82 protein-coding genes and 1 tRNA gene are annotated in these 88,288 nt (G+C 65.1%); 59 read left to right on the forward strand and 24 right to left on the reverse strand.

Annotated elements, in window-relative coordinates; genetic code table 11:
- On the forward strand, positions 1-428 hold a 428-nt coding region (locus C795_RS0107310), incomplete at its 5' end, for a DDE-type integrase/transposase/recombinase (RefSeq protein WP_017793102.1).
- 48 nt (positions 429-476) lie between these two features.
- Positions 477-1,364 (forward strand): linear amide C-N hydrolase, encoded by an 888-nt coding sequence (locus C795_RS15480; RefSeq protein ID WP_017793103.1) that lies wholly within the window; start codon positions 477-479, stop codon positions 1,362-1,364.
- A gap of 76 nt (positions 1,365-1,440) precedes the next feature.
- On the opposite strand, the gene purL is transcribed toward C795_RS15480, so the two are convergent.
- Positions 1,441-3,774, reverse strand: coding sequence for a phosphoribosylformylglycinamidine synthase subunit PurL (purL, locus tag C795_RS0107320; protein ID WP_017793104.1), 2,334 nt, complete (start codon positions 3,772-3,774; stop codon positions 1,441-1,443).
- A gap of 145 nt (positions 3,775-3,919) precedes the next feature.
- Here purL and C795_RS0107325 point away from each other — a divergent pair, with 145 nt between their 5' ends.
- From C795_RS0107325 to C795_RS0107355, 7 genes are all read left to right on the forward strand, one after another.
- Positions 3,920-4,870, forward strand: a complete 951-nt coding sequence (locus tag C795_RS0107325; RefSeq protein ID WP_017793105.1) for a hypothetical protein — start codon at positions 3,920-3,922, stop codon at positions 4,868-4,870.
- Entirely contained in the window at positions 4,867-5,448 is a 582-nt protein-coding gene (locus C795_RS0107330; protein WP_017793106.1) for a GNAT family N-acetyltransferase, read from the forward strand. Before C795_RS0107325 ends, C795_RS0107330 begins: the two co-directional genes overlap by 4 nt.
- A gap of 192 nt (positions 5,449-5,640) precedes the next feature.
- Complete coding sequence (locus C795_RS0107335; RefSeq protein ID WP_017793107.1) at positions 5,641-6,672, forward strand: iron-siderophore ABC transporter substrate-binding protein; 1,032 nt, start codon at positions 5,641-5,643, stop codon at positions 6,670-6,672.
- Entirely contained in the window at positions 6,672-7,736 is a 1,065-nt protein-coding gene (locus tag C795_RS0107340) for a FecCD family ABC transporter permease (RefSeq protein ID WP_017793108.1), read from the forward strand. Before C795_RS0107335 ends, C795_RS0107340 begins: the two co-directional genes overlap by 1 nt.
- On the forward strand, positions 7,733-8,803 hold the full coding sequence (locus C795_RS0107345; RefSeq protein WP_017793109.1) for a FecCD family ABC transporter permease: 1,071 nt from the start codon (positions 7,733-7,735) through the stop codon (positions 8,801-8,803). The genes C795_RS0107340 and C795_RS0107345 overlap by 4 nt, the downstream gene beginning before the upstream one ends.
- The gene (locus C795_RS0107350) at positions 8,800-9,597 is read left to right on the forward strand and encodes an ABC transporter ATP-binding protein (RefSeq protein WP_017793110.1); all 798 of its coding nucleotides are present in this window, start codon (positions 8,800-8,802) and stop codon (positions 9,595-9,597) included. Before C795_RS0107345 ends, C795_RS0107350 begins: the two co-directional genes overlap by 4 nt.
- Complete coding sequence (locus C795_RS0107355; RefSeq protein WP_017793111.1) at positions 9,590-10,594, forward strand: siderophore-interacting protein; 1,005 nt, start codon at positions 9,590-9,592, stop codon at positions 10,592-10,594. The genes C795_RS0107350 and C795_RS0107355 overlap by 8 nt, the downstream gene beginning before the upstream one ends.
- Here C795_RS0107355 and C795_RS0107360 read toward each other — a convergent pair.
- Positions 10,557-11,930 (reverse strand): glutamyl-tRNA reductase, encoded by a 1,374-nt coding sequence (locus C795_RS0107360; RefSeq protein WP_017793112.1) that lies wholly within the window; start codon positions 11,928-11,930, stop codon positions 10,557-10,559. The two genes, C795_RS0107355 and C795_RS0107360, sit on opposite strands and share 38 nt — an antisense overlap.
- 27 nt (positions 11,931-11,957) lie before the next feature.
- Between C795_RS0107360 and hemE the strand changes: the two genes are divergently transcribed.
- The 8 genes from hemE (at position 11,958) to C795_RS0107400 (ending at position 20,648) form a co-directional block, all read left to right on the forward strand.
- Positions 11,958-13,097: a uroporphyrinogen decarboxylase gene (gene hemE, locus C795_RS0107365; RefSeq protein WP_026139518.1), complete on the forward strand. Its 1,140-nt coding sequence runs from the start codon at positions 11,958-11,960 to the stop codon at positions 13,095-13,097.
- A complete protein-coding gene (locus C795_RS15485; protein ID WP_017793114.1) occupies positions 13,069-14,526 on the forward strand; it encodes a protoporphyrinogen/coproporphyrinogen oxidase in 1,458 nt (485 codons plus the stop codon). Before hemE ends, C795_RS15485 begins: the two co-directional genes overlap by 29 nt.
- Positions 14,527-14,530: 4 nt before the next feature.
- Complete coding sequence (gene hemQ, locus C795_RS17545) at positions 14,531-15,277, forward strand: hydrogen peroxide-dependent heme synthase (RefSeq protein ID WP_017793115.1); 747 nt, start codon at positions 14,531-14,533, stop codon at positions 15,275-15,277.
- Positions 15,274-16,383: a ferrochelatase gene (locus C795_RS0107380; RefSeq protein WP_017793116.1), complete on the forward strand. Its 1,110-nt coding sequence runs from the start codon at positions 15,274-15,276 to the stop codon at positions 16,381-16,383. Before hemQ ends, C795_RS0107380 begins: the two co-directional genes overlap by 4 nt.
- Positions 16,380-17,456 carry a hydroxymethylbilane synthase gene (hemC, locus tag C795_RS0107385; protein ID WP_017793117.1) on the forward strand — a complete coding sequence of 359 codons (1,077 nt, stop codon included), beginning with the start codon at positions 16,380-16,382 and terminating at the stop codon, positions 17,454-17,456. The genes C795_RS0107380 and hemC overlap by 4 nt, the downstream gene beginning before the upstream one ends.
- The gene (locus tag C795_RS15490; RefSeq protein WP_017793118.1) at positions 17,453-18,286 is read left to right on the forward strand and encodes a uroporphyrinogen-III synthase; all 834 of its coding nucleotides are present in this window, start codon (positions 17,453-17,455) and stop codon (positions 18,284-18,286) included. The genes hemC and C795_RS15490 overlap by 4 nt, the downstream gene beginning before the upstream one ends.
- Positions 18,287-18,351: 65 nt before the next feature.
- Positions 18,352-19,296 (forward strand): porphobilinogen synthase, encoded by a 945-nt coding sequence (gene hemB, locus C795_RS0107395; RefSeq protein WP_017793119.1) that lies wholly within the window; start codon positions 18,352-18,354, stop codon positions 19,294-19,296.
- Entirely contained in the window at positions 19,293-20,648 is a 1,356-nt protein-coding gene (locus tag C795_RS0107400; RefSeq protein ID WP_033349368.1) for an aspartate aminotransferase family protein, read from the forward strand. The genes hemB and C795_RS0107400 overlap by 4 nt, the downstream gene beginning before the upstream one ends.
- 75 nt (positions 20,649-20,723) lie before the next feature.
- Here C795_RS0107400 and purQ read toward each other — a convergent pair whose 3' ends face one another.
- The 3 genes from purQ to C795_RS0107415 all read right to left on the reverse strand — a co-directional run bounded on the left by purQ (position 20,724) and on the right by C795_RS0107415 (position 22,723).
- Positions 20,724-21,428 (reverse strand): phosphoribosylformylglycinamidine synthase subunit PurQ, encoded by a 705-nt coding sequence (purQ, locus tag C795_RS0107405; protein WP_017793121.1) that lies wholly within the window; start codon positions 21,426-21,428, stop codon positions 20,724-20,726.
- The gene (purS, locus tag C795_RS0107410; RefSeq protein ID WP_017793122.1) at positions 21,428-21,697 is read right to left on the reverse strand and encodes a phosphoribosylformylglycinamidine synthase subunit PurS; all 270 of its coding nucleotides are present in this window, start codon (positions 21,695-21,697) and stop codon (positions 21,428-21,430) included. Before purS ends, purQ begins: the two co-directional genes overlap by 1 nt.
- 108 nt (positions 21,698-21,805) lie before the next feature.
- Positions 21,806-22,723: a phosphoribosylaminoimidazolesuccinocarboxamide synthase gene (locus C795_RS0107415; RefSeq protein ID WP_017793123.1), complete on the reverse strand. Its 918-nt coding sequence runs from the start codon at positions 22,721-22,723 to the stop codon at positions 21,806-21,808.
- A 160-nt stretch (positions 22,724-22,883) separates the two neighbouring features.
- Here C795_RS0107415 and C795_RS0107420 point away from each other — a divergent pair, with 160 nt between their 5' ends.
- Positions 22,884-23,840, forward strand: a complete 957-nt coding sequence (locus C795_RS0107420; RefSeq protein ID WP_198008442.1) for an SRPBCC family protein — start codon at positions 22,884-22,886, stop codon at positions 23,838-23,840.
- 169 nt (positions 23,841-24,009) lie between these two features.
- On the opposite strand, the gene purD is transcribed toward C795_RS0107420, so the two are convergent.
- Positions 24,010-25,266 carry a phosphoribosylamine--glycine ligase gene (gene purD / locus C795_RS0107425; protein ID WP_017793125.1) on the reverse strand — a complete coding sequence of 419 codons (1,257 nt, stop codon included), beginning with the start codon at positions 25,264-25,266 and terminating at the stop codon, positions 24,010-24,012.
- Between the two features lie 22 nt (positions 25,267-25,288).
- Here purD and C795_RS0107430 point away from each other — a divergent pair, with 22 nt between their 5' ends.
- The 4 genes from C795_RS0107430 to tatA are packed head-to-tail and all read left to right on the forward strand — an operon-like array spanning position 25,289 to position 26,621.
- Positions 25,289-25,654 (forward strand): sterol carrier family protein, encoded by a 366-nt coding sequence (locus C795_RS0107430; protein WP_026139520.1) that lies wholly within the window; start codon positions 25,289-25,291, stop codon positions 25,652-25,654.
- Between the two features lie 31 nt (positions 25,655-25,685).
- On the forward strand, positions 25,686-26,087 hold the full coding sequence (locus tag C795_RS0107435) for a hypothetical protein (RefSeq protein ID WP_017793127.1): 402 nt from the start codon (positions 25,686-25,688) through the stop codon (positions 26,085-26,087).
- 52 nt (positions 26,088-26,139) lie between these two features.
- Positions 26,140-26,307: a twin-arginine translocase TatA/TatE family subunit gene (locus C795_RS0107440; protein ID WP_017793128.1), complete on the forward strand. Its 168-nt coding sequence runs from the start codon at positions 26,140-26,142 to the stop codon at positions 26,305-26,307.
- 47 nt (positions 26,308-26,354) lie between these two features.
- Entirely contained in the window at positions 26,355-26,621 is a 267-nt protein-coding gene (gene tatA, locus C795_RS0107445; RefSeq protein WP_017793129.1) for a twin-arginine translocase TatA/TatE family subunit, read from the forward strand.
- 96 nt (positions 26,622-26,717) lie between these two features.
- On the opposite strand, the gene C795_RS0107450 is transcribed toward tatA, so the two are convergent.
- Together C795_RS0107450 and purF are read right to left on the reverse strand one after the other, a co-directional pair.
- Entirely contained in the window at positions 26,718-27,254 is a 537-nt protein-coding gene (locus tag C795_RS0107450; RefSeq protein WP_157487024.1) for a hypothetical protein, read from the reverse strand.
- Positions 27,255-27,391: 137 nt separating this feature from the next.
- Positions 27,392-28,852 (reverse strand): amidophosphoribosyltransferase, encoded by a 1,461-nt coding sequence (gene purF / locus C795_RS0107455; protein ID WP_017793131.1) that lies wholly within the window; start codon positions 28,850-28,852, stop codon positions 27,392-27,394.
- A gap of 115 nt (positions 28,853-28,967) precedes the next feature.
- Here purF and purM point away from each other — a divergent pair, with 115 nt between their 5' ends.
- The gene (purM, locus tag C795_RS0107460) at positions 28,968-30,077 is read left to right on the forward strand and encodes a phosphoribosylformylglycinamidine cyclo-ligase (RefSeq protein WP_017793132.1); all 1,110 of its coding nucleotides are present in this window, start codon (positions 28,968-28,970) and stop codon (positions 30,075-30,077) included.
- A 92-nt stretch (positions 30,078-30,169) separates the two neighbouring features.
- Here the strand turns inward: purM and C795_RS0107465 are convergent, their stop codons facing one another.
- From C795_RS0107465 to C795_RS0107480, 4 genes are all read right to left on the reverse strand, one after another.
- Positions 30,170-30,769, reverse strand: coding sequence for a CG0192-related protein (locus C795_RS0107465; protein ID WP_017793133.1), 600 nt, complete (start codon positions 30,767-30,769; stop codon positions 30,170-30,172).
- A 45-nt stretch (positions 30,770-30,814) separates the two neighbouring features.
- Positions 30,815-31,282 carry a 2-C-methyl-D-erythritol 2,4-cyclodiphosphate synthase gene (ispF, locus tag C795_RS0107470; protein ID WP_017793134.1) on the reverse strand — a complete coding sequence of 156 codons (468 nt, stop codon included), beginning with the start codon at positions 31,280-31,282 and terminating at the stop codon, positions 30,815-30,817.
- Complete coding sequence (gene ispD / locus C795_RS0107475) at positions 31,279-32,031, reverse strand: 2-C-methyl-D-erythritol 4-phosphate cytidylyltransferase (protein WP_017793135.1); 753 nt, start codon at positions 32,029-32,031, stop codon at positions 31,279-31,281. Before ispD ends, ispF begins: the two co-directional genes overlap by 4 nt.
- Positions 32,032-32,139: 108 nt before the next feature.
- Positions 32,140-32,625 (reverse strand): CarD family transcriptional regulator, encoded by a 486-nt coding sequence (locus C795_RS0107480; protein ID WP_017793136.1) that lies wholly within the window; start codon positions 32,623-32,625, stop codon positions 32,140-32,142.
- Between the two features lie 167 nt (positions 32,626-32,792).
- Here C795_RS0107480 and C795_RS0107485 point away from each other — a divergent pair, with 167 nt between their 5' ends.
- Positions 32,793-33,380: a hypothetical protein gene (locus C795_RS0107485; RefSeq protein WP_017793137.1), complete on the forward strand. Its 588-nt coding sequence runs from the start codon at positions 32,793-32,795 to the stop codon at positions 33,378-33,380.
- A gap of 62 nt (positions 33,381-33,442) precedes the next feature.
- Here C795_RS0107485 and C795_RS0107490 read toward each other — a convergent pair whose 3' ends face one another.
- Positions 33,443-34,138 carry a response regulator transcription factor gene (locus C795_RS0107490; protein ID WP_017793138.1) on the reverse strand — a complete coding sequence of 232 codons (696 nt, stop codon included), beginning with the start codon at positions 34,136-34,138 and terminating at the stop codon, positions 33,443-33,445.
- Complete coding sequence (locus C795_RS0107495) at positions 34,138-35,364, reverse strand: sensor histidine kinase (protein ID WP_017793139.1); 1,227 nt, start codon at positions 35,362-35,364, stop codon at positions 34,138-34,140. The genes C795_RS0107490 and C795_RS0107495 overlap by 1 nt, the downstream gene beginning before the upstream one ends.
- A gap of 162 nt (positions 35,365-35,526) precedes the next feature.
- Between C795_RS0107495 and phoU the strand changes: the two genes are divergently transcribed.
- The 3 genes from phoU (at position 35,527) to rlmB (ending at position 38,721) form a co-directional block, all read left to right on the forward strand.
- Positions 35,527-36,168 carry a phosphate signaling complex protein PhoU gene (phoU, locus tag C795_RS0107500; protein WP_017793140.1) on the forward strand — a complete coding sequence of 214 codons (642 nt, stop codon included), beginning with the start codon at positions 35,527-35,529 and terminating at the stop codon, positions 36,166-36,168.
- Positions 36,169-36,265: 97 nt separating this feature from the next.
- Entirely contained in the window at positions 36,266-37,696 is a 1,431-nt protein-coding gene (gene cysS / locus C795_RS0107505; protein WP_017793141.1) for a cysteine--tRNA ligase, read from the forward strand.
- Positions 37,693-38,721 carry a 23S rRNA (guanosine(2251)-2'-O)-methyltransferase RlmB gene (gene rlmB, locus C795_RS0107510; protein WP_017793142.1) on the forward strand — a complete coding sequence of 343 codons (1,029 nt, stop codon included), beginning with the start codon at positions 37,693-37,695 and terminating at the stop codon, positions 38,719-38,721. Before cysS ends, rlmB begins: the two co-directional genes overlap by 4 nt.
- Here the strand turns inward: rlmB and C795_RS0107515 are convergent.
- Complete coding sequence (locus C795_RS0107515) at positions 38,718-39,185, reverse strand: Rv3235 family protein (protein WP_017793143.1); 468 nt, start codon at positions 39,183-39,185, stop codon at positions 38,718-38,720. The genes rlmB and C795_RS0107515 overlap by 4 nt on opposite strands.
- A 267-nt stretch (positions 39,186-39,452) precedes the next feature.
- Here C795_RS0107515 and C795_RS0107520 point away from each other — a divergent pair, with 267 nt between their 5' ends.
- The gene (locus tag C795_RS0107520; protein WP_033349369.1) at positions 39,453-40,961 is read left to right on the forward strand and encodes a sensor histidine kinase; all 1,509 of its coding nucleotides are present in this window, start codon (positions 39,453-39,455) and stop codon (positions 40,959-40,961) included.
- A 71-nt stretch (positions 40,962-41,032) separates the two neighbouring features.
- Here the strand turns inward: C795_RS0107520 and C795_RS0107525 are convergent, their stop codons facing one another.
- Together C795_RS0107525 and C795_RS0107530 are read right to left on the reverse strand one after the other, a co-directional pair.
- Positions 41,033-41,272, reverse strand: a complete 240-nt coding sequence (locus C795_RS0107525; RefSeq protein WP_017793145.1) for a hypothetical protein — start codon at positions 41,270-41,272, stop codon at positions 41,033-41,035.
- Entirely contained in the window at positions 41,269-42,759 is a 1,491-nt protein-coding gene (locus tag C795_RS0107530; RefSeq protein WP_017793146.1) for a PspC domain-containing protein, read from the reverse strand. Before C795_RS0107530 ends, C795_RS0107525 begins: the two co-directional genes overlap by 4 nt.
- A 113-nt stretch (positions 42,760-42,872) precedes the next feature.
- On the opposite strand from C795_RS0107530, the gene C795_RS0107535 reads away from it, so the two are divergent.
- The 10 genes from C795_RS0107535 to infB all read left to right on the forward strand — a co-directional run bounded on the left by C795_RS0107535 (position 42,873) and on the right by infB (position 54,622).
- A complete protein-coding gene (locus tag C795_RS0107535) occupies positions 42,873-44,189 on the forward strand; it encodes an ATP-binding protein (protein ID WP_017793147.1) in 1,317 nt (438 codons plus the stop codon).
- Complete coding sequence (locus tag C795_RS0107540; RefSeq protein WP_026139522.1) at positions 44,186-44,863, forward strand: response regulator; 678 nt, start codon at positions 44,186-44,188, stop codon at positions 44,861-44,863. The genes C795_RS0107535 and C795_RS0107540 overlap by 4 nt, the downstream gene beginning before the upstream one ends.
- 37 nt (positions 44,864-44,900) lie before the next feature.
- Positions 44,901-46,694 carry a proline--tRNA ligase gene (locus C795_RS0107545; RefSeq protein WP_017793149.1) on the forward strand — a complete coding sequence of 598 codons (1,794 nt, stop codon included), beginning with the start codon at positions 44,901-44,903 and terminating at the stop codon, positions 46,692-46,694.
- A 261-nt stretch (positions 46,695-46,955) separates the two neighbouring features.
- Positions 46,956-47,249 (forward strand): WXG100 family type VII secretion target, encoded by a 294-nt coding sequence (locus C795_RS0107550; RefSeq protein ID WP_017793150.1) that lies wholly within the window; start codon positions 46,956-46,958, stop codon positions 47,247-47,249.
- Positions 47,250-47,277: 28 nt separating this feature from the next.
- Positions 47,278-47,592, forward strand: coding sequence for a hypothetical protein (locus C795_RS0107555; RefSeq protein WP_017793151.1), 315 nt, complete (start codon positions 47,278-47,280; stop codon positions 47,590-47,592).
- Positions 47,589-49,433 (forward strand): alpha/beta hydrolase, encoded by a 1,845-nt coding sequence (locus C795_RS0107560; protein WP_017793152.1) that lies wholly within the window; start codon positions 47,589-47,591, stop codon positions 49,431-49,433. The genes C795_RS0107555 and C795_RS0107560 overlap by 4 nt, the downstream gene beginning before the upstream one ends.
- A 2-nt stretch (positions 49,434-49,435) precedes the next feature.
- Entirely contained in the window at positions 49,436-50,191 is a 756-nt protein-coding gene (locus C795_RS0107565; protein ID WP_033349353.1) for a hypothetical protein, read from the forward strand.
- Between the two features lie 75 nt (positions 50,192-50,266).
- Complete coding sequence (gene nusA / locus C795_RS0107570) at positions 50,267-51,262, forward strand: transcription termination factor NusA (RefSeq protein ID WP_017793154.1); 996 nt, start codon at positions 50,267-50,269, stop codon at positions 51,260-51,262.
- 190 nt (positions 51,263-51,452) lie between these two features.
- Positions 51,453-51,710 (forward strand): YlxR family protein, encoded by a 258-nt coding sequence (locus C795_RS16900; RefSeq protein ID WP_083879171.1) that lies wholly within the window; start codon positions 51,453-51,455, stop codon positions 51,708-51,710.
- Positions 51,711-51,784: 74 nt separating this feature from the next.
- Complete coding sequence (infB, locus tag C795_RS0107575) at positions 51,785-54,622, forward strand: translation initiation factor IF-2 (protein WP_017793155.1); 2,838 nt, start codon at positions 51,785-51,787, stop codon at positions 54,620-54,622.
- A 112-nt stretch (positions 54,623-54,734) separates the two neighbouring features.
- Here the strand turns inward: infB and C795_RS0107580 are convergent, their stop codons facing one another.
- Positions 54,735-55,415 (reverse strand): DUF805 domain-containing protein, encoded by a 681-nt coding sequence (locus C795_RS0107580; protein WP_017793156.1) that lies wholly within the window; start codon positions 55,413-55,415, stop codon positions 54,735-54,737.
- A 145-nt stretch (positions 55,416-55,560) separates the two neighbouring features.
- Between C795_RS0107580 and rbfA the strand changes: the two genes are divergently transcribed.
- The gene (rbfA, locus tag C795_RS0107585) at positions 55,561-55,995 is read left to right on the forward strand and encodes a 30S ribosome-binding factor RbfA (protein WP_017793157.1); all 435 of its coding nucleotides are present in this window, start codon (positions 55,561-55,563) and stop codon (positions 55,993-55,995) included.
- 14 nt (positions 55,996-56,009) lie between these two features.
- Here rbfA and C795_RS0107590 read toward each other — a convergent pair whose 3' ends face one another.
- A complete protein-coding gene (locus C795_RS0107590; protein ID WP_017793158.1) occupies positions 56,010-56,927 on the reverse strand; it encodes an HhH-GPD family protein in 918 nt (305 codons plus the stop codon).
- A 35-nt stretch (positions 56,928-56,962) separates the two neighbouring features.
- Positions 56,963-57,412 carry a DUF2871 domain-containing protein gene (locus tag C795_RS0107595; protein WP_017793159.1) on the reverse strand — a complete coding sequence of 150 codons (450 nt, stop codon included), beginning with the start codon at positions 57,410-57,412 and terminating at the stop codon, positions 56,963-56,965.
- Between the two features lie 123 nt (positions 57,413-57,535).
- Here C795_RS0107595 and truB point away from each other — a divergent pair, with 123 nt between their 5' ends.
- The 15 genes from truB (at position 57,536) to C795_RS0107670 (ending at position 74,940) form a co-directional block, all read left to right on the forward strand.
- On the forward strand, positions 57,536-58,492 hold the full coding sequence (gene truB, locus C795_RS0107600; protein ID WP_017793160.1) for a tRNA pseudouridine(55) synthase TruB: 957 nt from the start codon (positions 57,536-57,538) through the stop codon (positions 58,490-58,492).
- Entirely contained in the window at positions 58,489-58,848 is a 360-nt protein-coding gene (locus C795_RS0107605; protein WP_017793161.1) for a hypothetical protein, read from the forward strand. The genes truB and C795_RS0107605 overlap by 4 nt, the downstream gene beginning before the upstream one ends.
- A gap of 153 nt (positions 58,849-59,001) precedes the next feature.
- Entirely contained in the window at positions 59,002-59,310 is a 309-nt protein-coding gene (locus C795_RS0107610) for a WhiB family transcriptional regulator (protein WP_017793162.1), read from the forward strand.
- A 109-nt stretch (positions 59,311-59,419) separates the two neighbouring features.
- Complete coding sequence (locus tag C795_RS0107615) at positions 59,420-62,212, forward strand: glycosyltransferase (protein ID WP_017793163.1); 2,793 nt, start codon at positions 59,420-59,422, stop codon at positions 62,210-62,212.
- Positions 62,209-63,600, forward strand: coding sequence for a DUF5719 family protein (locus C795_RS0107620; RefSeq protein WP_017793164.1), 1,392 nt, complete (start codon positions 62,209-62,211; stop codon positions 63,598-63,600). The genes C795_RS0107615 and C795_RS0107620 overlap by 4 nt, the downstream gene beginning before the upstream one ends.
- An 18-nt stretch (positions 63,601-63,618) precedes the next feature.
- Positions 63,619-64,083, forward strand: a complete 465-nt coding sequence (locus C795_RS0107625) for a metallopeptidase family protein (RefSeq protein WP_017793165.1) — start codon at positions 63,619-63,621, stop codon at positions 64,081-64,083.
- A 68-nt stretch (positions 64,084-64,151) separates the two neighbouring features.
- A complete protein-coding gene (mtrA, locus tag C795_RS0107630; protein WP_026139527.1) occupies positions 64,152-64,835 on the forward strand; it encodes an MtrAB system response regulator MtrA in 684 nt (227 codons plus the stop codon).
- A 5-nt stretch (positions 64,836-64,840) separates the two neighbouring features.
- Entirely contained in the window at positions 64,841-66,529 is a 1,689-nt protein-coding gene (mtrB, locus tag C795_RS0107635) for an MtrAB system histidine kinase MtrB (protein WP_017793167.1), read from the forward strand.
- Entirely contained in the window at positions 66,526-68,223 is a 1,698-nt protein-coding gene (locus tag C795_RS0107640; protein WP_017793168.1) for a GerMN domain-containing protein, read from the forward strand. Before mtrB ends, C795_RS0107640 begins: the two co-directional genes overlap by 4 nt.
- A gap of 84 nt (positions 68,224-68,307) precedes the next feature.
- Positions 68,308-69,033, forward strand: coding sequence for a ComF family protein (locus tag C795_RS15495; protein WP_017793169.1), 726 nt, complete (start codon positions 68,308-68,310; stop codon positions 69,031-69,033).
- A 94-nt stretch (positions 69,034-69,127) separates the two neighbouring features.
- A complete protein-coding gene (hpf, locus tag C795_RS0107650; RefSeq protein WP_017793170.1) occupies positions 69,128-69,757 on the forward strand; it encodes a ribosome hibernation-promoting factor, HPF/YfiA family in 630 nt (209 codons plus the stop codon).
- 254 nt (positions 69,758-70,011) lie between these two features.
- Positions 70,012-72,750, forward strand: coding sequence for a preprotein translocase subunit SecA (secA, locus tag C795_RS0107655; protein WP_017793171.1), 2,739 nt, complete (start codon positions 70,012-70,014; stop codon positions 72,748-72,750).
- Positions 72,751-72,805: 55 nt separating this feature from the next.
- Positions 72,806-73,774 (forward strand): DsbA family protein, encoded by a 969-nt coding sequence (locus tag C795_RS0107660; protein WP_017793172.1) that lies wholly within the window; start codon positions 72,806-72,808, stop codon positions 73,772-73,774.
- A gap of 37 nt (positions 73,775-73,811) precedes the next feature.
- A tRNA-Thr gene (locus C795_RS0107665) sits at positions 73,812-73,887 on the forward strand.
- Positions 73,888-74,013: 126 nt separating this feature from the next.
- Positions 74,014-74,940 (forward strand): DMT family transporter, encoded by a 927-nt coding sequence (locus C795_RS0107670; protein WP_017793173.1) that lies wholly within the window; start codon positions 74,014-74,016, stop codon positions 74,938-74,940.
- A 51-nt stretch (positions 74,941-74,991) separates the two neighbouring features.
- Here the strand turns inward: C795_RS0107670 and C795_RS15500 are convergent, their stop codons facing one another.
- The 4 genes from C795_RS15500 to C795_RS0107690 all read right to left on the reverse strand — a co-directional run bounded on the left by C795_RS15500 (position 74,992) and on the right by C795_RS0107690 (position 78,755).
- Positions 74,992-76,593 (reverse strand): HNH endonuclease signature motif containing protein, encoded by a 1,602-nt coding sequence (locus tag C795_RS15500; RefSeq protein WP_017793174.1) that lies wholly within the window; start codon positions 76,591-76,593, stop codon positions 74,992-74,994.
- A gap of 129 nt (positions 76,594-76,722) precedes the next feature.
- The gene (locus C795_RS0107680) at positions 76,723-77,271 is read right to left on the reverse strand and encodes a nitroreductase family protein (protein ID WP_017793175.1); all 549 of its coding nucleotides are present in this window, start codon (positions 77,269-77,271) and stop codon (positions 76,723-76,725) included.
- The gene (msrB, locus tag C795_RS0107685; RefSeq protein WP_017793176.1) at positions 77,268-77,696 is read right to left on the reverse strand and encodes a peptide-methionine (R)-S-oxide reductase MsrB; all 429 of its coding nucleotides are present in this window, start codon (positions 77,694-77,696) and stop codon (positions 77,268-77,270) included. Before msrB ends, C795_RS0107680 begins: the two co-directional genes overlap by 4 nt.
- A gap of 48 nt (positions 77,697-77,744) precedes the next feature.
- On the reverse strand, positions 77,745-78,755 hold the full coding sequence (locus tag C795_RS0107690) for an Lrp/AsnC family transcriptional regulator (protein ID WP_017793177.1): 1,011 nt from the start codon (positions 78,753-78,755) through the stop codon (positions 77,745-77,747).
- 235 nt (positions 78,756-78,990) lie between these two features.
- On the opposite strand from C795_RS0107690, the gene C795_RS0107695 reads away from it, so the two are divergent.
- The 5 genes from C795_RS0107695 (at position 78,991) to C795_RS0107715 (ending at position 88,255) form a co-directional block, all read left to right on the forward strand.
- On the forward strand, positions 78,991-80,343 hold the full coding sequence (locus C795_RS0107695) for an MFS transporter (protein WP_026139528.1): 1,353 nt from the start codon (positions 78,991-78,993) through the stop codon (positions 80,341-80,343).
- Between the two features lie 75 nt (positions 80,344-80,418).
- A complete protein-coding gene (locus C795_RS0107700) occupies positions 80,419-81,996 on the forward strand; it encodes a zinc-binding metallopeptidase family protein (protein WP_017793179.1) in 1,578 nt (525 codons plus the stop codon).
- Between the two features lie 277 nt (positions 81,997-82,273).
- Positions 82,274-84,079 (forward strand): Ig-like domain repeat protein, encoded by a 1,806-nt coding sequence (locus C795_RS16585; protein ID WP_017793180.1) that lies wholly within the window; start codon positions 82,274-82,276, stop codon positions 84,077-84,079.
- A 115-nt stretch (positions 84,080-84,194) separates the two neighbouring features.
- On the forward strand, positions 84,195-87,281 hold the full coding sequence (locus C795_RS0107710) for an HtaA domain-containing protein (protein ID WP_017793181.1): 3,087 nt from the start codon (positions 84,195-84,197) through the stop codon (positions 87,279-87,281).
- A 47-nt stretch (positions 87,282-87,328) separates the two neighbouring features.
- On the forward strand, positions 87,329-88,255 hold the full coding sequence (locus tag C795_RS0107715) for an HtaA domain-containing protein (protein WP_017793182.1): 927 nt from the start codon (positions 87,329-87,331) through the stop codon (positions 88,253-88,255).
- Positions 88,256-88,288: the final 33 nt, after the last annotated feature.

Consider the following 88,288-nt stretch of genomic DNA (forward strand, 5'->3'; position numbering starts at 1 on the left):
ACGTATGGTCAAATCGGATCGTCGGCTACGCGATTGATGACCGGATGAAAGCATCCCTTGCGGTGAGAGCGTTGGAGAATGCGGTCATGCAGCGGGGGAATCCCACGAATGTTGTGGTCCATTCCGACCGGGGATCTCAATTTGGGTCGAAGAAATTCCGTCGTGTGTTGAAGCGTCACGGCCTCCTGGGGTCGATGGGACGTGCGGGTGCTGCCGGGGACAACGCGGCGATGGAATCGTTCTTCTCCCTGTTGCAGAAGAACGTGCTCGACCGAAAGGTGTGGGCTACTCGTAGAGAGCTCAGGTTAGCGATCGTGTCGTGGATCGAGGGGAAGTATCACCGGAAGCGCAGGCAGCGTGGGCTGGGCCGGCTGACACCGGTCGAGTTTGAGGCCATAATGATGGATGCTGTCGAGTTGGCAGCATAAAAACACTCCGACTCAAGCAAAGCTTCAGCAGACCCTGCGTGTGATGGCATGAACGAGGAGGGCTTCGCCGGCCATATTCTGTGGCTCGCAGAATCAGAGTACGGTAAGCCGGGCACCCAGGATGTGCAGCTGAGTCAGGTGATTTGGCTGCAGTACTACCTCGACAACTTCGCTACCGTTGCCGAAGCTGTCAAATGGACCAAAGAGTCACAGGTGGGTGTCGTCCAGCTGATTGACCCAACCGGGCACATCGTGCCTGCACTGCACCTCGCCATTAACGACGCGACCGGCGATTCAGCCATCATCGAGTACGTCAACGGAGAGGTTGTGGTGCACCACAGCCGTGATTACAAGGTGATGACCAACTCGCCGACGTTTGACAAGCAGCTTGAGATCGTCAAGCAGTACGACGGGCTCGGGGGCGAGAAGCCGCTTCCCGGTTCGACCCTTGCGAGTGATCGTTTCGCCCGCGCCTCGTACTACGTCGAGCACCAGGTCCAGCCTAAGAACCAGCTGCACGCCATGGCCGCGATGTTCAGCATCATCCGAAATGCCGCGCAGCCGTTCCGCACGCCCGACAAGGGCAAGCCCGACGCGTCCCAGACGATCTGGCAGGTCGTCCTTGACGCGACGAACAAGCGTTACGCGTTCGAATCAACGACGCGCCCCAACATCGTGTGGGTCGACTTCGACAAGCTCAGCTTCGAGCCGGGAACGGCAGAACTCAAGCTTGATCTCGTGAATCAGCTGGCTCTCGAGGGAGGCCTGTCAGGTGATGTGAGTCACCAGTTCAAGTCGGTCGGCCCGCTCGCTCAGGACGCCCTCGACGATGGCCTGAAGATGCTCGAGCTGATTGCGGCGAAGCAGGACGAGTTTGAGAAGATCGAGAAGGCAGTCTTGCAGGGTATGAAGACGCTGAAGGGCGCGCTGGCGTAACCGCGGTCGCACTCCGACAATAAGACAGCAATGCCCCCTCCATTCGGAGGGGGCATTGCTGTCTGTCATTCAGAAATTACTCTGAGATCACGGCTCCAAAACGCGAGGGCAGGGTCGCACGCGATGCTGCTCCGAGCTCTGCGAGCGGCAGCGTGAAACGATCCTGCACCTCGATCGATGCGTCAGCGCCCGAGCCATCGGTGACGCCGATACGCAGAACGGGGAAGTCGCGACCCTCGCACAGGCCACGGAACTTCACCTCTTCCTCGTGCGGCACAGCGACGAGCACGCGCGCCTGAGACTCCGAGAACATGGCTGCGGTCTCGTCGACGCCATCGCGTGAGATGACCTCGTCGATCCACACGCGAGCACCCACGCCGAAGCGCAGTGCGCCGTCGGTGAGGGCCTGCGCGAGGCCACCCTCGGACAGGTCGACGGCGCCCGAGAGCAGGCCGCCCTGTGAAGCTGCGTGGAGAAGCTCGGCGAGCTTGCGCTCAGCCGGCAGATCCGCCACCGGCGGGCGACCACCGAGGTGCTCGTGGATGGTATCGGCCCAGGCCGAGCCATCGAGCTCATCGCGGGTCACGCCGAGCAGGTAGAGGTGCTCGCCCTCGTCCTGCCAGCCCGCGGGTACGCGGCGGGCGACGTTGTCGATGATGCCCATCACGCCGACCACGGGGGTCGGGAAGATTGCGGTGTCGCCGGTCTGGTTGTACATCGAAACGTTGCCGCCGGTGACGGGCACCTCGAGCTCGAGGCACGCGTCCGACAGGCCCTCAACGGTGCGCGAGAACTGCCACATGACCTCGGGGTCCTCAGGGCTGCCAAAGTTCAGGCAGTCGGTGATGGCCGTCGGTACGGCGCCCGAAGTGGCGACGTTGCGGTACGACTCAGCGAGTGCGAGCTGCGCTCCCACAAACGGGTCGAGGTAGCTGTAGCGGCCGTTTGCATCGGTCGAGATTGCGATGCCGAGACCGCTCTCTTCGTCGACACGAATCATGCCGGCGGCGTCGGGGAACGACAGCGCCGTGTTGCCGAGCACGTACTTGTCGTACTGGTTGGTGACCCATGAAACGTCGGCCTGGTTGGGTGACGCTGCAACAGCGATCATCTGCTCGCGCAGTTGGTCGCCCGAAATGGCGCGTGCAAGGCCCGAAGCGCGAACGCCCGAAGCCTGCAGCTCATCCATCCAAGTGGGGTAGGCAACGGGGCGATCGTAGACAGGGCCGTCGACGGCAACCGTCGAGGGATCCACGTTGACGATCTCTTCGCCCTGCCAGTTGATGATCAGGCGGTTGGTGTCAGTGACCTCACCCAGCACGCTGGTCTCAACGTCCCACTTCGCTGCAACAGCGAGGAACGCGTCAAGCTTCTCGGGCTTGACAACCGCCATCATGCGCTCCTGGCTCTCCGACATGAGGATCTCCTCAGCCGTGAGCGAGGGGTCGCGCAGCAGTACGTTGTCGAGCGAGACGAACATGCCGCCGTCGCCGTTCGCAGCGAGCTCGCTGGTGGCACACGAGATGCCAGCCGCGCCAAGATCCTGAATGCCCTCTACGAGGTCACCGTGGAACATCTCGAGGCATGCCTCGATGAGTACCTTCTCGGCGAAGGGGTCGCCCACCTGAACGGCGGGGCGCTTCGAGGGGCCGTCGGCATCAAAGCTGCTGGAGGAGAGCACTGACGCGCCGCCGATGCCGTCCGCGCCGGTGCGTGCACCGAACAGGACGATCTTGTTGCCCAACCCCGAAGCGTTTGCAGTGTGCAGATCCTCGTGGCGCAGCACGCCCACGCCGAGCGCGTTGACGAGCGGGTTGCCCTGGTAGTTCGAATCAAAGACCGTCTCGCCACCGATGTTCGGCAGGCCCAAGCAGTTCGCGTACGACGAGATACCAGCCACGACTCCGTGCACGACGCGAGCCGTATCGGGGTGGTCAATAGCGCCGAAGCGCAGCTGATCCATGACCGCAACGGGGCGGGCACCCATCGAGATGATGTCGCGGATGATGCCGCCAACACCAGTGGCGGCGCCCTGGAACGGCTCAATGTACGACGGGCTGTTGTGGCTCTCGACCTTGAACGTGACGGCCCAGCCTTCGCCGATATCAACGACGCCGGCGTTCTCGCCCATACCGACGAGCAGGCGTTCCTTCATCTTCTCGGTGACCTTCTGGCCAAACTGACGAAGGTACGGCTTCGATGACTTGTACGAGCAGTGCTCGGACCACATCACCGAGTACATAGCGAGCTCACCCGAGGTGGGGCGGCGGCCAAGAATCGTCTTGATCTGTTCGTACTCGTTGGGCTTCAGCCCCAGCGCCTCAAACGGCTGTTCTTTCTCAGGCGTTGCAATGGCATCTGCAACAGTGTCGGGGCGGGGGCCGGTCTCGGCCACGTCGATGTCAGTCACGCTCGGGGTGCTCCGTTAATCGCTCTGTAGGATCGGCACCATTGCGGGCCGAAAGGTACCAGAACAGTCTACCCCGGCCAAGGACACGACACGGCACGTTGATCGTCGCTAGATAATCACAGCTGAACACGCAAAACTAGAGGGTATGAGCGACCCAAACGTGAGTCACAACCAGCCGGTGCAGAACGCGCCGAACGAGCACCACCCGACAGTGCCCCTCCCGCACGACATGGTGCCTGGCACGCCCACGAAGGCCCAGGCGAAGCCCGCGGCCAAGGGCAAGCCCCGCAATGACGGCCCGCGCCTCTCCACCTTTCTGAAGGTCAGCATTGCGCTGCTCGCGGGCCTCACGATTGCCTCCATTTCGCTGCTGTTCATCGGCGACTTTGAGGGCAAGTTTGAGCGCGTCTTCTCGACGTTCGCCTTGTTTGCGGTGTTCGTATTGTTCACCGCGCTCGATACCCGCCGCGGTCAGAAGTCCGAATGGTACGCACCCGTTGCGTTGATTGCCAACGCCTACATTCTGGGTCTCTTGCTCATTGTCATTTGGATGACCCCCTACGCAGCTTTCGGGCTCATGTTCGAGATCTTCTGGAAGTCGGTGTTCGTGATCCTGGTCACGCGCCTCGTGATCGTCTGCTGCCAGCTCTTGCTCAAGGCGGGCAATAAGCTCCCGGAAGCAGTGACCCGTTTTGCCTTTGTGACCAGTGTTCTGGCGGTGCTTGCCGGAATCCTATTCACTGCCCCCGTGGGTATCGAAGCATTCGATCTCGTGGTTCCCGACATGTACTGGAAGATCGCGACTGCACTGCTGATTCTGACGGCGCTCGGCCTGTCCATCACGCTGTTGCTGCGCTGGTCTTATGGAGCGCATGATCGTGACGCCGTGCGAGCTGGACGGGGTGTGGAAGCGCCCCGGAGCCACCCGGCGCCCTACGTCGCGCAGCAGCAGTCGGCTCTGCAGCAGCCCGTCCAGCCGCCCGTTGTGAACGGTGCACCGCTGCTGCCCTGGCCCACGTTCGCCGACGGGCGTCCGCTGCCCGCCCGCCCCGACGGTCAGCCAGACTTCAGCGTGCCGGGCGCTCCCCGGCAGTGAGCAATACGAATTTCCTCACCGCCGTTCGTGGCGGATCCCTGGAACGCCCTCACACGGCCAACCGCCCGCGTGAGGCGGGCGTAACGCTCCGCCTGATCCGAGCGGAAGAGCTGAGCGAGGTGGGGGCGCTCGCCAGGCGCGCCTACGAAGATGACTACCCGGGCCAGCCTGCCGAGTACCTCGCCGAGATCGAAGCCGTCGACGTGCGCGCCAAGACCTCGCAGGTATGGGTCGCGGTCGACGATGTTACGGGCGAGCTCTGCGGCACCGTCACCCTCCCCGAGCCGGGGCGCGTGCTCAGCGACGTTGCTCGGCCGGGGGAGTGCGATGTCCGGTTGTTGGCGGTCGCTCACTCCGCCCGCGGCCGCGGCATCGGCGGACTGCTCATGCGGCACGCGATCGACACGGCTCGCGAACGCGGGGCGTCGCGGCTCGTGCTGAACACTACGGATGAAATGACCGGCGCGTACACGCTGTACGAGCGCATGGGCTTCGTGCGTCTGAATGACCGCGAACAGCAGCTCACGCGGTCCAACGGCTCGATGTTTACGTTGCTTGCCTACAGCTACGAGTTCTAGCGCGGACTGATCGGACTGATCGGCCTGAGTCGCCGAGTCGCGTCAAATTGTCCCTACTCGACACCAGTCGGGTAGGGATTTTTTGATGCGATTTGCAGTCATCTGATGAAAGTTAGGTTAGGCTAACTTTTCGTATCATCAGATGAACTCTGGCGAGCTGGATTGCGCGCCGGATCGACCGAAGGGAGCGCCATGCGCGCCTCACGCCTCCTTGCCCTTACCGCCACGGCACTGCTCGCCATCCCGCTCGCGGGTTGCTCGATCGGCGACGGCGGTGGGGGCGCTGCGGAGGAGGGTGCAGCATCGGCCACCGCTGCCGGTTTTCCCGTCGTGATCGACCACGCGCTGGGGCAGACGACCGTGCCCGAGAAGCCCGTACGTGTAGCGACCGTGGCCTGGGCCAACCACGAGGTGCCTCTGGCGCTCGGGATCGTGCCCGTCGGCATGAGCAAGGCGACATGGGGTGACGATGATGGCGACGGTGTGCTGCCCTGGGTAGAGGACAAGCTCGACGAACTCGGCGCCGAAACGCCGGTGCTGTTCGACGAAACCGACGGCATTGACTTCGAAGCGGTTGCTGCCACCGCCCCCGATGTGATCCTCGCGGCCTACTCGGGCTTGACGCAAGAGGAGTACGACACTCTCACGAAGATCGCGCCCGTCGTGGCCTATCCCGAGGTCGCCTGGGGTACCTCGGTGCAGCAAATGATCGATCTCAACGCGCGGGCCCTCGGCCGGCAGTCTGAGGGCGAGCAGCTGATCACGGACATCGACGCAGACGTACAGAGCGCGCTCGATACCCACCCCAAAATGCGCGACACCAAGTTCCTGTTCTCCTACATCGACGCCGCTGACCTGAGCAAGATCGGTTTCTACACGGCTCACGACACTCGCCCTGGATTCCTTGCTGAACTCGGTCTCCCACTGCCCGAGGTTGTCACGGAAGAATCTGCGAAGACCGATGGATTCTACGCGGAGATCAGCGCCGAACAGGCCGATCGCCTCGCCGACGTTGACGTGCTCGTGACCTACGGCGATCCGAGCGGTGACCTTGTCAAGAGGCTGCAGGCGGACCCGCTGTTGTCGCAGATTCCCGCGGTCAAGGCCGGTCACGTCGCGGTGCTTCCCGACGCGACACCGCTTGCGGCCTCGGCGAACCCCTCGCCGCTCTCGATTGGCTGGGGCATCGATCACTACTTCGACGCCCTCGCTGCGGGAATCTAGTGACGGCGACCCCGGTTTTGGCCGCGAGCGAGGGCGTTGCGCCAGCCCTAGCGAGCGAGGAGGTCGCCCCGGCCCGCGGTCGCGTTGCGCTGGCGTTTGGCGCCGCATCATTGTTGCTCGTCGTCGCGGTGATCGCCTCGGTGGTCATCGGCGCGCGCAGCGTTGGCCTGGAGGATCTCGTTGGAGCAGTCACGGGGCATGCCGGCACCATTGGTGAGGCCGCCATCACGCAGCGGTTGCCCCGCACCGCGCTCGCGATTGTCGTGGGAGCCGCACTTGCCGTGGCCGGGTTGGGGCTGCAGGCCGTGACCCGCAACCCCCTCGCGGACCCCGGAATCCTGGGCATCACGAGCGGTGCCGCGCTCGCGGTGGTCGTGACCATCACGCTGCTCGGTACCCGGGCTCCTGCCGCGGTGACCACGGCCGCCATCGTTGGCGCCGCCGGAGCGGCAGGGCTGCTATTCGTGCTGAGTGCTGTGGGTGCGGGCGGAGCGTCGCCGCTCAAGATCGTGCTGAGCGGCGCGGCCATCTCCGCGATGAGTGTCTCGGTCACGAGCGCGCTCATCCTGCCGCGCCCCGACGCCATGGAAGCGTTTAGATTTTGGCAGATCGGTGGTGTGGGCGGTGCCGACTGGCGCAGCCTGAGCTGGAGCGCGCCGCTCATTGGCGTGGGGCTGATCGCCGCGTTCGCGATGACGCGCTCGATGAATGCGCTCGCACTCGGGGATGACCTCGCGGCGGGCCTCGGCGAGCGCCTCGGTCTCGCCCGCTTCGGCATCACGGCAGCCGCGATTGTTCTCGCCGGCCTTGCGACGGCCCTGGCCGGGCCGATCGCGTTCGTTGGTCTCATGGTGCCGCACGCGTGTCGGCTCATAGCGGGGCCGGATCACCGCACGCTGTTGCCGCTTTCGGCTATCACGGGCGCGGCGCTGCTCGTGTGCGCTGACGTGCTGGGACGAGTGCTGCTGCCACCCGCCGAGGTTGAGGCGGGCATCATCACCGCCATCATGGGTGCACCGGTGCTGATCTGGATCGTGCGCAGCCGCGAGGGGAGTGTGCGATGAGGCGAGAGGCGGTGCCCGCGCGCGCGGTCATCGTGATGCTCATAGTCGTGTGCGCCGCGGGGTTTGTTGCGACGCTCGCGCTCGGCACCACCCCGGTACCGTTGGCGGACGTGGTGCGCGCACTCGGAGGCGCCGGTGACGCCGTGTTCACTGTGCAAGAGCTGCGGCTGCCGCGCGCAGTGCTCGGCGTGCTGACCGGGCTCGCCTTTGGGCTCTCGGGCGCCGTGTTTCAGTCGCTGTTGCGCAACCCGCTCGCGTCACCAGACGTGATCGGCATCAGTGCGGGCGCGGGAACTGCGGCCGCGTTTGGCATCGTCGTACTCGGCGCCAGCGGCGGCACCGTGTCGCTGTTTGCGCTGGGTGGTGCTTGTGTGACGGCGGCTGCGATTGCTTGGCTCGCCGCGGGGCCCGGTGCCGCCACCGCGCGCATGATCCTGATTGGCATCGGTGCCGCAGCGATCCTGAAGAGCTTGCTCGCGCTCATCCTGTCGCGCGCTTCATCATGGGATCTCCAGGGAGCCATGCAGTGGCTTGCCGGCAGCCTGAACGGGGCAACGTGGGAGGCAATCGTGCCGCTCGCCCTCACCTGTGCGGTCGTGATTCCCGCACTGCTGCTCAGTGCCCCAACGCTTGGAGTGCTGGGGCTGGGCGACGACCTCGCGACCGGTCTCGGCATGCGGCCCGCCCTCACCAGGTGGGGCCTCATCGCCCTTGCGGTGGTGCTGCTCGCCGCGGCAACCGCGGCGGCGGGCCCCATCTCCTTCGTAGCGTTCTTGGCGGGGCCTGTGGCGGCTCGGCTCCACGGCCGCGGGCCCGCCCCGCTCATCAGCGCTGCCCTGGTGGGCGCCGCTCTCGTGCTGTGGGCGGACCTCGCGGGGCAGCTGCTGTTCGCGCATCGATACCCGGTGGGGGTCATCACCGGTGCGCTCGGTGCCCCGGTGCTCATCGCGCTGCTCGTGCGCGCGGGAAGCCCCCGATCCGGATCAAAATCCCGGCCCAGCAGCCGCGATCGATCTCGCAGCGTGCGTTCTAGCAACCCCAGTGAACTCAGAAAGCAGACCTCATGACTCAGCACCACACTCTTACCGCGTGCGATCTGACCGTCTCGTACGGCGGCGACGAGATCCTGAGCGGGCTCGAATACGCTGTCGAGCCGGGCAAGATGAGCGCGATTATTGGCGCGAACGGCTGCGGCAAGTCGACGCTGTTGCGCACCCTGTCGCGCGTGCTCACCCCGTCAAACGGGCAGGTGCTGCTCGACGGTGCGCTGCTGCACCGCAGCCCAGCAAAGGCCGTTGCCCGAATTGTCGGGCTGCTGCCGCAGAGCCCGCTCGTGCCTGAGGGGGTGAGCGTCGGTGATCTTGTGCGCCGGGGTCGCCACCCGCACCTGGGGTTCACCCGCCGGTGGGGTGCCGGCGATGAGGCGGCGGTGCGCGAGGCGCTTGCGCTGACGGGCATGGGGGAGTTCGCGAGCCGTTCGGTTGACGAGCTCTCGGGCGGGCAGCGGCAGCGCGCATGGATCGCGATGGCGCTCGCACAAGACCCGAGCATTTTGCTGCTCGACGAGCCGACAACCTATCTCGATATCGCCCACCAGATTGAGGTACTCGATCTGCTCACCGACATTAATCGCGCCCGCGGCACCACCGTTGTCATGGTGCTGCACGACCTGAACCTCGCCGCCCGCTACGCCGAACGGCTGGTCGCGGTGGTTGGCGGACGCATCCACTCGGTGGGTGAGCCGCGCGACGTCGTCACCCGCGACTACGTGCGCGAGGTCATCGGGCTGCGGGCCGAGATCATCACTGATCCGGTCTCCGGATCGCCCATCGTCGTGCCCGTGGGGCGCCACCATGCTTGACAACTCAGAAAGCGAAATCGTGAACTCCGCAACTCCAACGACCTCCTCCGTAAACTTGATCGAACCTGCCACCGTAGTTGCCCGGGCCCGGGTTACCCGGGTCTGGCGGCCCTGCCCGACGTACGCGCGCATCGCATTTCGTGGGCCCGAGCTCGAGGCGTTTGGCACGCCGGGACGCACGTTCGACCAGCGCATCAAGGTGCTGTTTCCGCCGAGCGCAGCCCCGCTTCCGCGGCTCACCAGCGGTAGTGACTGGTATGCCGACTGGCTCGCCCTTCCCGAGGCAGAACGCGGTGCGATGCGCACGTACTCGATTCGCGAGCTGCGGGTTGATGGCCTGGGCACCGAGGTGATCGTCGACTTCGTGCTGCACACCGCGCCGGGCAGCACGGGCCCTGCGGCCCTGTGGGCGAGTGGTGCGGTGCCCGGCGACGAGGTGATGCTTGTGGGCCCCCGCCGCGGCAGGTTCGACGGCGGCGGCATCGAGTTCGCGCCGGGCGATGCCTCGCGCGTGCTCCTCGCGGGCGACGAGACCGCGGCCCCCGCGATCGCGCGCATTCTCGAGGACGCGGCCCCGGATCTGCGGGGAGACGCGTTCATCGAGATGCCAGGCCGTGGCGAAATGCTGCCGATCAGTGCGCCCAGCGGGGTGCGCGTGCACTGGCTCGGTCGATCGCAGGCGGCACCGGGCGAGCTGCTCGTGCCGAGGGTGTTGCGCGGCCTCGGGGCAATCCCTGGCCCGGCTCGGCATGAGGATGTCGCGAGCGATGAACTCGTGTGGGAGACGCCGGAGTACTCGGCGCTCGGGGAACCGCTCGAAGGGAAGCTCGACGGGCGGGGGTCCGAGCAGGGGGCCCACGCGGATCGCTACTTCTGGATCGCTGGGGAGAGCGGGGTCGTAACGCGCTTGCGCCGCCACCTCGTGCGCGACCTCGGGGTGCACCGCAGCCGGGTCGCGTTCATGGGGTACTGGCGGGAAGGGGTGGCGATGCGGTGAGCGGTGCGGGGCGCGGCTCGGGTGCACCGAACAGGGTGTGAACCGCCGCGATCGCATCTCCCGCACGCCCGGCCCGGCCGAGGGCACGCAGTCGCACGGTCGGCTCGTGCAGCAGTCGGCCCGCGAAGTGTTTGAGGGCCAGCTGCACTCCCGGGGCGCTCTCGGCCGCGGCCGGGGCGGTGCGCTCGAGTTCGGCCTCGAGCACGGTGTGCACGTGGTCACGCAGCGCCAGCACGGCAGGAACCGCCGCGAGCTCGGCGCCGAGCTCGGCAAACTCGCGCGCGGCATCGATGGTGATCTGCCTGGCCTCTGATTCGGCGCTGAGTTCTTCGATGTTGGCATGTCGAGCGATGACCTCGAGATCGAGCAGCTCAACGCCCGGCGCGTGCGCGGCCTCGGCAGCAATGTTACGGGGCATGCCGAGGTCGACAAACAGCCGAGGCTTGGGGCGAGCGGCGCCCGCGGGCCTTCCCGTGAACCGTGCGCAGAAGGGCCGTGCGGCGGCGGTTACGGTGCGCGAAACGAGTTCGGTGTCGAGGATGGGATCCTGCGCGGTACTGCAGGCAATGACGACGTCTGCAGCGGCGAGCTCGGCGTTCAACGCGTCTCCCTGAATGGGTCGCACTTCACGGGTCTGGGCAAACGCTTCGGCCCGCCCCGAGGGGGAGTGCACGGCTATGTGGCGGGCACCACGCTCGCGCAGTGCCGCGAGGGTAACGGCGGCATAAGCTCCGGTTCCCACGAGCAGCACGCGGGCCGCGCTCCAGTCACCAATACGGCTCTCCGCAAGCAACAGTGCGAGGCGCACGAGCGAGCGTCCCTGGGACTGCACCCGCGTGCGAGTCTTGACCGAGCGAGACACCCGAGACGCCTTCTGAAACAACCGCTCCAGTTCGGGGGTGGTGGCCCCCGAACGCCTGGCCGCCGTGAATGCGCGACGTACCTGGCCGCTGATCTCGCCCTCGCCCACAACCACTGACTCGAGCCCGCTCGACACCGAGAACAGGTGCCGGGCAGCGTCGACGCCGTGGTGCATGCGCACCGATCGCTCGAGTTCGTCCTCTGCGACGCCGGTTACCTCGGCCATTGCCCGCAGCGCGGCCGAGGGTGCACCTGGTGGGGCGTCAAAGTACGCCTCGAATCGGTTGCAGGTCGCGAGCACGACGGCGCCGCTGGTGGCGAGTGTGATTGCCGTCGTGAGTTCCGGCGTGTGGCGCTCGACACGTTCAAGCAGCGCGAGGTTGGCGCTTTTGTGGTCGAGAGACAGGCAGGACAGCCCCGATTGCATCGGTTCCACCGGGCCTGTGAGCTTGGTGTGCGCGAGTGAATAGTTCATCAGATGAATAAGCTACCATTTCATCTGATGAATGAGCTTACCCCTTCCCACCCCCTTGTGGACGGCCGCACTACGGCCGCCCCGCTCGTGCGTGCTGCCCAGGGCGTGCGCGGGTCGACGACGCCCGTCTGGTTTATGCGGCAGGCAGGCAGATCACTGCCCGAGTACCGCGCGTTGCGCTCGGGCCGCGACATGATCGAGTGCTGCCTGGAGCCCGAACTCGCCGCCGAGATCACATGTCAGCCCGTGCGTCGGCATGGCGTCGACGCTGCGGTCTTCTTCAGTGACATCATCGTGCCGATGTCACTCGCGGGCGTGCCCGTCGAGCTCGTGCCCGGCCGCGGCCCTGTGTTCGCGGAGCCAGCACGTACCTCGGCCGACATCGCAAAACTGCGCCGCGAGCACCCCGTCGAGCGGCTGCGTGAGAACCTCGGCCCCATCGTTGAGGCCGTACGGCTCACGACGGCAGAGCTTGGCACCACCCCGCTGATCGGCTTCGCCGGAGCACCGTTCACGCTCGCGGCCTACCTCGTTGAAGGCGGACCGTCTCGCGACCACCTGCGGGCGCGCGCCCTCATGCATCAGGATCCGGCAGCCTGGGCCGCACTGACCGAGTGGGCCGCAGACCTGAGCGGAGTATTCCTCGAGGCGCAGGTGCGGGCGGGCGCGAGCGCCGTGCAACTCTTCGACTCGTGGGCGGGCACCCTGTCTGTGAGCGACTACCTCACGCACGTGGCCCCGGCCTCACAACGCACGCTGGCCGCCGTCAACGAACTGCACTATCGAGACGACACCCGCGAGGGCTACGCGGCGGGGCCACTGCCCGTCCCCACCATCCACTTCGCGGTGGGTTCGGGACACCTGCTCGAGGCACTCGCCGACGTCGCGGGCCACGCTATCGGCGTCGACTGGCGCACCCCGCTCGATGAGGCAAACGCGCGACTGGGGGGCCGCTTCCCGCTGCAGGGCAATCTTGACCCCGCCTACCTACAGGCGCCGCAACACGTGCTCGACGCTCAGATCGACGATGTCCTCGCGCGTGGCGCGGCTGCTCCGGCCCACATCTTCAACCTCGGCCACGGCGTGCCCCCCGAGACCGACCCCGGTCGGCTCACCGGCATCGTTGAACGGGTACACGGTGAGCGCGTCCACGGTGTGCACCGCTAGCGACCGGATCACGCCGACGTACGAGGCAGTCGTGATCGGGGGCGGTGTCGCCGGGCTCATCGCTGCCCGCGACCTAGCGGTGTCGGGCCTGCGCGTCTGCCTCATCGAAGCCGAACATGCCGTTGGCGGACGAGTGCAGCAGGCTACCCTCGCGGGACTCCCCGTCGAGCTCGGGGCGGAAGCATTCGCCACCCGCGGGGGTGCGATGGAGGCACTGCTGCACGAACTCGGCCTGGAAGCTGAGCAGGTGCGCCCCGAGCGAGCACCGGCGTGGGTGATCACGGCGCAGACGGCTCACCCCCTGCCCGTCTCGGGGGCACTCGGTATCCCCGCTCGACCCCTCACCGCCCGAACATCGATCGGGCTGGGCGCCGCGCTGTGGGCCGCGACCGAACCCTGGCGTCCCCGCTCTCCCCATGTTCCGGGAGCCTCCGTTGCTGACGTGGCCCGGGCGCGCATCGGCACGCGCGCCACGGCCGCCCTCGTCGCCCCGGTCGTCGAGGGCGTGTATTCGGTGCCCCCCGACCAACTGCCGTTCGACGGCCAGGGGGAGCTCGCCCGGGCCTACGCGCGCACCGGATCCCTCGTGCGTGCGGCCCGAGAGATGCGCAGCGCCAATCTCGCGGCGGGGGGCGCGGTGGCGAGCCTCGCGGGCGGTATGAGTCGCCTCATCGCGCGGCTCATGCGCGAGCTGCAGCGCCTGAATGTCACCGTGCACACGGGCGACGCGGTCACCGAGTTGGCCCCGGCCGCGGCCCCCGACACAGGGTGGCGAGTGCGCTGGGGACGGGGGGAATGCCGCACCGATGCCGTCGTGCTCGCCATCCCGCCCCGCGAAGTGCACCGGTTACTACCCGACCTGCCCGCTCGAGCGGCCGAGCTCCAGCCCGAGACCGTTGTCGAGACAGTGGCACTTGTCGTGGACTCGCCCGCTCTCGGCGGCACCGCGGAGCTACCCGCGCCGCGCGGCACGGGTGCGCTGATCCGGCCAGATCACCCGTGCATCGCGGCGAAGGCCCTGACCCACGCGACCGCGAAGTGGGCCTGGCTGCGTGATGCAGCGCCCGCGGGGCGCCACGTGGTGCGCCTGTCCTACGGTGCCCGAGGCAGGTCGCCCGCCACAGCTGGTCTCAGCAACGAAGCGGCCGCCGAACTCGCGCTGCGCGACGCCTCGGAAACTTTGGGGGTGCCGCTCGACCCGGCACAGCTCGTGGCGCACGCCCGCGCGCGCTGGAGCATCCCGGCCCGCGCCCAGCCGCCTGCGTTGCCGCCGGGGGTGCACTGTACCGGCGAGGCCTACTCCGGCACAGGGCTCGCAAGCGTGGTGCCTCACGCCCGTTCGGCAGCCAACAAGGTTATCCGCGATCGACCCTCCACCATCTCACCTGCGCACAGCGCTCACTCACCCAGTGAAGTCGAAAGGACTTGACCCCATGACTACGCAACCCACCACCGAGCAGGCCGCCGGCGGATTCACCCTCTGGGCCGTGTTTCGGCGCGACCCGGCATTTGCGCGCCCCGCCAGCCAGCGTGAAGCCGCTGTGCAGTCCGACCTGAAAACCGACCAAGCCGCGCTCGCCGCCGATCTGCAAGCCGCCGTCGACCGAATCACCGGCGACTCTTCCACCGGAGTATCCGTCACCCTGCGTGGTTGGTACGACGTCTCGGGGTTGCGCGCCGACGCCGATCTCATGGTCTGGCTACACGGAGACCGTGCCGAGGACCTGCAGTGGGCACTCCGCGAGCTGCGCCGCACCACCGTGATTGCGCAGCTGCTGCCCACCTGGAACGCCCTCGGGGTACACCGCGAAGCGGAGTTCAACCGCGCACACGTGCCGGGATTCCTGCGCGGTGAGTCGGCGCGAGACTGGCTCGTGCTGTACCCGTTCGTGCGCGATGCCGAATGGTACCTGCTGCCCGACGCCGACCGGGGGCGTATGCTCGCCGACCACGGGCGCAAGGGCGCCGAATTTCGCGGGGTCGTCGCGAACACGGTGTCGGCCTTCGCGCTGGGCGACTATGAATGGCTGCTGCCGATGGAATCGGACGACCTGACCGAGCTCGTCGACCTGATGCGCACGTTACGTGCCACGGACGCGCGCCGCCACATGCGCGAGGAGACTCCGTTCTTCACGGGCCGCCGCATCGCGGTCTCCGAGGTGCCGGGGGTGCTCCTGTGAACGCCGCCCGATTCGACGCCGAGCCCCACTCCTACGACGCGCTCGTGCTGTTGGGATTCGGCGGCCCCGAGGGGCAGGCCGACGTGATTCCGTTTCTGCGCAACGTCACGCGCGGCCGCGGCATCCCCGATGAGCGCCTCGAGGAGGTCGCCCACCACTATCGCCACTTCGGCGGGGTCAGCCCGATCAATGAGCAGAATCGGCAGTTGCAGGGCGCGCTCGCCGCCGAATTTGCACGACGCGGCATCGACTTGCCTGTGCTCTGGGGCAACCGCAACTGGGCACCCTACCTGCCAGACGCACTGCGAGACGCTAGCGAGCGCGGGTTCGAAAACGTGCTCGTGCTGCCCACGAGCGCGTTCGCCTCATACTCGGGCTGCAGGCAGTACCAGGAGAACCTCGACGACGCGCTTGCACAACTGCATGCCGAGGGCCGCACCTTCAAGGCAGACAAGGTGCGCCCCTACTTCGACCACCCGGGGTTCCTCGAGCCCTTCATCGAGGGTACCCGACGTGCGATCGCCGAGCTGCTCGTCAGCGACCCCACTCTGGACGCGCAGCGCGACGTGCGCGTAATGTTCACCACCCACTCGGTGCCCACGTCATACTCGGGCGCGTTCGGCCCCGACCACTCCGCGCTTGACGGCCAGGGGGCGTACGAGGCGCAGCACCGTGCCGCAGCCGCCGAGATCGCTCGCGCGGCCTGCCCCGGCGTTGCGTGGGATCTCGCATACCAGTCTCGCAGCGGCCCGCCCACGCAACCCTGGCTCGAACCAGACATCAACGATGCCCTCGCCGAACTGCCCGGGCAGGGTGTGCGTGCCGTTGTTATTGTGCCCGTCGGCTTCGTGAGCGACCACATGGAGGTGCTTTGGGACCTCGATACCGAGGCTCTCGAAACATGCGAAGCGCACGGCCTGGACGCCGTGCGGGTACCCACGCCGGGGGTCGCGCCCACCTATGTTGCGGGGCTTGTCGACCTCGTACTCGAACGCCGTGACGGCACCCCCACGGTCGAGCGAGCCTCGCGCACCGAGCTCGGCCCGTGGTTCGACGTGTGCGGCGTTGGGTGCTGCGGGACACAGGAGGCGGTGAGCGCCTCATGACCACCGACATTCCCGTCGTGCGCGGCCCGCTCGCGGCCCGCGAGAATCTGATCCGGATCGGCACCCGGGGCAGCGAGCTCGCCGTCACCCAGACCTCCGGGGTCGCCCGCCACATCGCGGCGGCGACCGGGTGCGAGGTCGCGCTCGTGATCGTCACGACGAAGGGCGATACCTCGCCCGCACCGCTCGCCCAGCTCGGAGGTACTGGCGTGTTCGTGAGCGCGCTGCGCGACGCGCTCGTCGCAGGGCGCTGCGATCTCGCGGTGCACTCGCTCAAGGACCTGCCGACCGGGGAGTGCGCCGGGATCACGCTCGGGGCGATCCCGCCACGCGCCGATGCCCGCGATGCGCTGTGCGCGCGCGACGGGCTCACACTCGATGAGCTGCCCCGGGGCGCTCGGGTAGGAACCGGGTCACCGCGACGCAGCGCACAGCTGCTGCGACGGCGACCCGACCTCGACGTGTGCGACCTGCGGGGCAATGTCGATTCGAGACTGGCGCGGGTCGGCAACGATCTCGATGCGGTCGTGCTCGCGGCGGCAGGGCTGCTCCGGATCGGACGAGACCCGGCGATCACCGAGCTCTTTGCCCTCGACGAAGCGCCCCCCGCGCCGGGGCAGGGGGCGCTCGCAGTTGAGATTCGCAGGAACAACGAACCGGCGCTGGCCGCCCAGCTCGAGCGGGCGCTCGCGGCGCTCGATGACCCAGCGGCCCGCGCGTGTGCGCTCGCCGAGCGTAGCGTGCTCGCGACGCTTGAGGCCGGGTGCCAGGCTCCGGTCGGGGCGTGGGCCAGGCTCGACGGCGATCGCTTGCGCCTCACGGCCGCGGTGTACGCGGTTGACGGGGGCAGCCAAGTCGAGGCGACCGCGGAGATGGCCTGGCCGAGCCCGGCCGCGGTGCAAAGCCCAACCAATGTCGAGCGCCTCGGGGCCGAAGTCGCCCTGCAGCTGTTGGCTGCCGGTGCCGCCCAGATCGCCCCGCTCACCCTACTGACCGGCGGGGCAGTTGCCGGCGCAGGAAATCCCGCCCCCCAGACCCCTCCAAGCCGCACCCAGATCGGAGCGACGCGATGATCGCGCACGTACGCCCTCCCACCCTGCCCCTCACGGGGCTGCGCATCCTGATTCCGCGCGGCGGAGATCTCGGTGCCGCCCTGCACGAGAAAGTGCTCGACCGGGGTGGCGTGCCCACCATCGCACCGCTGCTTGAGACCGCGCCGCCCAGCGACCCCGCACGATTTGCGGGTGCGGTCGCGCGCTGGAACGCAGGCGACTACGACTGGCTCGTCGTCACCAGCGCAACCACGGCGACCGCGCTCGCTGCCGCAGGCGCCGAGCCGCGGGGCAAGGTCGGGGCCGTCGGGCCGGTCACGGCGGCTGCCATCCAGGAGCTGGGGTTTCGTCTGCATGTCATGCCCGGGCGTGACTACTCGGGGCGCGGGCTGGCCGAGTCGCTGCTGGCGGCGCTGCCCGATCCCGAGGCGCCCGGGGCTCACCCGGCCCGTGTGCTGCTCCCGGTTTCTGAGCTCGCCGACGACACCGTCGAACGGGCCCTGCGAGCGGCCGGGCACCAGGTCGATCGAGTTGCCGCCTACACGACCGCCATGACCGATGAGATTGCAGGGCTGCGCGCACGTGTGGGGGTCGGCGACTTCGATGTGGTGCTCGCCACCAGCAGCTCGGCGGCCCGTGCTATCGCCGAGCGGCTGACCCCGTTGCCCCGTGCCGTTCGCGTCGCCGCCATCGGCGATCCCACCGCTCAGGCGCTGGCCGGCCTCGGGCTTTCGACCGACATTGTCGCCGCAAGTTCAACCACCGACGGGCTGCTTGATGCCGTCTCGGTCGCGCTCATTGCGGGCTCCCGCGAAACCTACGAACACACCCGTCAAGGAGAAACCCGATGAGCCCCTCAACGAGTCCTACTGTCCCAGCGATCGGTGCCAGGGGCCCGGTGATCCGGCCCCGCAGGATGCGCCGCACGCCCGCGCTCAGGCGGCTCGCCGCCGAGACGCGCGTGCACCCGGCCGAGCTGATTCTCCCTGTATTCGTGCGCGAGGGGCTCACCGAGCCGCGGCCGATCGCAGCCATGCCGGGCGTCGTGCAGCACACACTCGATTCGGTGCGCGAGGTCGCCAGCGCCGCGGCCGCAGCCGGACTCGGCGGCATTATGCTGTTCGGGGTCCCCGCTGTTCGCGACGCGGCGGGCAGCGCAGCCGACGACCCCGAGGGGATCCTGAATCGGGCACTCACTGCGGTGCGGGCCGAAGCGGGCGACGCGCTTGTAGCGCAGGCTGACCTGTGTCTCGACGAGTTCACCGATCACGGCCACTGCGGCGTGCTTGACGGTGACGGGGGCGTCGATAACGACGCGACGCTCGCACGGTACGAGGCGATTGCGGTCGCCCAGGCCCGAGCCGGGGCCGCCGTGCTGGGGCTGTCGGGCATGATGGACGGCCAGGTGGCCGCGGTGCGCGGCGCACTGGACCGGGCGGGGCACGCAGACACCGCGATCCTCGCGTATTCGGCGAAGTACGCCTCGGCGTTCTACGGCCCGTTCCGGGAGGCAGTCGACTCGCAGCTGTCGGGCAACCGCCGCGGGTACCAACAGGATCCCGCGAACCGGCGCGAGGGCGTCCGCGAGTCGGCCCTCGACGTCGCCGAGGGGGCCGATATCGTGATGGTGAAACCCGCGTCGAACTACCTCGACGTGCTCGCCGAAGTTGCGGCCGCAAGCCCGGTGCCCACGTGGGCGTATCAAGTCTCGGGGGAAGCGGCGATGATCGAAGCCGCCGCCACGAACGGCTGGATCGACCGACGGGGCGCGATCGAGGAGTCGGTCGTCAGCATTCGCCGGGCCGGAGCCGAAGCCGTGCTCACCTACTTCGCGCTCGAACTCGCGGGGTGGTTGCGATGAGCGGGGCTGTGAGCCACGGGGCCGCAGCGGTCGCGGAGGCCGGGGTTCCTGTCAGCGCACGCCTCGCCGAACGGGCACGGAACGTCATTGTGGGCGGCGTGAACTCGCCCGTGCGTGACTTTGCCGCCGTGGGCGGCACCCCGCGCTTCTTCGTGCGCGGCAAGGGGGCGTGGCTCACCTGCGCCGACGGACGAGACTACGTCGACCTGGTCGCGGCCTGGGGGCCGGCCCTGCTCGGGCATGCGCACTCCGAGGTCGTTGAGGCCGTGCAGCGCGCCGCCACGAATGGCCTCGGCTTCGGAGCCTCACACCCCGATGAGGCCGAGCTCGCCGAGCTCATCGCCCAGCGAGTGCCGCACGCCGAGCGGCTGCGCTTCGTCTCGACGGGCACCGAGGCGACGATGACGGCGATCCGCATCGCGCGCGCCGCCACGGCCCGACCGTTGATCGTCAAGTTCGCTGGCCACTACCACGGCCACTCTGACGGGCTCCTCGCCGCCGCGGGGTCGGGGCTCGCCACCCTCGGACTGCCCGGGTCGGCAGGGGTCACCGCCGAGACCGCTGCGCAAACCATCGTGCTGCCCTACAACGACTTCGACGCCCTCGAGGCCGCGTTTATCGCCCACGAGGGGCGGATCGCCGCGGTGATCACCGAGGCTGCCGCCTGCAACATGGGCGTCGTGCCGCCCGCCCCGGGATTCACCGCCGTGCTGACCTCGCTCGCGCACCGACACGGCGCGCTGGTGATTAGCGACGAGGTGCTCACCGGCTTCCGGGCTGGCCCTGCGGGCTACTGGGGAGTGCAGCGTGACCTGGGGCAGGTGCCTGAGGCTCCGGATCTCGTCACGTTTGGCAAGGTCGTGGGAGGTGGTCTGCCCCTCGCCGCAGTGGGTGGGCGCACCGCGCTCATGGACCTGCTGGCCCCCGCCGGCCCCGTGTACCAGGGTGGGACGCTCTCGGGAAACCCGGTCGCCGTGGCAGCGGGGCTTGCGACACTGCGCGGAGCCGATGACGCGGCGTACGCTCGCCTCACGAGCGCCGCAGCCCAGGTGGCTGGGCTCGTGGCGCACGAACTGACCGCAGCGAGCGTGCCGCACCGCATTCAGTGGGCGGGCACGCTCTTCAGCGTCTTCTTCGTGGACGACGCAGCGCCCGTGCGTGACTACGTCGGGGCCAGCAGGCAGAGCAGTGCGCGTTACCGAGCGTTCTTCAACGCGATGCTCGAGGGCGGGGTTTCGCTGCCCCCGAGTCCGTACGAGGCGTGGTTCGTGACGGCTGCGCACGATGACGCCGCCATCGCGCGCATCGCAGATGCGCTCCCGGCCGCCGCGCACGCGGCGCGAGTGGCTTAACCTTCTCGCCCCCCAGACACAGCAATGCGGCCCCGGAATTTCTTCCGGGGCCGCATTGCTGTTACTGCGAGGTGCTTAGACGCGCGCCGTCAGCGCCTCGATGGCTGCTTCGAAGAAGCGCAGGCCGTCGAGACCCGAGCGCATGGCCTCGGGGGTGTCGGGGCCGAAGCCAGCCTCGACCGCGTGCTCGGGGTGAGGCATGAGCCCCACCACGTTGCCGCGCGCGTTCGTGAGGCCAGCGATGTCGTTCAGTGAGCCGTTGGGGTTGACGCCCGCGTAGCGGAACGCCACGAGCCCGTCGCCCTCGAGCTGCTTGAGGGTCTCATCGTTCGCGATGTAGCCGCCATCGCCGTTCTTCAGCGGGATCACAATCTCTTCACCCTTGGTAAAGCGGTGCGTCCACGCGGTGTCTGCGTTCTCGACGATCAGCTTCTGATCGCGGCGCACAAACTGCTGGTTGGCGTTGCGGATCAGGCCGCCGGGCAGCAGGTTCGACTCGACGAGCACCTGGAAACCGTTGCAGATACCCAGCACGGGCATGCCCTTGTTTGCTGCGTCGATGACCTCGGCCATGATCGGGGCAATGGCCGCGATAGCGCCGGGGCGCAGGTAGTCGCCGTAGCTGAACCCACCGGGCAGCACGATCGCGTCGACACCCTGAATATCGTGGTCAGCGTGCCACAGGGCGACGGGCTCGGCGCCCGCGATCCGGATCGCACGCGACGCGTCGCGGTCGTCCAGTGACCCGGGGAATGTGACGACACCAATGCGGGTCGACATTATGCGGCCTCGTTCGCTGGCTCGCCATCGACGCTGATCGCGACGACGTCCTCGATCACCGAGTTCGACAGGGTGTCTTCGGCGACCTTGCGAATCTCTGCCAGTACCTCGGCGGTTACGTCACCCTCAACCGTGAACTCGAAGCGCTTACCAACGCGCACGTTCTGGAACTTGCCGTGACCGATACGGTCAAGAGCACCAGTGATGGCCTTGCCCTGGGGGTCAAGAAGTTCGGACTTGGGCATGACATCAACGACAATCGTGGGCACCCGGGATCTCCGTTTCTAGAGTGAAGCTTCGTCTAATTCTCGCACACTGGCGGCGACGGGAAACCGCCGCGCCTGCGCAGGCTGGTTCTGTGGCAGGAACTGTGGCGGTTAGGCCGCGGGCTGCTCCGGATCGGCCGAGCCAGCGAGGCGCTCGAACAGTTCGCGGTACTGGCCCAGGGTCTGGTCGACGATCTCCCGGGGGAGCACGGGCGGAGTGCCCTGCTTGTCCCAGTTCGCGCTGAGCCAGTTGCGTACGATCTGCTTGTCGAACGACGCGAGGCGCTCCTTGCGGGGCAGCGTCTCATCGGCATAGCGCGCGGCGTCCCAGTAGCGCGAGGAGTCGCTCGTGAGTACCTCGTCGGCGAGCACCATCTCACCGGTGCGCGGGTCGTGACCGAACTCGAACTTGGTGTCTGCGAGCACGACACCGCTTTGAGCGGCGAGCTCGCGGGCCTCAGTAAAGATCCGGATCGAGGCCTCGCGCAGCTGGCTCGCGACCTCTTCGCCTACGAGTTCGACACTGCGTTCGTAGGTGATGTTCTCGTCGTGTTCGCCGAGCGGGGCCTTGTATGCGGGGGTGTAGATCGGGGGATCAAGCAGATCACCGTCTTGCATCCCGGCCGGCAGCTCGATGCCGCAGACCGAGCCGAGCTGCTGGTACTCGGCGAAGCCCGATCCGGTGAGCGCGCCACGTACGACGCACTCGATGGGGTACATCTCGAGCTTGCGCGTGAGCATCGCGCGGGGGGCGACGTCTGCGGGAATCTCGGGCAGCGCGGCGGTGTGGGGCACCAGATGGTTCGGCATATCGATGCGATCGAACCACCAGTTCGACAGTGCGGTGAGCACGTCGCCCTTGCCCACGATGGGGGGCTCGAGCACAAAATCGAACGCGCTAATGCGGTTGCTGGCTACGACCAGGAGGTAGCCATCGGGGCCGCTTTCGGGTACGTACAGGTCGCGTACCTTGCCCGAGTAGATGTGGGTCCAACCGGGCAGATGCTTGGGAGTGGAGAGCTCAGTCACTCCTCCATTCTCGCACTGGTTGGGGTGCCGCGCGCCGCCCGGGTGCTGTCAAGGCCCATGGACTAAAGTTCTGTATGAGGAAACATCGCTGGCGTGCGCCCGCGGAGGTTGACGAAGGAGCACTATGATCCCGCTGGGTCCGGTCGTTGCGAGAAGCCGAATGAATGCTGCACGGGCCACCGTGTGGGCACACCTAACCGACCCCGACTTGCGGTCGCAGTGGTGGGACGCATTTGAGCTGGAGTCGGGCCTCGGTGGCGCCGTGCGTTCGACCGGCGAAGCGGGCGAGCTCGTCGGCGTCGTTGACGTCTGGGTCGCTGGCCACGCGCTTGGCTTCACCTGGAGCGCTCCCGGAGCAGAGCGCGGCACAGCCGTGCTCATGACGCTTCGGTCACAGGGCTACCAGACCGGCATCACCGTGACCGAGACCGGCTTCGACTCACTGGCCGACGGTGCCGCTCGGGCCGAGCTTGCTGGCCGCGAGTGGGCCCGCTTCGTCGAGGCCCTCGCCGCAGCAGACCTCTTCGAGATCGATGACGCCGTTGGGGGTGCTGGTGCTGGTGTTGCTGCCGGTGCTGGTGTTGCTGCCGGTGCCAGCGTTGCTGCGGCGGCTGGCGCCGCGGTTGCCGGGGTTGCTGCAAGCGAAGAGGCTACCGAAACTGACGCTGACGCAGACGTTGAGACTGAGAACTCCGAGCCTTCCGATGCATCCGATGCATCCGAGCTGGAGCTGGCGCCGCTCGAGGTTGAGGGCGAATACGCCGTTGACCCCGCGTCAGAGCCCATCGAGGTTGACGCAGAGCCCGGACTCGGCGATCACCTTGAGCTCGTAACCGGGCCGATCGATCTGCCGAGCGAGGGACTCGTACCCCTGGTGCTCCCCGAGCCGAACGAGGTTCCGCTCGTGCTGCCCGAACCTCCCGCAGGTGTTCAGGCTGCAGATGCGCAGAGTGAAGACGCGACCGTGGTCATCGAAGCGGTCGACGGTAGTTCTGATGACAACTCCGACAGCAACCCAGCAGACAACCCCGCCGGCTCACTTGAGGACGACGAAGACGACGAAGACGACGAGCCCGACGAACCCGACTTCGAATCGCTGCTGCGCGGTCTGCTGTAATTCGTCGCACGGCCAGCGCCCGTAGGGTGGCCAGCGCCGTGTGGGCGACCACTACAAATCAAAATAACGAGAGCATACGCAAATCACGTGATTTGCGTATGCTCTCGTTATTTACATGTCCGCTCAACGTAGCCCGAGCGGCGACCTGCGCTCCTCGGGCTACGTCTCGCTACTTGACTACGCGCGCAGCGATGTCGGTGCGGTGCTGCGAACCCTCGAGTGAGATGTGGCCCACGGCCTCGTACGCGCGTGAGCGTGCCTCGGCGAAGTCAGCGCCGCGGGCGACAACGCCCAGCACGCGACCGCCGGTCGACACCCACGAGCCGTCCTCGCCGCGCTCGGTTGCCGCGTGCACCACGTGCACGCCCGCAACGGCCTCGGCCTCGGCGAGCCCGGTGATCTCGCGGCCGGTGGCAGCGGTCTCGGGGTAGCCCTCGCTCGCGACCACCACGATCACGGCTGGGTCGGGCGAGAACGTCGGGGCCGGCAGATCGGCCAGGCGGCCCTCGGCCGTCGCCAGCAGGTACTCGCTCAGCGGCGACTCCATACGGGCGAGCACGACCTGCGTCTCGGGGTCACCGAAGCGGGCGTTGAACTCGATGACGCGCACGCCCTTCGACGTGACGATCAGGCCGCAGTAGAGCAGCCCAACGAACGGGGTGCCCTCTGACTCGAGCTGACGCACGGTGGGAATTGCGACGTCGCGGGTGATCTCCTCGACGAAGTCGTCGGCAACCCACGGCAGCGGCGAGTACGCGCCCATGCCGCCGGTGTTGGGGCCCTCGTCGCCGTCGAAGATGCGCTTGTAATCCTGCGCGGGCGACAGCGGCAGCACGTTGTGGCCGTCGGCGAGGAAGAACAGCGACACCTCCTGGCCGTCGAGGAACTCCTCGACGAGCACGTCACCCTTCGGAGCCCAGGTCGCGACGTGCTCGAGAGCGGCGTCGCGGTCGGTCGTCACGAGCACGCCCTTGCCCGCCGCGAGACCGTCGGCCTTCACCACGTAGGGTGCGCCAAACTCGTCGAGCACGCCCGCCGCGTCAGCGACCGAGGTCACCTGCACGGCGCGGCCCGTTGGCACATTGGCCTCGTCCATGATCCGCTTGGCGAAGGCCTTCGAGCCCTCGAGCGCGGCGGCGGCCTGATCCGGACCAAACACCGCGATGCCAGCGGCCCGCAGCGGATCGGCTACGCCAGCGACCAGCGGAGCCTCGGGCCCGATGATCACGAGATCGAAGCCACGCTCGGTCACGAACGGCGTGACCGCGGCGGGGTCGGTGTAGTCGAGCGCAGCGACCTCGACACCGCTTGCGGCGACGCCCGCGTTTCCGGGTGCGCAAACGATCTGGTGGTCAGCTGACTCAGCGAGAAGGGCGAGGACGATGGCGTGTTCGCGGGCACCCGGCCCCAAGACGAGGATTTTCACGGTCTCAGCTTATCCTGGGGGCGTGGCACGACGAAGAATTTCAGACGAGGACGGCTTGGCGGCAGTGGCAATTGTGCGGGCGGGTGGTGCCGCGAGGCCCGCCAAGGCGACCGCGGTGCGCTACCTGCTCGAGGAGCTCGCCGCGATCGCGCCCGGCAATACGGTCGAGGTGCGCGTGCCGCCCTTTGGTGCGACGCAGTGCGTCGAGGGCCCGCGGCACACGCGTGGCACCCCGCCCAACGTGGTCGAGATGGACCCCGAAACCTGGCTGGGGCTCGCGACCGGCGAACTCACCTGGGACGCTGCGGTCGACGCGGCCCGCGTCACTGCGTCCGGATCCCGCGCGACCCTTGAGGGCCTGCTGCCAATACTGCGCCCCCGCGACTGATCTTCAGCTAGGGCCTGCGAGAATAGAGACCATGAACACCCCTGATCCCGTAGCAGGAGAGCCGCTCGAGGAGCCCGTGCAGCCAGATCCGGCGCTTGCCGCTGACGCACCGGCACCCGATGCTGCCGAGCCCGCACCCCATGTGCCGGTCGTGAGCAAGGTCGAGCGCGAGGTCACCCTCGTGCGCGGCGTGCGATACGGCCGCATCATCATTTCCTTCGGGATTGCGGGCGTCATTGTTGCCATGATGGCCAGCCTGATGATTCCGGTAGCGGCCGATGCAAACTACACGATCGGTCAGATCATCGGGTTCATGGCGCTGATCGGCGGCGTCATCGGGCTCGCAGTCGGCGGCATCGTGTCGGTGATTTTGGGTGCGGTTGCGAAACGGCGCACCGGCACCGGCGTGGCGATCCAGACTGACGTGCGATAATCGCGTCATCTATGTAGATCGGAGCCCACTGATGCTTGGAAACTTGAGCGGCATGCACATGCTCGCCATCCTGTTTGTAATCCTGCTGATGTTTGGTGCACCGAAGCTCCCCGGCCTCGCAAAGAGCCTGGGGCAATCGATGCGCATCCTGAAGAAGGAAGTGAGCGGCGAGACCGACGAAGCGGCTCCCGCTTCGAACGACCCGACGCTTCAGAAGTAAACTGCCTGTCATACTGACCTGACGCCTACGAATCGGAGTTCACCCGAATGTTCGGAAATCTTTCCGGCCCCACGCTGCTGGTAATCCTGTTTATCGTTCTGCTGTTGTTTGGTGCACCCAAGCTTCCCGGGCTCGCCAAGAGCCTCGGCCAGTCGATGAAGATTCTGAAGAAGGAGGTTCGCGGCGACGACGCGGACACCGCTTCATCGGATTCTTCTAACACGGCCGCAACGGCGACCAAGACGGCGCCGGCGCCGGAGCCCGCCGCTGAAGCGAAGCCCTCCGATACCGACACGGGTAACGACAAGCCGTAATTTGCATGCCGCAGTTCGCAGTGTTGCGAAGAGGCGGCGAAGCAGCAGAGGGCCCGGGTTCCGTTGGGAACCCGGGCCCTCTGTGTAATCGGAGGCCTACAAGGGGCCGAGCGTATGGATCGCGAGCGGGTTACCGGTGGAAGCCGGTATCTTGATTTGGCTGAAGCTTGGGGTGCCCGGATCAATGATGATGACACCAGGTAGTTCCACCACATACTGGGCCGAATGACCGGGCACGGCCCGGTCAGGCAACAGGTATGACTCGATCGTGACGCCGTTGGGAGCATCAGAGGTTCTGGCCCCGACGCCCTCAGCGTTAAATCGCTCCGGCGTTGTGCACACGCCGCCCATGGTGCTGCTCCCACCGAGTTCGTACCAGTAGCAAACGTCGCCGCCTTGGTTACGGGCGACCCAATACGTACCCTGTTCACCGGTGCCGAGCAACCGAAGTGAGCCGAGCACAGCAAGATCCGGAGCCGCGTTTGCGCCCCAGGCTCCTCCCAGAGCGGGCAGCACGACGAGAAAGAACGCGAGCGCCGCGAGCGCCGCGACGAGCGTGCAGGCAAGGATGATGGCGAGCGGGCCGCGCTTCGCAATTACTTGTGTGATGTAGACAACCATGGGAACGCTCAAGATTCAAGGAACCGTCGCCATCATGGTGCGCGATCCACTGAGCCGCGGCGCTCAGGCAAAAAGAAAGCCAGCCAGCAAGGCCGATCCGAGTGGATCGACCTTGCTGGCTGGCTGCCGTAAAGTATCGGCTTGCGACTCTAGCTCTGCTGAGTCGCTTCGACCCAGGCGAGGTACTCGGGAGTGATGTTTCCGGCGACGTACTCGCCCGTAAAGCAGCTCTCCTCGAGCTTCGTGACGGCCTGCTGGCCCGAGAGGATCGCGCGGTTCATGCCCTCCACCGTCTGGTAGAGGAGACGATCGCTGCCCATGGCCGCGTTAATCTCCTCATTGGTGCGGTTGTGGGCGATCAGCTCTGCACGCGTGGGCATGTTGATGCCGTAGACGTGCGGGTAGAGCACGGGCGGGGCAGCGGAGGCGAAGGTGACGCTGTTCGCGCCGGCAGCCCGTGCCATCTCGATGATCTCCTTCGACGTCGTGCCGCGCACGATGGAATCGTCGACGAGCAGCACGTTCTTGCCCTTGAACTCGACGCTCATCGTGTTGAGCTTCTGGCGCACGCTGCGCTTCCGCACGGCCTGGCCGGGCATGATGAAGGTACGGCCGACGTAGTGGTTCTTGAAGAACCCCTCGCGGTAGTCGATGCCCAGCTTGTGCGCGAGCTGCATCGCGCTGGGGCGGCCCGACTCCGGGATGGGCATGACCACATCAATGTCGCCGAGAGTGATTTCGCGCTCGACCTGCTCAGCGAGTGTCTCGCCCAGACGCAGACGGGTGTCGTACACCGAAATGCCACTGAGGACCGAGTCAGGGCGGGCGAGGTAGATGTACTCGAACGCGCAGGGGTTCAGCTGCGGGTTGGCCGCGCACTGGCGCGAAGTCATCGTGCCGTCGCTTGCGATGAAGATCGCCTCGCCGGGAGCGACGTCGCGCACGATTTCGTAACCGCCCGACTCCAGCACGAGCGATTCGGAGGCGACGATCCACTCGTCCTTGCCGTTAGCAGCATCGCGGCGGCCCAGTACCAGCGGGCGAATGCCAAATGGATCTCGGAAGGCGAGCAGACCGTAACCCGCGATCAACGCGATGGAAGCGTACGAGCCCTCGACGCGCTCGTGAAGGCGAGCAACGGCCGAGAAAACCTGATCTTCATCGAGCTGAGGGCCCGTCATGCCGGCCTGCAACTCGTGCGCGAGCACGTTCAACAGCAGCTCAGTGTCTGAGTGCGTGTTGAGGTGTCGGCGGTCGACGTTGTAGAGCTCAGCGTTGAGTTCACGCGTGTTGGTGAGGTTGCCGTTGTGCACCAGGATGATGCCGTAGGGAGCGTTGACGTAGAAGGGCTGTGCCTCCTCCTCGCGATCGGCGTCGCCGCGCGTCGCGTAGCGAACGTGGCCGAGCCCGACGTTGCCGGAGAGCTGGCGCATATCGCGGGTGCGGTACGCCTCACGCACCTGACCCTTCGCCTTAACCATGTGAAAGAAGTCCCCGTCGAGCGTCGCGATGCCCGTCGAGTCTTGACCTCGGTGTTGAAGAAGCAGCAAGCTGTCATAGACCTGCTGATTGACGTGCTCAGTGGAAACGATGCCGACGATGCCGCACATGCTGTGGTGTTAGCTCCCTGCGAGATGGGTAGTGCGAACAAATTTGCCCGCAGCTTCTAGTTTCTCACACGCAGCCCGGGGCGCGAGCAATCAAGGAGCAGGGTACTCTTGACGTGTGACCGAAAACACCTCGATCTATGCCCAATCCGGAGTGGACACCCAGGCGGGTGACCTCGCCGTCGAGCTCATGAAGTCGGCCGTGGCGCGCACGCACGGCCCCGAGGTACTTGGGGGTGTCGGCGGCTTTGCAGGCATGTTCGATGCTTCCGCGCTCCTCGGCTACAAGCGTCCGCTGCTGGCCAGTTCGACCGACGGTGTCGGCACCAAGGTTGCGATTGCCCAGGCGATCGACAAGCACGACACCATCGGCCAAGACCTCGTCGCCATGGTGGTTGACGACATCGTCGTGGTGGGCGCAAAGCCGCTCTTCATGACCGACTACATCGCCTGCGGCAAGGTTGTGCCGCAGCGCATTGCCGACATCGTGCGCGGCATCGCTGAGGCCTGCGAGGCGACCGGGACCGCCCTCACCGGCGGCGAGACGGCCGAGCACCCCGGCTTGCTTGGTGTCGACGACTACGACGTTGCCGGTGCTGCAACGGGCGTGGTCGAGGCTGACAAGATGCTGCACCCCGGTCGCGTGAATGACGGCGACGTCGTGCTCGCAATGGGGGCCTCGGGCCTGCATTCGAACGGCTACTCCCTCGTGCGCCACATTCTCTCGGAGAAGGGCATCGGCTACGAGCAGCACAGCAACGAGCTGGGCACCACTTACGGCGAGGCACTGCTCACCCCGACGGCGCTGTACACGAGCCCGCTGCTGCGCGTGCTCGAGGATCCGGCTCTCGACGGCGCAATTCATGCCCTCAGCCACGTCACGGGTGGCGGCATCGCCGCGAACCTCGCGCGCGTGCTGCCGAAGGGTGCCTGGGTTGAGCTCGAGCGCTCGACCTGGTCGCCGCTGCCCGTCTTCCGCCACCTTGCAGACCTGGGCGGCCACACGCTTGAGTCGCTCGAGGGCGCATGGAACCTGGGTGTCGGCATGTACGCCGTGGTCGACGGCGCGAAGGCGCAGCACGTTGCTGCCGCGCTGACCGCTCAGGGCCTCGACACCTGGGTCGCGGGTCAGATCTCGACCTCCGAGCGCGACTTCACCGGCTTCGAGCAGGGCGCCAAGGGCGTTGACGGCGGCGCAGTGCGCCTCGTCGGTTCGTTCGCGGCCTAACCCGCTCACCACACAAGATCCGGATCCCTGGCGTACTGCCGGGGATCCGGATCTTGTGTTTTCGGGCCCGAGAGCTGCCCGAGAAGTGGCGGCTACTTCTCCTCGAGCACCGCGAACAGCGCCGGGAACTTCAGCCCCGCCCAGGTGCCGCGCAGCACCCAGCCGTAGGGGGAGTCGGGGTTGGCCCCGGCGAGCTCGCGCAGCACCGTGAGGTCACCGTGTTCGGGTACCTCTTGGCCGAGCGTCGAACCGGCTGATCCCGAGCCCCACACCTTGGCCGAGCTTTCGCGCGGGGTAGTCTCGCCGTCGGGAGTCTGCGACACGAACTCTGCCGCCTCGCGGCCGCCGGTGGCGATGGTGTGAATGAGCGCCGTGCGATACACGGGATCGCCGGTTGCATCGTAGAACCAGCGCGTGCCGAGGACGCCGTGCTCGACGGTGCCCACCAGGTAATCGTCGGCGCCGGCAAGCTCCGCCCCGCGGTACGTGAGCGGCACGTGGTACACCGTGTCGTCGCCGGCGGTGAGTATGTGCCCCTCCATGCCAACCTCGCCGTCGGGGTCGTCGAAGCGGTACGCGCCGATCGAGGTCAGCTGTGAGGCGTCGCCGTGAAACCAATCCTGGGTGGGCAGCCAGCTCGCGAGCAGTTCAAGCTTCGAGGGACGCAGTGTTGTGGAATAGATCAGAGCCATACCGCGATCCTATGGCTCGCACCCGAAAAGGTCCCAGCGGCCGCGTTAGGCGCGCTCGATGAGAGCGTTTGCGATCACCGCGATGCCCTCGCCGCGGCCCGTAAAGCCGAGCCCGTCGGTGGTGGTGGCAGCGAGCGACACCGGCGCCCCCACGAGCTGGGTCATGACGGCCTGAGCCTCGTCGCGTCGCGGCGAGAACTTGGGTCGGTTGCCGATGACCTGCACCGACACGTTGACCGGCCGCCAGCCAGCGTCTGCGAGTCGGGCGAGCGCGAGTCGCACGAACCCGGTGCTCGCGGCCCCCTCAGTCCCGGGCTCGTCAACGCCCACGAGGCCACCGATGTCTCCGAGGCCTGCCGCCGACAGAAGCGCATCGACCACGGCGTGGCAGACCGCATCGCCGTCGCTGTGCCCCGAGAGCCCCGGCTCACCCGGCCAATCGAGCCCTGCGAGGCGCAGGGGAGACGCTGCGTCGTAGGCGTGAGTGTCAAAGCCCGTTCCGATCCGGATCATGCGCCACCGCCCAGGCCCGCAGCGTTCGCGGCGAGAAAATGCTCGAGCACCGGCAGATCGGTGGGGGAGGTGAGCTTGTGGGCCTGCATCTCGCCCGGCACAGTGTGCACGACGCCGCCCTCGCGCTGGACGACCTCGGCGTCGTCGGTGGGCAGCTCGCCGTGCAGCTGTGCGGTCGCGTGCGCCGCCTCGAGGAGTTCGCGCGGAAACCCCTGGGGGGTCTGGACGGCAACGAGTGACGAACGATCGACGGTCTCGTGCACCACGCCCGCGGCGTCGACCCGCTTGAGGGTGTCGACGACAGGAAGCGCGGGAATCACTCCGGCTCCCGTGCGGACCACCTCTGCGATGACCCGCTCGAACAGTGCGGCACTCGCAAACGGACGTGCCGCATCGTGTACGAGAACGGTGTCGATCGACTCGCCGAGAGCTGCGAGACCGAAGCGCACGGACTCGTGACGTTCGCGACCGCCAGGCACCACGGACACCTCCCAGAGCGAACCCTCGGGAAGCACCGCGTCGGCAATGTCGAGCGCTTCGACCGCGTGGGACTCGGGGGCGACGATCACGAGCTGCCCGGGGTGCGGCAGTGAGGTGATGACCGCGGTGCTGAACTCGAGCAGTGTGCGGCCGTGAAGTTCGTAGAACGCCTTGGGTACGTCAGCCCCGAGGCGTTCGCCGCGCCCGGCGGCCACGAGTACGACGCCGAGTGAGGCGAGCGAATGTGGGGTGTGCTCCGTGCTGCTCATACGTCCCAGGGTACCCGCGTGGGGTGCAGCCGTGGCAACGCACAAGGTCGAGTCAAAACAAAAGGCGCCCCGCGTTGTTGCGGAGCGCCTTTTATGAAGTGAAACAGGTTACGACGTCAGTACCTGATCGAGTACTGCGCCAGCCTTTTCTTCGTCGGTCTTCTCGGCGAGCGCGAGCTCGGAGACGAGAATCTGACGGGCCTTTGCCAGCATGCGCTTCTCGCCAGCTGACAGCGAACGCACCTCCTGGTCGCGACGCCACAGGTCGCGAACGACCTCAGAAACCTTGATCACGTCGCCAGAGGCGAGCTTCTCAAGGTTTGCCTTGTACCGGCGTGACCAGTTTGTGGGCTCCTCGGTGAACGGGGCGCGCAGCACCTCGAATACCTGCTCGAGACCCTCCTGGTCGATGACATCACGAACGCCCACGAGATCACAGTTCTCGGCCGGGACCTCGATGGTTAGATCGCCCTGGTTGACCTGCAGCTTTAGGAAGAGTTTTTCTTCTCCGCCGAGCTTGCGCTTCTTTACCTCGATGATCTTGGCGGCACCGTGGTGGGGGTAGACAACAGTCTCTCCGACCTCAAATTGCATTGAGTGGCTCCTTTACAGTCCAACCACTAGAATACCACACCTGCCACGGATGAGTTAGGCTTACCTAAGCTGCGCTCCTGTGAGGGGCCTGGTTAAGATGTAATCAAACCGTGTTTGCGGCTTGCCGTTCACGGCGTCGAACCTGACCCACGTCTCGGAGGACCACCTTGAAGATCCGGATCGCCTCATCCATTGCTCTCGCTGCTGCGCTTGCGCTCGGCGCGACTGGATGCAGCCTGATCGCGCCCCAGGGCACGACCGTCCCTTACGCACCCAGCGACGGCCGAGATGTCAACGTCGAGGGCATTGATGTGCGCAACATCCTGCTCATTGCAGACGAGACCGGTGAGAACTTCAACGTGGTGTTTACCGCGGTGAACCGCACCGGTGCCGAGCAGGACATTGCCCTGAGCTTCGTCGCTGCAGACGGCGGCCGCGCGAACGCCAAGTTCACGGTACCCACCGGCACCACCAAGTTCGGCAACCCCGACGGTGAAGTCGCTCCCGTGCTCGTGAGCGTTCCTGGCCTCACCGCCGGCGCCACCGTCACCACCTACTTCCAGCTCGCTGACGCACCCGAGGTGCAGCACGACGTGCCGGTACTCGACGGCACGCTCGTTGAGTACCGCGACTACGTGCTCCCGGCTGGCTTCTCGACCGAGGACGCATCACCGGCCGAGAAGAAGATCGTTGCTGAGGACGATGAGGCGATGCAGTCGAAGATCGGCGACGACATCGAAGAGTCCGCAAACTAACGCACTCTCACCCACAAGAATCGCCCCGGGCCTTGCGGCCCGGGGCGTTTTTGTGTTCGTGACTACGCGAAGCGATAACCCACTCCGCGCACTGTGGAGATGAGCTTCGGCTGCGAGGGGGATTCCTCGATGCGCGCGCGGATGCGCTTGATGTGCACGTCGAGTGTCTTCGTGTCGCCGTAGTAGTTGCTGCCCCACACGCGATCAATGAGCTGGCCACGGGTGAGCACTCGGCCCGAGTGACGCATGAGAATCTCGAGCAGTTCGAACTCGCGCAGCGGCATTGCCGTTTCCTCACCGCGCACGAGCACCGTGTGGCGTTCGACGTCGAGCTTGATGCCGAGCTCATCGAGCACATGGGAGTCCTCGGGCTCCTCGGGCTCGGGGGTGGTGCTCGCCCCGCGACGAAGCGCAGCACGCACGCGCGCCAGTAGCTCGCGCGTCGAGTACGGCTTGGTGATGTAGTCGTCGGCCCCGAGTTCCAGGCCTACGACGATGTCGATCTCACTGTCCTTCGCCGTCAGCATGATGATGGGCACCTGCGACGACTGGCGAATCGTGCGGCACACCTCGGTGCCCGGCATGAGTGGGAGCATCAGATCGAGCAGGACCAGATTGGGTGCGAGCTCTTCAAACGCGGTCACTGCTGCAGCGCCGTCACCCGCCACCGACACGCGGTAGCCCTCGCGCTCGAGCAAAAATGCGAGCGGCCTGGAGATCGACTCTTCGTCCTCGACGAGGAGAATGTGCTGAGGCACTAGCTGTTGTCCTTTCGATCGGCATCGCGCGGGGTGCGTTCGCCTTCGGGATTGGCATTGAACGCGCGCTTGACTTTCTTCTTTGCGCGCTTGCGACGGTCTTCTGACGGTTCGTGGAGTGGGAACGTGAGGGAAAAACTCGACCCGACGCCGGGCTGCGACCACACATCGACGTCGCCGCCGTGCGCGCGCATCGTGTGTCGCGTGATGCTCAACCCGAGGCCCGTACCGCCCGCGTCGCGGCTGCGGGCCTCGTCGACGCGATAGAACCGCTCAAAAATGCGCGCGAGGTGCTCGGGGGCAATTCCCTCGCCCTGGTCGGTGACGGTCACGACGAAGTGCTTCTTATCAAAGGCCATTCCTACGCCCACGCGTTCCTGATCCGGGGAGTGCCGGATCGCGTTGCTCAGGAGATTGGCCACTGCGGCTGCTAGCGCCGTCGGACGCCCCATGAGGCTCGCATTGCGCTCGCGATCCCGATCGTCAGTAATGACGAGCGTCACGCCACGTTGCGAGGCGAGCGCGCGATGCGCTTCGACTTCGCTGCGTACAAGCTGCCGAATATCAATACGCTCGCGGTCTTCGGGCCGAAGGGCCGACTGGGCCTCCGAGAGCTGAATGATGTCGCGCGAGAGATTACCGAGTCGGCGTGACTCCTTGACGAGCGTGCGCGAGAACTCTCGCACCAGCTCCGGATCATCCGCGGCCTGCTGTACGGCCTCCGCGAGGAGCCCGATCGCGGCGATTGGGGTCTTGAGTTCGTGGCTCACGTTCGCGATGAAGTCGCGACGCATCGCGTTCACACGTTGTTCTTCACCGAGATCCTCAGCGAGCACCACGACAAACCGGCGCTGCAGCTGAAACAGATGTGTCCGCACGTTGTCCGTCGGGTCATTGGGATCTGGCTCGTGGGTGTCGGGAACCCCCGATGACATTACACGGCGTACCCGCGCCAAGAAGGAGGGGTCGCCGAGCTCATCATCGCCAATATTGCGTTCTTGACGGGCCGTCGGATTGGCATACACGGTTGTCAGCGATGAGTCGAGAATGACAGCGAATGAGTCGATCTCGTCGAGCAGCGTGGTGACGACTTCGGGGAGCTCGGGACGCATGTGCGCTGACCTAAGTTGGCCGGCTCGGCGGGCCCCAATAATGCCTGTCGTGGCGCCGATGCCGATAGCGGCCCCCAGCGCGGTTCCAGCAAGCACAAGGGCGGTGGGATCCATGTCTCTCATCGTAGAGGGCGGGGTGAGTGAGAAAGGTGAAGTTCAACCGTTGTTCACCTCCCGGTGCGGTACGGTTTACCCGACTCGATCACACTTGTGGGGGTGGCGTGTTCTTGCGATAGGTCGCGAGCTCGACCGCCACACAACTTGAAAGGAATACGAATGCGCGAGGTATTTCAGCAGTCGCTGCGCGAGGTGCAGGAGCGACTCGTGAAGATCGCCGAACTCGTCGAAGAATCTATTGATGACGCAACGGGGGCTTTCGGGGGATCCGATGTAGCTCGTGCCGAGCGCGTGATCGATGGCGGCGATCGGATCGAGGTGCTCGTTGCCGAACTCGACCAGCTTGCCATCGACATTCTTGCCAGGCAGCAGCCCGTCGCATCGGACCTGCGGCTCGTCGTCGGCGCCCTGCGCATGAGCTCGTCGCTCGAGCGGATGGCCGACCTGGCACAGCACATTGCGCAGCTTGCGCGCTACCGCTATCCCGAAAGCGCGATCCCCGCGGGGCTGACGAAGACGTTTGTGCGTATGGGGGCCCTCGACGTTCAGATGGCTGGCCTGATCGTGGAGTTGCTGCGCACGCAGGAGTCCGACGTGATCGACCAGGTGCGCGATCTCGACGACGATCTTGACGAGCTGCACGCCAAGGTCTTTGAGAAGGTGCTGAGCGACAAGCTCGCAAACAACCCGACCGGTGTGGTCGATGCGACGCTCGCGAGCCGATACCACGAGCGCTTCGGCGACCACGCGGTGGGCGTCGCGAAGCAGATGCAGTACTTCCTGAGCGGTTCGATCGACTAGGTTGCGACGCTCCTTGACGGCGCAGGGCCCTCGGGCTCTGCGCCGTCAACGTTTTCTCGGATCAAAAACGCACACCAGCGCAAGGTAGGCTGTCAGGGTGAAACAACGCATCTATGACTCGCGCGCTCAGGCGCTCGTCGACTTTGCTCCCCGCGAAGCCGGCAAGGTGGGCATGTACGTGTGTGGCCCCACCGTTCAGTCGGCGCCGCACATCGGACACCTGCGCAGCGCGCTCGTCTACGACCAGATGCGTCGCTGGTTCGCGGTAACGGGGCTCGATGTGACCCTGATCCGCAACGTCACCGACATTGACGACAAGATTCTCGACAATGCGCGTATCGGCCAGGCGGCCGGGGGAACCGAGGAGTGGTGGGCGCTCGCCTATCGCGTGGAGCGCGAGTTCACGGCAGCATACGAAGCGCTCGGAGTGCTTGCCCCGACGTACGAGCCGCGCGCAACCGCCAACATCGCCGAAATGATCGCGCTTATTGAGCGGCTCATCGAACGCGGGCACGCCTACCAGGTGGGCGACGGCACGGCCAACGTGTACTTCGATACCGTGAGCTGGGCCGCCTACGGTGAGCTCACCCGCCAGCAGCGCGACCAGATGGAAGACGCCGCCGACTCCGAATCGGTTGGCAAGCGCGATCCGCGAGACTTCGCACTGTGGAAGGCGTACCGCGACACCGAGCCCGCGTCGGCCGCGTGGGCCTCACCCTGGGGCCCGGGGCGGCCAGGCTGGCACATTGAGTGCTCGGCCATGGCGACCCGCTACCTCGGCACCGAATTTGATATTCACGGCGGCGGCCTCGACCTCCGCTTCCCGCATCACGAGAACGAGCTCGCGCAGTCGCGTGCTGCCGGTCACGAATTCGCGGAGCACTGGGTGCACAACGGACTCGTGAACACGGGCGGCCAGAAGATGTCGAAGTCGCTGGGCAACTCGCTGTTCGCTGCCGATCTGCTCGCGAGTGCGCGCCCGATCGTGCTGCGTTATTTCTTGGGTTCGGCCCACTACCGCTCGGTGCTGGAGTTCTCGGACTCCTCGCTCACCGAGGCCGCCGCTGCGTTTGAACGCATCGAGGGGTTCTTGGACCGTGCCGGGGCACTGCTCGGCGGGGAAGTTGCTCAGCGTGAGCTGCCCGAGGCCTTCACTGCCGCGATGCTCGATGACTTCGCGATTCCGCAGGCACTCGCTGCCGTGCACGAAGCCGTGCGGGCGGGCAACACCGCTATCGACGCGGGCGACGTCGATGTCGTGCTTGCGCGGGCTGGTGAAGTTGTCGCGATGCTGGGCGTGCTGGGTCTCGACCCTCGCGCGGAGCAGTGGGCAGCCGGATCCGGAACTTCAGGCGATGCCGCTGCGGGCGACGCCCTTGGCTCGCTTATCGAGACACTCATTGCGCAGCGCACTGAAGCGCGCGCCAACAAAGACTTCGCTACGAGCGATGCGATTCGCGACCGTCTGCTTGACGCAGGAATCGCGCTGGAAGACACACCCAATCAAACCCGTTGGAGCCTGACATGAGTAATAAGAGCAACCGCACGGGCGCCGTGCGCAAGAAGGGTCTCGGCAAAGCCGTAGGCTCGGGCGGTCAGGTGCGCCAGGGACTTGAAGGCCGCGGCCCCACGCCCAAGGCAGTCGACCGCGACTACCACCCGGCCGCAAAGGCCAAGGCAGCGCGCGATCGGTACAACGCCGCCAAGGAGCGCCATGCCGCCCGCACGGGGCGCGCCCCTGAGCGTGGCCGCAGCGGTGGTGGCCAGCGCAGCAAGGACGAAAGCGAGCTCGTAACGGGCCGCAACGCAGTGCTCGAGGCGCTGCGCGCCAAGATCCCGGCCAAGACGCTGTACATCGCGGCGCGCGTCGAGATGGACGAGCGCATGCGAGAGATCCTGCGTCTGGCGACGAACCGCCAGGTGGCAGTGCTCGAGATCATGCGCCCTGAGATGGATCGCATGGTTGAGCGCGATTCGGTGCACCAGGGCGTTGTGCTCAAGGTACCGCCGATGTCGTACTCCAACCCCATGGAGGTGCTCGACGAGGTCGTAGCCAGCGGCAAGACGCCACTGTTTGTGGCACTCGACGGCGTCACCGACCCGCGTAACCTGGGTGCGATCATCCGTTCGGTGGGCGCATTTGGCGGCCAGGCCGTGATCGTGCCGCAGCGCCGCTCCGCTGGCCTGAACTCGGCTGCTTGGAAGACCTCGGCCGGTGCGGCTGCTCGTGTTCCGGTTGCGATGGCCTCCAACCTGACGCAGACGCTCAAGGAATTCAAGAAGCAGGGTGTATTCGTCGTTGGTCTTGACGGCGGCGGTGACCTCGAGCTACCCAACCTTGAGCTTGCCAATGGCCCGCTGCTGCTGGTGATTGGCAGCGAAGGCAAGGGATTGTCGCGTCTCGTCACTGAGACCTGTGACGCGATCGTGTCGATTCCGATCCACGCCGTGACCGAGTCGCTGAACGCTGGCATCGCGGCAAGCGTTGCCCTGTACGAGGTTTCGAAGCTGCGTGCCGAGGGTGCTGCGGCGGCTGAGGTTGCAAGTAACTAAAGCACCACCAATTCGGTGACCCGCCACCTGCGGTCGCGATGCTCGAGCCGCATCGCGACCGGCAGGGTGCGGGGCGACGCGTGCAGTGCAAGCGTCGCCTCGATGACGTGGGGCGCTGGCCGGTCGATGTGCACGGGCCCGGGAATCGCGACTATGCGCCGACTATCGCGGTACAGGGTGCGCCGTTCGGTGCGCGCGGCACGCCGTTCGAGGAGCGCCGTAGCCACTGCAGGAGTGATCCAGCCCGCTAACTGCGCCACCGATCGCACACCCTCGAGCGCCTCAAACGCGTAAAGGGCGAGGCGCTGAAGCACCCGAGGCTCGGGCGCGGCAACATCCGTGGGCTGACTCGTGTCGAACGCCACCTTGTTGAAATGGCGGTCGAGGTCTTCTACCGGACGTAGGTGGCGCTGCGGTGGGATTGCCGGTTGCGGCGATCGGGCTGGCTGAATGGCGTGTGACATAGTTCCCCCTGGAATGCTGAGTCAGAATCCTGATATTCCGAAGACCTCTTGCATGTGACCCTGAAGCGGTCGTGAAGCCTGGGGAATGTGATGTGAGAGTCCACACTAGGGTCCACTTACTTACGCTCGTCAAGTAAATATTGCATTGTGACCAAATTTGGTTCATTTGTTGCCGCAAGCGCGTTTGTGTGCACCCAGGGCTGAGAAGTGTTCGGACGCGGCGCGCCAGGGTATCCCCGTCGCATGAGGGTGCTCTACTCTGGTGAGGTGGCGACTTTGCGTAACCTAGCGACCAAGTATTCGACCCTCGACGAGCCCGAAATTGAGTGGCTCGAGACGCTCTCGCTTGATCTGCAATTGCTCGCAGATCTTGCGCTCAGTGACGTCGTGCTGTGGGCTCCGACGCAGGACGGCAACTATCTAGCGATTGCCCATGCTCGGCCCGCCGGATCAGTCACGCTGTTCTACCGCGACGTCATCGGCGACTTTCTGCGGCCCGACTGGCGTGAGCTCGTCGACGAGGCGATGCTCACCGGTGAACCGGTCGTGTCGACATCGCCCGCCTGGTTTGAAGAGAACCCGATGCGGCTCACGGCATATTCGATTAGCCGCATGGATAACACGGGCGTTCGTGGTCCCTTCGCCGTCGTCACGGTGCACTCGAGCGTCATCGATACGCAGAAGGCGTCGCGCATCAGTGCGGCGTTCCACGAGGTCTCTGGCGAAATTTTTGCAATGATCCGGGCCGGCCTGTTTCCCGCCCGCATCAACTCCCGCGGCGGCGAGCAGGGTGCGCCCCGCGCCTCCGACGGCCTCGTGCGGCTGGATCTCGAGGGCGTCGCTACCTTCGCGAGCCCCAACACGCAAACGACTTTTAACGCGCTCGGCTACCGCGACGAGATCGAGGGCGAGAACTTTGGCGAGGTCATCGCCGAGATCGTGAAGGGCCAGTTCGATACGAACGAGTCGCTGCCGCTGGTTGCTCAGGGCAAGATCTCGAAGCGCGTCGAGATCGATGCACGCGGCCGCACGGTCACGCTGCGGTCGATCCCCGTGATCAAGGACGGTGCCCGCGTCGGCGGCATCGTGCTGACGCGCGATGTGACCGAGCTGCGCCAGCAGGCCCAAGAACTCATTACCAAGGACGCGACGATCCGTGAGATTCACCATCGGGTGAAGAACAACCTGCAGACCGTGGCCTCGCTGCTGCGTGTGCAAGCTCGCCGTGCCCGCAGTGAAGAAGCGAAGGAAGTGCTGGGCCAGGCAATGCGTCGCGTGGCTGCGATCGCGGTCGTGCACGACACCCTGTCTACAGGCCTGTCGCAGATCGTTGATTTCGACGTCGTGTTCGATCGGGTGCTGGGCCTCGCCGCTGAGGTTGCGAGCCTGCACGGCACCACGGTACACCCCCACAAGGAGGGCTCGTTCGGTGAGTTGCCCTCGGAGTACGCGACGCCGCTCGCTCTCGCACTGACCGAGATCGTCACGAACGCTGTCGAGCACGGGCTGGCGGGCCGGGAGGGCGACGTCTACATCACCGCTCACCGTACCGAGGACCGGCTCACCGTCGACGTGGTCGACACCGGTACGGGCCTCCCCGGCGGCACCGTCGGCGACGGCCTCGGCACGCAGATCGTACGCACTCTGGTGCAGGGTGAGCTCGGCGGCAGTATCACCTGGGGACCTGACGCGGATGGCGGCACGCGCGTCGCGATTCAGGTGCCCCTGCACTGGATCTCGGCGCAAACGACCGAGATTCCCCGCATTCCGCAGTAGCGCGCTGGCCGTATCGGCCCGGGCCCAGCATGATCCGGATCCGGATCACAGCGGGCCCGGGCCGATTTGCGTTACCGGCGGTGGTTGCGCAGAACGACCGTCAGGCCTATGCCCAGGAGGAGGACCCCGAGGCCAATGACGGTCGCGATGATCCACCAGCTGCCGTCGGCGCCCGCGCCGCCGAACAGGCGCTGGGCAATGTAGCCGCAGAACGCGAGAATGATGACGCCCCAGATGATGGGGCCGGTGCGGGGGCCGGAAGGCTTGATTGGATCTGACTGCTGCTTCGGATCGGGGTGCGGCGTAGTCATCGTGTGACCTCCTTGAACGTAAAGCTCTGCTGATCCGTGGTGGCGGGCTGTGTGGTGACGGTGGCCTTGCCTGCGAGCATGTATACCGTCACGTGGCTGGCAGTCTTCTTCGCTGCAGAGGCCGGAATTCCCGGCGGCAGGTTTGCCGTGATGGTCTGGCCGATGAAGGGGCCGCTGACGCGGTCCGCCCGCACTGCGGGAAGTGAGTCAATGATCTCGCCAGCCAGCATGCGCACATCGACCACCACGGGGGCGTCCTCGGGCATGGCGACGTGGAGTTCGCCAGCCCCGTGCCACACGACGAGGTCGGTGGGCTGCCGCGGTGAATCATCGAGGTCACGAAGGTTAATGCCGACGTTGCCCGCGATGCTCACGGACCCCACACTGTGGCCGTCAAGCTGCAGATCGCCGAACGGCTGAAAGCGCGTGCCCCAGGGCAACACCGCGGTGATGAGCAGCGCGACCACGCCGCAGAATGACAGGAATCCGATCACCCCGGTATTGCGTCCACGCATGCCCGCCACGATGAGCGAGACCGCGAGTACCGAGAGGGCAGCGATGATCGCAGCGACCAGAGGTGCCGAAAACGTTGCGACCGAGGCGCCGAGGGCGGTGAACTCGAGCCCCGACTGGAGAGTCGCGAATGCCGCGAAGCCCGCAGCCAGGAGCGCGAATGCGAGCGTGATTAGTACGTGACCCGCGCCGAGCTTGCGGGCCTCGTGTTCCTGGGCATAACGTGCGCTCCAGGCGTCGACGCGCTCACCGGTCTCTTGCCCCCACTGCTCAGCCTTTTCGCCGAAGTGTTGCGCCTTCTCACCCAGGCGGTTGGCCTGGTCGGTGACATTTTGCACCCAGTCGGGGGAGGGTGCTGAGGCGGCGGGCCCTGCAGGCTCGGCGGGCTCGGTGTGGTCAATAGGCGCGGTGTTGTTGCCGGAGTCGCTGGGCGTCGCGGGTCGTGCCTGCTGCGCGCGCCCGCGTTTGATGAGCAGGTGCCGCACCCAGAACGACCCCGCGACGACCACTGAGATCCAGAACAACCAGGCCATAGTGGTGATGAGCCACTCGGGCAACCCGAGCGCACCCCACAGATCCCATCCACCGAAGCCGAAGAACAGACCGGGGCCGATGCCCGAAGGCGCGATCCCGAAAAAGATGACGGGCAGCACAATCACGGCGCCCGCAATGACGGCCATGGTGATGACGCCCGAGTCGGCTCGTCCCCGCACAATGTCTTCGACATGAATGCGCCCCGAGGCGTTGGGGAGCAGCAGCCACCCCGCAACATAGATCAAAAGTGCCGGGCCTCCAACGATGCCGAGCACGAGGAAGACGCCGCGCACGATCAGGGGGTCGATACCAGCGCGGGCGGCAAGGCCGCCTGCCACACCAGCGAGCCAACGGTCCTGGCTGCGGGTGACGCCAAGGCCGCGTAGCCAGCTGAAGAAACCGCTGCCGTTGTGCGTTGGTGGGTCGAGTTGAGAGGTCATAGGACCAGTCTCGTGCGGTGGCGCTCCCGCCGCCATCGGGGTTTGCCCTGATCTGACCCTGAGACTTGTGCCCGGGGCACGTCGTTGTCGGCCGTTGCTGCTTTGATGGAAACATGACAAAACTCCAGCTCGTGCGACCGCGGCAGGACACCCTGCTCGCAGGAGTGTGTGCGGGGCTGGCAACGCACCTGGGGGTGCCGGTGGCTGCGGTGCGCGCGGTCATGCTCGGGCTTACCCTGGTCGGCGGGTTCGGGGTGCTGCTCTACGCGTGGCTGTGGGTGACGGTGCCAGCCGTGGGCATTGACGACGTGACGCCGCTGCGGCGTGCGCTCACCCCCAAAGCGGCACAGGGAAGTGAAGGCCTGGTTGCGCCGGATCCAGACACCGCTGCTGACGCGTCGATTGAGGCTCTGACGAAGCCAGCCACAGGCGAACGTGCACACCGCCGGCGTTGGCCGATCGCCGAACTGCTCCTGGGCGGCAGCCTGCTCATCGCGGGGCTCGGGCTCGTGCTCAATCGTTTGGGCGTGGGCGTCAACCTCGAGGTGATTCTGCCCGCGCTCGCCGTGCTCGTGGGCGTCGGCCTTGCCTGGTGGCAGATCGCCGACCGTGAGCGCCCAGACCGTCATCCACTGCCGCGGGTGCTCGGCGCGCTCACCCTCGTGGCGGTGGGGGTGCTGATGTTCTTTGTGACGGCACGCCAGCCCAGCGCGTGGACCGTGATCGCGGCGGCGCTCGCAGTGCTCACCGGTGTCGCGCTCGCGCTCGCGCCGTGGGTGTTGCGGCTCAACCGCGAGCTCATCACCGAGCGAGCCACCGGCGCCCGCGAGGCCGAACGCGCCGACATTGCCGCCCACCTGCATGATTCGGTGCTCCAGACCCTCGCCCTGATCCAGCAGCGTTCCGAGCCCGGCAGCGAGGTGGCCCGCATCGCCCGCCGGCAAGAGCGTGAGCTGCGCGAGTGGCTGTTTCGTGGCGCTGACGGGGGTTCCGCTGCTCCACGGGAGAGCGCAGAGACCGAGCTGCGCGAACACGCGGTGAGCCTTGAATCGGCGTTCGCTGTCCAGTTCGAGGTGGTCTCGGTGGGGCAGGCCGCGGTGGCACCCGCGCTGCTGATCGCTGCGGCGCGTGAGGCGATGCTCAACGCCGCCCAGCACGCGGGCGGCAGCGTTACGGTCTACCTCGAGATGACAGGCGACCTCGTGTCGATCGACGTCACCGACCGTGGCCCCGGGCTCGACGTCTCGGCACTGCCCGCGGACCGAATGGGCGTGAGCGAATCGATCCTCGGTCGCATCGAACGGGCGGGCGGCACCGCATCGATCAAACCCGGCCCGGGCGGCGCAGGCACAACGGTCAGGCTCTCGGTCGCGCGCGATCCGGAGCCCGAGAGTACGCAAGCAGACAGCAACAGCGAGAGGCACACATGAGTGAGCAAGCGGATGCACCCAGGATTAGGGTCGTGATCGTCGATGACCACCAGATCTTTCGGACCGGGCTGAAAACCTCACTCGGGGGCGAGCTCGACGTTGTCGGCGAGGCGGCCACGGTCGATGAGGCGATCGCGTGCGTACGAGATGCGCGGCCCGATGTCGTGCTGCTCGACGTGCACCTGCCAGGTGGCGGTGGCGGTGGCGGCGCCGAGGTGCTGCGTGCACTCGCCGCAGAGCCCACCCTCGGCACGACCCGGTTTCTGGCGCTGAGTGTTTCGGACGCCGCAGATGATGTGGTGACCGTGATCCGATCTGGCGCCCGCGGCTATCTCACAAAGACCTCCTCGGGAGCCGAAGTTACGGCGGCGGTGCAGCGCGTGCACGGCGGCGACGCGGTGTTCTCGCCGCGGCTCGCGGGCTTCGTGCTCGACGCCTTTGGAGTGGGCGGCGGTGAGACCGCGGCCGCAGACGACGAGCTTGATCGGCTCTCTGCACGGGAGCAAGAGGTGATGCGCATGATTGCGCGCGGCTACGCGTACAAGGAGGTCGCGGCCGAGCTATTTCTCTCGGTAAAAACAGTCGAAACCCACGTTTCAAAGGTGCTGCGCAAGCTGCAATTGTCGAACAGACACGAGCTCACAGCGTGGGCACTGTCGCGCCGATTGCTGTGATCGGCTGACTCCCGCGCGCTAGGGCTACGATAGTGGGGTGATTACACGGCTCAGCAACTACTTCCTGAAGACACTTCGCGAGGACCCCTCAGACGCCGAGGTCGCCAGCCACCGGCTGCTGGTGCGCGCGGGCTACATTCGTCGGCAGTCGCCGGGCGTCTTCGGCTGGATGCCGCTGGGCCTTCGCGTGAAGGGCAAGCTCGAGCAGATCGTACGCGATGAGATGCTCGCCGCGGGCGCACACGAGGTGCACTTCCCGGCCATGCTGCCGCGCGAGCCCTACGAGGCCACGGGCCGCTGGGAAGAGTACGGCGACGCGCTCTTCCGTCTGCAGGATCGCCACGGTGCAGACCACCTGCTCGCGCCGACCCACGAGGAAGCCTTCACCGTCATGGTGAAGGACATCGTGACCTCCTACAAGGACCTGCCGCTGTCTCTGTTCCAGATTCAGGACAAGTACCGCGACGAGGCGCGTCCTCGCGCCGGTCTGCTGCGCGGCCGCGAATTCACGATGAAGGACGCCTATTCGTTCGACGTCACCGACGAGGGTCTCGCCGCGAGCTACCAGAAGCAGCGTGACGCCTACGAGCGCATCTTTACGCGTCTGGGCCTCGAGTACGTCATCGTGTCGGCTGACGCTGGCGCCATGGGGGGCTCGCGCAGCGAGGAGTTCCTGCTGCCGACCGCGATCGGTGAGGACACCTTCGTGCGTTCGGCCGGTGGCTACGCCGCCAACGTCGAGGCCTACGTGACGCCCGTTCCCGAGGCGCTGCCCATCGAGGGACAGGCCGCCGCGGTCGTCTACGACTCGCCCAACACCCCCACGATCGACACCCTCGTCGCGCACACGAACGCGGTGCTGCCGCGCGAGGACGGGCGCGAGTGGACTGCCGCTGACACGCTCAAGAACGTGGTGCTGGCGATCACGCCGACCGCGGGCGAGCACGCCGGTGAGCGCGAAATCGTTGTCGTCGGCATCCCCGGCGACCGAGACGCCGATATGAAGCGAGCCGAGGTTGCGTTCCCGGGCTGTGACATCGAGCCTGCCAACGCAGGGGATCTCGCGAAGCACCCGGGTCTGGTTCCCGGTTACATCGGTGCCGCACGCGTGGCTGCTGATGGCTTGACTACCCCGGTCCTCGGCACTGAGTCCGAGACCGGCGTGCGCTACCTGCTCGACCCCCGCATCGTGCCCGGCACGAGCTGGGTCACCGGCGCCAACATCGACGCGAAGCACGTGGCGCACCTGGTGGCCGGCCGCGACTTCACCGCCGACGGCGTTGTCGACATCGCATCCGTACGCGATGGCGATCCGGCCCCCGATGGATCGGGCCCCATCGAGACGGCACGCGGCATGGAGATCGGCCACGTGTTCCAGCTCGGACGCAAGTACGCCGAGGCCCTGGGCCTCAAGGTGCTTGATGAGAACGGCAAGCTCGTTACCGTGACAATGGGCTCGTACGGCATCGGCGTGACCCGCATCATGGCGATTCTCGCCGAGCTGAACCACGACGACCGCGGCCTGATTTGGCCCGAGTCGGTGGCACCGTTCGACGTGCATCTCGTGGCTACGGGCAAGGATCCCGCGATCCTCGAGGCGGCCGAGGAGCTTGCCGCGACGCTCGAAGGTGCCAGCATCGACGTACTGTTCGACGACCGCCCCAAGGTGTCGCCCGGCGTGAAGTTCGGCGACGCCGAGCTCATCGGTGTGCCCCGCGTGGTCGTCGTAGGCCGCGATGTGGCCGAGGGACTGGCCGAGGTGTGGGACCGCACCACGGGCGCCAAGGAGAAGGTCGCGATCGCTGAGATCCCGGCGCTGTTCGCCAAATAGCGCAACCTGCAACCGCGGCGGTGCGGGCCCCATCGGGGCCGCACCGCCGCGGTTTTTTGTTCCCCGGGGTGCTCGAACGGTCGCAGGTGAGTTCGTCCACAGCGGCTCCGGATCGCTGCCCGTGACAAGTTATCCACAGATTGCATCGGACCCCGTTTCTGCCACTTAGAGCGGGCTATGGTTCTGCGTACGCGACCACGGTGGTTGCGGAGAGAGCGGGCTGAGTGAGCTCGCTCGGCACCGGATCGAGGGGGATTCATCATGGCCAACATCAATGTCTCGTACGCCGAGATGGAGCAGGCGGGCACGCAGCTGGGCAGCGGGCGCGAGGAAATCAGCCAGAAGTTGCAGCAGATGCAGCAACTCATCAATTCACTCGTGTCGTCGGGGTTCGTGACCGACCAGGCATCGGGCAAGTTCAATGACGCGTATGCCGACTACACGACCAGCGCAAACACGGTGATCGCCAAGCTGAGCGAAATTCAAACCTTTCTCACCCAGACCGCCGCCGCCATGCGTGACATGGACGCGCAGATCGCGGCGCGCATTAACTAGCTCACCCTATTGCAGCTGGGGGATCAACATGGATGACGGGCTCGGGCTGAGCGACACCGTCTTCGAAAATTGTGCGGCGTCGTGCCGGGAAGCGAGCGCGGCGCTGGAAGACCCTGCACGCGCCACCGCCACGGTGCTGCACGGGGTCACCGACATCGGCGCGCGGGTGAGCGAGTTCGTATCTGCTCTTGCCATCGCGTGCGGCGTACTTGCCTCGGCGGCGGAGGGTGTCAGCTCGAGCGCTGTGGCGTGCAAGCGGGCGAGCGACCTGGTGGAAGACGGTGCCGTGGCGGCTCTGGCCGACGTGGGCGGGGGCAATGGATCAGGCGGGGGCCAACGATGACCGAGGTGCCGCTGTCTGCATCGGCCGTGCTGCCCAGGCCGTCTCCGGTCTGCGCGGGGGACACCGATTCGCTGTGTGATCTCATTTCTGGCGCCGAAGCCGGCGCCGCCGAATGTCAAGAACACGCGGCTAGCGCCGAGCAGGCGCTGGAGACTGCACGAGGACGTGCGGTGCGAGCGCTCGACATGCGACTCGGGCACCTACAGACCAGCGCCTCCCTCGTTGCACGCAGCGCAGCGTCTGCGCTGCTGGCGACACAGGGATACGCGCGGGCCGTCGCGCAAATTCATGCGGTGGCGCGATCGCTCGACGACGAGGTTGCGTTTCTGCTCGTGCGGGTACGCACGAGCGTCGCAACAATAGAAGAGATCGTCCGCCGAAAGCGGGTGTGGGTTGGGGTGGACTGGCGCACGCCGCCCCCGCTGTTCATGCCCGTGGCGCAGGGAACGCCTGACTCCTCTGGGCCCTCGCTCTCAAGCGATGCCGATTCGTTCAACTGGTCGCAAGCGGCCGGGGTATGGGCGGGGGCCCTCGCTCAGATTGACGGGGCTTGCACCCGGTGGCGTAGTCTCGTCACTCAGCGAGAGGAGGCCGAGCGGGCACTCGTAGGGGCACTGAGACGCACAGTACTGGTCGCCGCTGGTCCCGGGGCCTCCGCACCCGCGTCAGCCGTCGTGTCCACGCTGACCGCGCTGCTCTCCACGGCACGTCCGTGGGCGGCACCGTCGGTGCAACGATTATTCGGGGGCACACTCTCACCGGACGAAGTGGCGAAGCTGTGGCAACAGCTGGAGTCCGATGGAACCGATGTTGAGCAACTCGTGGATCAGTACAGCTTTGAGCTGGCTGGCCTAGACGGGCTGCCGTTCGAGGTGCGGGACCGCGCGGCACGGGTTGCTCTGGACTACGCGTTGAGCGGCAAGACCGAGCTTGCGCACGCATTTGCGCGGCTGGGGCTCTCTCCCGACGACATGACCCTGACAGACCTTCGGCGAGATCTGGTGGCTGTGAAGGACGCAGTGGGCACAGCCACCGACTTATCCGTCGGTACCGGGGCCATCGTGCAGCTCGCCATGCTGGGAAGTCACGATGGCGCGGTGACTGCGGCCATCTCAGTGGGTGACCTGGACGCCGCGAGCAGGGTGGGGGTATTTGTATCGGGCATGAACTCTTCGGTGCGGGGTGCGGACGATGCCGTTCCGGGGATGCGGGAGGTGCAGCGCGGCATCGGACAATCAGCGATGGTGACTTGGATTGGCTATCGTTCGCCGGGCGTTACGGAAGAGGCGTTTCAAAACAGGGCCGAGCGCGGCAGCTGGCCATTGGCATCGTTTCTGGACGGGATCACGGCCGCACGGCAAGGCTCGCCGCCGTCGTGCTTTGCTCTTCTCGGGCACTCGTACGGCACCAATGTCGCGGCCGAAGCGCTCAAGCTGGGCGGCCACGAGATTGACACCTTCGTGACGATTGGTTCTGCAGGGCTCAAGAGCGGTACGACATCGGGTGAACTCGGGGTCGACGAAATCCACGCGACCCACGCGGAGGGCGACAATATCGCCCCCATTGGGCAAAAGGTGCACTTTCGGGCGACCATCAACGGAGGGCTGGGCTATTTGCCGAGGGTAGACCCGCGCGACCTCGAGGGAGCGGTGACCTTCTCCTCCGAGGAAAGCTCTGAGGGCAAGCGGGTGACAATGCACAACCTGAAGTTGCCGATCGACTGGGGCGGGGCGCAGTGGGCGGCCGACCGCCTCGACGGGGTGGCGAAGGCCGATGAGATCGGGTACCTGGATCCCCGCTCAACGACGGTGTACGAACTCATCAACATCCTAGGAGGCTGACAATGAGGCAGCGAAGCTGGTACACAATCGCGGGGGCCGGAGTGCTCGCCGCGGTAGCGTTTGCGGGCTGCACCGCCTGGGAATCGAGGGAGTTGCCGCCAGTGCTCGATGCCGCCGGGGTATCCCAGGAGCAGGCGATGCAGTCATCGCTTCCCGAGCAGTTCGCTCTCGTGGCACAGCGATATCGAGCATTCAACGAGATAGTCACGGAGACGCAACTCGGGGTTCATCAGGGGGAGTGGATTTCCTCAGGACCAATGGGAAACTTCATGACGATGGGAGGCGACGGACTTTCTTCAGCGCTTGCTGGGCAAGCAGACGGTGACAATAGTTACTACCTAGATGCATTCTGGCGCCTTGACAACGTCGACGCGCCGGAGGCCAAACTGGAAGCAGCTCAGGCGCGATGGGAATCAGAGGGATGGGTGACCTCGAAGGACGAGAGCGATGTGATCCCTGGAGCCTTTCGTGTCACGGCAACAGCAGAAGACGGTACTTGGCTTGCGTTGAGCATGATGCGAGGAGGCATTAGTCTCACCGCATACTCAGGCGTGTATTGGGGTGACCGCGAAGCGCTCGCCGCTGCAATCTGGAACATCATGCAGAACGAACGCAACGAGGGAATCGGCTGGCGACCGGAACGGGTCAACGCCGAAGGATACGGCCTGATCCGGCCCGGAGAATACGCGCCGTACCCAGCGTGGCACGACATCGCCTACGCCGAGCGGCTTGAGGAATCGCCACTCTGGGCTGAGTGACGTAAGCTAGGTTCTTCGATCCGTTGCACGGATCGCACATCTGAATAGACATTTCAATACCTGAAGGAGAGCATCGTGAAGATTGAACTCGTCACCCTGCGGCAGATTGAGCGCGAGAAGGAAATTCCCTTCGATGAGCTGGTCGAAATTATCGAGCAGGCGATTCAGTCGGCATACCTGCGTCACGCAGAGAACCAGAACCTTCCGGTACCCCGCGAGAGCGACGTGCGGGTCACCCTCGATCGTAAGTCGGGTGAGATCTCAGTGCAGATCCCCGAGCTGAACGATGAGGACCAGGTCGTGGGCGAAGCCTTCGTGACGACCGATGAGTTTGGCCGTGTCGCCTCGAGCGCCGCCAAGCAGGTCATCAACCAGCGCCTGCGCGACCTGAGCGATGACGCCGTGCTGGGCGCATTCAAGGACAAGGAAGGCCAGATCGTTTCTGGCGTCGTGCAGCAGGGCCCCAACCACCGTATGGTGCACGTAGATCTGGGCGACCTGGAGGCGATCCTGCCCCCCGAAGAGCAGGTTCCTGGCGAGAAGTACCCTCACGGCATGCGCGTGCGCGTGTACGTTACGAGCGTCTCGAAGGGCCTCAAGGGCCCGCAGGTGATCGTGTCACGCACCCACCCCGGTCTCGTGCGCAAGCTGTTCGAACGTGAGGTGCCCGAGCTGGCAGCTGGCCTCGTTGAGATTGTCTCGCTCGCACGCGAGGCGGGTCACCGTACCAAGGTTGCCGTGCGCGCGAAGCAGGCCGGCATCAACGCCAAGGGCACGTGCATCGGCGAGATGGGTAGCCGCGTGCGCGCCGTCATGAGCGAGCTCGGCGACGAGAAGATCGACATCGTCGACTACGCTCCCGAGCTGCCTGCGTTCGTCGCAAACGCGCTGTCGCCCGCCAAGGTGACCGATGTGTTCATGATTAATGAATCACTCAAGCAGGTACGCGCGCTGGTCCCCGACTTCCAGCTCTCGCTCGCAATCGGCAAGGAAGGCCAGAACGCCCGCCTCGCCGCAAAGCTGACGGGCGCGAAGATCGACATCCAGCCCGATTCGATCATGAATGACTAACTGATTCGGGCTGGATGTCGATCTGAGCGCGTTCCGCGGAGTGGCGAAGCCCGAGGTGGAACGTCCGGATCACAGCAACCAGCCCGATTCGATCATGAACGACTAGTTTGCGCTCGGGGCACCGGCAGCCACGCCGCCGGTGCCCCAGTTGCGACTCGCCTGTGAATAGGAAATTGGGGGAGCTGGTAAGATGGTTCCGGTTCGGACCTGTGTTGCGTGTCGCAAGCGTGCGCCACGCGCAGATCTGCTCAGAGTGGTATTGAGCGAGAGTCAACTCATCGTTGACGATCGCGCGGTGCTTCCTGGGCGCGGCGCTTGGGTGCATCCTAGCTCCAAGTGCCTCGAACAAGCAGTCACGCGTTCATCATTCACGCGTGCGCTGCGTGTGTCGGGGAAACCCGATGCTGGCCCTATAGAGAACAGGCTGAAAACACTTATGGACAACTAATGAGCGGCTCACGATGAGACCCGTCCGTTAATTTTGGTTCCCGCCTGTCTGGCGTGAACCCAGACAGGAGAAAAGTGGCTAACCCACGCGTACACGAGATCGCAGCTGAGATCGGTGTCGATAGCAAGGTCGTTCTGGCCAAGCTCAAAGAAATGGGCGAGTTCGTGAAAGCGTCCTCGTCAAGCGTTGCACCCCCGGTTGCACGCAAGGTAAAGGCAGCACTCGCTGCCGAGGGCGCAACTGCCCCCGCGGCAGAGCCCGCAGCCTCGAAGCCTGCCGCTGGTGCGGCTAAGCCCGGCGCTGCTCCGAAGCCTGCGGCTGCCCCCAAGCCCGGTTCTGCGCCGAAGCCCGGCGCAAAGCCCGCAGCGAAGAAGCCTGCAGCTCCCGTTGAGGAGCCTGCTGCTGCGCCCGCACCCGCTGCGGCGCCTAGCGCAGCGAAGCCTGAGGCTGCAAAGCCCGAGGCCAAGGACGCAGACGACTCCGCGAAGCCCGCAAGCTCCGCTCCCCGTCCCGGTGCTGCAAAGCCCGGTGCTGCGAAGCCTGCTGCTGCTGCGAAGCCCGGTGCGGCTAAGCCTGCTGCGGCGAAGCCCGGCTCAAAGCCTGGCCCCAAGCCCGGCGGACCCCGCCCGGGTAACAACCCATTTGCTTCAAGCCAGGGCATGGGCATTCCCCGCCCGCCGCGCCCCGGCAACAACGCCTTCGGCCCCGGCCAGGGCGGTCCCCGCCCCGGTGGCGGCGCAGGTCGTCCCAACCCCGGCAACATCCCCCGCCCCGCCGCGCGCCCCCAGGGCCCCGGTGCAGGCGCAGGTGCAGGCCGTCCCGGTGGCGCAGGTCGCCCCGGTGGTGGCGGTCGTCCCGGCGGGTTCACCCGTCCCGGTGGCGCACCCGGAACCGGTGCACCTGGTGCACCCGGTGGATTCGGCGGACCCCGTCCCGGTGGCGGCTTCGCCGGCCGTGGTCGCGGTGGCCGCGGTGCAGGCACGGCTGGCGCGTTCGGTCGCGGAGGCTCCAAGAGCAAGGCACGCAAGTCGAAGCGGGCAAAGCGCGCAGAATTCGAGATGCGCGAAGCTCCGTCACTTGGCGGCGTAAGCGTACCTCGCGGCGACGGCACGACGCTGATCCGTCTGCGTCGTGGCGCATCGCTCTCGGATTTTGCTGACAAGATCAACACGAGTGCGTCGAACCTCATCACGGTGCTGTTCCACCTTGGTGAGATGGCGACCGCAACCGAGTCGCTTGACCAGGCAACGTTCGAGATTCTCGGCGACGAGCTGGGCTACAAGATCCAGGTTGTTTCGCCCGAGGACGAGGACCGCGAGCTGCTCGAGGGCTTCGACATCGATATCGATGCCGAGCTCGAGGAAGAGGGCGACGACGTACTGCTGCCCCGCCCGCCGGTTGTCACCGTTATGGGTCACGTTGACCACGGTAAGACCAGCCTGCTCGACGCGATCCGTAAAGCGAACGTTGGCGGCGGCGAGGCCGGCGGCATCACGCAGCACATCGGCGCGTACCAGGTACACACCGAGCACGATGGCATTGACCGTGCGCTGACCTTCATCGATACCCCGGGTCACGAGGCGTTTACCGCTATGCGTGCTCGTGGTGCGCAGGTCACCGACATCGCGATCCTCGTGGTTGCTGCAGACGACGGCATCATGCCCCAGACGATTGAAGCGTTGAACCACGCTCAGTCGGCCGGTGTGCCGATCGTTGTCGCGGTCAACAAGATCGATAAGGAAGGCGCGAACCCCGATAAGGTTCGTCAGCAGCTCACCGAGTTCGGCCTGCTCTCTGAAGAGTGGGGCGGCGACGTTATGTTCCGCGACGTCTCGGCTAAGGGCAACGTGGGCATCACTGAACTGCTTGACGCAGTTCTGCTCACCGCAGATGCCGGTCTCGATATGCGTGCGAACCCCAACAAGGCTGCTCGCGGTGTCGCCATCGAGGCGAAGCTCGACAAGGGTCGCGGCTCGGTTGCAACCGTGCTCATCCAGTCGGGTACGCTGCGCGTCGGCGACGCGATCGTTGCGGGCACGGCCTATGGCCGCGTGCGTGCGATGAGTGACGAGAACGGCGATCCCGTACTCGAAGCCACTCCGTCGCGTCCCGTTCAGGTTCAGGGCCTCTCGAGCGTTCCCCGCGCAGGCGATACCTTCCTCGTTACCGATGAAGACCGCACCGCGCGTCAGATCGCCGAGAAGCGTGAAGCTGCACAGCGCAACGCTATGCTCGCGAAGGCACGCAAGCGCATCAGCCTCGAAGAGTTCACGAAGGCGCTTGAGGACGGCAAGGTTGAGTCGCTCAACCTCATCATCAAGGGTGACGTTTCGGGTGCTGTTGAGGCGCTCGAGGAATCGCTCATGAAGATCGAGGTCGACGATTCGGTTCAGCTTCGCATCCTGCACCGTGGCGTCGGTGCGATTACCGAGTCGGACGTGGATCTTGCCACGATCGACAACGCAATCGTCATCGGCTTCAACGTGCGCCCCGACGTCAAGGCTCGCGAGCGCGCAGCGCGCGAGGGCATCGACATCCGCTTCTACAACGTCATCTACAACGCGCTTGATGACATTGAAGCTTCGCTCACGGGCATGCTCAAGCCCGAGTACGAAGAGGTCCAGTCGGGCGTCGCCGAGATCCGCGAGGTGTTCCGCTCCTCGAAGTTCGGCAACATCGCCGGTGTTATCGTGCGCAGCGGTACCATCACGCGTAACGCCAAGGCTCGTGTTATCCGCGACGGTGTCGTGCTCGCCGATGGCCTCGCCATCGAGTCGCTGCGCCGCTTCAAGGACGACGTCACCGAGGTCAAGACTGACTTCGAAGCTGGTATCGGACTGGGCAAGTTCAACGACATCCAGCCCGGTGACGAGATCGAGACGACCGAGATGGTGGAGAAGCCCCGCGGCTAATTCCCCAGTTCGGTGCCGGATCGGCTCCCACTGACGACGAAGGCCCGGCCAGTTCTTGCGAACTGGCCGGGCCTTCGTCGTGCCGTGAGGCGATGATTAGATCATCTACGAGCTACTGGTCGAACCTGCGGCCCTCGGGCTTGGAACCAAGGATCGTGAAGACCAGCACCACGATGGATCCCACGTAGGTGAACGTGAGGAAGTAGAACGGGCCAGCGAAGTTTGCGTCGTGCAGTCTGCGCCAGATGATGCTGAGCGAGGGCAGGAGCGTGCCGAGCCCGATGACGACCAGCAGAATCCCGCTGATGATCATGAGGGCGCTGCCGGCTCCTACGAGACCGTTAGACGTCGGGTCCACGGTGATTCCCCCGGTGATGGGATCGACTGAGGTGCTGGAACTGTATCCGCCCGCGCTCATGCCAATCCCAATCATGAGGAGAACGAACGGTACCAGCGTGATCAACGTCAGGAAGAGCTGCACCCACCAGTACTCACTGCGTGATGCGCGGCCCTTGAAATTGACGTAGTTCTTGAAGAACCGGCGGATCGCCTGGCTAAACGTCGCGCCATACAGGGGGCGGGTCAACACGTCGACCGACGTTGCTCCATCGAAAGGCTCACCCGGGCCCGGCTCGCCGTACGGTGCTCCCGGCGCCTGCTGGTACTGCTGCTGGTACTGCGGCGCCTGCGGTGCCTGCTGGTACTGCTGCTGGTACTGCGGCGCCTGCGGTGCCTGCGGCGGCTGCGGAGCCGCGTTTTCGTCGGCACCGTTCGGGAGGTCTGGGTTAGACACGTAGGTCTCCGATCTGTGGTGCGTGAGCGGCTTCGGATTCGGCCAATTGGTGTTTCACGCACCTGCCGACTAAGGGTATTGGGTTTGATGCGCGTCTCGCGAGGCTTTGCGCTGAAACAAAGGCGCGGCGCGGTAACCTTGTGTCATGAGTAATCCACGGACCGGAAAGGTCGCCGAGCGCATTCAGCAGATTATTGCGAGGCGTCTCGACAAGGGGCTGCGCGATCCGCGGCTCGGCTTTGTCACTATCACCGAGGTTCGCGTGACGGGCGACCTGCAGCACGCGAGCGTGTTCTACACCGTCTATGGCGACGAAGAGGCCCAGGCGGGCTCCGCGGCAGCCCTCAAGGCAGCCACGGGCATGATGCGGAGCGAGGTCGGCAAGCAGCTGGGCACGCGCCTCACGCCGACCCTCGAGTTCATCCACGATGAGCTTCCCGAGAGTGCGCAGCACATGTCAGAACTGCTCGCGGAGGCTAAGCGCCGCGACGAAGAGGCTGCCGCTCTTGCAGCGGGCGCGCACTACGCGGGCGACGCCGATCCCTACGTGAAGCCGCGCGACGAAGAAGACGCAGACTAACCGGTCCCTTCGTCTTACGGCAGCCTCGCAGCGCCCTCAAACTCGATCACCAGCCCGTCGGCGATGAGCGAGTCGTAGGCGCGGCGGGGCTGTTCTGCGTCGGGGGCGTTGCTGATGTCGCCGTTGCGGGTGGCCCGGGGCGAGTCTTCAATAGCGGCTGCCAGCGCGGCCGACAGGGGCACCGGATCTTTGCTTGCGCGCAGCAGCGCCATGATGCGGCCGCGCGCCTGGCGGTCACTGCCCTCGAACCGGGCCTGCTTGGGGCGCTTGGTGGGGGCATTGTCGGGGTAACCAGCACCGCGCCACTCGCACCATGCCGCGACGGGGCAGACATCACACCCCGGAGCGCGTGCCGTGCAGACGACCGCACCAAGCTCCATCGCGGCGGCATTAAATACGGCAGCTCGATCCGGATCCCGGGGCAATATTGCCTCCATGTCATCGAGATCGCCGGGAGCGGGCATTCCAGCGGCCGCACGGCCGTGCAGTGCGCGGGCGAGCACGCGGCGCGTGTTCGTGTCGACCACGGGGTGTCGGTCCCCGAACGCAAACGCTGCGACAGCGCGAGCGGTGTAAGGGCCGATTCCGGTCAAACCGAGTAGCGTCTCGACGCTCGTGGGCACTTGATCATTGTGCTCCTGCGCGATCTGGGTTGCTGCGCGGTGCAACCACAGCGCGCGGCGGGGGTAGCCGAGCCTGCCCCACGCGCGCACGGCGTCGCCGGGCTCGGCCCCCGCCAGCGCAGAAGGCGTCGGCCACCGATCCATCCACTCGAGCCATCGCGGCAGCACCCGATCGACCTGGGTCTGCTGCAGCATGAACTCAGACACCAGCACGCCCCACGCAGTCGTATCTGGCTTGCGCCACGGCAGATCGCGGGCCGAGCGCGCAAACCAGTCGTTCAGCGCGCCCGAAAACTCATCGTGATCCATTCGGCCCAGTCTATGAGGGGCGGGCTTGGGGACTCCTAGGCGCTCACCTCGGCACGCTCGGGCACGCGCTTGATCGCCTTGCGCAGCACCACGAACAGCATCACAAAGGCGACGGTAAGCAGAATGTGACCGATACCAGCGATGCCGGAGATCATCGCGTTCGACTCCTTACCAAGTACGGTCAGCGTGCCATGGGTGATGAGCATGCCGGAGGTGATGATGAGCCCCAGGTGGTAGGTCCACAGGAACCAGCGGTAGCTCGCGCCGGTCTGAGACATGGCGAACAGCCGCTCCAGCGCCATGAAGATCAAGAACGGGATGAAGCCGAGCACCAGCAGGTGCGTGTGCGCGAGCCCCAACTGCGTGAACTCACCCGAAGGGAAGTCCACCACCTTAGTGAGTTCGCGAAAAAACAGGCCCGACAGTACGCCAGCGATGGCGTAGGCAAAGGCCGCGCCGAGCAGATGGTTCAGTGATTTCTTCATATCTCCAGACTGCGCGACAACGGACGAACGGGCATCACCCAAACGGATGATCCTGACGCGCGAGGCGCGAACCGTGTGCAGGGGCCATCGGGAGGCGCCAGGTGCCCCGGGTAGGCTGGTCTGGTGCTGAGTGATCCCGTAAAACTGCCGCCCCAGGGTGCCATTCTGTTTCTTGACAAAGCCGAGGGCTGGACGAGCCACGATGCCGTCGCCAAATCCCGGCGCACGCTGGGTACACGCAAGGTCGGCCACGCCGGCACGCTCGACCCCATGGCGACGGGCCTGCTGGTGCTCGGTGCGGGCCCCGCAACACGTTTGCTCACCCACCTCGTGGGACTCGACAAGACGTACACAACGACGATGCGCCTCGGCATTACGACCGTCACCGACGACCGCGAGGGGGATCGGCTCGTGACTGCTGACCCGGCTGAGGTAGCCCGGGTAGCCGCTGATCCGGATCGCATTGCGCAAGCGATCGCCCGACTGACCGGCCCGATCGAGCAGTCGCCGAGCGCCGTGAGCGCGATCAAGGTCGACGGCAAGCGCGCCTACGACCGCGTGCGCGCGGGCGAAGAAGTTGAGCTCAAAGCGCGTCCCGTGACCATTCACGCGTTCGAGGCGGGGGAGCCGAAACTCACCCAGACCGAAGACGGGCTGAGTGTCATTGACATCGAAGCGACCGTGCACTGCTCGACCGGTACCTACATTCGTGCTCTCGCCCGAGATTTGGGGTCTGACCTGGGGATTGGTGGGCACCTCACCGTGCTACGACGCACCGAGGTTGGCCCGTTCTCGGTCGACGGCGTCACCACGATCGCAGAGCTCGCCGAAGGTCAGGTGCGTGCGCTGAGCACCCCCACAAGCATCGCTCGGGTGCTGTTTCCCGTGCTCGAGGTGACGGCCGATGAGACGCGTGACCTGGGTCACGGCAAGCGATTTGAAGTCGATGAATCGCGCTGCCCCGACGCCAAGCTCGTCGCAGCGATCTCACCCGACGATCAGCTCGTGGGCCTGATCGAGATTAAGCGCGGCCGCACCCGTGTCGTGACCAATTTTCCGACCCAGGGCGCCGCCGCATGATCACCTGGTACGCCTTCGTCATCATCGGCATTGCCATCGTCGGCGCCGTCGTGTGTGGCCTGCAGGGGGTGCGAGGCCGTGGTCCCAACGACTACTCCATGGGCGCGACGCTCATCGTGGGGCTGCTGCTCGTCGCTCAGGTAATCATCTCGATCGTCGCGCCGTTTACTGGAAACTCGGCTGAGGGAGACCCGCTCGAGTTCTGGATGTACCTGATCGTGGTCTTGGCGCTGCCGTTTGGCGGTGGCTTCTGGGCGCTGGTCGATCGCACGAAATGGGCCAACATTGTGCTGTCGGTTTTGCACCTGTCAGTGGCGGTCATGATGTACCGAATGCTCGTCATCTGGGGCTTCTAAAACTGCACTCAAAACACGTTTCGAATACACGGGTGTGTCCTTCACTCTCAATCAATTCTTGAGGGTTTACAATTCTCGGCTTGACTTGAGCGAATCACACCGATGTAATTATGAAGTGTTAGCGCATCGCGCAGAACCAGAAAGGAGTGCCAGTTGAGCGAATCATCGCACGCGCCGGTCCCAAGTAACTGGTTTGTCGACCCCGTCTATCTGGGTGTTCCTGGAGTGCCGCAAGACGACGACGGGCTCGCGTGGCAGGCCGACGCGCTGTGTGCGCAAACTGACCCCGAGGCGTTTTTCCCTGAAAAGGGTGGCTCCACCCGCGAAGCAAAGCGCATTTGTGACACCTGTGAGGTGCGCTCTGAGTGCCTCGGCTACGCGCTTGAGAACGACGAACGCTTTGGTATCTGGGGCGGACTTTCCGAGCGGGAACGCCGCAAGCTGCGCCGCGACGCCGTCTGATCGTGCCACCGCGCGGATGGCAGGGCGAAACAAAGAATCACCTGACCGTTTGCCTGACCGGCATGGCTTCAGGGCATGTACACCCTCGCCCGCATAGACTGGGCGCGACATGCGCACGAGAGTAACCGCCATTCTGGTCGCCCAGCGGGGCGGTACATGGCTCGACGAAACCATTGCTGGGATAGCCGCGCAAGACGCGGCCCCCGCAGCAATCATTGCTGTCAACAATGGCGGCGGTGATGAACTTGCCGCGCAGCTGCTCGAGAGCGGCGCCGACCGGGTGATCGGCATCTCCCAACGGGTGTCCTTCGGTAAGGCCATCGCCCAGGCTGCCGAGGCCGTCGAGGGGGAGTCCGAGTGGCTCTGGTTCTTGAGCGAAGACTCGTGCCCCGAGCCCGAAGCACTGTCGAGCATGCTCGGCCGAGTACAACGTGCCCCCTCGGTTGTTGTTGCCGGCCCCAAGCTTGTCGACTGGGATGCCCCCGACCGGATCATCGAACTGGGGCAGAGCCTCACCCGATACGGTGCGCGCTGGACCCTGCGCCGTCAGGAGCTCGATCAGCAGCAGTATGACCACATGCAGGACGTGCTGGGCGTGGGCCCCGTCGGCATGCTGGTGCGTCGCGACGTCTGGCAGGAGCTCGGCGGATTTGATCCGGCACTGCCCGTGTATGACGACGGTCTCGACTTTTGTGTGCGCGCGAGGCTGGCGGGCCACCGCGTAGAGGTCGCGCCCGAGGCCCGGGTGCGGTTCGCCCGTAGCGGCGTCGCCGGGCCGCGCATCGACCGCAGCCGCGCCGTGATGCGCACCGCGCATCGCCAGGCGCGAGCAGCGGCTCTGCACCGCCGCATCAGCTACGCACCGGCCCCCCTCGCGTTCCTCGCGTGGCTGGGCCTGCCGCTCTACGGCCTCATGCGCGTGCTGTGGGCCCTGATTCGCGAGCAGCCGGGGTACATGATCGGCGAATTCGTTGCCGCGTACTCCGTGTTCTTTAAGCCGCACGCGCTGATTGCCTCGCGGCGACGGCTGAAACGCAGCTCCAAGGTCGGCTGGGGCGCGCTGCGCGGGCTCCGGATCGATCCCAAGTCAGTGCGCACCGCGCGCATGATCGACCGGGAGGCCGTGCTGGCCTCAACCGGGCGGCTGCGGCGCGAGCTTCACTTCATCTCCTCGGGCGGCCTTGCCGTGGTGACCACCGCGGTGGTCGTGGCCATCGCCCTCACCTGGTGGGCGCTTCCGCAGACGAACCTCGTGGGCGGCGGCCTGATGCCGCTGAGTAACCTGAGCGACCTGTGGTGGAACACCCGCATCGTCGACGGTGTTCCCGCAGACCCGTTTACCTGGGTGCTCGCGGTGCTCGGCACCCTCACCTTCTGGAACCCCTCGCACGCCGTTGTGCTCTTGCTGATCGTGGCGATTCCGCTCGCGGCACTGGGCGCCTGGATCTGGGCCGCCGGCCTCACCGAATCCCGTTCTGGTCGCGCGCTCATCTCCCTCGGTTTCGCCCTCAGCCCCGTCGTGCTGGGCGCCATCGCGTCGGGCCGACTCCCCAGCCTCGTGCTGGCTATCGTGCTGCCGTGGCTGCTGCTCGCCGCGTCGCGCAGTCGTGAATCTTGGAGCTGGGCGGGTACCGCCTCGCTGCTCGCGGGTGTTGCCCTCGCGTCTGCTCCAGCTCTCATTCCGGCGGCCGCCGTCATGCTGGTTGCCGGTCTGGTGATTTCGGTGCGCGGCATCGCCCGCGTGCTCACCACTGCCATCGTGCCGCTCGTGCTGTTCGCGCCCAAGGTCGTATTGTGCCTAGTTGAGGGGCGTCCCCTGGACCTGCTCATCGACCCGGGCGTCCCGCTTCCGTTCGAGCCAGGAACGACGTGGCACCAGCTGCTCAGCTTCCCCCAGTTCGGGCTGGAAGGCTGGGGATCGATTCTCGAGAGCCTCGGGTTCGGCGGCCCGCCCGCCACGCTGCTCGTCGGGCTGATGCTGGCCCCCATCGCGATCCTTGCACTTACCGGCGCGTTGACCGCTCGCGTGATGTCGACCGTCTTTCTCGCCCTCACCGGCGGACTCGGAATGATCACCGCGCTAGCCGCCGAGCACCTGCGCCTGGTCACGGTGGGCGATACCACCGTCGCGCTCTGGACGGGATCGGGTCTCACGGTCTACTGGCTTGCGGTGCTGGGCCTTGCCGGTATGGGTGCTGCGGCGCTATACCGTGCGGCCGCCCCCGTCGTCTCGCTGGCGCTCATCGGTGCTGTGCTGGCGGTGCTGCCCCTGGGGAGCCAGCTCGTGATGGGTCAGGTGCCATTCGCCGCCGGATCGACGCAGATGCCCGCCATCGTGCGCGCCGCGGGCGAAACCGACCCGGGCGTGCGCACGCTCGTCATCACAGCCAAGGCGCCGCACACGGTGCAGGCGGAACTCGTGGTCGGTGGCGGCCCCCGGCTGGACCAGATTCGATCGGCGCCGGAAGCGATCGAGGCGACCGACGCCGATCTCGAGATTGCCGCGCTCACAGCGGGACTCGCGAGCGAGGGCGGCGAGGACATGTCTGCGCTCTTGGGCGACGCGCGCGTCGGATTCGTGCTGCTTCAGCACGGTGGCGACGACGCCGAGCGGGCCCAGCTGCAGCGCGTGTTCGATCAGAACGCGACGCTCGCAAACTCGAGTCTCACCGACCAGGGGCTGCTCTGGCGGGTCACCGGTGAGCAGATTGTGGCCGAGGAAACGGGCGACAGCTCGAAGAAGCTTGACGGCACCTCGATCAGCGGCCAGACGCTGTGGTTGGGACAGGTGATCATTCTGTTGGGCATGATGCTGCTTGCGCTCCCGACCGGTGAGGTCACCTGGCGTCCAGAACAACGGCGCCGCCAACCGCGCGCCACCCAGGAGACGAAGAAATCATGAACTCTCCGAAAACGCCCCTGACGGTCGGGATCCGGGCCGCCGTTGGTGCGCTCGTGATCGCGGTCGCGGCAACCGCCGTAGTGCTCGTCAGCTCGATTGATGTTCCGACCGTGGAGCGTAAACCGCTCGTGCTCACGGCCGACACCACCCAGAACACGTCGCGCACGCTCGTCTGCGACGGCGGCTTCGCCGAGCTGGGGGCAGACCCCAGCCACCCCGAGGTGGCCGTGCCGGTCGGTGCCCCCGTCATTGCGCGTGCAGGGGACAAGGCTGAGACGCGGGAACTGACACGCCTGACGGGCGGCCCCGGGCTCCCCGAAGTGCTCTCGTTCGGCGGCGATGACCCGCTTGCCGCGGCACAGCTGCAGAACGTCTCCACGGAGACGCTGCGAGGCTCCGTTGCGAGTGCCTGCGCCGAGCCCCTCAACGAGCAGTGGCTGATTGGCGGGTCCACCGACCTGGGCGTGACGACCACGCTCAACGTGGGTAACCCGGGCCGCGTGCCCGCAACGGTTCAGGTCACCGCATTTGACGAGGCCGGGCAGGTTGACGCCGTGCAGACGGCAGGAGTGATCGTTGCTCCCGGCGCCCAGGTGACGATCTCGCTGAACGGCTACGCCCCCGACCGTGCGCGCCTTGCTGTGCGCGTATCGAGTACCGGTGCCCCCGTCACGGCGGCCCTCAGCGTCGGCCACCGCGTCGGCCTCACTTCCTTTGGCGTTTCCTCGGTCGACCGGCAGGCCGCCCCCGACACCAGGCTGGTTATCGTTGGCGTTGCGAACTCTGCCGGCGATAATCAAGGTCCCAGCGATGCTGGTGAGGGCGACCCCTACCCGGTGACGGTGCGTGCGTTTGCCCCCGGTGGCGAATCCACGACCGCCTCGGTGCGCGCGCTTGATGGAAAGGGTCACGCCACCGACCTCGGTGTGATTGAGATTGCACCAGATGCAGTGGGTGAGCTCAAAGTATCGACGTGGCCCAGGGGCTCGGCCGCCATCGAGGTTCGCTCGGACGTTCCTGTAATCGCCTCTGCGCTCGGATCGGCAGAGCGCGGTGCAGACCACGACTATGAGTGGTTCACACCGTCTCCCGCGATCACCGCCGGAGAAACGGTCGCGGTGCCGGTTGTCGGGCAGGGCGTCGTTTACGTAGCCCACCCTGGCGAAGGAACCGTCGAGGTAACGGTGACCGATGCGAAGGGCAAAGCGATATCAACTGAGCTGTCGCCGGGCTCGGTGCGCTCCGTGGCAGTGCCGGCCAACTCCACTCTGACGGCTACCGGTGAAGTGTTCGCTGGCGTGCGTCACCTCGAGGGAGCCGACATCGCCGGTTACCCGGTGCTGCCGGCCACACAGCGCGACGGCACCCTCACCGTCTACACCCGCTAGCGGCGTAGACTGGAACCCATGTTTGGTCGGAATCGGTCTGCGGGGCGCGGCGTGAGCGGCGCAGCGGGCGCGTCACGTTCGTCGGTCAGTCGTCGGCACGAGCGGCGCCCGATTCGTTCGTCGATCACTGGCCCGAGCCTGCCCAACCCCAACAGTCGGTTCGCGCGCTTTGAAACCGATGCCCGTGGTGCCGTGCAGGTGCTGCAGGCTCACTTTCCGCAGGAGCTCGACGGGGTGCGCGTCGGGTTTCAGACAGCTCCCACTCATACCGGCGAGAGCAAGTTTCCATTGCTCTACACGATCGATCGCTCATCAAACACGATCATGTTGTTTCGCATGCCGATACAGCGGGCGCGTGGACTGCACGTGAATGACGACGAGCACCGGCGCTACTTCGTGCAGCACTGCGTGTACCAGGCAGTCTGCGAATACCTCGGGCGGGAGCCCTGGGAGCTGCTGCCCGGTCGATTCGACCACTACTAGCAGCGGGCCTCGCCGCGCCAGCGACCGCTTGCCCCCATTCTTGAGGCGAAGCGGCCATAATGGGAACCATGAGCGCGCGCATCTTGGTGGTTGATGACGACAGGGCACTCGCCGAAATGCTGACAATGGCATTGCAGGCCGAGGGGTTCTTAACCGAGCACGCCGCCGACGGTGCGGAGGCGGTCGAGCTTTTTCGAACGATGCTGCCCGACCTCGTTCTGCTTGACGTGATGCTTCCGAGCCTCGACGGCATCGAGGTATGCGAACGCATTCGCGCAGAGTCGGGCGTGCCCATCATTATGCTGACCGCCCGCACCGACACCCGTGATGTGGTGCGCGGTCTCGAGGCCGGGGCCGACGACTACGTCGTCAAGCCGTTCAAGTCGGCCGAGCTGATCGCCCGCATTCGCGCCCGCCTGCGCGAACCGCAGCAGGAAGCGAGCGAGACGCTTCGTATTGGGGATCTCACGATCGACGTTGCCGCGCACGAGGTGCGCCGCGGCTCGATGGTGATTTCGCTCACACCGCTCGAGTTTGACCTCCTCGCGATCCTGGCGCGCAAACCGCAGCAGGTGTTCACCCGTGAGGTGCTGCTCGAAAAGGTTTGGGGCTACCAGTACAAGGCAGACACCCGGCTCGTGAACGTCCACGTGCAGCGGCTGCGCGCGAAGATCGAACAGGACCCCGATCGCCCCACCATCGTTTCCACCGTGCGCGGCGTAGGCTATCGCGCCGGCGCTCCCACCACGTAGGCATCGTGGCCGCGCACAGCGCAGGGCTTCGACGGACGCTGCGACGCCTGCGGCTGCGCTGGGTCACCCTCACGCAGCCGGTTCTCGGGCCGTTTCGAGCAAAGTGGCGCCGGTCGCTCATGCTCCGCACGATGACGGTGACGGGGCTTGTGACCGGGTTCACCATTCTGATCGCGGGCGTCTTCATCGTGACCAGCTTGAGCGACGACCTGTATTCGTCGCGTCGAGACCAGGCGCTCCAAGACTCGGCGCGTGCAACGCTTGCCGCTCAAGGCCAGATTGATGCGTCAGAACGGGGGAGTCTCTCAACGTTGTCGGCGACCGTGCGCGCTACCGTGCAAGACACGTCCTCGAGCCAGATGGTCTACCTCCGGCGTCAGCCAGGGCAACCGGCCTACCCCGAGGCACCCGCCGCTTCGCGTACCAACGACATGCTCCCTGATGCGGTCACGGCGGAGCTGTCTGCGGCGGTCGTGGCGGGCGACGAACCGCAGCTCTGGCAGGCGGTCACCTTTGTGGGGGACGACGGAGTCCCGTTCCCGGGCATCATCGTCGCTTCCACGCTGACGTTCCCGGCGGGGGCGGGTGACTACGATCTGTTCATCGGTTACAGCCTCGCTGACACTCAAGAAACGCTCGCCTTCATGCAACGCACGCTGCTGGTCGCCGCAGCCGTAATGATGGCGTTCATCGGCATTCTGGTGTGGATCATTTCACGCATCGTCTTTCGCCCGATTCGAGCGGCCGCGGACACGAGCCGTCGACTCGCGGCGGGCGAAGCGAATGCGCGTATGCCGCTGCAGAACGACGTGCACCTGGACATGCTTTCAGAGGGCTTCAACAACATGGCCGACACGCTGCAGTCACGCATTCAGGAGCTCGATCAGCTCTCCGAGATGCAGCAGCGCTTTGTCTCCGACGTGTCGCACGAGCTGCGCACCCCGCTCACCACGATCCGGCTCGCGAGCGAGATGCTCGAAGCGGGGACGCAGGGACTGGCCCCGGGCCAGCAGCGCGCGATCGAGGTGCTTGGCACCCAGGTAGAGCGGTTCGAGTCGCTGCTCGAGGACTTGCTTGAGATCTCACGCTATGACGCGGGCCACGTGACGCTCGAAACCGAACCCACGAACATGGTCAGCCTGGTCGAAGAGGTCACGGAGTCTCTCAGGCCGCTCTCTCCCAGTGCGATCGAAGTCCACGCTGCCGGTGGCTACTCGCCCATCGACGTCGACCCGCGCCGTATGCGGCGCATCGTCTCGAACCTGATCGGCAACGCCATTGAACACGGCGAGGGTGAGACGATTCACGTGTCCATTGACTCGAATGCGACGTCCGTGGCGGTGTGCGTGCGCGACTCCGGAATCGGAATGAGCGAAGAGCAAACAGAGCACGTGTTTGACCGCTTCTGGCGTGCAGACCCATCGCGCAAGCGCACGCTGGGAGGCACGGGGTTGGGACTCGCGATCGCGCAGGAGGACGCCGCAGTGCATGGCGGTCTCCTCGAGGTCTGGTCACGCGCCGGCGAAGGGACAAACTTTCGGCTCACTGTGCCGCGCGGTGATGCTGTGCGCAGCTTCGTCTCGCCGCTGCAGCTCATTCCCGACGGATACGTTTCGACTGAGACTGACCGTGTGGTGACCAGCCGGTGGCTGAGACGGCCCGCGCGACTGATTCGGAAGGACAAACGGCAGTGAATTTCAACTATCGACTGCAGCCGAAGCATCACCTTCGCGCCCGGATCCGGATCGTGACGCTCGCGATCGGAGCGTCACTCGCCCTCATGCTGGTGGGCTGCGCCACGATCCCGGGCTCGGGCAAAGTCGAGGTCGGTCTCACCGATCTCGAACAAGCGGAACAGTTCTTCCAATTCACGGCGACCGGGCCGGTGATTGATGCCAGCCAGGAGGACCTGGTGCGCGGCTTCGTAGCTGCCGCGGTCTCGAGCGTCGACGACTACGCGGTGGCCCGCGAGTTTTTGACCACCGACTACGCCGCCCAGTGGGATCCATACTTTGGTGTGCTGGTTGACGAGGGGGCTCGCAATTATCGGAGCGACGGTAGTGCCGCGGGCGTGCTGTCACTGAGCGCGACCGCGAAGATTGACGTCGCGGGACAGATGCTGCCCGTGGAGCCCGGGCCCGCGACCGATCTGCGGTTCGAATTTGAACGGGTCAATGGACAGTGGCGTCTATCCTCGGCACCAAGCGGGATCATCCTTGACAAGAGCACATTCAAGTCAATCTGGGCAGATAACCAGCTCTACTTTGTGGGCCCGGGCAACGTTTTGGTGCCGCAGACGCGCTGGTTTATTGCGCGAGCCGCGATGCCCACCGAGATCGTTAGCGCGCTGCTGGAGGGCCCCCGGGAGCGCATGCGTGGGAGCCTGCACAGCGGGTTCCCGGCGGGCACCGCGCTCGTCTCCAAGTCAGTGCCGGTGGTTGACGGGCGTGCCCGTATCGACATGACGACGGAATTGCTTGAAGCGAGCCCGCAGGCGCTTGCGGAGGTGCGTGCCCAGCTCACGCTGAGCCTGCAGTCCGTGCCGGGCGTAAACGGCTTTGAACTGATGGTCGAGGGGACCCCGCTGCGTGAGGCGAGCGGGGGAACGGAGCCGCGAACCGTCACGGAGGCCTCGCTGCCTGCAGTCCTCGTCGACGGCGAACTCGGCACGATTGCGGCGGGCGAGTTCTCTCCGATCGAGATGTACGGCGACCGGATCGGCGAGCTGGACCCGTTAGCCGTGAGCATGTCGAACGACGGCGCACGAGCGGCCGTGCTTAACGAGCACGGCGTCACGCTGCTCGATGCCCAGGGCAACCAGTTGGCCGACGGGCGAGCGCATCAGCTGGCCCCGAGTATCGATCTTTTTAGGTATCTGTGGACGAGTACAGCCGCCGGGCAGTTGCAGGCGCGAGGCAGCGACAACGTGCCCGCGCCGATTACCGCGCCGTGGCTTGCCGGGCTTGATGTAGCTGCCGTGCGGTTGGCACCCGACGGGTCGCGCATCGCCGCGCTCGTCGCAAGTGAGGGCGGCGCCCAACTGCTCGTCGGGGGAGTGATTCGTGATGAGCGCGGTGCACCGCTGCGTGCAACCGATGAAGCCGACACCGAGATGTGGATCACGGGCAAGCCCGTGGACTTTGATTGGGTGGGGTCTTCTCGTCTGTCGGTGCTCTCCGCGGATGGCCTGGTCACAAAGGTGACGAGCGGTGGCCCCGGTCGGTTCAGCGAGGCTCAGGGGTCGATATCAGGCGGAACCCATATCTCGGGCGGGGGCGCCCGAGCACACCTGCGCTTGCTGAACGACGAGGGGGAGCTCTTTGCTCCCCAGGCTGCAGGCTGGCAGCGCAACGACGACAACATTCAACTTCTCGCGAAACGCGGCTGAGACCAGTAGCGAGGTTGATCGCGAGTTATCCACAGATGGGCTGCGCGGCCTCCATTTCAGCTGCGGTGCGTGCAAGCTTGATGTATGCATGCGAACGGCTCGGGCATTCACCGCGCGTTCGGGGAGCTCGCAGCGCGCGAGGCACTCAGAGACCTGGCCGCCCTTGTCTGGCCTGTCACCTGCGTCGGATGCGGCGCGGCAGACCGAGAACTCTGTGCGCGCTGCATGGCCGAGCTGCGTGATGCTGTGCCGAGCACCGTGACGAGCGCGCTCGCGGGGGTGCCCGCGTACGCTCGAGGTCCGTATGCGGGTGTGCTGCGCCGCGTGATCGTCGCCTATAAGCACGGCGAGCGAGCGGGATTCGCCAGGATCCTGGGCGAGCAGCTCGCGCACCCGCTCGCGCGTGCGATCGCGCACGCATACACGCGCCCACTGCTCATCGCGGCCCCCTCCCGCGCTGCCCAGGTGCGTCGGCGCGGGTTCCGCCACGTCGAGGCGGCATTGCGTGTTGCGTGTGGTGGCGTTCCGGATCCGGCCACGCCCGTTCGTGCGCTCAGATCCACCCGAGGCAGACAGGGGCAGGTGGGCCTCGATGCCGCGACACGTGCGGAGAATGCGGCGCGCATCGCGGTGCGGAGCGGGTATCGCCGCAAGCTGCGTGGCCGGGAGGTGATTTTGATCGACGACATTATGACGACCGGGGCGACCGTTTTGGCTGCGCGTCGGGCACTCACGGCAGCGGGTGCAAGGGTAGTTGCGGTGGCCGTGCTGGCCGCGGTGACCTACGAGGGAACGCCCGAAGATAGTTAAGGTGGCACCGGCATCGCTTCGTGGAGTAGCATTCGGGAAAGGCGTAACGGTGCGCTAGCAAGGCCCACCCGCCTGAGTCATCTGGGAGGTCACCATGGACGTGCACATCCGCGGCAAGAACGTTGGTATCACGGATCGTTTCGAGAGCTATGTCGGCACAAAATCTGAAAAGGTTGCGGGTTTGCTACCCAAAGCTCAGAAGTTCGAAGTTCGCGTCTCGCGAATGAGTGACCGAAGCCCTCAGAATGGCGATGTCGTGGAGATCACGCTGATCGGCCCAGGCCCCGTGATTCGCGCAGAGTCCGCGGGGGGCGACAAATACACCGCCTTCGACATGGCCTATGGGCGCGTGCTTGAGCGGATCCGCCGCATGAAGGACCGCCGTGCAGACCGCCGTGGCCGTGGCCGCACGTCGTTGGGCGACGCCGCCAGCGCTGGTTTTGAGATGGTCGATGTAACCCCCGCACCGCTTGAGGTGCTGGAGGCCGTCGCCACAGGCGCCGTTCCGATTGTGGCGGCTGCCGCGGAGGAGGAACAGTACTCACCCGTGGTCATTCGCTCAAAGGAATTCCCCGCGGAGCGTCTCGCGATTGAGGATGCCGTCGATCAGATGGAACTCGTAGGCCACGACTTCTTCCTGTTCATCGAGGACGAGTCGGGCAAGCCGAGCGTCGTCTACCGCCGCAAGGGTTGGAACTACGGTGTGATTTCGCTCACTGACTAGCGAAGAACTCATCCCGGCGTGAAGCCGGAACAACGGGGGTGGCCAGCGGCCACCCCCGTTGTTCGTTATTATTCGCAGTTGTTTGCGAGTTGTTCATTGCAGATTTCACTCTTGGCGCAACTTGTACTGATTCGGGCGTATCCAGCTGCGCAGCTGTTTTGCATTGCTAAGCTGAGGTGTTGTCACGATTCGGCAACGAACGTGACCTTGCGATGCGGCTCGATTCCCGGGCACAACCTAACAGGAGTGACAACGTGGCAACAGTTCTCGAGAAGCTGCTTCGCGTCGGTGAAGGCCGCACGCTTCGAAAGCTCGAGCGACAGGCAAAACTCGTCGCCGACCTTGAATCGTCGTTTGCAGATCTAAGCGACGAGGAGCTACGCGGTGAAACGCAGGAGTTTCGCGACCGTCTCGCAGCAGGCGAGACCCTAGACGATCTGCTCCCCGAGGCATTTGCCGCGGTGCGCGAGGCAGCACGCCGCACGATCGGCCTGCACCCGTTCCACGTGCAGGTCATGGGTGGAGCGAACCTGCACCACGGCAACATCTCCGAGATGAAGACCGGTGAGGGCAAGACGCTGGTCGCCACAATGCCGGCCTACCTCAACGCGCTCGCGGGCAAGGGCGTGCACGTAATTACGGTGAACGATTACCTCGCGAGCTACCAGAGCGAGCTCATGGGACGCATCTTCCGTGCGCTCGGCATGACCACCGGTTGCATCGTGTCGGGCCAGGACAGCACGGTTCGTCGTGAGCAGTACGAGGCCGACATCACCTATGGCACGAACAACGAATTCGGCTTCGACTACCTGCGCGACAACATGGCTTCGTCGGCTGAGGAGCGCGTGCAGCGGGGCCACTTCTTCGCCATCATCGATGAGGTCGACTCGATCCTGATCGACGAGGCACGTACCCCGCTCATCATCTCTGGCCCTGCCTCGGGCGACGCGAACCGTTGGTTTGGCGAGTTTGCGCGTATCGCGAAGAAGCTGAAGCCCGGCGTTGACTATGAGGTCGACGAGAAGAAGCGCACCATTGGCGTGCTCGAGCCCGGCATCGAAAAGGTTGAGGACTACCTCGGTATCCATAACCTGTACGAGTCGGTCAACACCCCGCTGATCTCGTTCTTGAACAACTCGATCAAGGCGAACGCGCTGTTCACCCGTGACAAGGACTACGTCGTGCTCAACGGCGACGTCATGATCGTTGATGAGCACACCGGTCGTATCCTCGCCGGTCGTCGCTACAACGAGGGCATGCACCAGGCCATTGAGGCGAAGGAGGGCGTGCAGGTCAAGGCAGAGAACCAGATGCTCGCCACTGTGACCCTGCAGAACTACTTCCGCCTCTACGAGAAGCTCTCGGGTATGACGGGTACCGCTGAAACCGAGGCCGGCGAGTTCATGTCGACCTACAAGCTCGGTGTCGTTCCCATTCCGACGAACCGCACGATGCAGCGCAAAGACCAGTCCGACTTCGTGTTCAAGAACGAACAGGCGAAGTTCCAGGCAGCGGTTGACGACATTGCCGAGCGCCACGAAAAGGGTCAGCCCGTGCTCGTCGGCACCACGAGCGTCGAGAAGAGTGAGTACCTCTCGCGTCTGCTCGCAAAGGCCGGCGTGCGTCACGAGGTGCTGAACGCCAAGAACCACGCACGTGAAGCCGCGATCATTGCACAGGCCGGTCGCCTGGGCAGCGTCACCGTCGCCACCAACATGGCTGGCCGCGGTACCGACATCATGCTCGGCGGCAACGCTGAGTTCCTTGCGGTGCAGGAGATGGCTGCACGCGGTCTCTCGACCGAAGAAGATCCCGATGCTTACGAGGCAGCCTGGGACGACGTTTTTGCTGCGGTCAAGGCGACCGTGGGCGAGGAGTCCGACAAGGTTGCTGCTGCTGGCGGTCTCTACGTGCTCGGCACTGAGCGCCACGAGTCGCGTCGTATCGACAACCAGTTGCGCGGTCGTTCGGGCCGTCAGGGTGACCCCGGCGAGAGTCGGTTCTACCTGTCGCTCGCTGATGACCTGATGCGCCTGTTCAACTCGGGTGCCGCTGCCGCTCTGATGAACCGCGACAGCTTCCCCGACGACCTTGCGATCGAGTCGAAGGTTGTGACGCGCGCCATTCAGAGCGCACAGAGCCAGGTCGAGGCGCGGAACGCCGAGATCCGCAAGAACGTTCTGAAGTATGACGACGTGCTCGATCGTCAGCGCAAGTCGATCTACGGCGACCGCCAGCAGATCCTTGACGGTGAAGAGATCGAGAGCCGCATCTCGTCGTTCCGCGAGTCGACCATCGATGCAATCCTCGATTCGCACGGTGTTGGCGAAGAGTGGGATTTCGATGCGCTCTGGACCGACCTGAAGCAGGTCTACCCCGTCGGCATCACCGTCGACGAGCTGCTCGCTGAGGCCGGAACAAGCCGTGTCGACAAGGCATTCCTGCGCGCTGAGATTCTGTCTGACGCCGAGGTGGCCTACGCCGCCCGTGAAGAGGCACTCGGTGAAGAAGCGATGCGCGAGCTCGAGCGCCGCGTGGTGCTCGCAACGATCGATCGCCGCTGGCGCGACCACCTCTACGAGATGGAGTACCTCAAGGAGGGCATCGGCCTGCGCGCGATGGCGCAGCGCGATCCGCTCGTTGAGTACCAGCGTGAAGGCTTCACCATGTTCGAGGGCATGATGGGCCAGATCAAGGAGGAGTCCATGGGGCTGCTCTACAACCTCGAGGTGAAGGTGCGCCCGGCCGAAGGCCCGCAGGATCATGTGCACCTCGAGGGTGGCGGGCTCGAAGAGCAGACGGGGCCGGATCAGTCCAAGCTGAGCTACACCGCTCCTGACGAAGACGGTGCTCCCGCCGAAAGCGGTGCCAGCTCTAACAAGCCGGCAGCGGCTAAGAAGCGCGGCTCCTTCGGCCAGCAGGTGGACGCATCTAACGACTCGCAGGCTGAGCCTCAGAACCGCGCAGATCGTCGCGCAAACAAGAAGAAGTAGGGCACGAGCCTAGAAACTGAGTTCCCGCGCAAGCGGGTCAACCTGGGAGAACCATATGGTAAACGAATCAAACTCACGCCCCACCAAGAACGAACGTCGCTCGCAGGCACGCGAGCAGGCCCGAGCCGCACGCGAGCAGGAGAAGAAGCGCGAGAAGCGCAACCGCCTGTTTCTGCAGGGTGGCATCGTGCTCGGTGTGCTCGCAGTGCTCGCCATCGTGGGTCTCGTGCTCACGCAGACCATGAAGCCCGCGGGCCCTGGCCCCCAGAACATGGCTTCGGGTGGCGCGGTCTTCACGAAGGACCTCAAGGTTGTCGAGACGCCTGCACTGCAGTCGGATGAGGCACGCGAGGCTCCTGCGGTCGATCGCAAGCAGCTGCCCCTCGACGTGACGACGTACGTTGACTACATGTGCCCCGCTTGTGGTGCATTTGAGCAGCAGTACGGCACGATGCTCGAGAACTACGTGGGTGCGGGCGACATCAACCTGCAGGTGTACCCCATCAACTTCCTCGACGGCACGTCGCTCGGTACGAAGTACTCGACTCGCGCGGCGAACCTGTTCAGCTGCGTGGTTGAGGAACAGCCCGACGTTGCATTCAAGCTGCACAACCGTCTGCTCAGCGCAGAGGTGCAGCCTGCTGAGGGTACGACCGGCCTCACCGACGACCAGCTGCTCCAGCAGGCAGAGGAAGCCGGAGCCGAGCTCACGACCGAGCTGAAGCAGTGCGTCAAGAACCGCACGTTTGCGAGCTTCATCGACGGTAACTGGAAGCAGGTCAGCGAAGTGGGCGTGCAGGGTCTCGCAAAGGGCGAGTTCATGCTCAGCTCTGACGGAGTGAACCCGCAGCCCGAAGGTCCTCAGCGGATCGTCTCCACGCCCACCGTGATCGTGAACGGCAAGCAGTGGAACCAGAACGTTGACGGGGATCTCGAGACTTACCTCCTAAAGGTCAAGGGCGAGTTCGAGCAGAAGTCCGACTCGAAGAAGTCGGATTCTAAGAAGTCGACCGCAACAGAGTAAGATCGTGTGGGTGGTCATTTCGATGGCCACCCAACTTGCCGCCTTAGCTCATCTGGTAGAGCAGCAGCCTTGTAAACTGCAGGTGATCGGTTCGAGTCCGATAGGCGGCTCCATTCGCTTCGCTCATTGCGCAGCCCATCGGACAGTGAACCGATATCGGTGAAGCTTCGCTCCACCGGCTTCCCGCGCTCACAAGCGTGTATGGTATTCGCTTCCCTGCCACCCACTATGGTGGTGGGGTGCGTGAGAAACTACGAGTCTGGGCAGCGCTCGTGGGGTCAGGCCTCGCGGGCATGCTCGTCGCCCTCCAGTCACGAATCAACGGCGGGCTGAGCCAAGAGCTCGGTAACGGTTTCGTTGTCGCGGCAGTGTCGTTTGGGTCGGGGCTTGTCATTTTGAGTGTCTTGCTGCTGTTCTCGCGACGCGGTCGGCGGGGACTCGTGAGGTTGCGCTCCGAGGTGAGGTCTCGTCATCTCCCGTGGTGGGCGCTTTGCGGCGGAGCCGGAGGGGCGTTCTTCGTACTGAACCAGGGCCTGGTGGCTCCGCTGACTGGTCTCGCGCTCTTCACTGTCGGCATCGTAGCCGGACAGGTGGTCGGCGGCCTCCTGCTCGATAAGGCGGGACTGGGCCCTGGTGGGCGTATCGATCCCACGATGCCCCGACTGATCGGCACCTGCCTCGCGATTGCAGCAGTGATCGTGTCGGTTGGCAGCGGGGCAGGGTCAACCGTCTGGCTCGTCGTATTTCCCGTCATTGTCGGGGCTGGAGTTGCGGCCCAGTCAATGGTCAACGGGCTCGTGCGCGCCGCAGCGCAGAGCGCGCTCACCGCGACGTTTATCAACTTTGTGGTCGGCACCGCACTGCTGGTGGCTTTCGCGGCCGTGTCGGTGTTGGTTTCGGGCTGGCCCACTCACTGGCCCAGCGAACCCTGGCACTATCTTGGCGGGTTGATCGGCACTATCTTCATTGCCGTTGCAGCGATGCTCGTGCGTACCGCAGGGGTGCTATTGCTGAGCATGTCGAACGTCGCGGGGCAACTCATCGCGGCCGTACTCTTCGAGGTGGGAATGCCCCTCGCGGGCGGCGTATCCACTGGCATGTTCGTTGGCGCGGGAGTCGCGCTTCTCGCTCTCGTTGCCGCGGCGATCCCGTCTCGACGAAGCTGACCTGTTCAATTGTTCAGCTGTTCAGCTGTTCAGCCGTTCGATCGCCTGGGATCAGAATGGGTGATCGTCTGAACCATGCGGTGCCTCGGTGAAGCGAACCTTTGAGGCCCCGCGGGGCCGCGGCGGCGAACTACCCTGATCTGGGCGATCTGGGCGATCTGGGCGATCCGGGCGATCCGGTCGATCGGGGCAGTCCGGGCGACTGGGCGGCTTCGGGCGTCGGTAGGTGCGCCGGGCTGGCCGGTCCTCGTGAACCTTTCCCGTCGGGCTCGTCCAGAGCACCGTGCCGGTCTCATCGAGCACGGGGGTCCATGCGGAGTGGTGCTTGAGGATGTGGTGACCTTTGCATAAGCACTCAAGATTGTCGGTCGATGTTGGTCCGCCGTCTTGCCACGCGATCGTGTGATCGATTTCGCAGCTCAATGGCACTCGGGTGCAGCCGGGAAAGCGGCAGTGTTGATCGCGGGCCTCGAGAAGCCGGCGCATCTGCTTCGTCGGTGCGTATCGTTCGATCTGTAGCACCTGGCCGGTGCGGTCGTGGTTGACGCGGTAGATATCGCGCGAGGTCTCTAGGAGCTCTGCGGCGATCCGGGTGGAGATCGGACCGTATCCGGCGAGCTCGCTCACCGGTCGAGGACCCGTCCTGGGATCGGTCACCGGGGTCGCTCGCGATCCGGGATCAGGCATTGTGCCGGATGCCGCAGCTGTGCCAGTGAGTGCTTCTACCGGAATGGTGATCTGCAGGTGCGCAAAGAATCCGGGGGTAGCGAACCTCGAGGGGCTGGCTGCGCCGAGCTCCAGACTTGTATAGGGGTTGCCCGTGAGTAGGATCTCAGCGAACATATCTGCCCGGACCTCGTCCAGGGTGCGCGGCTCTGCTGACAGCCCGCCTCCCGTATCTATGCCTGACTCTCCAGCGCCTGCGGGAGCTGCAGCAGATGACGCGTCCTTGGGGGCTGCAGGTTCTGCGCGCCACACCTCCTTGGCGATGCGCTGAATGCGATCACGGATGGCGTAGGCGAGCTCTGCCGGTAGGGTCGCGCTGACCTCTGCCATTCCATCTTCACCTGGATAGACCACTACTCGCCGCTTGCGCCGTGCCACTTCGTGACGTTCCTCGAGGGAAATCTCGGCAAACTGCTCGGCGAGGCGCTTCGCAATGGGCCGCAACCGCCCCGGGGATTCATCAACCGCATAAGTCAGAACTGCTTCTTCATACAGGGCGTGATTGAGGAGGGCATCGTCGTTGCTGCCGATGACTGCACCGGCGTCGCAAATGACCTTCACATGATCCAAATCGATCAGCCCGGCTCCCAACGCCTCGCGTGCGCCCGCGTACCGGGTCGCGAGGGTGTGGGCGATATCAAGCTCGCGCTCGATGGCATACTCACTCAGGTGCAGCGCCGCGGCGAGCTCCGCGCGGAGGGAGCGGAACGCGAGTTCTACCGACGTCGAAACGTTCATCGCCGCGATAACCAAACAGGCGTACTCATCTAGGCGGTCGCGATCGAGTGCTCGCTGGCGCAGCGTGATTTCTTCGACGACCGTGACGCCAACCCCCGCGATGAAATAGCCCTCGGCATCCTGCCTCGGCGCACCTTTGTCCTCACCCCATGGGGTGTGGGGATCTGGGCCCGGAGTCTGCGCTGACATGTTCTCAGTACAGCCCATGCCACCGACATTGAAGACCGAAAAAGAGCCCTTCCCGGTACAAAGTTTCGCGAGTTTCTTTGGCGAGGACCCTACAAAAATGCCGGGGGTTGGGCGACATGCGTGAAGAAGTTAGAGCGCTGAGAGGTGCTTCGGTAGATCGAGCGGCTTGCGCGGCTTGGCACGGCGATCCTGATCCGGCACCGAGCCGATGTAGAGCCATCCGAGCAAATACTCGTGCTCTCCCAGCTGGTGAGCCCGGTGCACAGCCGCGCTGCGGGTGTGCGATCCGGTGCGCCAAATGACGCCCCAACCAGCCTCGTCGAGCAGCAGTGAGAGCAGATGTGCGACGCCCGAGGCGACGGCCTCCTGCTCCCACAGCGGCACCTTGTCGCTCTTGCGGGGGCTCACGACGACCGCGAGAACGAGCGGCGCGCGCTCGGCCTTCTTGATGAGCTTCTCGCGCTTATCGGGCTTTTCTGCCGCATCCGCCAGGGCTTCACCCAGAATCGTACGCGCGTCACCGCGCATCTCGATGAGGCGCCAAGGTCGCAGCCCCGAGTGGTCGGCGACGCTGGTCATTGCGGCGACGAGCGGGGCGAGCTGCTCCGGTGAAGGTGCCGGATCAACGAGCTTGGAATGTGAGCGGCGCAGCTCGAGGGCTTCGAGCGCGGTGGTCACGCGTCGTCCTCGGGGGTGAACCCGAGCGCGACCGAGTTCATGCAGTAGCGGTCGCCGGTGGGCGTGCCGAATCCGTCGGGGAAGACATGGCCGAGGTGCGATCCGCAGTTGGCGCAGCGCACTTCGGTGCGCGTCATGCCGAGTGTGTTGTCCTCGATGAGCTCCACGGCGCCCTCGCGCACGCTCTCGTAGAAGCTCGGCCAGCCGCAGCCGGCGTCGAACTTGGTGCCAGCAAGAAAGAGTTCGTTGTCACAGGCCCGGCAGGTATACAGGCCGGCACGGTTCTCATCGAGCAGCGCACCGGTGCCCGGTCGCTCGGTCGCGGCCTCGCGCAGCACGGCATATTCGGCGTCGTTTAGGCGAGCTCGCCACTCGCTCTCACTGAGTTCGAACGGGTAGGAATCGTTGTTGTTGACGGTGTCCATGGCCTAACTCCTTCATGCGGTGACGGCCTCAGTCTACGCGCGAATGTTTTAGGGTAACTCAGCCTCGGATTCGTCATCGATGAGTTGCTGGGGGAGTACCTTGCCGAGCGTGCGAGCGTAGTCCTCTTTGATGATGTCGAAGTGGGTCCAGGTGTCCACTGAGCTAACTGACGTGAGAGACCGGATCTCATCAATGACATCGAGAAGGTGTGAGGTCGACGCCCCAACGAGGGTTGCGATGAAGTCATAGCGACCGTGTGCCCGAGCAGCGAAATCGATATCGGGTGACTGAATGATGTGTGTGCGTACGGAATCTGGGTCATCTGAGGTCGTGATACCCACGCCGACGGCTAACCGACTGCGTGAGATACCACCGGATTTTGTGGCCGAGATACGTATAGCACCGAGATCAATGAGCCGGTTCACTCGCGCTCGCACAGAAGATGGGGAGAGATGCACCGTGTCTGCAAGTGAGCGAAAGCTCGTACGGCCATCCTGTTGAAGAATCGCCACGAGCTTGAAGTCGAGGCCGTCCAGGGTTACCTTTTTCTTGCTGTTTGAGACGAAGAAACCCTTCAAAATTTCAGCATAAGTAGAGACAGAAACTCGCCGGATTCCGGGCACTTTATGGACCTCATTGAGCATGCGGTGAAGCTCCCCCACATCTCGATGCCGCGACTCAAAGACGAGCGGAAACTCACCACTAACTCGCGAGACAAACACCGAGTCCGGCATAGTGGCTACGGCTGACGCCGGGTGTTTCACCGGGCCATCGACCTCTGCCTTGACGTGAACAAGAACATGGTGGCCAGCGAACCTCGGGTCCAGCGCCGCGACGATGCGCAAGCCACCATCTTGCAGTAGATGTTTGAGTCGGTGGGCGATGAACGTGCGAGATCCGCCCAGCTGGGCCGCAAGGTCGTTCACACTCGTGCGGCCATCCGCTTGCAGACGCCTGATCAGCTCGGCATCGAGCGCATCAAGATCAGTATCTCGATGCGTTCCCTTTGGTGCCTCCGTGGCGGCTGCCGCATCGAGTTGAGGCAGAGTGTCAGGCATTATTACCCACCTTGAATTCAAAAATCGCAGCATTACGTTGTTCTCACGCGAACGCTACCCGAAAAAGTGCTGTGGGGCACATTTTTGGTCGAAAACTGTTGAATTGTGCGTAAGGGTTTCTTTTCGGCGGTCTCGCGTGGGGCTTTTTCGCTTTATTGACGGGGGCGGGTCAGAATCTCGTCTACAGTCATGCTGTTGCGCCTTGAGCGCGCCGTTCAAGCAAGGGAGCTTTCATTTGGCTATATCGACTGTCCAAGGTTCATCGCATCGCCGTGCGTTGAAATCGGGGTTTGCTGCCGCAGTAGGCACCACGATCGAGTGGTATGACTTCTACGTCTACGCGATTGCCGCCGCTCTTGTCTTTCCGACCGTATTCTTCCCTGACCTCGACCGAGGCCTGGGAACGCTCGCGTCGTTTGGCACCTACGCGGTAGCGTTCTTCGCACGCCCACTGGGCGGCATTCTCTTCGGGCATATTGGCGATCGCTTCGGTCGCAAGCCTGCGCTCACGAGCACGCTCCTGCTCATGGGCGTCGCCACGGTTTTGGTGGGCTGCCTGCCCGGTTACGCAACAATCGGGATCATGGGCCCGATCCTGCTCATCGTGCTGCGCGTTGCGCAGGGTCTTGCCGTTGGTGGAGAGTGGGGTGGCGCAAGCCTGCTCTCGGTTGAGAGTGCTCCGCCCAAGTTCAAGACGTTCTACGGTGGCTTCACGCAGCTGGGCAACCCGCTCGGTGCGCTCATGTCATCGGGTGCATTCTGGATCCTGGCGCTCATGGGTGACGACGTGCTGATGGCATGGGGCTGGCGTTTGCCGTTCCTGTTCAGCTTCGTGCTGATCGGTGTGGGCCTCTGGGTGCGTTACCGCGTAGAGGAAAGCCCTGTATTCGAGGCCAAGATTGAGGGCCAGACGCAGTCGACTCCGTTGCTTTTCGCGATCCGCAACAACTGGGCCCCGATGCTTGCCGGTTTCTGCATCGTCGCAATCGCCTCGGGCGGCTACGTGGTCGCTACGACCTTCGTGCAGAACTACGCCACGAGCCCCGAAGTTGGACTTGCGGCCGCGGTGATTCTCGGCGCAATGACGGTCGCCTCGTTCGTGGAGGCAATCGTGACGTTGCCGCTGGCGCTCCTGGGGGACAAGGTGGGTGCCAAGTGGATCATGTACGCGGGTATTTCGCTCTCATTTGTTGCGGTGATTCCCCTGGTGCTGTTCATCGAGGACCACAACGTTGCGATGATCTACCTGTTCGTTTCGGTGCTGCGTCTCGCGCTCAGTGGTGCATGGGCGCCGCTGTCAACGCTGATGGCTCAGATGTTCCGCCCGCAGGCCCGCTACACCTCGATGTCGCTCTCGTACGGCGTCGGTGCCGCGGTCTGGGGAGGTCTCTCGCCCGCAATCGCGACCGGGCTCCTGACGTGGACCGGCAACTTCTGGTCAGTGATCTGGTTCTTCGGATTCCTTGCGCTGATCGCCCTGATCGGAACGTACTTCGCTCCGCAGCACTCAGATGAAGCACCGGTGACGAGCTCATTCAAGCCGCGCCTGGACACCGCTGCAGTCGGCGTCGGCGCCAGCACTCGCTAGAACAGCAACAGCAACAGCGCACTCGCGCCTGGCCTGCTCAACAAAATATTTACGAATTGAAACAGAGGAAGAAACGTGACGGAACTGAACGCGGCAGCCAAGCTGACCGCAAAGACCTGGATCGATGATCACCTTGAGCAGCTCACCGAATGGCACACGGTCATTTGGGAGCTCGCAGAGCCAGCCTGGCGCGAGTACCGGTCGCAGCAGTGGTATGTCAACCTGCTGCGTGCCGAGGGCTTCGAGGTCGAAGACGGCTCGGCGGGCATGCCGACAGCCTTCAGCGCACGCTGGTCGAATGGTGACGGCCCCACGCTGCTGACCTATGCCGAGTACGACGCGGTTCCCGGCAACAGTCAGGCCGCGTCGACGAGCGAGGAGCCCCGTGAGGGTCTCTCTCGCTTCGCGCCGGGCCACACCGACCCGCACTCGGTGCTGGGCATCTCGACCCTCGCCGGAGTGCTCGCGACTAAGTACGCGATGGAGCAGCACGGCATTCAGGGCGAGCTGCACTACACGGGTGAACCCGCCGAGAAGATGCACGGCTCGAAGGTGGTCCATGGCCTGCAGGGGTACTACGACGACGCAGACGCCATCGTGTCGTTCCACCCGTTCTACATGCTGCCGCTATGCAACACGACCCGCTGGGACACCCAGTGCGGCGCGTACTACAGCAAGGTTTACAGCTTCATTTGTGACCACCCCGAGTCGTGGCAGCTGTCGAGCGCCGACCCGAACTCGCCGATCCCGGCTTCGCACTCGGCCGCCCGGGCCCCCGGTGCAAACCTCTCAATGACGCAGATGTATTCGTCTTCGCGCGCAATGCTGGATTCGATGCTGCCATCGACGGGCGGTTGGAGCTTCTCTGACGCGATTCTCACCGATGGACAGGCGACCGCAGACAACCTGCCGCAGCGGGTCGCTCGCGTGCAGTTCTCGTGGCGCACGGCCGACATCGAGATGGCTGAGCACATTCTCAAGGTGCTCGACCGCAACGCACAGGCCGCTGCCATGATGGGTCACTGCGAGGTCGAGGAGCGCTGGATCGCCCGCAGCCGCCCGGGCCGCACGAACCACGCGATGGCTTCGGCGCTCTACGCCAACCTCGAAGATGTTGGCGCCCCCTCGTACGGCGAGGAGGCGATCGCTGTCGCCCACGAGATTCAGCGCACGCTGGGGCTCGAGCCGAGCGAGAAGCCGTTCTTGGCCGAGACCGAACAGCTCATTGCGCCGCAGGAGGCAGAGCGCCTCCTGCGCGAGCACATGCCCGCGTGGCAGCGCAACTGGACGAGCGATGACTACGTTGAGATGAGCCACTATGCACCGCTCGTGCGGTTCTATGTGTCGCGCCCGGCTCTCCAGCCCGTTGAAGGCGCGGGCCCCTACCCGGCTTGGGTGATGAACGCGATGGGGGGCATTCCCGAGACGATTGCCCCCACGATCGCGACGGCTGGCAAGACCATCTCGGGCACCTTCCTCGATCTGTTCACGAAGCCCGAGCTGCTGGCCGAGGCCAAGCGTGAGTTCGACGAGCGAGTTGCGAGCGAGCCGATGCCGGCGCTGCTGCCCAAGGACTTTGTGGCGCCGATCGACCTTCCCTGGCCCGACTATCGGCCGGCGCTCGATGGCACGCACGAGCACCGCCACTGGTAAATCGAGATGAGATCGCTCACCAGATAAACTTGAGTCGGTAGCGACGATGATGAGGTGCCCGAAGCAGAAATGCTCCGGGCGCTTCTGCTTTCTAAGCACTCGGTTCCGGATCGCGTGAGCGACTTCGATCAGTCGTTTTTGCGACTCCGACTTGCATCATCCGATGAAGTTCGTCAGACTATTCACTGGTCGCCCAACTTAGGGCTGCCTAAGTTAAGTCGGATGAGCCACACCGCGCGGGTCGTGGCTCCTCAAGGTTCAAAGGAGTGCGCCCGCGATGAATACACAGAAGAGTACGAGGAAGAAGTTTACTTCCCTGCTCGCGACCGCGACTGCTGCGCTGGTGGCCGTAGGCGGAATGGCACTGGCTCCCTCGGCGGCGTTTGCTGACGAACCAGCGGCACCCGCTGTGAGGGTTTCAAAGACCACGCTCAACCCCGAAGGCGATCTCATCACCGTAACGGGCTCTGGCTTCCTTCCGAACGCCCCGTTAACAAACGGTACCCGCCCACCTTTGCTTGGCAAGTTCGGTGGGTCTTATGTCGTTTTTGGTTCATTCCTAGATGACTGGAAGCCGTCGAAGCCAGAGGATCCTGCCCCGTCAAGCGCCCGTAAGGCGCTGGTGCAGAAGTGGGGTGTGCACGCCGCGGATATGGCCTCAATTGGTGGCCCACAGAAGGGCGCAATTGAAATCAAGCCAGACGGTACTTTCTCTGCGAACTTGGTCGTCTCAAAGAATGATGCTGAGGCATTGGCAGATGGCAATTACGGTATCTACACCTATGGTGGCGGCGGGGCAGTGTACGCACCATTTGAGACCTACACCCCTCTTGCCTTCAACGAGAACACGCCCGCTCCCGCGGTAACTGCCTCTGCAGATGGCGTGCGAGGCAAGCTGAACGTGACATTCAGTCTTGCAAACATCAACTCGAGCACCGGTGCCTACATCTCTCTGATTGAGGCGGGCACTGCAGACCAGCTTTCGCAGACCAACCTTGGCATTGAGTCCGACTGGGTTATGCCTGGGGAGTTCGTATCGGGGGCAGCCACGCGCACGTTGAGCGTATCCGCCGACAAGCTCGACCGAGACAAGCAGTACGAGATTGTCTCGTGGAAGGGGCATACCTTCCCGAACGCTGGTGAAGTTTACGCGCTCGGCACTCCGCTCGAAGTAGCTCCGGAACAGTGGGACAAGGTTTTTGCACCCGCTGATGTGAGCACTACGACTCTCAAGGCTTCCAAAGATTCAATCACCGAGGGAGACACCGTTGATCTCACTGCGACTGTCTCTGTCGCAGCGGGCGCCGCTCAGGGCAACGTAGCTTTCTTCTCTGGAACGACGCAGATCGGTACCGCTCAGAAGTTGGCATCGAGTAAGGCCACTCTTAAGGCAGTCAAGCTCGCTGCAGGAAGCCAGAAGATTGTTGCAAAGTTCACCCCTGAAGATGTGAAGCAAGCTACACCCTCCGAGTCTGCGGCCATCACTGTGACTGTCAAGGCGAAGCCCGAGGTAAAGGCCCCGTTCACCGACGTGAAGAAGGGCCAGAAGTTTTACAACGAGATCGCTTGGATGTACACCGCAAAGGTGACAACGGGCGTGAAGCAGGCCGACGGTTCGGTTAAGTACATGCCGAAGGCGAACGTCACCCGCGGGGCTATGGCTGCGTTCCTGTTCCGCCAGTATGGTGACAAGAACTACCAGGCTCCGAAGACCTCGAAGTTCACCGACGTGAAGTACGGTGACAAGTTCTACAAGGAAATTGCTTGGATGGACTCGAAGGGATACTCCACTGGCGTAAAGCAGGCCAACGGTTCGGTCAAGTACATGCCGAAGGCAAACGTTACGCGTGGAGCCATGGCTGCCTTTATCTACCGCATCGAAAAGGGTGCCGGGACCGGCAAGAGTGTTGTGTTCAACGACGTGAAGCCCGGCCAGAAGTTCTTCAAGGAGATCAACTGGATGAGCGGTACTGGCATCACCACCGGAATCAAGCAGAGCAACGGCACCTACAACTACGCCCCGAAGGCGAACGTCACGCGCGGGGCAATGGCAGCATTCCTCTACCGTGCCGACAAGCTGTAACACCGGCGTTGCACGCTAAACCCCATTAGCGCGTAAAGGTGTGTGCATGAGTTATGGCCGACTCATGCACACACCGTTTCGCAGTTTGATCCACAAGATTTCCCAGGAGTATTGCATGTCTGCACGATCACGACTCATCCGACTGTGTTCAGCCACGGTCGTTTCCGCATTTATTGCGGGTGCAGCGATGCTCACTGCTCCGACCGCATTTGCGGCTGATGGAGACACGCCAACAGCTGAACCCGTGGTCGAGGCTATTCAGTCCGTCGAGCCCACCACACCCGTAGAGCCTGAAGAAGCGGAACCCGGAGCACCCGAGGCCACAGAGCCGGTCGCTCCAAACGACCCTCCTGCTCCCGTTCCCACCGATCCTGGTGTCGAAGAAGACGCCACTGTCGAGGCCCAGTCCACTGAGGAACCTCAGCCCGCCGGGACACCCGAGGTCGTACGAGTTGCTCCCAACTCCGATGCCAAAGCGCTGGCAGAGAACGCCGTCCAGGTGACTGGTGGGTCTCTGGAGTGGGGCATCAAGAAGAGTTTTGTTGACTATGTGGCGAGCGCTGGGAGCGTCGCCGGCCTAGGCTCCACGGCAGTTACAGATGACCACTTCGTCTGGAACGCCGGATCCGGCAGTTTCAGCGTTGATGGTACGGGATCCATCGCTTTTCCCGCCGCTGATGGCGTTCACTTCGAAGCTCATGGCGGTGTGCTTGACCTCGGCTTCACCCACCCGCGCATCGAACTCACCTCGTCCACTACCGGCAACCTGTACTTGGACGTTGCAGTAAGTGGTAACGTCACCCCCGGCGTTCATTTTGCAACGCTCACATTTGCCGCGGCGACTGGATCTGGCGCTGAACGCGTGTGGTCGAACGCGGCTGTATTGCTCACCGCCGACGGCGCCGCTGCCTTCAACGGTATGTACCAGGCAGGCACTGCGCTCGACCCCATGACGTTCTCAACGCTGAACTCTCAGGTGGCGCCCGCGACAGCGACCGCCACTGTGATCGAGTCCGACAAGTCGAGCATTACGGAGGGTGACACCGTCACTCTTGCCGCGACCGTAAGCCCAGCAGGTGCAGCTGGGACCATTCAGTTCTTCAGCGGCACAACCAAGCTCGGCACGCCGGTAACAGCTGATAGTGGCTCGGCGACGCTCACCACTTCCAAGCTACCCGTCGGTAACCACGAGATCTCAGCACAGTTCACCCCGAACGACCCCGAGACGTTCGCCAGCTCAGTGTCGTCGAATTCGGCTCAGGTACGCGTTCTTGCAAGGCCCGCAGGCCCGACCTCAGTATCAGTAGCAAACGCGACCCTGAGCTGGGGCGTGAAGGAGTCGTTCCGCAACTACCTGGTAGGGCCGATCGCACACGGCTCTATTTCTACGCTCGGCTCGACAACACAGGCACGCGCTAACGGCGTCTTCAGCTGGTCAGGCGGCACCGGAACCGCGATGTCTGACGGTAGCAAGGCCAACGTAGCCTATGGCTCAGGCAACGGCATATACCTGCGGGGTCATGGAATGACGGTCAACGGTGAGCAAGCGTTTGCGCTAGACATGGCCCTCACCAACCCCCGGATCGTCATCACCTCCGCCACTAAGGGCGAGATTCGCATGGATGTTTCGGGGCGCGAGTTCGTGGGAACGACATCAGTCGGCCCCAAAGTCGACCTTAAGCAGGCAGTCATTGCGACGCTCGAGTTGCCAGCTCCGTCAGCGAAGGGCAAGACGCTGTCCTGGGCCAATGTACCAGCTACCCTCACTGCAGCAGGGTCAGATGCTCTCGGCGGTTTCTATAACGCAGGCGAAGCGCTTGACCCCGTCACCTTCTCGTTCAACACCGACACGGCTGTGACCGGCAAGAAGCCCACCTCGACCACGCTCACTGCCTCAGCGACGTCGATCAAACACGGGGGCACGGTCACGCTCACCGCCGCAGTGAAGCCCGGAATCGCGGGTACCGTGGCGTTCTCTGCCGGCGGCAAACAGCTGGGCGGCACCGTCGCGACCGCGAACGGTCTGGCCAGAACATCGCTCAAGCCGGCTGACGGAGTGCACTCCGTGACCGCCACGTTTACTCCCAAAGACTCGACCTATGGCCACTCCGTCTCGAACTCTGTCAAGGTGACGGTCGAGAAGAAGCCAGTGACCCGCCCAGACACCAAAGTGCCCGCCAACGGCGCCAAGGCCGCCGGATCCCTCAGCTGGGGCGTGTCAACGGCGTTCGCCGACTACGTCACCGGTCCCATCGCCAAGGGCAGCGTCTCTACGAGCGGCGTCGGGTCCTCTGGCGGCGCCTACCTATTCCCGCAGGCCAGCGGAGGCAGCTGGAACTCCACGACCCAGACCGGATCGGTGCAATACTCGGGCACCGTTACCTACACGGGCCACCACGGTCTGCTGCGCGAGGGTGTCTCTAACCCCATGATCCAGGTCACCGGCCCCACCACCGCCGTGCTCTACTCGGGCGGAGCCCAGTGGGCCACGCTCGATCTGGGGGCGGCGACCAAGTCAGTAGGCTCGAACGGCGAAGTGACCTGGAGCGGGGTGCCCGTTAACGGTGGATTTACCGGAGGCGCGGGCGGTGGCAGCAGCTACAGCCTGCCTGCGGACGGTCTCAGCTTCACCGTGGGGGCAGCGAGCGGGGCAAGCTACGGATCAACATCGGTCAGCAACGCAGATAAGAAGCGCACGGTCGCCGAGACTGCACCCACGACCACTGGGATCCGGATCTTGACAGCGGCCGATCAAATTGCCGCGGGGTCAGAACTCGAGTTCGAAGCTGTTGGCTTCGAACCGGGCGAGCGCGAGATGATCGTTGCGATGTACCCCGGCCTGATCGTGCTCGACGAGGCGGCGGGCGCGAACGACAGTGGAACTGTGCGATGGTTGGGCACGTTGCCAGAAGACCTCACACCGGGGGAGTACACCATTACCCTGCAGGGCAGCACAGATGCTGGCGCTGTCATTACCGTCGCAGATGAACAGGACGCGAAGGTTGCGAAGCAGAAAGAGCGCGATGCTGAGGCGCTACTCGCTGATGGGGTCGCCGGCGACGCGCTTACCACCGCGGGCATTGCCGCGGCCTCGACCGGGCCCGTGTGGCTCTGGTGGGCGGGCGCAGGCGCGCTGCTGCTCATTGCAGCAACCATGGGCGGCCTGGTGGCGCTGCAGCGTCGCGCGGGCACCCAGTCATAACCCCTAGCATTGTTCTCAACACCATCGCCTTTCAAGGAGCAACTAGCGTGCACTCTCATCCTCGCAAGAACCGCAACCTGTCTGCCCGATTCGCAGTAGGTCTGGGCGTCGGCGCAATTGCGGCGGTCGGTCTCGTGAGCCCGGCCATTGCGGCAACGTCAAGCCCAGCCAGGACCATTGACCAGCCCTCGTGCGAGGTGTCGGCAGGCATCCTGACTTGGGGTGTCAAAGAGAGCTTCCGCTCATACATCAGCGGCAGCATCGCCAACGGCGAGTGGACCGTCAGTGACGACATGCGGTACGAGACGCCGAGTTTCATTTGGGACAAGGTCGCGGGCGGCGTCACGCCCGGGCTCGAGGCGGGTGAGATCGGCTTCACCGGGGCCGTGCACTTCACCGGTCACGACGGGGCCATGGCCCTTGACCTGGCGAACCCAAAGATTGAGTTCGCTGCAGACGACACTGCGTACCTGCTGCTCGATATCGGCTCAAGCGATGCGACGAACCCTGACTCAAGCGCCGAGCAGACCGGGGTGCGCGCCGCAAAGCTTGACCTGGCGACCGCGGTGACCGCGGGCGGCAGCGAGCTCTCGATCGAAGGCGCTGTGCCTCGCCTCACCGCCGAGGGCGCCACAGCACTCAACGGCGCCTACGGCAGCTATGTGGCAGGCGAAGAGCTCGACCCGATCACCCTGGCGGCCACGGTCGCAGGTTGCGAACTGGGAGAGCAGGCGGCGGTGGCTCCCGAGGAGCCCGAGCAGATCCCGCTCGACCCCGCAACCCCGGTCGCGGCCGAGGCCGATGCGCCCCAGATCCCGTGGCTGCCGGTCGGCATCGGTGCTGTCGCCCTGCTCGTGATCGGTATCACCGGAGGCATGCTGCTGGGAGGCCGCGGCAAGAAGCGCACGGGCGATCCGGGTTCCAGCGTCGATTCTGGCGACGGATCTGGCGACGGATCGAGCGCTTCCGAGTAGCTCAGTTCCCAAATATGCAAGAACCCGCTGACT

Origin of the sequence: Leucobacter salsicius M1-8, from assembly GCF_000350525.1 — a bacterium.
Classification (GTDB): Bacteria; Actinomycetota; Actinomycetes; order Actinomycetales; family Microbacteriaceae; genus Leucobacter; species Leucobacter salsicius.

Bases quoted from the DNA above. Each gene is read 5' to 3' on its own strand.
- ispD (WP_017793135.1), bottom strand. From the start codon at position 32,031: ATGAGCAGCACGGAGCACACCCCACATTCGCTCGCCTCACTCGGCGTC.
- C795_RS0107565 (WP_033349353.1), top strand. From the start codon at position 49,436: ATGAGGCAGCGAAGCTGGTACACAATCGCGGGGGCCGGAGTGCTCGCC.
- hpf (WP_017793170.1), top strand. From the start codon at position 69,128: ATGGACGTGCACATCCGCGGCAAGAACGTTGGTATCACGGATCGTTTC.
- C795_RS0107480 (WP_017793136.1), bottom strand. From the start codon at position 32,625: ATGCAATTTGAGGTCGGAGAGACTGTTGTCTACCCCCACCACGGTGCC.
- purQ (WP_017793121.1), bottom strand. From the start codon at position 21,428: ATGTCGACCCGCATTGGTGTCGTCACATTCCCCGGGTCACTGGACGAC.
- C795_RS0107495 (WP_017793139.1), bottom strand. From the start codon at position 35,364: ATGGATCCCACCGCCCTTGTGCTTGCTGGAACCGCGCTGGGGGCCGCT.
- C795_RS0107615 (WP_017793163.1), top strand. From the start codon at position 59,420: ATGCGCACGAGAGTAACCGCCATTCTGGTCGCCCAGCGGGGCGGTACA.
- purF (WP_017793131.1), bottom strand. From the start codon at position 28,852: ATGTGCGGCATCGTCGGCATCGTTTCCACTGAGCACGTCAATCAGCAG.
- mtrA (WP_026139527.1), top strand. From the start codon at position 64,152: ATGAGCGCGCGCATCTTGGTGGTTGATGACGACAGGGCACTCGCCGAA.
- C795_RS0107555 (WP_017793151.1), top strand. From the start codon at position 47,278: ATGGATGACGGGCTCGGGCTGAGCGACACCGTCTTCGAAAATTGTGCG.
- C795_RS0107355 (WP_017793111.1), top strand. From the start codon at position 9,590: ATGCTTGACAACTCAGAAAGCGAAATCGTGAACTCCGCAACTCCAACG.
- C795_RS0107690 (WP_017793177.1), bottom strand. From the start codon at position 78,755: ATGCCTGACACTCTGCCTCAACTCGATGCGGCAGCCGCCACGGAGGCA.
- msrB (WP_017793176.1), bottom strand. From the start codon at position 77,696: ATGGACACCGTCAACAACAACGATTCCTACCCGTTCGAACTCAGTGAG.
- C795_RS0107440 (WP_017793128.1), top strand. From the start codon at position 26,140: ATGCACATGCTCGCCATCCTGTTTGTAATCCTGCTGATGTTTGGTGCA.
- C795_RS0107710 (WP_017793181.1), top strand. From the start codon at position 84,195: ATGTCTGCACGATCACGACTCATCCGACTGTGTTCAGCCACGGTCGTT.
- C795_RS0107435 (WP_017793127.1), top strand. From the start codon at position 25,686: ATGAACACCCCTGATCCCGTAGCAGGAGAGCCGCTCGAGGAGCCCGTG.
- C795_RS0107360 (WP_017793112.1), bottom strand. From the start codon at position 11,930: ATGAACTATTCACTCGCGCACACCAAGCTCACAGGCCCGGTGGAACCG.
- C795_RS0107325 (WP_017793105.1), top strand. From the start codon at position 3,920: ATGAGCGACCCAAACGTGAGTCACAACCAGCCGGTGCAGAACGCGCCG.
- C795_RS16900 (WP_083879171.1), top strand. From the start codon at position 51,453: ATGGTTCCGGTTCGGACCTGTGTTGCGTGTCGCAAGCGTGCGCCACGC.
- hemB (WP_017793119.1), top strand. From the start codon at position 18,352: ATGCGCCGCACGCCCGCGCTCAGGCGGCTCGCCGCCGAGACGCGCGTG.
- C795_RS0107515 (WP_017793143.1), bottom strand. From the start codon at position 39,185: ATGTCACACGCCATTCAGCCAGCCCGATCGCCGCAACCGGCAATCCCA.
- C795_RS0107595 (WP_017793159.1), bottom strand. From the start codon at position 57,412: ATGAAGAAATCACTGAACCATCTGCTCGGCGCGGCCTTTGCCTACGCC.
- C795_RS0107350 (WP_017793110.1), top strand. From the start codon at position 8,800: ATGACTCAGCACCACACTCTTACCGCGTGCGATCTGACCGTCTCGTAC.
- C795_RS16585 (WP_017793180.1), top strand. From the start codon at position 82,274: ATGAATACACAGAAGAGTACGAGGAAGAAGTTTACTTCCCTGCTCGCG.
- C795_RS0107420 (WP_198008442.1), top strand. From the start codon at position 22,884: ATGAATGCTGCACGGGCCACCGTGTGGGCACACCTAACCGACCCCGAC.
- C795_RS0107590 (WP_017793158.1), bottom strand. From the start codon at position 56,927: ATGGATCACGATGAGTTTTCGGGCGCGCTGAACGACTGGTTTGCGCGC.
- C795_RS0107335 (WP_017793107.1), top strand. From the start codon at position 5,641: ATGCGCGCCTCACGCCTCCTTGCCCTTACCGCCACGGCACTGCTCGCC.
- C795_RS0107530 (WP_017793146.1), bottom strand. From the start codon at position 42,759: ATGACCTCTCAACTCGACCCACCAACGCACAACGGCAGCGGTTTCTTC.
- C795_RS0107345 (WP_017793109.1), top strand. From the start codon at position 7,733: ATGAGGCGAGAGGCGGTGCCCGCGCGCGCGGTCATCGTGATGCTCATA.
- C795_RS0107400 (WP_033349368.1), top strand. From the start codon at position 19,293: ATGAGCGGGGCTGTGAGCCACGGGGCCGCAGCGGTCGCGGAGGCCGGG.
- C795_RS0107620 (WP_017793164.1), top strand. From the start codon at position 62,209: ATGAACTCTCCGAAAACGCCCCTGACGGTCGGGATCCGGGCCGCCGTT.
- hemQ (WP_017793115.1), top strand. From the start codon at position 14,531: ATGACTACGCAACCCACCACCGAGCAGGCCGCCGGCGGATTCACCCTC.
- C795_RS15500 (WP_017793174.1), bottom strand. From the start codon at position 76,593: ATGTCAGCGCAGACTCCGGGCCCAGATCCCCACACCCCATGGGGTGAG.
- rlmB (WP_017793142.1), top strand. From the start codon at position 37,693: ATGAGTAATAAGAGCAACCGCACGGGCGCCGTGCGCAAGAAGGGTCTC.
- ispF (WP_017793134.1), bottom strand. From the start codon at position 31,282: ATGATCCGGATCGGAACGGGCTTTGACACTCACGCCTACGACGCAGCG.
- C795_RS15480 (WP_017793103.1), top strand. From the start codon at position 477: ATGAACGAGGAGGGCTTCGCCGGCCATATTCTGTGGCTCGCAGAATCA.
- C795_RS0107625 (WP_017793165.1), top strand. From the start codon at position 63,619: ATGTTTGGTCGGAATCGGTCTGCGGGGCGCGGCGTGAGCGGCGCAGCG.
- rbfA (WP_017793157.1), top strand. From the start codon at position 55,561: ATGAGTAATCCACGGACCGGAAAGGTCGCCGAGCGCATTCAGCAGATT.
- C795_RS0107660 (WP_017793172.1), top strand. From the start codon at position 72,806: ATGGTAAACGAATCAAACTCACGCCCCACCAAGAACGAACGTCGCTCG.
- C795_RS0107465 (WP_017793133.1), bottom strand. From the start codon at position 30,769: ATGGCTCTGATCTATTCCACAACACTGCGTCCCTCGAAGCTTGAACTG.
- tatA (WP_017793129.1), top strand. From the start codon at position 26,355: ATGTTCGGAAATCTTTCCGGCCCCACGCTGCTGGTAATCCTGTTTATC.
- hemC (WP_017793117.1), top strand. From the start codon at position 16,380: ATGACCACCGACATTCCCGTCGTGCGCGGCCCGCTCGCGGCCCGCGAG.
- C795_RS0107605 (WP_017793161.1), top strand. From the start codon at position 58,489: ATGATCACCTGGTACGCCTTCGTCATCATCGGCATTGCCATCGTCGGC.
- C795_RS0107535 (WP_017793147.1), top strand. From the start codon at position 42,873: ATGACAAAACTCCAGCTCGTGCGACCGCGGCAGGACACCCTGCTCGCA.
- C795_RS0107540 (WP_026139522.1), top strand. From the start codon at position 44,186: ATGAGTGAGCAAGCGGATGCACCCAGGATTAGGGTCGTGATCGTCGAT.
- C795_RS0107525 (WP_017793145.1), bottom strand. From the start codon at position 41,272: ATGACTACGCCGCACCCCGATCCGAAGCAGCAGTCAGATCCAATCAAG.
- C795_RS0107560 (WP_017793152.1), top strand. From the start codon at position 47,589: ATGACCGAGGTGCCGCTGTCTGCATCGGCCGTGCTGCCCAGGCCGTCT.
- C795_RS0107550 (WP_017793150.1), top strand. From the start codon at position 46,956: ATGGCCAACATCAATGTCTCGTACGCCGAGATGGAGCAGGCGGGCACG.
- C795_RS15495 (WP_017793169.1), top strand. From the start codon at position 68,308: ATGCATGCGAACGGCTCGGGCATTCACCGCGCGTTCGGGGAGCTCGCA.
- C795_RS15490 (WP_017793118.1), top strand. From the start codon at position 17,453: ATGATCGCGCACGTACGCCCTCCCACCCTGCCCCTCACGGGGCTGCGC.
- phoU (WP_017793140.1), top strand. From the start codon at position 35,527: ATGCGCGAGGTATTTCAGCAGTCGCTGCGCGAGGTGCAGGAGCGACTC.
- hemE (WP_026139518.1), top strand. From the start codon at position 11,958: ATGAATGAGCTTACCCCTTCCCACCCCCTTGTGGACGGCCGCACTACG.